Annotated in this window: 67 protein-coding genes, 8 tRNA genes, 1 rRNA gene and 1 pseudogene; 74 read left to right on the top strand and 3 right to left on the bottom strand. The window is 43.3% G+C overall.

All coding sequences use genetic code 11. The features are described from left to right. From T357_RS0113465 to T357_RS0113690, 44 genes are all read left to right on the top strand, one after another. Positions 1 to 249 (top strand): 23S ribosomal RNA (locus T357_RS0113465); the annotation flags it as partial. Positions 250 to 341: 92 nt separating this feature from the next. Next, positions 342 to 414, top strand: a tRNA-Asn gene (locus tag T357_RS0113470). A 4-nt stretch (positions 415 to 418) separates the two neighbouring features. Next, a tRNA-Thr gene (locus tag T357_RS0113475) sits at positions 419 to 491 on the top strand. 24 nt (positions 492 to 515) lie between these two features. Further along, positions 516 to 589, top strand: a tRNA-Ile gene (locus tag T357_RS0113480). A gap of 154 nt (positions 590 to 743) precedes the next feature. Continuing rightward, positions 744 to 2,834, top strand: a complete 2,091-nt coding sequence (gene htpG / locus T357_RS0113485) for a molecular chaperone HtpG (RefSeq protein WP_031553636.1) — start codon at positions 744 to 746, stop codon at positions 2,832 to 2,834. Positions 2,835 to 2,983: 149 nt separating this feature from the next. Further along, entirely contained in the window at positions 2,984 to 3,142 is a 159-nt protein-coding gene (locus T357_RS21240; protein ID WP_155991450.1) for a hypothetical protein, read from the top strand. A 119-nt stretch (positions 3,143 to 3,261) separates the two neighbouring features. Continuing rightward, positions 3,262 to 3,753, top strand: coding sequence for a 5-(carboxyamino)imidazole ribonucleotide mutase (gene purE / locus T357_RS0113495; protein ID WP_031553639.1), 492 nt, complete (start codon positions 3,262 to 3,264; stop codon positions 3,751 to 3,753). Between the two features lie 143 nt (positions 3,754 to 3,896). Beyond that, positions 3,897 to 5,396: an amidophosphoribosyltransferase gene (gene purF, locus T357_RS0113500; protein ID WP_044917004.1), complete on the top strand. Its 1,500-nt coding sequence runs from the start codon at positions 3,897 to 3,899 to the stop codon at positions 5,394 to 5,396. 102 nt (positions 5,397 to 5,498) lie between these two features. Further along, a complete protein-coding gene (gene purM, locus T357_RS0113505; protein WP_031553644.1) occupies positions 5,499 to 6,548 on the top strand; it encodes a phosphoribosylformylglycinamidine cyclo-ligase in 1,050 nt (349 codons plus the stop codon). Positions 6,549 to 6,755: 207 nt separating this feature from the next. Next, a complete protein-coding gene (locus tag T357_RS0113510) occupies positions 6,756 to 7,481 on the top strand; it encodes an IMP cyclohydrolase (RefSeq protein ID WP_031553646.1) in 726 nt (241 codons plus the stop codon). Between the two features lie 134 nt (positions 7,482 to 7,615). After that, positions 7,616 to 8,800, top strand: a complete 1,185-nt coding sequence (locus tag T357_RS0113515; RefSeq protein WP_031553648.1) for a phosphoribosylaminoimidazolecarboxamide formyltransferase — start codon at positions 7,616 to 7,618, stop codon at positions 8,798 to 8,800. Positions 8,801 to 8,821: 21 nt separating this feature from the next. After that, complete coding sequence (gene purN, locus T357_RS0113520; protein WP_031553651.1) at positions 8,822 to 9,412, top strand: phosphoribosylglycinamide formyltransferase; 591 nt, start codon at positions 8,822 to 8,824, stop codon at positions 9,410 to 9,412. A 123-nt stretch (positions 9,413 to 9,535) separates the two neighbouring features. Further along, complete coding sequence (gene purD / locus T357_RS0113525; protein ID WP_031553653.1) at positions 9,536 to 10,801, top strand: phosphoribosylamine--glycine ligase; 1,266 nt, start codon at positions 9,536 to 9,538, stop codon at positions 10,799 to 10,801. 309 nt (positions 10,802 to 11,110) lie between these two features. After that, a complete protein-coding gene (locus T357_RS0113530) occupies positions 11,111 to 14,863 on the top strand; it encodes a phosphoribosylformylglycinamidine synthase (RefSeq protein WP_031553657.1) in 3,753 nt (1,250 codons plus the stop codon). 263 nt (positions 14,864 to 15,126) lie between these two features. Next, positions 15,127 to 15,798 (top strand): PAQR family membrane homeostasis protein TrhA, encoded by a 672-nt coding sequence (gene trhA / locus T357_RS0113535; protein ID WP_031553666.1) that lies wholly within the window; start codon positions 15,127 to 15,129, stop codon positions 15,796 to 15,798. A 279-nt stretch (positions 15,799 to 16,077) separates the two neighbouring features. Continuing rightward, on the top strand, positions 16,078 to 17,550 hold the full coding sequence (locus tag T357_RS0113545) for an FMN-binding protein (RefSeq protein WP_049962434.1): 1,473 nt from the start codon (positions 16,078 to 16,080) through the stop codon (positions 17,548 to 17,550). A 409-nt stretch (positions 17,551 to 17,959) separates the two neighbouring features. Further along, positions 17,960 to 18,526 carry an RNA polymerase sigma factor gene (locus T357_RS0113550; RefSeq protein ID WP_031553673.1) on the top strand — a complete coding sequence of 189 codons (567 nt, stop codon included), beginning with the start codon at positions 17,960 to 17,962 and terminating at the stop codon, positions 18,524 to 18,526. Continuing rightward, on the top strand, positions 18,523 to 19,515 hold the full coding sequence (locus T357_RS0113555) for a hypothetical protein (protein WP_031553676.1): 993 nt from the start codon (positions 18,523 to 18,525) through the stop codon (positions 19,513 to 19,515). The genes T357_RS0113550 and T357_RS0113555 overlap by 4 nt, the downstream gene beginning before the upstream one ends. Positions 19,516 to 19,547: 32 nt before the next feature. Continuing rightward, positions 19,548 to 20,753 carry a DUF4349 domain-containing protein gene (locus T357_RS20445; RefSeq protein ID WP_049962435.1) on the top strand — a complete coding sequence of 402 codons (1,206 nt, stop codon included), beginning with the start codon at positions 19,548 to 19,550 and terminating at the stop codon, positions 20,751 to 20,753. A gap of 445 nt (positions 20,754 to 21,198) precedes the next feature. Then, entirely contained in the window at positions 21,199 to 23,037 is a 1,839-nt protein-coding gene (gene glmS, locus T357_RS0113565) for a glutamine--fructose-6-phosphate transaminase (isomerizing) (protein WP_031553684.1), read from the top strand. 485 nt (positions 23,038 to 23,522) lie between these two features. Continuing rightward, positions 23,523 to 24,923 carry an electron transport complex subunit RsxC gene (rsxC, locus tag T357_RS0113570; RefSeq protein ID WP_031553688.1) on the top strand — a complete coding sequence of 467 codons (1,401 nt, stop codon included), beginning with the start codon at positions 23,523 to 23,525 and terminating at the stop codon, positions 24,921 to 24,923. Continuing rightward, positions 24,920 to 25,867, top strand: coding sequence for an RnfABCDGE type electron transport complex subunit D (locus tag T357_RS0113575; protein WP_031553691.1), 948 nt, complete (start codon positions 24,920 to 24,922; stop codon positions 25,865 to 25,867). Before rsxC ends, T357_RS0113575 begins: the two co-directional genes overlap by 4 nt. Further along, positions 25,867 to 26,475 (top strand): RnfABCDGE type electron transport complex subunit G, encoded by a 609-nt coding sequence (locus T357_RS0113580; protein WP_031553694.1) that lies wholly within the window; start codon positions 25,867 to 25,869, stop codon positions 26,473 to 26,475. The genes T357_RS0113575 and T357_RS0113580 overlap by 1 nt, the downstream gene beginning before the upstream one ends. Positions 26,476 to 26,490: 15 nt before the next feature. Continuing rightward, a complete protein-coding gene (rsxE, locus tag T357_RS0113585; RefSeq protein ID WP_044917006.1) occupies positions 26,491 to 27,192 on the top strand; it encodes an electron transport complex subunit RsxE in 702 nt (233 codons plus the stop codon). 2 nt (positions 27,193 to 27,194) lie between these two features. Then, entirely contained in the window at positions 27,195 to 27,809 is a 615-nt protein-coding gene (locus tag T357_RS0113590; protein WP_031553698.1) for an electron transport complex protein RnfA, read from the top strand. A 12-nt stretch (positions 27,810 to 27,821) separates the two neighbouring features. Continuing rightward, on the top strand, positions 27,822 to 28,751 hold the full coding sequence (locus T357_RS0113595; protein WP_242840117.1) for an RnfABCDGE type electron transport complex subunit B: 930 nt from the start codon (positions 27,822 to 27,824) through the stop codon (positions 28,749 to 28,751). A 562-nt stretch (positions 28,752 to 29,313) separates the two neighbouring features. Beyond that, positions 29,314 to 29,874: a hypothetical protein gene (locus T357_RS0113600; RefSeq protein ID WP_031553706.1), complete on the top strand. Its 561-nt coding sequence runs from the start codon at positions 29,314 to 29,316 to the stop codon at positions 29,872 to 29,874. A 13-nt stretch (positions 29,875 to 29,887) separates the two neighbouring features. Continuing rightward, positions 29,888 to 30,409, top strand: a complete 522-nt coding sequence (locus T357_RS0113605; protein ID WP_031553709.1) for a DUF2764 family protein — start codon at positions 29,888 to 29,890, stop codon at positions 30,407 to 30,409. 27 nt (positions 30,410 to 30,436) lie between these two features. Beyond that, entirely contained in the window at positions 30,437 to 32,167 is a 1,731-nt protein-coding gene (locus T357_RS0113610; protein WP_031553712.1) for a V-type ATP synthase subunit A, read from the top strand. 8 nt (positions 32,168 to 32,175) lie between these two features. Then, on the top strand, positions 32,176 to 33,468 hold the full coding sequence (locus T357_RS0113615; protein ID WP_031553717.1) for a V-type ATP synthase subunit B: 1,293 nt from the start codon (positions 32,176 to 32,178) through the stop codon (positions 33,466 to 33,468). Between the two features lie 11 nt (positions 33,469 to 33,479). After that, positions 33,480 to 34,094: a V-type ATP synthase subunit D gene (locus T357_RS0113620; protein WP_031553721.1), complete on the top strand. Its 615-nt coding sequence runs from the start codon at positions 33,480 to 33,482 to the stop codon at positions 34,092 to 34,094. Next, on the top strand, positions 34,091 to 35,932 hold the full coding sequence (locus tag T357_RS0113625) for a V-type ATP synthase subunit I (protein ID WP_031553733.1): 1,842 nt from the start codon (positions 34,091 to 34,093) through the stop codon (positions 35,930 to 35,932). Before T357_RS0113620 ends, T357_RS0113625 begins: the two co-directional genes overlap by 4 nt. Positions 35,933 to 35,963: 31 nt before the next feature. Continuing rightward, positions 35,964 to 36,416 (top strand): ATP synthase subunit K, encoded by a 453-nt coding sequence (locus tag T357_RS0113630; RefSeq protein WP_031553736.1) that lies wholly within the window; start codon positions 35,964 to 35,966, stop codon positions 36,414 to 36,416. A gap of 212 nt (positions 36,417 to 36,628) precedes the next feature. Beyond that, positions 36,629 to 36,714: transfer RNA gene (locus tag T357_RS0113635), tRNA-Leu, on the top strand. A 330-nt stretch (positions 36,715 to 37,044) separates the two neighbouring features. Next, entirely contained in the window at positions 37,045 to 38,805 is a 1,761-nt protein-coding gene (locus T357_RS0113640; RefSeq protein WP_031553739.1) for an EAL domain-containing protein, read from the top strand. A 304-nt stretch (positions 38,806 to 39,109) separates the two neighbouring features. Next, complete coding sequence (locus T357_RS0113645; RefSeq protein ID WP_031553742.1) at positions 39,110 to 40,390, top strand: ArsB/NhaD family transporter; 1,281 nt, start codon at positions 39,110 to 39,112, stop codon at positions 40,388 to 40,390. Positions 40,391 to 40,440: 50 nt separating this feature from the next. Next, positions 40,441 to 41,664, top strand: coding sequence for a four-carbon acid sugar kinase family protein (locus T357_RS0113650; protein ID WP_031553745.1), 1,224 nt, complete (start codon positions 40,441 to 40,443; stop codon positions 41,662 to 41,664). Positions 41,665 to 41,754: 90 nt separating this feature from the next. Beyond that, positions 41,755 to 42,927: an iron-containing alcohol dehydrogenase gene (locus T357_RS0113655; protein WP_031553747.1), complete on the top strand. Its 1,173-nt coding sequence runs from the start codon at positions 41,755 to 41,757 to the stop codon at positions 42,925 to 42,927. Positions 42,928 to 43,025: 98 nt separating this feature from the next. Beyond that, entirely contained in the window at positions 43,026 to 44,795 is a 1,770-nt protein-coding gene (locus T357_RS0113660) for an alpha/beta hydrolase family protein (RefSeq protein WP_197027352.1), read from the top strand. 20 nt (positions 44,796 to 44,815) lie between these two features. After that, positions 44,816 to 45,982 (top strand): sialidase family protein, encoded by a 1,167-nt coding sequence (locus tag T357_RS0113665; RefSeq protein ID WP_031553752.1) that lies wholly within the window; start codon positions 44,816 to 44,818, stop codon positions 45,980 to 45,982. 207 nt (positions 45,983 to 46,189) lie between these two features. Next, the gene (locus tag T357_RS0113670; RefSeq protein ID WP_031553754.1) at positions 46,190 to 47,983 is read left to right on the top strand and encodes a sigma-54-dependent transcriptional regulator; all 1,794 of its coding nucleotides are present in this window, start codon (positions 46,190 to 46,192) and stop codon (positions 47,981 to 47,983) included. A 337-nt stretch (positions 47,984 to 48,320) separates the two neighbouring features. Then, positions 48,321 to 49,610: an SLC13 family permease gene (locus T357_RS0113675; RefSeq protein WP_031553756.1), complete on the top strand. Its 1,290-nt coding sequence runs from the start codon at positions 48,321 to 48,323 to the stop codon at positions 49,608 to 49,610. 286 nt (positions 49,611 to 49,896) lie between these two features. Further along, positions 49,897 to 50,997, top strand: coding sequence for a PdxA family dehydrogenase (locus T357_RS0113685; protein WP_031553766.1), 1,101 nt, complete (start codon positions 49,897 to 49,899; stop codon positions 50,995 to 50,997). A 4-nt stretch (positions 50,998 to 51,001) separates the two neighbouring features. Next, positions 51,002 to 51,466: a NanQ anomerase/TabA/YiaL family protein gene (locus T357_RS0113690; protein WP_031553768.1), complete on the top strand. Its 465-nt coding sequence runs from the start codon at positions 51,002 to 51,004 to the stop codon at positions 51,464 to 51,466. A gap of 104 nt (positions 51,467 to 51,570) precedes the next feature. On the opposite strand, the gene T357_RS0113695 is transcribed toward T357_RS0113690, so the two are convergent. Then, the gene (locus T357_RS0113695; protein WP_031553771.1) at positions 51,571 to 53,352 is read right to left on the bottom strand and encodes a sigma-54-dependent Fis family transcriptional regulator; all 1,782 of its coding nucleotides are present in this window, start codon (positions 53,350 to 53,352) and stop codon (positions 51,571 to 51,573) included. Between the two features lie 276 nt (positions 53,353 to 53,628). On the opposite strand from T357_RS0113695, the gene T357_RS0113700 reads away from it, so the two are divergent. The 4 genes from T357_RS0113700 to dapA all read left to right on the top strand — a co-directional run bounded on the left by T357_RS0113700 (position 53,629) and on the right by dapA (position 59,364). Next, the gene (locus T357_RS0113700; RefSeq protein ID WP_031553774.1) at positions 53,629 to 54,765 is read left to right on the top strand and encodes a TAXI family TRAP transporter solute-binding subunit; all 1,137 of its coding nucleotides are present in this window, start codon (positions 53,629 to 53,631) and stop codon (positions 54,763 to 54,765) included. A 173-nt stretch (positions 54,766 to 54,938) separates the two neighbouring features. Then, entirely contained in the window at positions 54,939 to 56,966 is a 2,028-nt protein-coding gene (locus T357_RS0113705; RefSeq protein ID WP_242840118.1) for a TRAP transporter permease, read from the top strand. Positions 56,967 to 56,995: 29 nt separating this feature from the next. After that, positions 56,996 to 58,276 (top strand): four-carbon acid sugar kinase family protein, encoded by a 1,281-nt coding sequence (locus T357_RS0113710; RefSeq protein ID WP_044917009.1) that lies wholly within the window; start codon positions 56,996 to 56,998, stop codon positions 58,274 to 58,276. 176 nt (positions 58,277 to 58,452) lie between these two features. Continuing rightward, on the top strand, positions 58,453 to 59,364 hold the full coding sequence (dapA, locus tag T357_RS0113715; RefSeq protein ID WP_031553781.1) for a 4-hydroxy-tetrahydrodipicolinate synthase: 912 nt from the start codon (positions 58,453 to 58,455) through the stop codon (positions 59,362 to 59,364). Positions 59,365 to 59,406: 42 nt separating this feature from the next. Here dapA and T357_RS0113720 read toward each other — a convergent pair. Then, a tRNA-Ser gene (locus T357_RS0113720) sits at positions 59,407 to 59,492 on the bottom strand. A 261-nt stretch (positions 59,493 to 59,753) separates the two neighbouring features. Between T357_RS0113720 and T357_RS0113725 the strand changes: the two genes are divergently transcribed. The 17 genes and pseudogenes from T357_RS0113725 (at position 59,754) to ispF (ending at position 76,649) form a co-directional block, all read left to right on the top strand. After that, positions 59,754 to 60,884 carry an FAD:protein FMN transferase gene (locus T357_RS0113725; RefSeq protein ID WP_049962436.1) on the top strand — a complete coding sequence of 377 codons (1,131 nt, stop codon included), beginning with the start codon at positions 59,754 to 59,756 and terminating at the stop codon, positions 60,882 to 60,884. A gap of 319 nt (positions 60,885 to 61,203) precedes the next feature. Continuing rightward, positions 61,204 to 61,275, top strand: a tRNA-Gln gene (locus T357_RS0113730). Positions 61,276 to 61,309: 34 nt separating this feature from the next. Further along, positions 61,310 to 61,381: transfer RNA gene (locus T357_RS0113735), tRNA-Gln, on the top strand. Between the two features lie 207 nt (positions 61,382 to 61,588). Next, on the top strand, positions 61,589 to 61,948 hold the full coding sequence (locus T357_RS0113740) for a GntR family transcriptional regulator (RefSeq protein ID WP_031553786.1): 360 nt from the start codon (positions 61,589 to 61,591) through the stop codon (positions 61,946 to 61,948). After that, entirely contained in the window at positions 61,941 to 62,813 is an 873-nt protein-coding gene (locus T357_RS0113745) for an ABC transporter ATP-binding protein (RefSeq protein WP_031553788.1), read from the top strand. The genes T357_RS0113740 and T357_RS0113745 overlap by 8 nt, the downstream gene beginning before the upstream one ends. A 74-nt stretch (positions 62,814 to 62,887) precedes the next feature. Next, the gene (locus tag T357_RS0113750) at positions 62,888 to 64,423 is read left to right on the top strand and encodes a hypothetical protein (RefSeq protein ID WP_031553790.1); all 1,536 of its coding nucleotides are present in this window, start codon (positions 62,888 to 62,890) and stop codon (positions 64,421 to 64,423) included. Positions 64,424 to 64,691: 268 nt separating this feature from the next. Further along, on the top strand, positions 64,692 to 65,522 hold the full coding sequence (locus T357_RS0113755) for a hypothetical protein (RefSeq protein ID WP_031553791.1): 831 nt from the start codon (positions 64,692 to 64,694) through the stop codon (positions 65,520 to 65,522). A 179-nt stretch (positions 65,523 to 65,701) separates the two neighbouring features. Continuing rightward, positions 65,702 to 66,181 (top strand): large conductance mechanosensitive channel protein MscL, encoded by a 480-nt coding sequence (mscL, locus tag T357_RS0113760; protein ID WP_031553793.1) that lies wholly within the window; start codon positions 65,702 to 65,704, stop codon positions 66,179 to 66,181. Positions 66,182 to 66,404: 223 nt separating this feature from the next. After that, positions 66,405 to 67,130, top strand: coding sequence for an acyl-[acyl-carrier-protein] thioesterase (locus tag T357_RS0113765; RefSeq protein WP_031553796.1), 726 nt, complete (start codon positions 66,405 to 66,407; stop codon positions 67,128 to 67,130). 172 nt (positions 67,131 to 67,302) lie between these two features. Then, positions 67,303 to 67,953 carry a S1-like domain-containing RNA-binding protein gene (locus T357_RS0113770; RefSeq protein ID WP_031553798.1) on the top strand — a complete coding sequence of 217 codons (651 nt, stop codon included), beginning with the start codon at positions 67,303 to 67,305 and terminating at the stop codon, positions 67,951 to 67,953. Positions 67,954 to 68,125: 172 nt separating this feature from the next. Beyond that, positions 68,126 to 69,238 carry an ABC transporter ATP-binding protein gene (locus T357_RS0113775; RefSeq protein ID WP_031553800.1) on the top strand — a complete coding sequence of 371 codons (1,113 nt, stop codon included), beginning with the start codon at positions 68,126 to 68,128 and terminating at the stop codon, positions 69,236 to 69,238. A gap of 486 nt (positions 69,239 to 69,724) precedes the next feature. Next, the gene (locus tag T357_RS0113780) at positions 69,725 to 70,816 is read left to right on the top strand and encodes a PucR family transcriptional regulator (protein ID WP_031553802.1); all 1,092 of its coding nucleotides are present in this window, start codon (positions 69,725 to 69,727) and stop codon (positions 70,814 to 70,816) included. A 117-nt stretch (positions 70,817 to 70,933) separates the two neighbouring features. Next, positions 70,934 to 71,587, top strand: a pseudogene (gene ftsE, locus T357_RS22230) (cell division ATP-binding protein FtsE); the annotation flags it as partial. A 615-nt stretch (positions 71,588 to 72,202) separates the two neighbouring features. Next, positions 72,203 to 73,111, top strand: a complete 909-nt coding sequence (locus tag T357_RS0113790) for a cell division protein FtsX (protein WP_031553807.1) — start codon at positions 72,203 to 72,205, stop codon at positions 73,109 to 73,111. Then, on the top strand, positions 73,108 to 74,406 hold the full coding sequence (locus T357_RS0113795; protein ID WP_031553810.1) for a murein hydrolase activator EnvC family protein: 1,299 nt from the start codon (positions 73,108 to 73,110) through the stop codon (positions 74,404 to 74,406). The genes T357_RS0113790 and T357_RS0113795 overlap by 4 nt, the downstream gene beginning before the upstream one ends. A gap of 279 nt (positions 74,407 to 74,685) precedes the next feature. Further along, positions 74,686 to 76,068 carry a S41 family peptidase gene (locus tag T357_RS19385; protein WP_197027353.1) on the top strand — a complete coding sequence of 461 codons (1,383 nt, stop codon included), beginning with the start codon at positions 74,686 to 74,688 and terminating at the stop codon, positions 76,066 to 76,068. A 107-nt stretch (positions 76,069 to 76,175) separates the two neighbouring features. Continuing rightward, positions 76,176 to 76,649: a 2-C-methyl-D-erythritol 2,4-cyclodiphosphate synthase gene (gene ispF, locus T357_RS0113805; RefSeq protein WP_031553816.1), complete on the top strand. Its 474-nt coding sequence runs from the start codon at positions 76,176 to 76,178 to the stop codon at positions 76,647 to 76,649. Between the two features lie 36 nt (positions 76,650 to 76,685). Here the strand turns inward: ispF and T357_RS0113810 are convergent, their stop codons facing one another. Then, positions 76,686 to 77,612, bottom strand: a complete 927-nt coding sequence (locus tag T357_RS0113810; RefSeq protein ID WP_031553819.1) for a diacylglycerol/lipid kinase family protein — start codon at positions 77,610 to 77,612, stop codon at positions 76,686 to 76,688. 259 nt (positions 77,613 to 77,871) lie between these two features. Here T357_RS0113810 and T357_RS0113815 point away from each other — a divergent pair, with 259 nt between their 5' ends. The 9 genes from T357_RS0113815 (at position 77,872) to T357_RS20450 (ending at position 88,862) form a co-directional block, all read left to right on the top strand. Continuing rightward, the gene (locus T357_RS0113815; RefSeq protein ID WP_044917011.1) at positions 77,872 to 79,281 is read left to right on the top strand and encodes a S1C family serine protease; all 1,410 of its coding nucleotides are present in this window, start codon (positions 77,872 to 77,874) and stop codon (positions 79,279 to 79,281) included. Between the two features lie 196 nt (positions 79,282 to 79,477). Continuing rightward, a complete protein-coding gene (cysS, locus tag T357_RS0113820) occupies positions 79,478 to 80,884 on the top strand; it encodes a cysteine--tRNA ligase (protein WP_031553825.1) in 1,407 nt (468 codons plus the stop codon). Next, positions 80,884 to 81,402: a Mini-ribonuclease 3 gene (locus T357_RS0113825; RefSeq protein WP_242840119.1), complete on the top strand. Its 519-nt coding sequence runs from the start codon at positions 80,884 to 80,886 to the stop codon at positions 81,400 to 81,402. The genes cysS and T357_RS0113825 overlap by 1 nt, the downstream gene beginning before the upstream one ends. A gap of 84 nt (positions 81,403 to 81,486) precedes the next feature. Continuing rightward, entirely contained in the window at positions 81,487 to 82,230 is a 744-nt protein-coding gene (rlmB, locus tag T357_RS0113830; protein WP_031553830.1) for a 23S rRNA (guanosine(2251)-2'-O)-methyltransferase RlmB, read from the top strand. Between the two features lie 156 nt (positions 82,231 to 82,386). Beyond that, positions 82,387 to 83,274: a shikimate dehydrogenase gene (aroE, locus tag T357_RS0113840; RefSeq protein ID WP_031553832.1), complete on the top strand. Its 888-nt coding sequence runs from the start codon at positions 82,387 to 82,389 to the stop codon at positions 83,272 to 83,274. A gap of 236 nt (positions 83,275 to 83,510) precedes the next feature. Next, positions 83,511 to 84,053, top strand: coding sequence for a shikimate kinase (locus T357_RS0113845; protein ID WP_242840120.1), 543 nt, complete (start codon positions 83,511 to 83,513; stop codon positions 84,051 to 84,053). Between the two features lie 629 nt (positions 84,054 to 84,682). Then, positions 84,683 to 84,755 (top strand) — tRNA-Thr (locus T357_RS0113850). Between the two features lie 311 nt (positions 84,756 to 85,066). Beyond that, positions 85,067 to 87,658, top strand: coding sequence for a type I restriction-modification system subunit M (locus T357_RS0113855; protein WP_031553836.1), 2,592 nt, complete (start codon positions 85,067 to 85,069; stop codon positions 87,656 to 87,658). Then, entirely contained in the window at positions 87,651 to 88,862 is a 1,212-nt protein-coding gene (locus T357_RS20450; RefSeq protein WP_049962439.1) for a restriction endonuclease subunit S, read from the top strand. Before T357_RS0113855 ends, T357_RS20450 begins: the two co-directional genes overlap by 8 nt. Positions 88,863 to 89,100: the final 238 nt, after the last annotated feature.

Genomic DNA, 89,100 nt, shown 5'->3' on the forward strand with positions numbered 1-89,100 from the left:
TGTCCTTAGTACGAGAGGACCGGGATGGACTGACCTCTGTTGGACCTGTTGGAGATCAACTCCAGTGCAGGGTAGGCATGTCGGGACTGGATAAACGCTGAAGGCATCTAAGCGTGAAGCCACCCTCAAGATGAGATATCCCATCGTTAAGAGTAAGACCCCTTGAAGACTACGAGGTAGATAGGGCTAAGCTGTAAGTGCTGTAAAGCATTCAGGTGATAGTTACTAATAGGTCGAGGGCTTGTCCAAAAAGGCTGGAAAGGTTAGAGGTTTAGATGGATTACTGGGAATGATTCATAAATGGTATGCTGTTTTGAAGGTACGATACTTCATATAAATATTCCTTCATAGCTCAGTCGGTAGAGCACGCGGCTGTTAACCGCGGTGTCGTTGGTTCAAGTCCAACTGGAGGAGTTATGCCGGTATAGCTCAGTTGGTAGAGCAACTGATTTGTAATCAGTAGGTCTTCGGTTCGAGTCCGAATCCCGGCTTTTATCTTGTTAATTCAAGATGATGGAACCGTAGCTCAGTTGGTTAGAGCAGTCGGCTCATAACCGATCGGTCCAGGGTTCGAGTCCCCGCGGTTCCAGTTTAGAGATAATCTTTTAGAGATTATCTCTTTTTTTATTCTCTTTTTTATGGAATGTGAATTAATTATGAATTGTTAGCAGCTAAACTTGCAGAGTGCTAACGGCGGTGATATACTACAAACTATCGATTTTAGAAAATAAAGAGGTGTTTACATGTCTAAGAAAGGTTCATTATCAATTAATTCTGAGAATATATTCCCTATTATAAAGAAGTGGATGTATTCCGATCAGGATATTTTTGTCCGTGAGGTTATTTCAAATGCCTGTGACGCTATCACAAAGCTTGATAAGTTAAGCTTGATCGGTGAGTTTACAAAGCCGTCAGACTACAAAGGCAGAGTAGATGTCATCGTAGATTCAGATAAGCGTACAGTTACCATCAAAGATAACGGTCTCGGTATGACTGAAGAGGAAGTTGACAAATATATTAACCAGATCGCCTTTTCAGGTGCTACAGATTTCATCAATACCTATAAAGATAAAGCTAACGATGATCAGATTATAGGTCACTTCGGACTTGGTTTCTATAGTGTATTTATGGTTTCAGATAAAGTTGAAATCGATACTCTTTCCTATAAAGAGGGTGCAAAGGCTGTTCACTGGGTTTGCAACGGCGGAACCGATTTCGAATTGACTGAAGGAAATAAAACCGATATAGGTACAGTTATCACTCTTCATCTCAATGATGATTGTCTCAAATATGACAATGAATGGGAGATGAGAGAGATCATTGATAAGTATTGTTCTTTCATGCCGGTTGAGATCTATATCACAAAGCTTCCAAAGGATACAGAGACTATCGATGCCGATGAGAAGAATGATACAGACGTTGTTCTCGAGGAAATTCCTGAAAAGACAGAAACCGACAAGGATGGCAAGGAAACCAAGACTCCCGCAAAAGTAAAGATAGAGAAGAGACCTGTTCTTCTTAATGATACAAATCCTCTCTGGACCAAGTCTCCAAGCGAGTGCAAGAAGGAAGACTACATCGATTTCTATCACAAGGTATTCCACGACTACAAGGAGCCTCTGTTCTGGATCCACCTCAACATGGATTATCCGTATAACCTTAAGGGAATTCTTTATTTCCCTAAGATCAATATGGAATATGAGTCAGCAGAAGGAACCATCAAGCTCTACAACAACCAGGTGTTCGTTGCAGATAACATCAAGGAAGTTATCCCTGAGTACCTGATGCTTCTCAAGGGTGTCATCGACTGTCCGGATCTTCCCCTTAATGTTTCCAGATCTCAGCTTCAGAATGATGGATTCGTTAAGAAGATTTCTGACTACATCACAAAGAAGGTAGCCGACAAGCTCTCCGGAATGTGCAAGGTAGATCGAGAGAATTACGAGAAGTATTGGGATGATATCGCACCATTCATCAAGTATGGCTGTCTCCGTGACGATAAGTTCTGCAAGAAGATGACAGACTACATCCTCTTCAAGGATATCAATGGAAAGTATCTTGCTCTTCCCGAGTGTCTTGAAGTAAACAAGATTGATACAGAAAATGATAATGCTGACGCATCTTCAAATGATTCAGCTGAAACAACCGTAGAGAACACCGAAGCTTCCGAGACAAAGACCGAAGACAATAAAGATTCCGGAGAAGCTGAAAAGGAAAAGAACAAGGTTATCTACTATGTAACCGATGCTGTACAGCAGAGTCAGTATATCGCAATGTTCAAGGAAGCCGGCAAAGATGCCGTTGTTCTTCCTGAGCGTATCGATCAGCCTTTCATTTCAGAACTAGAAGCAAAAAATCAGGGAGTACATTTCAAGAGAATTGATGCCGATCTTACAGAGGAATTTAAGGCTGATACTTCAGAAGATGAGGAGAAGCTTCTTGAGGAGCAGTCAAAGTCCCTTGAAACAGAAATAAGAACAGCTACAAAGAAGGAAACTCTTACCGTTAAGCTTCAGAAGATGACCCAGGCTAAAACCGCAGCTATGCTTTCTATATCCGAAGAAGGCCGTCGTATGAATGACATGATGAAGATGTATGCTATGCAGGGCATGGCCGATATGCCGGTTCAGGAAACACTTATCCTTAACACTGAGCACCCTCTTGTTAAGTACCTTATGGAGAACGGCAAGGATGAAGCAAAGAAAGAGACTATCAATCTCATTTCAGAACAGCTTTACGATCTTGCAAGAATCCAGCAGTCTCCGCTTCCTGCAGAGGAGATGACAAAGTTCATTGAGAGATCAAACGATATCCTCCTCAAAATGGCAGAATAAATGTCAATGCAATATAATTCCAAATTACTGTTTTAAAATCAGAAATATTACAGCGCTTTTACCGTCTTGACGGAAATATTTGCATTTAATATAATTTTGAGTGTTGTCGTTATAAGATTACGTTGAAAGGATTTGTCAGGATGAAGCGAATGGGATTTTCAGATACTGTTCACTATAAAGCATATTCTGCCCTCGTATCCTCAGGTCAGCATGTTCTTCATGCGATTTTCTGTGAGTCTGTTTCCGTGTGTGATATTACAATCGGAAATACTGTAATCTGCCGTAATGCAATCAAAAATATAGTGTAACCTAAGGGGAACAGCTTTATGCTGTTCCCCTTTTTAGTGTATAAGTCCGATATCAAGCAGAAACACCGGCGCAGCAATACGAAGGACTTATATGGCATCACTTCAAACAAAGGAGATTTATGAGAAAAGTTGCTGTCATCATGGGAAGCGATTCAGATCTTCCCGTTGTAGAAAAAGGCATTTCAGTACTTAAGGACTATGGCGTTCCCGTAGAAGTACATGTTTACAGTGCCCACAGAACTCCCGAGGAGGCCGCTGAGTTTTCAAAATCCGCAAGAAAGAATGGCTTTGGTGTCATCATTGCCGCAGCGGGCATGGCTGCACATCTTGCAGGTGCCATAGCAGCCAATACAACACTTCCCGTCATCGGCATCCCCTGTTCTTCCAAGGTTCTTGATGGAATGGATGCACTTCTTTCCACAGTTATGATGCCGCCCGGAATCCCTGTTGCCACAGTTGGTGTTAACACAGCAAAAAACGCTGCACTTCTTGCAATAGAAATACTTGCAGTGGAAGATGAGGGCCTTGCAGAAAAGCTTCAGGCTGAACGTGATGAAAATCACAAAAAGATCATAGAAAAAAACGCAGCCATAGAAGCTCAATTTAATTGATCTTCACCTTATCTGCATTAAAAGCTACTGTGTGCAGCCACTTTTGAACCGGTTTAAAAATGAGCGTACACATTAACTTACGGATGTTTACAAGATGTAAGCATTAATCAACCACATAACAGTTTTAATTATTAAGGAGATTTATGGGTAAACTTCATGAGGAGTGCGGTGTTTTTGGTATTTATTCAAAAAACACCAAACCATTGGCGCGTCTTACATACTACGCACTTTATGCCCTGCAGCACAGAGGTCAGGAATCTGCAGGTATTGTTGTCAACGATGAGGGAATTTTCCGTTTTCGCCGTGAACTCGGCCTTGTAAGTGAGGCTATGCCCAACAGTGAGATAGAGCGTCTCGGAAACGGTCAGATAGCTGTTGGTCACGTGCGTTATGCAACCAGCGGTATCACCAATCGTATCAACACTCAGCCTATCGTTGTAAATCATGTAAAAGGCCGTATGGCTCTTTGCCACAACGGCAATCTTGTAAATTCATATGAGCTCCGTTCAGAACTCGAAATGAACGGCTGTATCTTCCAGTCAACTACGGATACAGAAGCAATCTCTTATATCATAACGAGAGAGCGCATCAATACCGGTTCTATAGAGCAGGCTGTCAACAACGCCCTTGATAAGCTTCATGGAGCCTATTCTCTTGTGATAATGTCTCCTTCCAAGCTTATAGCGGCAAGAGACGAGCACGGTTTCCATCCTCTCTGCTATGGAAAGCTCGAAGACGGTTCCGTGGTTTTTGCCAGTGAGTCCTGTGCCATCGAGGCAGTAGGCGGAAAGCTGGTTCGGGATGTGGAGCCGGGAGAGATCATAGTTGTAGACCACAACGGAATCCGCTCTATAAAAGATCACTGCAATAAAGTTAAGCGCTCCATGTGCGTTTTCGAATATATCTATTTTGCACGTCCTGATTCAGTTCTTGACGGTGCCTCTGTTCATGAGGCGAGAGTGCAGGCCGGACGTTTTCTTGCCCAGGAGCATCCCGTTGACGCAGATGTAGTCATCGGTGTACCTGATTCCGGTCTGGATGCCGCAGTCGGTTACTCAAGAGAGTCAGGTATTCCTTACGGTATCGGACTTCTCAAGAACAAATATATCGGCCGTACCTTCATCGCTCCGGGTCAGACAGAGCGTGAAAATCTGGTAAGGATCAAGCTTAACGCCATCCGATCCGAGATAGAAGGCAAGAGGGTAATCCTGGTAGATGACTCCATCGTCCGCGGAACCACCAGTGAACGCCTGGTTCGCATAGTGAGAGAAGCCGGCGCAAAGGAAGTTCACATGCGTATAACAGCGCCTCCATTTATGAACCCCTGCTACTACGGCATAGACATTGACTCCCGTGACAACCTCATCGCCTGTCATCATTCGGTGGAAGAAACCGCAAAGATCATCGGTGCCGATTCCCTGGGCTATATATCGGTTGAGAATGTCATCAGGATAGCAGATCCCACAGGCCGGAAGGGTTTCTGTACCGCCTGCTTCGACGGAAAGTATCCTACTGAGATTCCTTCCGTAACTTCAAAGAACCGTTTTGAAGAGAAGATCTCAAAGGATTGGAAAGACAGACATACAGTTAAGTCTTCGGAAAGAGTTCCGGAAGGTGAATATATCGAGAAGTTTGAAGACTGATGACCTCTGACTTTCAGAACATATTATTCGATTTTAGATACTGAACCACGGCGCCAGTCTTTCGTTTAAGTCAGATGACGCAGCTTATATAAAGGAGTAATCATGAATACAAAGAGCTATAGCGAAGCATACAAGGATGCAGGTGTTGATATCACAGCCGGATACAAATCCGTTGAGCTTATGAAACAGTACGTAGCAAGAACCATGACTGAGGGCGTTTGTTCGGGTCTCGGCGGTTTCGGCGGACTGTTCGAGCTTCCCGAGGGTTATAAGCACCCCGTTCTTGTTTCGGGAACCGACGGTGTAGGAACAAAGCTTAAGATTTCATTCCTTATGGAGAAATATGACACTGTTGGTATCGACTGTGTTGCCATGTGTGTGAATGATGTCATCTGCTGCGGCGCAAAGCCCCTTTTCTTCCTTGACTACATTGCATGCGGCAAAAATGTTCCTGAGAAGATCGCTGACATCGTAAAAGGTGTTGCAGAAGGCTGCGTACAGAGTGACAGTGCTCTCGTAGGCGGTGAGACAGCAGAGATGCCGGGCTTCTATCCTGAGGACGAGTTCGACCTTGCTGGTTTCTCCGTTGGTATCGTTGATAAGGAAAATATCATCGACAATAACTCCATGAAGGAAGGTGATGTTGTTATCGCCCTTCCAAGCTCCGGTGTTCATTCCAATGGTTTCTCACTGGTGAGAAAGGTTTTTGATATCGATAACATCAGCAAAGAAGAACTGACTAAGCCTCTTTCAGATCTCGATGGAAAGTCTCTCGGCGAAGCACTTCTTACTCCTACAGTCATTTACGTAAAGCCGATCCTCAAGCTTCTTGAGAACGTTACGGTCAAAGGCATTAGCCACATCACAGGCGGCGGATTCTATGAGAACATCCCAAGATCCATTCCTGACGGCTTCGGTGCAAAGATAAAAATGGATGATGTAAAGGTTCTTCCTATCTTCAAGCTCATCCAGAAGACCGGAGATATCACAACCCGTGATATGTTCAATACCTACAACATGGGTGTCGGAATGAGCGTTGTGGTTGCTAAGGAGGATGAAGCAAAGGCCATCGAGGTTCTCAAAGCAAACGGCATAGAGGCATATCACCTTGGAGAGATAGTAAAGTCTGAGGACAAGGTTATTCTCGAATGAAGACAGATACCGTTACAGGCTGTCCATCTGCTCTGACCGGAAGATATTGGAAAGCTTAAAGCGGCAGGACAGACACCGTTGCAGGCATATCTATCTGTTCTGATACCTGACAGTTATTCACTTCATTATCAAATTATCTAATGTTTACATGCAAAGGTCAGAACACTGTCCTATGTATCTTATATCTATGATTTTGGGAGGAAAATTATGGCAACATATGATGTAGCAAATCTCGGCGAGCTTCTTAAAAACAATGAGTATCCCGGACGCGGAATCGTTATCGGTAAATCAGAGGATGGAAGATCCATCGCTATAGCGTATTTCATTATGGGTCGCTCAGCAAACTCAAGAAACCGTGTGTTCACAGAGGATGGTGACACAGTGACCATTTATCCTGCTGATTCCAGCAAGGTTGAAGATCCCAGCCTCATCATTTACAGTCCCATAAGAAAGATCGGTGACAACCTCATCGTTACCAACGGCGATCAGACCGACACCATCTATGATTTTATGAGAGACGGAAATACCTTTGAGGAAGCTCTTGAGACCAGAGAGTTTGAGCCGGACGGCCCTAACTGGACTCCGAGAATCAGCGGTGTTGTTACCCTTGATGATTCAGAAAACTACAAAATGTCCATCCTTAAGTCACAGGACGCAGACGGCACAGACTGTGCGAGATATACATTTTCCTACAAGCTCCAGAATGGTCTCGGACATTTCATTCACACTTACAAAGAGAATGGCAATCCTATCCCTACCTTCGAGGGCGAGCCTGAGCGTGTAGCCATCCCTAATACAGCAGAGGAGCTTAAGCAGCTTATCTGGAATAATCTCAATGAAGATAACAAAATCTCGCTTTATGTTCGCTATATAGACGTTACCGGCAGAAGCGTTGAGAACAAGCTGGTTAACAAGTTCGAGAAGATCAACTGACATAAACAAACCAGATTGACATCCTTACGTCAGAATTAAATGATGAAACTTGAGAATACAGAGGAGCCGGATAGCTTTGCATCCGTAAGACATTGTTAAGGCTCCAAAACCAGTATTAATAGTAGGAGAACACTATGAAAGAATTTGAATTAAAGTATGGAATGAACCCAAACCAGAAGCCTGCAAAGATCTACATGCATGACGGATCCGAGCTTCCTATCGAAATCCTGAACGGCCGTCCCGGATACATTAACTTCCTGGATGCTCTTAACAGCTGGCAGCTGGTTTCCGACCTTAAGGAAGCTACAGGCCATGTGGCTGCTGCATCCTTCAAGCACGTTTCTCCTTCAGGCTCTGCCATCGGCAGAAAGCTTTCCGACAAACTTAAGAAAGCCTGTTTCGTGGATGACATCGAGGGTCTCGATGATTCACTTCTTGCCTGCGCTTACGCAAGAGCCCGTGGTGTGGACAGAATGTCTTCCTACGGTGACTTCATCGCTCTTTCTGACATCTGCGATGCCACAACCGCAAAGATCATTCACCGTGAGGTTTCCGACGGTGTTATCGCTCCGGGATATACAGATGAGGCTCTTGAGATCCTTAAGTCAAAGAAGAAGGGCGCTTACAATGTGATTAAGATCGATCCTTCCTACAAGCCTGCTGCCGCAGAGCACAAGCAGGTATTCGGTGTGACCTTTGAGCAGGGCAGAAATGACTACAAGGTTACAGATGAGGCATTTGCAAACATCGTAACAAAGAATAAGGACATCCCTGAAGAAGCTCGTCTCAACATGACCATCGCCCTTATCACTCTTAAGTATACTCAGTCAAACTCAGTAGCTTACGCAGAGGATGGTCAGACCATCGGTGTGGGTGCCGGACAGCAGTCCAGAATCCACTGCACACGTCTCGCAGGCGACAAGGCTGACCACTGGCATCTCCGTCAGAGCGACAGAGTCCTGAATCTTCCTTTCAAGGAGGGTCTCAGAAGAGCCGATCGTGATAATGTTATCGACGTTTATCTCTCAGAGGAGTTTGAGGATGTCATCGGCGACGGCGCTTGGCAGCAGTACTTCACCGAGCAGCCGGCACCTTTCACAAGAAAGGAGCAGAAGGAGTACCTCGGAAAGCTTACAGGTACAGCTCTCGGTTCTGATGCATTCTTCCCGTTTGGTGACAATATCGAGCGTGCACGTAAGTCCGGTGTGTCTTATGTGGCTGAGCCGGGCGGATCAATCAGAGATGATCACGTTATTGAGACAGCTGATAAGTATGATATGGTGGTTTGCTTCACCGGAATGAGATTGTTCCATCACTGATTAAATGGGTCGAGAAAATATATGAATAATAAAACAAAAATTGCGGTGTTGGTCAGTGGGGGCGGAACAAATCTGCAGGCACTGATTGATGCGGAGAAGAGGGGCGAGATTCCTGACGGGGAGATCACTTTAGTGGTTGGATCGAGACCGGGGATATATGCTCTGGAGAGAGCGGAGAACGCAGGAATTAAACATGAGGTTGTGCAGAAGGATGAGGAGAGGCTTATTAAGGTTCTTGATGAGAACGGGATTGAGCTTATCATCCTTGCGGGATATCTCACAATTCTGAGTGAGGCTTTCACAAAGAAATATGCTGACAGGATCATCAACATTCATCCTTCACTTATTCCGAGTTTCTGCGGAAAGGGCATGTACGGACTTAAGCCTCATGAGGCGGCCCTTGCAAGGGGTGTTAAGGTTACCGGCGCTACGGTTCATCTTGTAAATGAGATTCCGGATGGCGGACGCATACTGCTTCAAAAGGCTGTAGACATTGAGCCCGGTGATACTCCCGAGGTGCTTCAGAAGAGGGTCATGGAACAGGCTGAATGGAAGCTGCTTCCGAAGGCTGCTGAGATGATGAGCAGGGAGATCCGGGAAGCGAAGGCATAAAGTAATTAAACAGACTGAGAAGATGCTCAAGCGGGCGCCTGCCCACTCCTGCATTTTCTCCCATTCTTAAAGTCATATCCCTGTCGGATCAACCAGACCTGTATATGACTTCGGAGGTAAGTTATGAAGATTGGTGTTGTAGGTGGCGGCGGTCGTGAGCACGCCATCATTAAGACATTAAAGAAGAATGCTTCTATCGAGAAGATTTATGCGATTCCCGGAAACGGCGGTATCGCAAAGGACGCAGAGTGTGTTCCTGATATAAAGGCAACCGATGTGGCTGCCGTTGTTGATTTCTGCAAGTCGAAGGCTCTTGACTATGTGGTTGTGGCTCCGGATGATCCACTTGTTGCCGGCACTGTTGATGCTCTCAAGGAGGCAGGAATCCCTGCTTTCGGACCTGAGGCCAAGGCTGCCATCATCGAGGGTTCAAAGGTATTCTCCAAGAACCTCATGAAGAAATACAACATCCCAACTGCCGCTTACGAGGTTTTCAATGACATCGAGAAGGCAGAGGAGTACGTTAAAACCTGTCCGATACCTACAGTCATAAAGGCTGACGGTCTCGCACTTGGTAAGGGCGTTATCATCGCAATGACCCGTGAAGAGGCTCTCGATGGTATCAAGACCATAATGGAAGAGAAGAAGTTCGGAGCTTCCGGTGACCAGATAGTTATCGAGGAATTCCTCGAGGGACCTGAAGTTTCAGTACTCAGCTTCACCGACGGCAAGGTTGTAGTTCCCATGATCTCATCCATGGATCACAAACGTATAAATGACAACGATGAAGGTCTCAACACCGGGGGCATGGGCACCATCGCACCGAATCCTTACTACACAGACAGCGTAGCAGCAGAGTGCATGGAGAAAATATTTAAACCTACCATCGAGGCTATGAACAAGGAAGGCAGAACCTTCAAAGGCTGTCTCTACTTCGGTCTCATGATCACGAAGGATGGACCTAAGGTCATCGAATACAACTGCCGTTTCGGAGATCCCGAGACTCAGGTTGTACTTCCGCTGCTGGATTCCGACCTTCTCACCATCATGCAGGCCACAACCAACGGCACTCTTGCAGAGACTGAAGTTAAGTGGAAGTCCGGCGCTGCCTGCTGCATCGTTGAAGCCTCCGGCGGATATCCCCTTTCCTACAAGTCCGGCTACGAAATCACCGGCATTGATGAAGTGGATAATGTCTTCGTCGCAGGTGCTGACCTGAAGGACGGCAAACTCTACACCCACGGCGGCCGCGTCCTGGGCGTAGTAGAAATCGCCCCCACCCTCAAAGAAGCCATCGACAAAGCTTATGCCAGTGCATCAAAGGTTACATTCCAGGACATGCATATGCGAAAAGATATAGGACAGCGAGCACTGAAGGCACTTCAGTAACACTAGTACATCGAATAATACATATCTACACATTCTGTAACTGTTTTATCGTAGAAATGCCAAGTTAGCATGGTAGCTATGATGTATCAGATATTTAATATTACCGCCCGACACAGTGTAGGAAAATGTGAGGGATGGGTGCAAAGGCTTGCGAGTTGAAAGAACAGACTCGCAGACATGTCCGATCAGAATGCACACACCTGTGCATTCTGGGCGAACATGTCTGTGAGGCTGTACTTTCAATCTCGTGGGCCTGCGCACATCCCTCGCATTTTCCGGACGGTCCACCACACAGATAAGGAGAAACAAATGGTAAATCGAGTTTATGTTGAGAAAAAAGACGGACTTCGTCACGAGGCCCAGGGACTTCGCCATGACATCCGCCACATACTACTCATTAAGAATCTCACAGACGTACGCCTTCTGAATCGTTACGATGTTGAGGGACTGGATAAAGAAACATTTGAAAAGGCTACAAAGCTGGTTCTCAGTGAGCCTCAGCTTGATAATGTTTACACAGAGCTTCCTGAGCATAAGGATGCCTTTGTTTTTGCAGTAGAGTTCCTTCCGGGACAGTTCGACCAGAGAGCCGACTCAGCTGCCCAGTGCATACAGATCCTCACAACCGGAGACCGTCCGAAGGTTCGTTCCGCTAAGGTTTACCTTCTCTACGGAAACCTCACAGATCAGGAGATCGCTGAAATTAAGAAGTATGTCATTAACCCTGTGGAGGCAAGAGAGGCTTCCCTCGAAACCTTCGCCACTCTGGATGTCAAGTATGACATCCCTGAGTCTGTTGATACCCTGAACGGCTTTATCGCAGCTTCCGAGGATAAGCTCAAGGATATCCTGAAGGATATGGGTCTTGCCATGGACCTCGATGACCTTAAATTCTGTCAGAATTACTTCAAGAGCGAGCAAAGAGACCCTTCAATCACAGAAATCCGCATGATCGATACCTACTGGTCAGATCATTGCCGCCATACAACCTTCCTTACAACCATCGATGATGTAACATTCGAGGATGAACAGCTCAAGGCTTCATGGGAGCGTTACATTAATTCACGCAAGGAGCTTAACCGCACAAAACCCATCAACCTTATGGATATCGGAACTCTTGCTGCCAAGGTTCTCAAGAAGGAAGGAAAGCTTCCGAAGCTTGATGAGTCTGAGGAGATCAATGCCTGCACCGTTAAGATAAAGGTTAATGTTGACGGCGAGGCACAGGACTGGCTCCTGCTTTTCAAGAACGAGACCCACAACCATCCTACCGAAATCGAGCCTTTCGGTGGTGCCGCAACCTGTATCGGAGGTGCCATCCGAGATCCTCTTTCAGGAAGATCCTATGTTTATCAGGCAATGCGTGTGACCGGTGCTGCCGATCCGACAGTTTCTGTTAAGGATACCATGACAGGAAAGCTTCCTCAGAGAAAGCTTGTTACCACAGCTGCTGACGGATATTCCAGCTACGGTAACCAGATCGGTCTCGCAACAGGTCTTGTAGACGAGCTCTATCATCCGGGCTATGCCGCAAAGCGCATGGAGATCGGTGCAGTAGTTGCAGCCGCTCCCGCAGAGAATGTCCGCCGCGAAGTGCCTGCTGCAGGGGACGTAGTCATTCTCCTGGGCGGTCGTACAGGCCGCGACGGTATCGGCGGTGCAACCGGTTCTTCCAAGTCACATAATGTTGAGTCCCTTGAAAAGGATGGCGCAGAAGTTCAGAAGGGTAATGCTCCCGAGGAGCGTAAGCTTCAGCGTCTTTTCCGTAATGCGGAGGCTTCAAGACTTATCAAGCGCTGCAACGATTTCGGTGCCGGCGGAGTTTCCGTTGCCATCGGTGAGCTGGCTGGCGGTCTCGACATTGACCTCAACAAGGTTCCTAAGAAATATGAAGGTCTCGACGGAACAGAGCTTGCCATCTCAGAGTCACAGGAAAGAATGGCTGTAGTTGTTGAACAAAAGGATATGAATCGCTTCATGGAGCTTGCTCACGAGGAGAACCTTGAGGCTACCCATGTTGCTACAGTTACAGATACAAACAGACTTATCGCACACTGGAACGGCAAAGACATTATCAATCTGTCACGTGACTTCCTTAACTCAAACGGTGCAGAGAAGCACATCACAGTTAAGGCTGCTGCCGGCGAAAGCATTTACCGCGAGGTCAAGGGCAGCTTCAGCGAGAACATGACAGCTCTTTCAGAGGATCTCAATGTCTGCTCAAAGAGAGGTCTCAGTGAGCGTTTCGACTCCACTATCGGTGCAGGAACAGTGCTTATGCCATTCGGCGGAAAGAATCAGCGCACACCTATACAGGCAATGGCTGCCAAGATTTCCGTTGAGAAGGGCCACACAGATGACACTTCCGTTATGGCTTACGGCTACAATCCTTTCATCACTGAGAAGAACTGCTACAAGGGTGCATATCTTGCAGTAGTTGAGTCTGCAGCAAAGCTTATTGCAACCGGTGCAGGCTTCGATGACACTTACCTTACTTTCCAGGAGTACTTCGGAAAGCCTGGTCACGACAGCGCACGTTGGGGACAGCCTCTTGAAGCACTTCTCGGTGCCTTTGATGCACAGCTCGACCTCGGAATCGCTGCCATCGGCGGCAAGGATTCCATGTCCGGAACCTTCGAGAAGCTGGATGTTCCTCCAACCCTTGTTTCCTTCGCCATCACAACAGAGGATGCGAAGTACATCACAAGCCCTGAGTTTAAGGGAGCAAACCATAAGGTGCTCTGGCTTAAGCCTGAATACAAAAACGAGCTTCCCACAAAGGAAAGTCTCCTTACACTTTTCGACTATGTTCATAAGCTCGTGACAGACGGAAAGCTTGCTTCCATTTACACACCGACTTACGGCGGAGCCGCTGAAGCAGTTCTCAAGCAGTGCATGGGTAATGCTTTTGGCTTCGCATTTGCACCGAGCCTTTCAGTTCAGGATATCTTCGGATATCAGTACGGAAGCTTCATCCTCGAGCTTAATGAGAAGTCTACTCTTGATGAGATTTATGCAGCATCAGAGCTTAAGGATAAGGGCATCATAGTTGCTGACCTCGGTGAGACAACAGAAGATTCGGAGATCCGTTACAATGACGAGGTTCTGAAGCTTTCAGATCTTTGTGAGGCTTACGAGGATAAGCTTGAGAAGGTATTCAAATGCAATATGAATCTCGATAAGGATGCAGAGCCGGAAGAGGCTGATGTTACAATAGCTGATTACACAGAGGAGAACTGGGTGGCACCTGCTGTATCGGTTGCAAAGCCGAAGGTTCTTATCCCTGTGTTCCCTGGCAACAACTGTGAATACGATTCCGCAAAGGCTATGGCCGATGCAGGTCTTGAGCCTGAGATAGTTGTAGTCAGAAACATGACAAAGCAGGATATCGCAGAGTCTGTCAATGAAGTTGCAAAGCGTATCGAAGAGTCACAGCTTATCTTTATCCCGGGCGGTTTCTCAGGCGGAGATGAGCCGGATGGTTCCGCCAAGTTCATTACCTCTTTCTTCAGAAATGAGGCAGTAAAAACAGCTACCATGGATATGCTCACAAAGCGTGACGGTCTCATGCTTGGTATCTGCAACGGTTTCCAGGCACTTATAAAGCTTGGTCTCGTACCGTTTGGTGAGATAAGAGATACAGATGAGCATTGTCCTACTCTTACCTTCAACACCATCAGCCGTCACCAGTCAAAGATCGTTAATGTAAGAGTCGCTTCCAATATGTCTCCATGGCTTGCGGATTCTGAACCGGGCGACATCTACAGTGTGCCGGTTTCACATGGTGAGGGACGTTTCATTTGCGAGCCGGAGCTTTTCAAGAAGCTTGTTGAGAATGGTCAGATCGCAACTCAGTATGTGGATCTCGATGGTCACCCGACTATGGATATCCAGTACAATCCTAACGGTTCTTTCTATGCGGTTGAGGGTATCACTTCACCGGATGGAAGAGTATTCGGTAAAATGGGTCATGCTGAGAGATGGGGACACAGTCTCTATAAGAATGTTCCCGGAAATTACGATATGGGACTTTTCAGGGCTGCCAAGGAATATTTCGAGTAATATACGGACGCCGGAGCCGGAGGGCAGGCTCCGGCTGATCTGTTTCAACCTTTCTATATATTTATTAAATAATCTAAATACTACTTCCAATATTTTCAAAGCTGTGTATAATAGGCTCTCGTAGTTGCAATATTTCAAATTCTTGATATAATTGTATGTAGTAATGAAAACTACATCATGTAGAGCCAATATCTCAGTCGGATAAATATTCGTCTGCATATCATATATAAAAGTGAAAATCAGCTTTTATGGAGGAGGTATTTATGTTTACGAAGGGAAATTCTTTACTGCTTAAGATCAAGGATCCGGGCAGTTTCTTTACACATTATGTTGCAATGATTCTTTCCATAATAGCTGCAATACCGCTTTTTTACAGGGTGGCGCAGCATCCGAGTCCGGAGCGCATACTTGCTTTTGGGATATTTGCATTGAGTATAGTTCTTCTTTATGCCGCAAGCTCCACCTATCATCTTATTGATATATCACCGAAGGTTAATGACACTTTGAAGAAGATAGACCATATGATGATCTATATGCTTATAGCAGGTAGCTATACTCCTATTTGTGCCATAGCTCTCGGGGACAGGACGGGCTGGCTGCTGCTTCTGGTTGTATGGATTCTGTCAGCCATAGGTATGGCCGTAAACATTATCTATATCCATACTCCCAAGTGGCTCAATGCTCTCATTTATATCGCTCTCGGCTGGTTATGTGTAACTGCCATCATGAAGATCAGGGCTTCGCTTACAGATGCTGAGTTTTCTCTGCTTTTCTGGGGCGGTGTGATTTATACCATCGGCGGCATCATATATGCTTTGAAGCTTCCTGTATTTGAGCGTTTCCCGAAATATTTCAGAAATCATGAGATATTCCATTGCTTCGTCATCGCAGGTTCTATGTGCCACTACGGCGTGATGATTCTGTTGGCGGGTTGATATGCAATCCCGGTTTATTAAAAAGTGTAATATTATCCTCCATGTACCCTTAAGGTGCATGGAGCTTTTTTATTGTATCGCGGAAGAGAACCGTCCCCATTGGATTTCCGGAGTGAATATTTTCAGGAAGCTTCTGACTCCGGACAACACTGCCACAGCGTCAAGTTTTTTTGACAAACTTATTGAAATCCCTATGAAAAAGGCATTAACCTATGTTATATTTAGAGGACATATGGACATATTGATGTCTATTTATTTCCAGGTAAATGGGGGACTAAAATGAAACAGAACAATATGATCGCTCTTGGAGTTATCGGTGTTGGTATAGTTGCTGCAGTAGTTACAGGTATGCAGTCAAAGGATCTCGGAACCTCAAGCAGTGCTCCGAAGAGTAAGATTCCTGCAGATGCTGTTAAGGTAGAAGGTGTTGGTCAGGGCATGGACGGAGACGTTAAGGTTGAGCTTATCCTTACTAAGGATAAGATTTATTCCATCAATGTTACAGAGCAGAACGAAACGCCAAATATCGGAACCATGGCAGTTGACCAGCTTCCTGCAAGCATCTTTGAGGCAAACAGCATTGACGTTGATGCTGTAACAGGTGCTACCGTTACATCAACAGCTATTAAGAATGCTACCGTTGAGGCTATCAAGGCTGCAGGTTTTGATCCGACAGTATTCGGCTATGTAGAGAAGGAGACTGTAGAAGTTAATCTTGATGAGATTCCTGCTGACGCAGTTACAGCTACCGGAGAAGCACAGGGACTTATGGGACCTGTTACTGTTGAGATCACAGCAACTGCCGACAAGATCTATAATGTTGTTGCCAAGGGCGACCAGGAGACTCCTACCATTGGAGGTGTAGCTCTCGAAGAGCTTCCCGGCGAAATGATCAAAAATAATACACTTGATGTTGATGCCGTTTCAGGTGCTACCGTTACATCTGATGCCATCAAGACAGCCGCTAAGCAGGCTCTTGAGACTGCAGGTCTTGATGCATCTAACTTTACCGGTGCCGCTGCTGATGCAAAGGATTCTCCTGCCGAGACTAAGGAGACTGCTGAGGAAACCACAAGTACAGCAGTTGAGAAAAAAGATATTCCTGCCGATGCAGTGACTGTTACAGGCGAGGCACAGGGACTTATGGGACCTGTTACTGTTGAGATCACAGCTACTGCCGACAAGATCTATGACGTTGTTGCCAAAGGCGAAAAGGAGACTCCAAGCCTTGGAGGTGTAGCTCTCGAACAGCTTCCGGCCGAAATGGTTTCAAAGAACACAATTGATGTTGATGCCGTTTCAGGTGCTACCGTTACATCTGACGCCATCAAGACAGCCGCTAAGCAGGCTCTTGAGAGTGCAGGCTTTGATAAGGCAGATGCACAGGAGAGTGAAGCTGAAGAGAGTAAGGCAGAGGAAAGCGAAGCTGAGACCAAAAAGGATGAAGATTCAAAAGAAGCTGCTGCCGATGAAGTTACAGCTACCGGCGAAGCTCAGGGTATTAACGGTCCTGTCACAGTTGAGGTTACAGCTGTCGCAAACAAGATCATCAATCTTGTTGCAACAGGAGACAAGGAGACCGTCGGTATCGGCACCAAGGCTCTTGAAGAACTTCCGGAGAAAATCCTCTCTGCAAACAGCCTTAATGTTGATGCCATTTCCGGTGCCACAATAACATCTGATGCCATCAAGGAAGCTGCAAAGAAGGCCCTTGAAAGCGCAGGTATAGATCCGTCTGTTTTTACTAAATAACCATTCATTTATTAAGTCTTCAAAAATATAGCATTAATTTGAAATTATGCAGCCGTCCGACACTCCTGTCGGACGGTTTTTTTATCCAGTTATTTATACGGGCTTTCACCTTTTTAAGCTTATTGTTATCTCACTCTTATAATTTCCTAAATTGCGGATTGTTTCCGCATTTTTTTATTTTCTAAAAATCTTTTCTTCACAGTCCTCACTATATGTCATAAAATCATATAAGAACCACAGTATAATTCTTTATTGTAATACACAAATTTTTTTCAAAAAAAGTGTAACCTGTGAACTACATTTCGTGTGTATTAGGATGAAGAGCATAAGGATAGCATCGGAAACCTCATATGCAGTATAGAAATATACCGGACGGTCCGGTTATCCGAAACAGAAACGAGGACATTACATGACTGATCAGGAAATTATAGAGCTTTATTTTGCAAGGTCAGAATCTGCAATAACCGAAACTGCAGCTAAGTATGGCAACTACTGTATCTACATAGCCATGAATATTTTATACAACCGGGAAGACAGTGAGGAATGTGTTAATGACACATGGATGAATACCTGGAACGCAATACCTCCCCAAAGACCTTGTGTACTCAGAACCTTCCTGGGAAAGATAACGAGGAATCTGGCATTGAATATTTACAGGAAACAGACAGCCGCAAAGCGCGGTAATGGAGAAACGGCAGCAGTTATTGAGGAGCTCTCAGAATGCCTTGCCGACACAAAATCTGCCCGTCCGGATGATTTACCGGAGCAGATAACATTAACAGACTGCATCAACCGGTTTCTGGAAAATCAAAAACCTGATCAAAGAAAAATCTTCGTCAGAAGATACTGGTACATGTCTCCCGTCAGTGAGATAGCAGAGGAGTACGGTTTCACCGAAAGCAAGGTGAAAATGGCGCTCAGCCGCATGAGAGCCGCACTTCTTACAACACTTGAAAGTGAGGGGATATCGGTATGAAAAAGGAAACAGAACTTTTAAAAGCCATCGGTGATATCGACGAAAAGTACATTCTTGAAGCGATGCCGAAGGCGCTTGCACAGGAAGAGGGTATTGACGATATCTCTGTCGAAACTGATTCCGGCAAAGACAGTGCCTCTGAGAAACATTCTACTGCAGAAAACGGATCCGAAAACGACAAGGTGATACATTTAAATACCAAGCGGCGTTTTAAGCCCCTGGGCACCGTTGCAGCCGCCCTTATCCTGGCTCTGGGATTTGGAACATATATGGCAGTCTTCAACGGAAATAAAGAAGTCCTGGCTCCACAGGCTGTTCAGCAGGATGCGGCTTCGGCAGAGGCAGTTTCCGGAGATTCCGCTTCTGCTGATAATGCAGAAGAGAAACCTTCGGTACTTAGAAGTATCAAGCCCACTCAGAGAGAAGAATTTGCCAATGACGTTCCCTCTGAAGCACAGGCCAAAACCGAAAATCCCCCCAAAGCATCATCGGAAAATGCTTTATCGGAGGAAAATACAGCAATGGATGGCGTTAAAACTGAAGGCGTGGAAGCATCTTCCGAAGAAAAAGAAGATGTTCTTACTATGATCGCAAATCCCTGGCTCGACAGCAGCACCCTCTCCGATGCGGAAAAGGATGCAGGATTTGATATCACGATACCTGAAAGCTTTTTAGACTGTAATGCCGGAATCTTCAGGTCGATGACCGGTAAAATGCTGGAGATCATCTATAATGACGCAGCTTCTCATGAAGCCTTCCGTATCAGAAAGTCCAATGCCAAAGACCAGGACATAAGCGGAGATTACAACAGCTATGATAACGAGAGGGCAGTCAGCATAGAAGGAACAGAGGTTACTCTCAAGGGTACAGGTGATAATGTCTATGTCGCCATCTGGGCTAAGGATGATCACAGCTACGCCATAGACATTGACAGCACACAAAATATCGGAGAATCAGAAATTACGGAACTTATAAAACAGATTTCGTAAAAAATATCAATCACAAAGGAAGGAGATAAGTTATGAAAAAAAGATCTATCAAATTAAACCTTAAAAAAGTAACAGCTCTTACTGCTGCATTTGTTTTATCAGTCATGGCACTGATGGCCTGCGGAAGCAAGTCTTCTGCCACAAGCGACAATTATAATTATAAAAGCGCCGGGTCCAACTATATGTCAGAAGCCAGAATACCTATGGCAGATGCGGCTGCGGGGGCAGACATGTACTCAGCAAACTATGCCGAGGAAGCCGACGAAGGTGCGGTTTTGGGTGCGGCATACTCTTCCGAAACTGCTGCGGACGGATCTGAAAATTCTAATGTAGACACACAGAAGATTCCCGATGATCGTAAGCTCATCAGAAATGTCAATCTTTCATTCGAAACAACGGAATTTGACTCCTTTGTAAGAGATATCCAGAACAGAACCACAGAGCTTGGCGGTTATGTGGAATCCAGTGACATTAATGGAAATGCAAAAACAAACTCAAGCCGTTATGCCTATTTCACCTTACGTATCCCAAAGCCACAGGTTGATGCCTTCCTGGAATTTGCCGAAGGAAGCGCTAATCTCACAAGAAAATACGAAAATACACAGGATATAACATTAAAATATCATGATACTGAATCCAGAAAGAAAGCGCTGAAGGAAGAGTATAATCGGCTTCTCGAGCTCATGGCTCAGGCAGAGTCCGTTGATGCCATCATTTCCATCGAAGAGCGTCTTTCAGATATCCGATATGAGCTTGAAAACTATGAATCCAACCTTCGTTCCTATGACAATCAGGTTGAATACTCAACCATAACAGTGGATGTTTCCGAAACAAAGGTTTACACACCTACACCTAAGACCACATTCTGGGGACGTATAGCAGCAAATCTCGAATCAAATTTAGTAGATCTTGCCGAAGCAATGACCGATTTCCTCATCTGGTTCATTTCAAGCATACCTGTATTCATTTTCCTGGCTATCATCTTCTTCATCTTAAAATTTATAGTTAAGGGAATCATTAATGCATGCCGTAAGGGAGCAGAAAAGAGAGCCGCAAAGAAAGCTGCAAAGATGACCGGCATTCCAACCCCTTCAGCTCCGATGCCTGCAACTCCGACCACTGCAGATGTCAAACCCGAACCTGCTGAAGCTGCTTCAAACGACACAACCGAACCTGCTGCTGCAGCCAAAGCGCCGGAGACAAACGAAACATCAGAAAAAACGGATAATAAAAAATAAGTAAATATATAAAAAACGGAAGAAAATGCAAGGGATAACATCCCTTGCATTTTCTGTACCATTTGTGCTATAGTACCAACAAACTTGAGACAAAAGACAGGAGAAAAGCCTCAGGTTAGCGCCAGGACCGTAATTGGTCGACGAGGATGACAGTTATCGAAAGACTCGGCGGATGCTGTCACGGATTTGTGAATCGAAAGAGAAAAAAGAAAAAGCGGAATCAAAACCGTAACAGAAATTTTCTCACTCACTGATGAACTGATGAAAGAGTTGTATAATAGACTTGTGTCACTTTTGAAGTAAGCATTATTCTCTTTAGAAGTGTCAGGTTAAGTCTTGTTTCGTGATGATGTAAGGACGAAAACATTGGCCTGAACATCACCACCGGTTTTTGTATGAATGAAACTCTTCATCCCGTATGTTTTATCAGAGAGGAGATTTTTTTATGTGTGGAATAGTTGGTTTTGTAGGAAATAAGCAGGCAGCGCCTATACTTTTGGACGGACTCAGCAAGCTTGAGTACAGAGGTTATGATTCAGCGGGAATCGCCGTAAGAAACGAAAAAACAGAAATAAAGGTAGTAAAGGCCAAGGGTCGTCTCAAAAACCTTTCGGAAAAGACAGATGAAGGAAAAGCTCTGAAGGGTGAGTGCGGAATCGGTCATACAAGATGGGCCACCCACGGTGAGCCGAGTGAGACCAATGCTCACCCCCACGTCAGCTTCCATAAGCAGGTAGTTGCCGTTCACAACGGTATCATCGAAAACTTCCAGGAGATAAAGGATAAGCTTCTGAAAAAAGGGTATGTATTCTACTCTGAGACAGATACAGAGGTAGCCGTAAACCTGGTTGATTACTATTATCAGAAATACGGTCAGGGCCCCATCGATGCAATATCCCGTGCCATGGTCCGTATCCGCGGATCCTATGCTCTTGAGTTTATGTTTACAGACTATCCCGGAGAGGTCTACGTTGCCCGTAAGGATGCTCCTATGATCATCGGTATCCAGGATGGATCAACCTATATCGCATCTGATGTTCCTGCCATCCTCAAGTACTGCAGAAATGTTTATTACATTGACAATCAGGAAATCGCAAAGCTTACAGCCGGAACCGCAGAGTTCTTCAGTCTCGATCAGGAGCCTGTAACAAAGGAACTGGTTGAGATCAAGATGGATGCTCAGGCAGCAGAGAAGGGCGGCTTTGAGCACTTCATGATGAAGGAAATACATGAACAGCCGAAGGCAGTCCGTGACACCATCAACTCTGTTGTAAAAGACGGCAGGATCGATCTCAGCGGCGTTGGTCTCAGTGAAGCTGAGATCAAAAACATTTCCCAGATTTACATCGTTGCCTGCGGCTCAGCATATCATGTCGGAGTAGTATGCCAGTACGTTCTGGAAGGACTTGCACGTATACCTGTCCGCGTAGAGCTTGCTTCCGAGTTCCGTTACCGTAATCCTATCCTTGATCCTAACGGTCTCGTTATCATCATCAGCCAGTCGGGAGAAACTGCTGACTCACTTGCGGCTCTCCGTGAAGCAAAGGAGAGAGGCGTTAAGACTCTGGGAATCGTTAATGTTATCGGTTCTTCCATTGCCCGTGAAGCCGACAATGTGTTCTATACCTTAGCAGGTCCTGAAATCGCGGTTGCCACCACAAAGGCATATTCAACACAGCTCATTGCAGGTTACACTCTTGCGGTTGAATTTGCAAAGGTACGTGGGGAGATCGACGCAGAACGTTATTCAGCACTTATCTCCGAGATTGAAGCATTACCGCAGAAGATAGAAGATATCCTCAAGGACAAAGAGCGTATCCAGTGGTTTGCAGCCAAGCAGGCCAATGCTCAGGACGTTTTCTTCATCGGAAGAGGAATCGACTATGCCATCGGCCTCGAGGGTTCACTGAAGCTTAAGGAGATAAGCTATATCCACTCCGAAGCCTATGCTGCGGGAGAACTTAAGCACGGAACCATTTCTCTTATTGAAAAAGGCATCCTGGTTGTAGGTATACTGTCACAGCCCGAGCTTTTCGAGAAGACCGTTTCCAACATGGTAGAAGTTAAAGCCAGAGGCGGATACCTTATGGGACTTACCACCTACGGAAACTACAATATAGAAGATACAGCTGACTTCACGGTTTATGTTCCCACCACAGATCCTTACTTTGCAACCTCCCTTGCTGTAATTCCGTTACAGCTCCTTGCATACTATGTAAGTGTTGCCAAGGGTCTCGATGTTGATAAACCAAGAAATCTTGCAAAATCAGTAACTGTTGAATAATAGCAGGAGAGGGGGCAGCCCCCATCACAAAACTCTCAGCATATATTCAGAATATTGTAAGGGGGCTGACCCCTTTACTTGCAACAATTAAAATATTTAGCAGAATATAATCCACCGGGGACGGTTCCCGTAGAGAACCGTCCCCGGTGGTCCTATGTATAACGGATTCCTAAGAGACTCTAAGAGCTCCGGGGGATCCGATTTTTGTATATAAAACCTCCTCCAATGGTATTAAAAAAAACCCGTGGCTCCTCGCTGCCTGTTTCGGGATAAGTAACCATGCGTTTTTTGTATACACCATGCAATCTTTGTATACAATACTTCTTCATGTTTGTGGCTTTTGTTGAATGTGACAAATTTTTAACAACATTTTTGTGGAAAATATGCACTAAATGTCATACACAAATAGGTTTTTTATTGTTATGATTCTTTAATTTTGTTATATTATTTAAAGTCTATGAAATTATTTTTGGAGGTATACGAATATGGGTGTTTCCACTTTTAAAGGTGGCGTCCACCCCTATGACGGCAAGGATCTCGCAAAGGATCAGGCTATAGTAGATCTTAAGCCTAAGCCACAGGGGGTTATGGTTTATCCGGTATCTCAGCACATAGGTGCTCCCGCAAAACCGATAGTTGAAAAGGGAGATCATGTCCTTGTAGGACAGAAGATTGCTGAGGCAGGCGGATTCGTTTCCAGCCCGGTTATCTGTTCAGTTTCAGGTACCGTAAAGGCTATAGAGAAGCGACTTACAGCCGGCGGAGCCGTAGTAGACGCTATCGTCGTTGACAACGACCAGAATTATGAAGCTATTGAAGGATTCGGTCAGGCAAGAGACTATACCAAGCTCAGCCGTGACGAGATCGTCAATATCGTTAAGGAGGCTGGTATCGTTGGTCTTGGAGGTGCCGGATTCCCGACATCAGTTAAACTCATGCCCAAAAACATTGACAAGATCGATTATTTCCTTGTTAATGCCGCAGAGTGTGAGCCATATCTTACATCTGATTACAGAGACATGATGGAGACTCCTGAAAAGATCATCGGTGGTCTCAAGGTCATTCTCTCTATATTCCCTAATGCAAAAGGTGTTATCTGTGTAGAAGACAACAAACCTGATGCCATCAAGATTCTTACGGAAAAGGCACAGGGCGAGTCAAACATAGAGGTTGCAGCTCTTCAGACAAAGTACCCTCAGGGTGGTGAGCGTCAGCTTATTTTTGCTGTTACCGGCAGAAAGATCAACGCTTCAATGCTTCCTGCAGATGCGGGCTGCGTAGTTGACAATGCAGACACCGTGGTTGCTATCTATGAGGCTGTATGCGAGTCAAAGCCTCTGGTAAGAAAGATTGTAACAGTTACCGGTGACGCTGTAGCAAAGCCCGGCAACTTCAGGGTACCTCTCGGTATGAACTACCAGGAGATCATCGATCAGGCAGGCGGTTTCAAGGCCGATCCCGAAAAGATCATCTGCGGTGGTCCTATGATGGGTATCCCTCTTTTTAAGCTTGATGTACCTGTAGCAAAGAATTCATCTTCAATTCTTGCACTGCTTCACGATCCTGTTGCAGCAGAGCCTACAACAGCATGTATCAACTGTGGACGCTGCGTTGAAGCATGTCCCGAGAATCTTGTTCCCACAATGCTTATGAAAGCAGGTCTCAACAAGGATACATCAAAGTTCGCAGAGCTTTACGGTATGGAGTGTATCGAGTGCGGCTGCTGTTCATACGTTTGCCCTGCCAAGAGACCTCTTACCCAGGCTTTCAAACAGATGAAGCGCCTTGTCAATGCAGAGAAGAGAGCTGCTGCCGCAAAGGCAAAGGCTGAAGCCGAAGCAAAGGCAAAAGAAGAAACAAAATCTACTGAGGAGGTGAAGAAATGAATAAGATGTTAAATCTTTCCTCAAATCCTCACATTCGTGATGAAGTTACCACTTCCGAGATCATGCGTGATGTTGTTATCGCCATGATTCCTACAACTATCTACGGTATCATACAGTGGGGCTTCAATGCTGCCCTGGTTGTTATCCTGACAGTGGCATTTGCAGTACTTTCAGAGTATGCCTATGAGAAATTCATGAAGATGACGATCACCATAGGTGACTGGTCAGCTGCGGTAACAGGTCTTATCCTTGCACTTAACTGCCCGCCGGATATCCCTGTATGGATTCCCTGCGTAGGTGCTGTTTTCGCCATCATCGTTATCAAGATGCTTTACGGCGGACTCGGAAAGAACTGGATGAACCCGGCTCTTGGTGCAAGATGCTTCCTTCTTATCTCTTTCGCAGGAAAGATGACCGGTTGGACAGTAGTAGGACCGGACGCCATGTCAGGTGCAACACCTCTTGCTTTCATGAAAGCCGGCGGAGATATGGCCAAGGTTGACCTCATGAACCTTTTCCTCGGACGTATCCCGGGAACCATCGGTGAAGTTTCAAAGCTCTGCCTCCTTTTCGGTGCAGCTTACCTCATCATTAAGAAGGTAATATCTCCGAAGATCCCTTGCATCTACATTGCAACAGTAGCTGTATTCACACTGCTTTTCGGCGGTCACGGATTTGATATCAACTATCTCCTGTGCGAGATCCTTGGCGGTGGACTTATCTTCGGTGCCTTCTTCATGGCAACTGATTATGTTACATCACCTATCACTCCAAAGGGACAGATTGTTTACGCAGTCATCCTTGGTGTCATGACAGGACTTTTCCGTCTGTTCGGTGGTTCAGCAGAGGGCGTTTCCTATGCGATCATCCTTACAAACATTATCGTTCCTGTTATAAACCTTAAGACTATTCCAAAGGCATTCGGAAGGGAGGATGAGAAGTAATGAAGAAAGAATCTTTTGTAAAAGACGCCCTCATCCTTACAGCCATCACTCTTGTATCCGGATTACTTCTCGGAGCAGTTTACGGCATGACCAAGGATCAGATTGATTCCATCAAGAATGCTTCCACCATCGCTTCATATCAGGCGGTTATGGCAGCAGAATCCTATGATGATGAGACATACGCAGAAACCCTGGAAACAGCAAAGGCTGAAGGAACAGTATCCGCAGACAACGGCGGAGCAGAGCTCCTTTCAGTAGTTGCCGCAAAGGATGCTTCCGGCGCAGAGATCGGATACATCGTCAAGGCCCAGGCCGCAGGTTACGGCGGAAACGTTGTAGTTGTTATCGGTGTTGACAGTGACTTAAAGGTTACCGGCATTTCCTTCCCTGAAACACTCCCTGAGACTGCAGGTCTCGGCCAGAGAGCTCTTGAACCGGCGTTCTATGAGCAGTTTACAGGCAAGGGAACAAACTTAAGTGTCAAGAAGGGCGGCGGAGCAGGAGAGAGTGAAATCGATGCTATCTCCGGTGCCACAATGACTTCTACAGCAGTTGTTAACTCAACCAATGCTGCAACTGAGTTTGTACAGAAATACATCGTAAAGTGAAGGAGGTCGTGATAAATGAATAATAAATATCTTGAAAGAATTTATAACGGCATTATCAAGGAAAATCCTACCTTCATCCTTATGCTTGGTATGTGTCCTACACTTGCTACAACAACAAGTGCGTTCAATGCCATCGGTATGGGTCTTTCCACTACCGCCGTTCTTATGTTTTCAAACATGGTGATCTCCGGACTCAGAAATATCATTCCTAACAGAGTGAGACTTCCGGGTGAGATCGTAGTTATAGCATCTCTCGTTACCATCGTACAGCTTCTCATGCAGGCATATACACCTGCTGTATACGAGGCGCTGGGAATCTATATCCCACTTATCGTAGTTAACTGTATCATTCTTGGTAGAGCAGAGGCATATGCACTTTTCAATACTCCTGTCCTTTCCTTCTGTGACGGTCTCGGCATGGGTATCGGATTTACACTTGCATTGACAGTTCTCGGTTCAGTTCGTGAGATCATCGGTAAGGGTTCTCTTTTCGGATTCCAGCTTATTCCTGAGGAGTTCAGTATCGGTATCTTTGCCCTTGCTCCGGGTGCATTCATCGTGCTTGCATTCCTTGCAGCCATCCAGAACAAACTTAAGCTTCCTTCAGCCACAAATGGCGGAGAAGAAGTTCCTGAGTTCGTTACTTCAGGTGACCTGCTTGGTGCATTTAATAAGATTGAAGAAGCTCCAGCTTCTGAAGTTAAGAAGGAGGCGTGAGCATGTTAGATCTGTTATTGATTGCAATTAAATATTCACTTGTATCAAACGTTGTACTGTCCCAGTTCCTCGGAATCTGTGCTTTCCTTGGTGTTTCAAAGAAGGTTGATTCTTCAAAGGGTATGGGCGCAGCCGTTATCTTCGTTATCGTGCTTGCATCCCTGGTTTCCCACGCTATCTACGTGGTATTCATGGCTGCATCATCACCTTTGTGCAAGGCTCTGGGTCTTAAGGATGGTCTTGAGTATCTCACAACCATCGTTTTCATCCTGGTTATCGCCGCACTGGTTCAGCTGGTTGAGATGTTTATGAAGAAGAACATGAAGGGTCTCTATGACGCTCTCGGTGTTTTCCTTCCGCTTATCACAACAAACTGTGCCGTTCTCGGTGTTGCACTGAATAACGTAACTTACGGATACAATTTCGTAGAATGTCTCGTATACGGTCTCGGTATCTCCATCGGATTTGCACTTGCTCTTATCCTTATGGCATTTATCAGAGAGAACGTTATCGAGGGCAATGACAGCATCCCGAAGTCATTCCAGGGATCACCTATCGTGCTCCTCACAGCCGGACTTATGGCTATAGCATTCTTCGGATTTGCCGGTCTTGTATAAGGAGGTAACGACGTGATAGTAACATTTATTTTGGTCGCTGCCGGACTTGTAGGTGCGACCGGACTTATCCTTGGCATGTTCCTCGGAGTAGCCTCTGAGAAGTTCAAGGTAGAAGTTGATGAAACAGAAGCAAACGTAAGAGCAGCTCTTCCCGGCAACAACTGCGGTGCCTGCGGATTCCCCGGATGTGACGGCTGTGCAAAGGCTATCGCATCAGGAGAAGCTCCCGTAGATCAGTGTCCTGTAGGTGGTCCTGCTGTTGCAGTAAAAATTGCTGCGATCATGGGTACAAACGCATCAGGCGAACAGGCTGATAAGAAGGTTGCTTACGTAAGATGCCAGGGTGACTGTGATAAGGCAAAACAGGCTTACCACTACACCGGAATAGCAGACTGCCGTGACCTCGCTGTTGTACCTAACGGTTCAGAAAAAGAGTGTCCTTACAGCTGCTGCGGATACGGAACCTGTGTTAAGGCTTGTAAATTTGATGCCATCCACATCGTAAACGGAGTGGCAAAGGTTGATAAGGAAAAGTGTGTTGCCTGCGGAGCCTGCGTTAAGGCATGTCCAAAGAACATCATCGCTATCGTTCCTTATAAGAAGAAGCACATCGTTTCCTGCCAGAATCATCTCAAGGGCAAGCAGGTTAAGGATTCCTGCTCAATCGGATGTATCGCCTGCGGAATGTGTGAAAAGAATTGTCCTTTCGATGCAATCCATGTTATCGATGGTCTTGCAGTTATGAATGATAAGTGTAAGGACTGTGGCATCTGTGCCCAGAAGTGTCCTACAGGTGCTATTACAGGCAAGCGTCCCGTAAAGCCTGCCGCACCAAAGGCACCGGCTGCAGCTCCTGCCGCTACAGAAGCCAAGGCTTCGGCACCCGCTCCGGCAGAAAAACCTGCAGAGCAGCCTAAAGATACAACATCTGCCAATGCCTGATAGAAAATAATTTCTATAGACCAAGATGGAAAAACCCCTCACCTCATAGGAGGTGAGGGGTTTTTCTGTTGCAATTGCCCCTTATCCTGTATATACATCAGATCAAGAGCAGTTACTCATCTGATGAAAGATTCCAAAAACAGCTCAATTCAACTGTGTCATTAATTACCGCCTGTAAAAATCTCGCCCCCGGTGCCAAAAGTTAATTCAGGGGCTTGTTATACAATTTTCAGTAAATTTATACGCATTTTATTCATACAAGCTCAACAGAATTATTGCCTTTGACGGAGAATTAGTGTAAAATTTAACATTGTATACATAGGGAATCCGAAATTTATTTTCTTTTATCCTCTTATAATGCGTATCAGACAGTATTTGCAAAACACTAACGGATACGCAGGAATACACTCACACATCCGTATGTTTTTTCCCGGAAAGCAACGAATGACAGAGTGTTTTATTTTACGGTGCGGAAACTAATTATATTTTGGAAATTGCCGAAAATACGAAGGTAGAAAAGTTTTATCAAAAAGCATGTCGACTTTTTACTAGGAGGAAACTTATGGAATTACAGATTCAGGATTTGGTCACATCGATCCGTAAAGAGGGTATCGATGCTGCCAACGCAGAGGCAGAATCTATCATTGCGGAAGCTAAGAAAAAAGCTGCTGCAATCGTTTCCGATGCCAAGGCAGAAGCAGCAAACGCCAAAGCCACAGCAGAAAAGGAAATCGGAATCATGAAAGAAAGTGCTTCTGTCAGCGCTGAGCAGGCGAAACGGGATGCCGTGCTTGCTTTTAAGACAGAAGTCCAGACCGCATTTGAAAACATTCTCAAAAACGATGTAAAGAAGGCACTGACCGGAGAGTCTCTCGGAAAACTCATCCGCGCAGCGGTTACCGGCGAAGATGTATCCAAGTATACCGCCGAAGTAGCTGAAGTTTCAGATGCTTTAAAGGGTGAGCTTGCACAGGAGATCAAGGACGGACTTGAGATCAAACCCACAAAGAACGTAAAAGCAGGCTTCCGTCTTGCGGCTAATGACGGATCCGGATATTTTGCATGTACCGAAGATGAAATTGCCGAGATGATGATGCCGTACTTCAGAAACCTTGAGATTTAAACGGAGGTAAAAGATGGCTGCATATTATTATCTGATATCAAGCCTGCCTGACCTCAAAAGTGACGGAGATATGCCTCTGAGCTACCAGGAATTCCTTGACATGTGCGAAACACAGGTAAGTGAATCCAATTACAAGCTTCTAAAGGATTTAACATTATCCTCAACAGATGGACCTCTTATCAAGGAGTGGAACCGGGTTTACGGGTCTCTTACGAAAGAGCTTAACTATCAGAGAAGCATGAAGCTTGGAAAGACTTATCCGACGCCCGAAACAAAGGATTTCATGACTGCCCAGATTGTCAGCTCTGCTCTTGCAGCGAAGGATCCTCTCGAAGCAGAAAAGATCATGCTGGATTATGAATTCCAGCAGCTTGATGAACTGGTAGGATTACACATGTTCGACGATCATGTATTGTTCGGATATGCCGTAAAACTAAAATTACTGGAGCGTCAGGGCTGCTTTGATCACGATAAGGGCAGTACGGAATTCCGACAGCTACTTGGTGAGGTACAGCAGCGCGTTTACAATTTGTAATTAATATAAATTAATCGGGAGACTTATATGGAAACAGTAACAGGACATGTGACTGGCATCAATAGTAACATGGCGAATGTAAGCTTCGACGGAGCTGTCCGCAAGAATGAAGTAGGTTATATTCTTGTAGGCGACAAGCGTCTGAAGGGCGAGGTTATTCGTATTACTAACGGCGTAGCCAGTATGCAGATTTATGAGATGTCAAACGGCATCAAAGTTGGTGATCCGGTAGAATTCACCGGAGAGCTGATGAGCGTTGATCTGGGCCCGGGCATCCTGACACAGATTTACGACGGACTTCAGAACCCACTTCCTGAACTTGCAGAGCAGTGTGGTTTCTTCCTACAGAGAGGTGTTTACCTTGACGCTATCCCTAACCGCGACTGGGAGTTCACTCCGGTAGCCAAGGTTGGTGATAATGTTGTTGCCGGTGACACCATCGGTACCGTTCCTGAGGGTATCTTCACCCACAAGATCATGGTTCCGTTTACATTACAGGGCGATGACTGGGTTGTTAAATCCATAAATGGTAAGGGTTCTTACAATGTCCGCTCTACCATTTGCGTTATCTCAAATGGTGCAGGAGAGGAAAAAGAACTTTCCATGGTCATCACTCAGCCTATCAAACAGCCTATCAAGTGCTATGAAGAGAGATTAAGACCGGATGAGCCGCTTATCATGAAGCTCCGCTGCGTGGATGCATTCCTTCCTGTAGCAAAGGGCGGAACCTTCTGTGTTCCCGGACCTTTCGGAGCAGGTAAAACCGTTCTTCAGCACATGGAAGCTAAAAACGGAGAAGCTGATATCGTTGTTATCGCAGCCTGCGGAGAGCGTGCAGGTGAGGTAGTTGAAGTACTTACAGAGTTCCCTGAGCTGGATGACCCACGTACAGGCCGTTCACTTATGGAAAGAACCATCATTATCTGTAACACTTCTTCAATGCCTGTTGCAGCGAGAGAAGCATCCTGCTACACAGCCGTAACAATCGCAGAGTATTACAGACAGATGGGACTTAACGTTCTCCTCCTTGCAGACTCAACTTCACGTTGGGCACAGGCCATGAGAGAGATGAGCGGACGTCTTGAGGAGATTCCGGGCGAGGAAGCTTTCCCTGCATATCTGGAGTCAACCATCGCTTCCTTCTATGAAAGAGCCGGAAAGGTTCGTCTTAAGGACGGTTCTATCGGATCTGTAACCATCGGTGGAACAGTATCCCCTGCCGGCGGTAACTTCGAGGAACCTGTTACTCAGGCAACTCTTAAGGTTGTAGGTGCATTCCACGGACTTTCCCGTGAGAGATCCGATGCCCGTAAGTATCCGGCCATCCATCCGATGGATTCCTGGTCAAAGTATCCCGGAATCATCGAAATGGATCTCGTAGAAAGGGCAAGAGGAATCCTCCGCAGAAGTATCGAAATCAACCAGATGATGAAGGTTGTCGGTGAGGAAGGTACAACAGCAGAAGATTACATCACCTATCAGAAGGGTGAGCTTCTCGACGCGGTTTATCTGCAGCAGAACTCCTTCGATCCTATCGATGCTGCCTGCCCGCCGGAGAGACAGAAAATCGAGTTTGATGTCCTTTATGATTCATTGATGCAGAAATATGACCTCGAAGATAAAGACGAGATCCGTTCTTTCTTCAACCAGTTAAGACAGGAATTCCTTGATTGGCATGGAACTGTTTTTGAGACACCTGAGTTTGAAGCACAGAAGACCAAGATCACGGATTTATATAAATCGAAGGCATTAGCTTAGGAGGTCTTATGCAGAAAGTATATACAAAAATCGAGTCAATCGTCGGCAACGTTGTTACCGTCAAGGCCGAGGGAATCAAAAATGGTGACCTTGCTTTGGTTGGAAACAGCTATGCCAATGTTATAAAGCTGGACAAGGATATCGTTTCGCTTCAGGTTTTTGCCGGCGCACAGGGCGTAAGTACAAACGACCCGGTTCGTTTCCTTGGCAGACCGATGCAGGTTTCCTTCTCATCACACCTTTTAGGTCGTATATTTGACGGTGCCGGCGTTCCAAGAGACAATGGTCCGGCTCTTACAGAAAATATGATAGATATCGGCGGTCCTTCCTTTAACCCTGCGAAGCGTATCGTTCCGAAGAAGATGATCCGTACCGGTATCCCTATGATCGATCTGTTCAACACTCTCGTTGAAAGTCAGAAGCTTCCTATATTCTCCGTTTCCGGAGAACCTTATAACCAGCTTCTTTCACGTATCGCCATGCAGGCAGAGGTTGACGTTATCGTTCTTGGCGGAATGGGTCTGAAATATGATGACTACCTGGCATTCCGTGACACTCTTGAAAAGGGCGGTGCTATGAGCCACACAGTTATGTTCATTCATACTGCTGCGGATCCTACCGTTGAGAGTACACTGGTTCCCGATATGTCACTTGCAGTTGCAGAGCAGTTCGCTCTTGAAGGAAAGAAAGTACTTGTACTTCTTACAGATATGACCAGCTACTGTGACGCTCAGAAGGAGCTGGCTATCACCATGGAGCAGGTTCCTTCAAACCGTGGTTACCCGGGAGATCTTTACAGTACACTTGCTTCCCGTTATGAGAAGGCCGTTGCCATCGAAGGTGCAGGTTCCATCACTATCCTTGGTGTAACTACCATGCCCGGTGATGACGTTACTCACCCTGTTCCTGATAACACAGGATACATCACAGAGGGTCAGTTCTATCTTAAGAACGGACACATCGAGCCATTTGGTTCCCTGTCCAGACTTAAGCAGAATGTTAACGGCACAACCCGTGATGACCACCGATCACTTATGGATGGTATGATCAAGCTCTATGCACAGTACAAGGAAAGTCTTGAGAAAAAGTCCATGGGCTTTACCATGAGTGCATGGGATGACAAGCTTCTTAAGTATGGTGAGATGTTCGAGTCCAAGCTTATGGACCTTAGTGTTAACATTCCGCTGGAAGCTGCTCTTGATCTTGGCTGGGAAATCCTTGCCGATTGTTTTGAGCCTAATGAGACAGGTCTCAAGACAAATCTCATCAAGGAAAGATGGCCAAAGAAGTTGGATGAGTAAAGGAGCGGTTTATGGCGATCAAACTCACTAAAAACGAACAGAAAGTGCAGAAAGATCACCTGAAACAGTATCAACGTTATCTTCCTACCCTGCAGCTTAAAAAGCAGCAGCTTCAGTCAGTTATCATGCAGATAAAGGCTGAACTTGAAGAAAAGGAAGCCGAACGCGAAGGCATGATAGGCAATTTGGATGACTGGGTAGCTGTTTTCGCCGAGAATGAACAGTTCGTCGAGGAATTACAGCTTAACAATCTGGTACAACCGGACAAAGTTCTGGTAACAACAGAAAATGTTGCGGGTGTAAAGCTTCCGGCCTTTAAAGAGTTGACCTTCAAGGACATTTCCTACAACGTTGATGATTACCCGCTGTGGGTTGATACTGCACTTGTAAAACTGCGTGAGATTGCCCGTCTTGATGCATTGGTTTCAACACTTCGCAAACAGGTAGCACTTTTGGATAAGGAGCTGCGCTCAACCTCCCAGAGAGTAAACCTGTTCGAGAAGGTAAAGATCCCGGAGGCAAAGGAGAATATCCGTGTCATCGGTGTTTATCTCGGAGACCAGCAGACGGCTGCAGTTGTACGTGGTAAGATCTCGAAGAAAAAACTTGTGGGGGCAGAACGATGATAGAAAAAATGAAAATGGTTCACGTCGTTACTACTGTTTCACATAAAGATGAAATGCTGGAGGGCTTACGTGATGTGGGTCTTCTGCATCTGGCGGAGAGAAAGAGTGCCAATCATGCTGCTATAGAAAAGTTCACAGAGCTTTCCAAGACAGTATCACGGCTTCAGGATTACGCGCCGGATAAATCAAAGGAAACCACAACTCCTCCGGTTCTTTCTGACGACGAGTTTAACAAGATTTATAGAAGAGCCAAAGAGGCTCTTAACAAAAAGGACAGTCTTAACCAGGAAATCTCCTCAACAAAGGCTGAGATTGAAAGAATCGAAGCATGGGGTGATTTTTCACCGGCTGATGTCAAAGAGCTGCAGAAGCGAGGATACGACCTTCACTTTTATCGTGTAGGTACTGCCGAGTGCGAGCAGATCATGCAGGATGAGAACATTAAAGCCATCAAGCTTGCATCAGTTGAAAAGACCGACACCTTAGCTGTTTTAGGCACACTCCCTCCGGATATCCAGGCAACAGAGTTTTCACTCCCTGCCAGGGGTCTCCGTGATCTGAAAAGTGACATCGAGAGATTCACGAAAGAGAGTGACGAGTGTGTTGAATTCCTTAAAAAGGCAGCAACTTACGAAAACAGTTTCCATGATCAGCTCATAAAGGCACAAAACGAAGAAAACTATTCTTCAGCCAGTGAGACGGCAACCACCGAGGATCGGCTGGTATGGATTTCAGGATATGTACCTGAGGCAGATCTGGGAACCTTTAAATCAGCAGCAACCAGAAATAACTGGGCATATGCAATAGGCGATGTTTCACCTGAAGATGAGACCATACCTACCAAGCTCCGCTATAATAAGGTTACAAAACTGATTGAACCGCTCTACGATATGCTTGGAATACTTCCGGGCTACAGAGAAGCAGATATCTCACTTTGGTTCCTGCTTTTCTTCGCATTATTCTTTGCGATGATCATCGGAGACGGCGGATACGGACTTATATTCCTTATAGCTGCGATCGTCATTATCTATAAGACAAAGAAGATAACAACACCTGTTTTCCTTCTTTTGGTTCTGTCGATCTCTACCGTTATCTGGGGTGCCGTAACAGGAACCTGGTTCGGTATGGAGTCCGCTATGAATGTTCCGTTCCTGAGAGCTTTAGTCATTCCTTCCTTTGCAAACTACGCAGAGAAATTTGGAGTGGCTTCGGCAACGCAGCAAAACAACATTATGAAGTTCTCATTCACCATAGGTGCTATGCAGATGGAACTTGGTAGTTTACTTGCTGCAAAAAAGAAGATGGATAACAAAGATTTGAGCTTTGTTGCAGATTTAGGATGGATGGTAACGATAGTCGCAATGTATCTCCTGTCACTGGTTCTGGTACTTGGAGAATCAATGTCTATGACACCTATCTTTATTGCAATCGCGATCGGCTTCCTGCTGGTAGTACTGTTCAGCGGCATGGCTCCCGGAGTCAGCTTCTCTGACGGTGTAAAAGCAGGACTGGGCGGAGCCTTCACAAGCTTCCTCAACACCATAAGCTGTTTCGGTAACATAATGAGTTACATCAGACTCTTTGCTGTAGGAATGGCAGGTCTCGCGATAGCACAGAGCTTCAATAACATGGCGGCAGGTCTTGCAAACGGACCTCTCGTGATAGTGGCAGCTATCATCGTAATAATCGGACACGTAATCAATATAGTTATGTGTATCCTTTCAGTAGTAGTACATGGTGTACGTCTTAACGTGCTTGAGTTCTCCGGACAGGTAGGTCTCGAGTGGACGGGTATAGCGTACGATCCATTTAAAATGAACGACAAAATAAAAGAATAAGTTTATAATTTTAAATTAAAGGAGAAATACTATGAATATCGCTTATATTGGTATGGCAGCAGCACTTGGTTTGTCTGCATTGGGTTCAGCATTTGGTGCCGGTATGGCAGGTCAGGCAGCTGTAGGAGCATGGAAGAAGTGCTACGCAGCCGGCAAGCAGGCACCGTTCATCATGACTGCATTTGCAGGTGCTCCTCTTACACAGACTATCTACGGATTCCTTCTTATGACTTTCATTGCAAATGCATGGAATGATGGCAAGATCGATCCGGCACTTTCACTCGGTATCGGTATCTTCGGCGGAATCGCTATCGGATTCTCAGCATTCTTCCAGGGCAAGGCTGCAGCAGCATCTGCTGACGCTCTTGGCGCTACCGGAAAGGGTACCGCAAACTACTTCGTTGTAATCGGTGTCATCGAGACAGTTGCTCTTTTCGCACTGGTATTCTGCTTGCTGCTTCTTAACACAGCTACAATTGCATAAGAATCTACCTGCTTTCGGAGGGTATCCCTTTAAAACGGGATACCCTCCGTTTTTGGACAATACTTAGCCGGTGGACCTGGGGGACGGGGTTAGTGGTTCATTTTGTCGTAAAATGAACCACTAACCCCGTCCCCTTGGTCCAACGGCTGAGTTGACACCATCAATTTCCCCATTGACACAAGCCATATTATTTTGTATTATAATTTGGTGCTGCCGGTATGGCGGAATAGGCAGACGCTCGGGACTTAAAATCCCGTGCCCAGTGATGGGCGTGCCGGTTCGACCCCGGCTACCGGCATAGAAACCAGTATTCAGGTTTTCCTGGATACTGGTTTTTTTATTGCTTTCAAAAATCCACCTCATAAATCCCTTCAAATATCTTTCAAAAAAAGCCGGTCCTCCCGGAAACTCAGAAAAAAACAGATTTCATTAATGTTATCGGGGTTTTTGCCGACATTCCTTATATACTTTTAATATTCTTTTTACAAAATGGTATTAAAAAACCGTGTATAATTGTGACACTACTGTGATTTATGTAATTGTATAGTACTAAAGCATGGGATATTCTGCTTATATCCAAAGGCGAGATATTATCTCAAGCAGGAAGCATGTAAGGGAGTTTTATATAATGGATGCTTTTAATTCTAATGAAGTGAATCCAAAATGTCCTGAAAACACCACTGAAGAAATCAGGGCTACATCTGTGACAGATGAAAAAAATAAAGAAGATTGCCCTATACCGAAAGATCGAAAGAGGCTGCTGGATCAGCTGTTCGAGTCCTATTCCATAGTTTCAGAGGGGGCAGATGTGTTCCTCTGTGACATGAGATATGATTATTCAAGATGGTCAAAAGCTACTGTAGATTTCTTTAACCTCGATTCCGAGTATATGTTTAATGCCGGACAGACTTGGGAAGAACATGTGCATCCGGAGGATAGAGATGTATATCGAAAGAGTATAGCAGATATATTTTCAGGTGCGATAAACGGACATGATATGCAGTATCGTGCCTGTGACGGTCAGGGAAGATATTACATGTGTACCTGCCGCGGTATCATATTAAGAGATGCCGAAGGCAAACCCGAATATTTCGGAGGTGCCATCAGAAACCAGACTATCGGCGGCGGCATAGATGCTCTTACCGGTCTCGGAAATCAGATGAGTTTCTTTAAAGAGATCAGCTTATGCCTTGAAAAGCATGTTCCGATCAACATCGTCATGTATGGTCCGACTCATTTTTCCAGAGTCAACGATCTCTATGGCTATGATTTTGGAAATATGCTCCTTCAGCATGTGGCAAGATACCTCTTTGAAGCTTACAGAAACGTCGGTAATGTTTACAGGCTTGACGGTATCCGCCTTGCCCTCGTGACCAAGTCCCTTACCATGGAGCAGCTTTCAGAGCAATATGAAGTATTTCGTACACGGCTTAAAGAAGGCTTCCCTTTCGACGGCGAACATATCGATATGCCGATAAATGCCGGAGCATTGGCTCTTAACCGTTTTGACATTGACAAGGATACTTTGTATTCCTGTCTCACTCAGGCTTACTATCAGTCTAAAAATGATTATCAGGGCGCTTTTCGTGAGTTCAATAATGATCCCAGAAGCCAAAAGCGCTATCAGATAGACCTTATAAACAAAATCCGTAAAGATGTACATGAAGGCTGTAAAAATTTCCATTTATATTATCAGCCGGTGGTTGATTCCGAAACAGGACAGCTAAAAGGTGCAGAATCCCTAATCCGCTGGATAGATGATGATGGAACCGTAGTTCCCCCCAATGATTTTATTCCGGTACTTGAGAATGATGCCTTGTTCCCGGCTCTTGGAGAATGGATAATGTTTACCGCCATGAAGGAAGGAAAGAAATTCCTTGAAAAATATCCGGATTTTGTCTTAAATGTAAACCTTTCCTATGCACAGCTTCAGGATGAAAGTTTTACATTCAGAGTAAACAAATGCCTTAAAACCACGGGATATCCTGCACGTAATCTGTGTCTGGAAATAACAGAAAGATGCCGTCTTATAGATATCAGCAGGCTTCAAAGCCTTAATGACGAGCTTCAGCTGGAGGGTATCAAGTTTGCAATAGACGACTTCGGAACAGGTTTTTCATCCCTGGGACTTCTCAAGGATCTCAGCATTAACATCCTCAAGGTGGACCGCCAGTTCATACTCAATGTGGAAAGTGATAAAAAGCAGCTTGACCTGGTTTCAGTCATTTCAAAGCTTGCCAAGGTTTACGGATGCACCACCTGTATTGAAGGTGTGGAAACAGCGGCTATGGAAAGTGCATTGCGAACCTGTAATGTTGATTCCTTCCAGGGTTACTACTATTCGAAGCCATTACCATATCAGGACTTTTTAAATAAATACGAATGTTGATTACTTAAATCGAGTGGGGAGAAAAACTCCCTGCTCGATTTTGCTTTGGATGTCGCAAAATGATGCGAAGATCCTATAACAAAGAAAATAGGAGGTGGAGTCATACTGAGGCTCCACCTCCTTAGCTTTTATATTAATAATCTGAAAAGTGTTTCTAAAAGTTACAAAAAACGGCCGACTGTGGAATGTGATATATAAATAGTTTCATAATGAAACAAAATGATTTTCTGGATCATTGCTTTTAAAGTTCTGATAAAAGATAATTATTATGCAAAATGAAATTAACGTTTATGGAGGAAACACTTTGGAACTTAAATCAATTGCGTTGATTCTTTTTGTTCTTATGTATATTGTTATGATTCTTAAATCGGATTGGAAACTTTATGCGATTTGGATCGTGGCGATTGCATTTGTAGCATTGGGAATCATCAAAAGAAATCCTTTTTATATTTTATCCGTAGTTAACTGGAACGTGCTTATGATGATAGGCGGTACAATGCTTGTTGTCTACTTTTTTATAGAATCCAAAATGCCTAATCTGCTTGCAGATATAATTTTGGATAAATGTAAAAATGTCATGTGGGTTATCATTCTGATGTCCCTCTTTTCAGGAGCTGTATCTGCTTTTATTGACAATGTAGCAACGGTTCTTATGATAGCACCTGTTGGACTGGCTATATGTAAGAAACTGGATATTTCTCCTGTATCGATGCTTCTGTCCATAGCTGTATCATCTAATCTGCAGGGAGCGGCAACGCTCGTCGGAGATACGACTTCTATTATGCTTGGCGATTATGCTGACATGAATTTTATGGAGTTTTTCTGGATGAACGGACGTCCCGGTATATTTTGGGCTGTAGAACTGGGAGCACTTATGACAGTTCCTGTAATGATGATTCTTTTTCATAAATATACCCAACCTGTAGAGGCAGGTAAAAAAACAGAAGTTAAGGAAATGTTTCCGACAATAGCACTATGCGGAATAGTAGTTTGTCTTATCATAGCCTCTTTTATACCTAACACACCATCAGTGATTAATGGTGCAATATGTATGACAATTGCAGTTATCTGCGTTTTATATGATTATGTCAAAAAAAGAGAAAAGCTTAATATCATTCATGCATTTGCATCAGTAGATATCGAGACATTGCTGGTACTATGTGGTCTGTTTGTGGTAATCAGAGGTATCACAGATGTGGGGCTTATTGATGATGCAGCAAGTCTTATCGTAAATGCAGGCGGTAATAATCTCTTTGTTCTCTATACCATCATTGTGTGGGGATCGGTTCTTTTTTCTGCCTTTATCGATAATATCCCTTATGTTGCGACGATGCTTCCGATACTTACCAGTATTACAGCATTGCTTGGCATCGAGCCATATGTTCTGTATTTTGGATTACTTACAGGTGCAACTCTCGGTGGAAATATAACTCCAATAGGGGCAAGTGCCAATATCACTGCAGTAGGAATGCTGAAAAAGGGCGGACATGATGTATCATTTGGTGACTTTATGAAGATTGGCCTTCCATTTACTTTGGTGGCAGCAACAACAGGTTACCTGTTTATATGGATATTCTGGCATTAAAGAAAAATATAGGCTTTTAGAAAGTTTAAAAAGAAAGAAGGGAAGTCGCAATGGAACAGGCAGTAAATCGTTTATTGATCCTTGCGGACGACTTAACCGGGGCCTTGGATTCCGGAGTACAACTTACATTAAAGGGGGAACATGTTGTTATCCTTACGGATAGAGATGTGGAGTTTCCGGAAGATGATTCGGTGGATGTAATTGTTGTAGATACAGAAACGAGGCATGTAACCGGTGAAGTGGCTGCGAATATCATAAAGGCTTTGATTCATAAGGCTCAAGATAGAGGCATTAAACGAATATATAAAAAAACCGACTCAGGATTAAGAGGAAATGTCGGTGCTGAACTTGCTGCAGTATTGGAAGCGAGCGGTGCAAAGCATCTTAATTTCATACCGGCTTATCCTGCTACCGGAAGAAAGACTGTAAATGGAGTACAGTATGTAAATGGAAAGCCACTTGCAGAGAGTATTTTCGCAAAGGATCCTATCAATCCTATTACTGTCAGTCGTATAGATGAACTCATTCATTTTGGAAGTGATGTTCATGTTGTATCGGGGAACAGTTCTGAAAAAAGAGGCATTGTTGTATATGATGCTGAGACTAATGATGATATGAGACGAATTGCTCAAAAGCTTGAAGCAGAAGGTGATCTTGATATAACAGCGGGATGTGCAGGATTTTTAGAAGTATTTCCGGTCAGAAAGCGTATTACAGAAAAAGTTAAATTTCAAAGCTTCGATCATAAGCTATTGATTTTATCCGGATCAGTAAATGATATTACCAGATCGCAGCTTGATTACGCTGAAAAACATGGAGCCTACAGAGTACATGTACCTATGAACAGGATACTGAAGAATCTGTGGAGCAATCATGAAAAAGAGCACTTTATTGATATGGTTGAGGAGAATGCTGGAGACAGCAACATCATAATCGTAGATACTTTGGGTATATATGATCCTGAGTATTTGGTTGATCCGGAAGAAGCAGCTCACACTATCGCTGTTAATATGGGTCATCTTGCAAGCTGCCTGTTGCGCAAATATCCGGATCGGACAGTTATGATCATAGGTGGAGATACCTTACAAGGATTCATAAGAAATAAGGGTATAAGTATTTTGAGGCCAATTAAAGAAATAGATCCGGGTATCGTTATTGCATCATACAGATATGGTGATTATGAAAACTATCTCATAACCAAATCCGGTGCATTCGGATCAGATGATCAATTGCAGAGAGTACTTAAGTGGATTGAGAGCAGCAGTTCTGAATAAATGTATTTTCAGGCATAGGGTTTTGTATTGATTTTGTAAATGTTATTAGTTGCCATGAGTGTGGCAGCATCAAGTATAAGGAGGATAATTATGTCACTTGATAAGTATAGTCTTAAATTACCAAAGGCAGTTTATTCAGGAAAAGAAGCAATGGATAATATACCTGAGATACTTAAGTCTGCAGGTTCTAAAAAGGTTGCCGCATTTACAGATAAGGGCATCCGTAAGCTGGGACTGTTTGATCTTGTAGAAGATCAGTTAAAAAAGGCAGATGTGGAGTATGACATATATGATGATTTTCCACCTGAGCCAAGCTATCAGGCTGTTCAGGGTGTTATAGACCGTTTCAAAGGGCATGGCTATGATTTTATTGTTGCCTGCGGTGGCGGTTCTGTAATGGATACAGCGAAGCTTGCTTCCGTACTGGTAACAGATGAGTATGGAGTAAAGGAACTTTTGGATGATCCTAAGAGAGCAAAGAAATGTCTGGAAACTCTTGCAATACCTACAACAGCCGGCACAGGTGCGGAGTGTACTCCAAACGCTATAGTTGGTGTGCCTGAGAAGGAAGTAAAAATCGGTATTGTAAATGACAACATGATGTCTGACTATGTAATCCTTGATGCAAGACTCATTGAAAACCTGCCTCGCTCAATCGCAGCTTCAACCGGTGTAGATGCAATGTGTCACTGTATTGAATGTTATACCTCGAATAAGGCTAATGCATTCTCTGATACATTTGCGCTTCGCGGATTTGAAATAATCATGAACAATATTGTAAAAGCTTGTGATGATAAGGATGCACTTGCAGAAAAGAATAATATGCAGATTGCAGCTTTTTATGGAGGAGTAGCAATAACTGCATCAGGTACAACGGCAGTCCATGCACTGAGCTATCCTTTGGGAGGAAAATACCATGTTGCTCACGGAACCTCCAATGCCATGCTCCTTATCCCTGTAATGAGATTTAATGCAGGTGATGAAGAGTTCCGTAAAAGAATGGCTGCAGCTTGGGACTTTGCTTATCACGGTGATAAAAAGTTGTCTACAGTTGATGAAAAAGCCAATGCTCTCATTGACTGGATGGATGAGATCGTAAAGCATCTTGATATTCCAACAGATCTTAAAGAGTTTGGTGTTAAAGCTGAAGATCTTGACGGTCTGGTTGCTTCAGGATTACAGCAGCAGAGACTCCTTGTTAACAATATGAGAGAAGTGACTGCTGATGATGCACGGTCAATTTATCTCAATGTAATGAAGTAAAAGGAATATAATTATATGTTAATTAAGAAGGAGTTGTTCTGATGCGTGATAGTATGAATCGCCCGGAAAACTTTTCTCCATATGGAGGAGAGTTGATTTTGGAAACAGTAAAAGGGGCAACCTCCGGAAATCTAAATCCTGAAAATGATGTTGTAACCACATTGGGACAAGATAGAGACATGTACAGCTATATTCCGGCTTCAGGTTGTCCTCATGCAAAACAGACTCAGGTTTTTATGGTGCTTCGTGATAGTGACACCAGGGAATCTGCTGAAGAGGTAATGGAGAGATTAAATCTGAAGCAACTCGCAGAAGAGAGACATTTTATACTGCTGTTTCCGAATCCGTTGAAGGATGGCTGGAACTATAAGGATTTATCCGGCAGAGATGATGATAAATCCTTTTTGGTAAGATGTTTTGCGGCATTGCCTAATTCAAAAGGTGGAGTTGCGGGATTTAACGGAATGATTTTTTATCTTGGTATGTCAAAATCATCTTCAGCTATGATAATGACTTTACTTTGTAAGTCTCCATTGGATACGGCAGCAGTTATGATCGGAGAGTTTCCGGAGGATTACAGTATTCCTGACGGACCAAAATCTCCACAATCGGCATGGGTATATGAAAAGAACCTGGCTGCAGAAAAATACTTTAATGAAGTAAATAAGCCTCTAAGGTCTGTTGATGATTATGCAGAGTATAGTGACTCGGTTGTCTTATGGGCTACAGCATTTGAAAACCAAGATAACAAGGCTATAAAGCTCTTTACATCTGAGGCAGGGCTTAGCGATGCAACTTTGGCAGACGCTTGGGAGAGATTGTTTTCGGAAACCAGAAAATGGCGTAATGATGTATACGGTACTTATCAAAAACGAGTAAATTTTGATGATATGGGTTTTACCGGTCATGTAAAAACAGACGAATTGCATGTATCCGGAGATGATGAGCTCGGCATAAAAAGAACATGGTATGAATATGTTCCGGTAAGATACAGAGGAAAACGCAAAAAGCTTCCGCTGGTGTTCTATTTTCACGGCATAAACTGCACACCACTTTATGGTGCAGAACAAAGTGAATGGGCATCCATTGCAGAGCGGGAAGGCTTTATGGCAGTATTTCCGGCACCGGGGGAGGAAGAAAGATGGAACGGTCAAAATGACTCCAGACTTGCTGCTGATGCTGAATTTGTCATGAAGCTCATAGAGTATGAAGATAAAAATGTACATCCTATAGATAAAAGCCGTATATATATTTCCGGATTTTCAATGGGATCAATGTTTACCAATGCACTTGCCGCAGCGTGGCCTGATGTTTTTGCGGGAGCAGTTGCGATAAATGGGCCTCATATAGGTTACTTACAGACATTTGATGAAACCCTCCCCGGAATAGTTAAATTCAGACCTGACTCAAGAGTTAAGGGACTGGCACCAAATGGAGAAAAAGAATCTCCGGTACATGTTTTGTCAGATGAAAAGAAGAGTAAGTATGATTATAAGATGCCCTTTGTACAATTCGCAGGTTATCTTGATATATTAGGATTTAATCCCGGACGTAAGTTCCCTATGAGCAGCAAAGAGGATGGTATGTGGATAGATACTATTAACTTTTGGAGAAAATTTAATGGTATATGTGATACAGAGCTTATGTTCAGTAAGGAAACATTATCCGGACTGGCGGCGGATATTAATAAAGATGAAGATAGATTTTTCTATCAGAGCTGGAAAGATGAAAAGGGTGATGAACTATATCATTTTGTGACAGTAAGGAGAATGCCTCATGCTGTTGATACTCGTGAACCTGAGATTGGATGGAACATAATTAAGCATTATCGAAGAAATAAGGATGGATCTTTGGAATACAAAGCATAGAGGATTAGAGGAGGTAATTTATGAGTATAAAAACACTGGATGTTTTAACACCGGACGGACAATTGTATTATGATTCTGAAATGAAATTAACAGAGGCAATGCTTCCTACAGGACCATGGCCAACGGCGCATGCTCCGTCTCTGCTTGAAACTAAAGAGGGTACTTTATTGTGCTGCTGGTTTGCAGGTACATATGAGGGTGGAGCAGACATTAATGTGGTGGTTTCACGACTTCCAAAGGGAGCAGATAAGTGGGAAGAGCCGGTAAATGTTTCCAATGAGAATGATTTCTCTGACCAGAATCCATCTCTTTGGCTGAATCCAAATGGAGAAATCTGGTGCCTTTATACATCACAGTTGGGGCGTCAGCCGGGAAAAGACAATATGCAGTTTACGGCTGTTGTAAAAAAGCAGGTATCAACGGATGATGGCCGTACCTGGGGAGAGCCGGAAGTTTTATTTGATGAACCGGGTACTTTTTCAAGACAACCTATACAGATATTATCAAACGGCAGATGGATATATGGTAACTGGATATGCACAGACTCAAAAGATGGTCTTGCAGGAGATCCGAGTGCCTTCAGGATTTCAGATGATGAAGGGATAACCTGGAGAAGAGTTGATATGCCAAAATCAAATGGACGTGTACATCCTAATATCGTAGAGCTTTCAGATAAGCCGGGGCATTTAATTGCATTTATGAGATCGAGAGAAGCTGATTTTATATATAAGAGTGATTCTTTTGACTATGGTGATACATGGTCAGAGCCGGTGGCTACGGTTCTTCCTAATAACAATTCATCCATTTCTGCGATTAAACTGAAAAGTGGAAGATTATGTATTTGCTACAATCATTCAAGTGCACCGAAATCGTATACCAACATGGGCGCATGGCCGGGACTCAGATGTCCTATAACCATCGCACTGTCTGAGGATAATGGTGAAACATGGCCACTTATCCGAAATGTTGAGAGAGGAGAAGGCTATGTTGGTGAGGAGAATCGTGGAGGAAATATGCAGTATGAATATCCGTATATAATGCAGGCTCAGGATGGTATGCTTCATGTTGCATATGCCTATCAGACTCGTCGCGGAGTTAAGTGGCTTACACTTAGTGAAGCCGATGTTATAGGTAAGCGGGGAGCCAGCATATATAATCCGACATCAGGGGCTGTAGGCGCTCATTGATGAGATTGTGATCCTTATCCATTATATTTTATCCTTATGAATATCCCGGAGGTTGTTGTGCCTTTGGGATATTTTATTTTATCTAAAACACATAAAATCCCGGAAAAGAATAAAGTGTTTCAAATTTGCACTAAAAATGATACACTTTTTTAGTGTTACAAAATGCACATATTCTGATGGATAATACCTTTATGGAGGTAAGTATATATGAAGTATAGGATTCTTGGAGTTGCACCATATGAGGCTATGAGAAAATCTATGGAAACTCTGGCAGATACTATTGATAATATTCAATTGGATGCTTATACCGGAAATCTTGAGGATGGTGTCAATGTGGTAAAGGAGCATTCGCATGATCAGTATGATGTCATAATATCACGAGGAGGAACCTCAAGACTTATATCAGAGATAACAAATACTCCGGTAGTTGAAATTTCACTGTCTGTGTATGATGTTCTGAGAGCCATGAGGCTTGCTGACAACTATGAAGCAGAATATGCAATTGTAGGGTTTAAAAATATAACAGAGACAGCTCATACTTTATGTGATCTAATGAAAAATCGTACTAAGATTGTAACTATACATGATGAGGAGGAAGTTGTTTCCACCTTGGAACAGTTAAAGCAGCAAGGTATAAGTATGGTCATTTGTGATATGGTCACACAGAATATTGCAAGACGCATGGATATGAACTCTATACTCATAACATCAGGAAACGAAAGTATCTTGTCAGCTATAAGTCAGGCTATCAATATCTGCAGAAGTTATGCGGCGATAAGGGAAGAAAATCATTTCTTAAGAGGAATAATGAGTCATAATGGTTCCTCTACGATAGTAATGGCCGAGGATGGAACAGTTTTTTTGTCAACATGGACCGATGAAGAAGAAAAAAATGCTGAAGTAATAGAGATGCTTCGTAAGGAGATAAAAACGGTTATAGAGTCAGGAGACCGTAAGTTCTTTAGAAGTATGGATAAGTTGCTTTATTCAGTGACTACCCAAACGGCTGTATATAATGAAAAAAAATATATCACATTTTATTTCACCGCCTCCAAGATACCTCTTACCACAGGTAAATATGGTATTAGGTTCATGAACAGAGAAGAGGCTGAAGAGAAGTATTATAACAGCTTTTACAGTATAGCCGGAGCTATGGGGCTTCTTGGAAACAGGATAGATGAAATCAGTTCTGCAAGGTACTCGGTTATGATACAGGCAGAGACAGGAACCGGTAAAGATCTTATAGCATATTACATATATATGAAGAGCACGATGTCAGATCATCCGCTCATCACAATTGATTGCAGTATCATGGATGACAGAGGCTGGGAGTATCTGCTCAATCACTATAACTCTCCGTTTAATGACAATGAAAATACGATTTACTTTATGAATATAGGAAGGATACCGGAGGATAAGCACAGGAGGCTCTTGTCTTCCATCCTTGATACGAACCTCCAAAGGAGAAACAGACTCATTTTTTCTGCCTCCGATAATATAGAAAATGAAGCAAAGGAGAGGGTAAGTGACTATAGCCGTAAACTGTATTGTGTTCGGATAGGTTTGCCTCCTCTCAGACAACGTAGAGAAGAACTTCCGCTTCTTGCAAGCTTATATCTCAGTAGGCTTAATGCAGACATGGGAAAGCAGATTGTCGGGCTTGAGCCCGGAGCAACTGAAATAATAGAAAATTATCAGTGGCCTCAGAATTATAAGCAGTTTCAACATGTACTTATGGAAGCTGCAGCCCAAACAGATACTCCGTATATCAGAGCAGAAACAATAATGGATCTTTTGGAAGAAGAACAGGCATCAAACGTATATGCATCCGTGTTTAATAATGGTACAAATCAGCCTTTGCCCAATATGACACTTGAGCAGATTAATAAAAGTATCATAAAACATGTTCTGGAGGATAATAAAGGAAATCAGAGTAAAACAGCAAGGCAGCTTGGTATAAGCAGAACTACATTATGGAGATATATAGGCAGAGAAAAGTAAATTAATTTTTGAATCATTGAATATTATAAACTATAACAGTCAAAAGCTCCTTTTGGGAAAAGTTCTCATATAGGGAGCTTTTTTGTATATAAAACTATTGAAAATGTGGTGCATAATATGCGAATTTGATAATTGTTGCCCCGAAAAAGCGAGCAATGTTTCATATTGTTACGATTATGAGGCATGATTTTGTATACATTAACTACTGTTTCAAATAGAAACCAGAATGGATTTTTTTTGTAATGTAGTTACATGTTCATGAGTAGATAATAACACCATAAAGTTTTGTGGCGCTGGCAAAAAATAAATATATGCGTGTTTGAAAGGGGATTTAATTATGACAACACAAATGATTTTGGCACTGGCTGTGCTGGTATTGATGATTGTATTGATAATGTTTGATGTACTACCGTTCGGTGCACCTCCACTTCTTGCGGATTTTCTGCTGGTAGTTCTCGGACTTGCTGATATTAAAACAGCATTTGGCGGTTTTACTAACAACTCTGTAGTTATGATAGCAGGATTTATGGCAGTCATGGCAGCCCTGCAGAAAACAAGGTTTATGGGTAAACTCAAGGAAACCATGATAAGTCTGGTAACTAAAGGCGGTTATAAAAGTTATGCACTTTTGATAATCATTGTCATGGCAGGTGCAGCACTTGCAGGTGGCGGATCCACAGGTTATTACGTACTGATATTATCACTTATTACAGCTATTCCATATCAGAAGCAGTTGCCTACATCCAAGCTTATGATGCCACTTGGATTTGCAACCAATCATCCACTTATTCCTTTTAATGTAGCACTTTACTTTGGTGTTGCAACAACAGTTCTTGAGTCTGCCGGCTGGACAGCAGGTATGTCTATGGCAAAATTCTCTCTTGTGAATTTTTGTCTTTCACTTGGATTCCTGGTATGGGCTCTCATGGCGTATAAGCTGCTTCCTGATCATCCTATCCAGGAGCCGACAGTAGATCAAAAGAAAAATGCAGACGGACTTGATAGTGAGAATGCACTTACACCATGGCAGGAAAATGTAACAATATTTGCATTTGGCGCATCTGTAGTTTGTATGATGCTGATGAATCAGCTCGGAAATATAGCACTTGCTATTCCAGGATTATTCGGATTTATTCTTATCCTCACCAAGGTAATATCATTTAAGGAGTTCCGCGAGAATTATTTTGCACCGGTAATGATAATGATGGCCGGAGTAGTCGGTGTAGCAGATGCTCTTGCCAATACAGGATTTACAGCAATGGTTGGTGATGCTGTGGCAGCAGCATTGGGAACAAACGCAAATCCGTTTATCGTTATTTTCCTGTTTGCAGCTCTTACATCTACAGCAGCTTGTGTTACCGGTTCAAATATGGGTTCTGTATATATCTTTGCTCCTATTGCTGTTGCAACATGTATGGCTTTGAATCTCAACCCTATTGCAGCCGCTGCAGCAGTAACATGTGCAGGATGGCAGGGACACTATATGCCTATCGATGGACTTCCTGCTCTGATCTTTGGTATGGGTAAATACTCTATGAAAGAATTCTGGAAGTTTACGGTTCCTATGTATATCATAAGACTTATATTCTTGTGTGCGGGAGCAGTGATCATCTTCCCGATGAAGTAATATAGTTAAACAATATATGTGCTCCGGTGAGAATAAATATCTTACCGGAGTTTTTTTGCGGAGAAAATACATGGCAGTATATGCTGCGGAATGTGTTTCAAAATGCTTCATGAAATCAAAGGCACAAAGTAAAATGTTCCATATATGGACACTTTGCAACGTTTAAAATATTTAATTGCCAAAACTACTTTGTTATTATAACAACAGTGAAATTATTAATTGTTAGCACGTATGATCAGAATTTAAAGATATGTGTATGACAGAGTTGAAGATTTAGGAGGATGCTATGGCAGACATTAGACCGATAGTTGGTATTTCTATGGGAGATCCATTTGGAAATGGTCCTGAAATTTCCGTAAAGGCTTTGAATGATAAAACTCTTTATGATCGTTGTAAACCTCTCATCGTTGGTGATAAGACATCTATGGAGTATGCACTAAAGGTTGCCAAAAAAGTTGATGGTATTGATCTTAAGTTAAATATAGTTAAAGAACCAGAAGAAGGTAAATACGAATATGGAACTATTGACCTTATTGATCTTAACCTGGTTCCTGATGACAAGATTCCGGATACACTTGATGATCCTGACGGTCCTCAGCCATTCCATGTCGGAGCCTGTGAACTGGGTGGAGAGGCAGCATTCCAGTACGTTGTATATGTTATCAAACTTGCTATGGCAGATAAGGTTGATGCAACAGTGACCAACGCACTGTCTAAGGAAGCCATCAATATGGCCGGACATCATTATTCAGGTCATACAGAGATTTACGCTGATTATACAAATACAAAGAAGTACGCAATGATGCTTGGGCATGAGGATCTCAGAGTAGTTCATGTTTCAACTCATGTATCTTTACGTGAGGCATGTGATCGTGTCAAGAAGGATAGAGTTCTTGACTGCATTCACATGGCTAACGAAGCCTGCAAGGCGCTCGGTATTGCTGAGCCTAAAATCGGTGTTGCAGGTCTCAATCCGCATTGTGGTGAGGACGGTATGTTCGGAAGAGAAGAGATTGAGGAGATTCAGCCGGCTATCGATGAGGCACTGAAAGAGGGGATAAACATCCCTGAAAAGAAGCCTACACCACCTGATACTGTATTCTCCAAGGCACTTGGAGGATGGTACGATATCGTAGTTGTTATGTACCATGATCAGGGACATATTCCACTTAAGGTTAAGGGATTTGTTTATAACAAGGATGAGCATCATTGGGAGGCTGTTGCCGGAATCAATATGACTCTCGGCCTTCCTATAGTTCGTGTATCAGTTGATCATGGCACAGGCTTCGGACATGCAGGTAATGGCGGAGCCAATGAACTTTCACTTGTAAATGCTGTAGATGCAGCATTACAGATGGCTTCCTACAGAAAGGCAAATAAGGCATAATAACATGATTGTCGATAGTTTTGAACACATAGGCTTTTATGAGGCAATGCTTCCAAATTTGAAATGTGGTCTTGATGCAATCAAGGTTTTGCAGTCAAAAGGCGAACTTGAAGAAGGAACCTATAATTTTGAGGGTGGATTCTTTAAGGTACAAAAGGGAGTAACCAAAGCATTTACAGAGGGAACCTTTGAGGCACATAAAAAATATATAGACGTACAGATTCTCATAGATGGTTCCGAGGAAATAGCCTGGAAAGAAATTAAAGATCTGACAGAAGTCATACCTTATGACGATGAAAAAGATGCAGCAAGATATAGTGGAACCTTCGAGAATAAGATATTGATAAACAAGGGGATGTTTTGGGCAGCATTCCCTCACGATGGACATAAAGCCATATCACACACAACGAAGCAGCAAAGCTTTACAAAGATAATACTTAAGCTTCCGGTCGATTGTAATAAGGTATGATAGTTTATTCTAAGGGCATGTTTTAGGATCAGGACTTAAGTATAGAACAGATTAAAACCTCTCAAAGCATCATTAACCTGATGACTTGAGAGGTTTTATAGTTATTATATTTTAGCATATCTCCATACTGTGGTGCGTGATACGCCCAAACGTTTTGCAGCAAGAGTCTGGTTGCCGTCACATTGTTTAAGAACTCTGCGTACGATTTCCGCATTCATTTCATCCAGGGTCCTGTTCATATCAAATACCTCTGAGCCATTTATGCCGGAGCTGGTAACAGGTGTAAGTTTTTCTCTTTCCAGAACTTTTGATACGTCCTCGGTTCTTATAAGTGACTGATCGGTGATACTAACAAGTTCTTCCATGATACGACGGAATTGAGCGTAATTATGTGGCCAGTTAAAATCCATCATGAGCTTTATACCTTCATCCTCCATTCCCAGGATATCGGTTTCACTGAATTGCATGAACTGACTTAGAAATAAATTGATGAGCTTCGGTAATTGACAGCTTATGGATCGAAGAGATGAGAGGTTAAGTACCGTACAGCCCAACTTGTTGGTAAAGGTTTCTGCAAATTTAGGAATTGATGAACCATTTGTAGGAAAAGACAATATCACATGATTTCTAAGACAAACCTCCATATCCATAATTACAGATAAAAGCTGCAGCGGATTATGATTCATGCTGCTTATCCCGGAAATATATATAGTATTGTCAGAATCCGCAAAAGGTGAATGCTGATTACTCTGTAAAAATTCCATGGATTTATCGTTAAGTAACTCGCAATTGATAACAATAAAAGGTTTATTCCCATTTGAACTTTTATTGTAAATCATGTTTGCTGCCGATTCTTTTCCTGTACCATCCTCACCAAAAAGCATTACCGGACGTTTAAATCTTGCCGCCCTTGCAAAATCCTCATCATTACCAAGGATATCACTGATGCTGACAAAGAAGCTGTTGTAAAAGGCCTCATGTGCTTCAGCCTGCGTAAAATATTTTATGCCCGAACGTCCACTCAAAAACGGTGCACGACTTCGCTCTACATAAAATACTGTGTAGGTACCGGTATCTGAATTAAGCTTTAAGGCTTTGATATGATATAGGTTTTTGTTGTGATGTTTTATTATACGGCAGGACTTATTTGAAGGTACGGATGATATCTCTTTTTTTAATAGATTCTGTAGTTCATCCCTTTTTTCGAATTTCATGTTTGAAAATATAATATTTTCCTTATTGTCGAAGATGACCGTATCATTGGCCTGTCTGTCAATCACCTGACGGAGAAAAGCATTTTCGGAGCGTAACTTCTGCATGGATTCTACCAGATGTATAGCGTTGGTATAGGCTTTGCGTATGCCGCTCTGTCCGGAAGTAAGGAGTACACAGTTCAAGCTGTGTCTTTTGGCTATGGTTGCAGACGATGCATCACAAAGAACTATTTTGTAGCCCTGGTCGTGAATGTGTTGCATGGTATTGTCCAATTTATCGGCGCTCTCAATGGTAAAAATCCGCAATTTTTTACTGAGAAGTGTGGAAATGCCCTGTATGGCTTCTGTTATGTTGGGAAATCCAACTACTGCTATGTCTGTAGAGATATTTTCTGCAAGTCTCATTGCCCTAAGTATGTCATAATCTGTGAGGTCTATCTCAACTACCGGAACAGAAACTTGATCACGAATCATCCTTGCGGTTCCGCCACGGGATATGATCACATCAAAATCACCGTGAAAGTTATTTCTTGCTGCAGAAACACCTTCCTGCAAGTCTCCTTCTAAGACAACTAAATCTATTCGGTCTTTATAATCTTCGGCTGCCTTGATCATCTGAGTTTTCATTCCGTTGTATGGAGCTATACCCAAAATCCGGATTTTATCGTTCATAGTGCCTCCTGACATGGGCTTTGAATAATATGGATAAATTGTGCAATAAATACAACACAATATTCAAATAACGCCCAATTAGTATTGCCAAATATAAAAAATATGTTTATGTTTAATATTTAAACAGCATTTTGCATAAAAATCAATTGAAAGAAAGATTTTTTATGAGTAGTATGATTACATGAGATATGAATCATACAGTAATTGAACGCATCGTAAGTATGATTAGTAGGTGACGTTTAAATTTTTAACACCATCAAAATGGGAGGTATTGTAATGAGGAAAAAAATGATTTCTAAACTGATGGCTGGTGTTTTGGCACTGTCTATGGTTACAGGTTTGGCAGCATGCGGAAGCTCAGATGCAGGCAAAACAGCTGAAGCTACAACTGCAGCAGCCTCTGCAGCAGCGGAAGCAACATCAACAGAGGCTGCGGATAGTTCGGCTGACGCTGCGGGAACAGATGGCATAGCAGATATGAGTGGAACAACATTGAATTTCTGGTCCGATAAGGTTGGATCCGGATCATATAACATGATTGTTGCCATGTCTAAGGTTTTGGAAGAAAAAGGCGGATTTCAAGCTGTAAATGTAGATCCATCATATCCGGGAGGCATGGGTGCACCGTATATTTTTAAAGAGAATGGTGTAGATCTTTCTTTTGTAAATGGTGCTCCTGCAAAGTGGGCTATGGATACAGGAACACTTGATCGTGAGCCGACCGGCGGCTATGCAGCAGTTATAGGTGGACTTACACAGGTTGCATATATCAACTGTATCTCCAATAAGTTCCTTGAGGAAAACGGTGTATCCACAATAGAGGAAGTTTTTGAAAAGAAACTCCCACTTAGAATCGGATGTTCAGCAAAGGGATCAATGGACGCAGAGGGTGCATATCTTCTTCTTGAGTACTTTGGTGTTACGGAAGATGATTTAAAGAGCTGGGGTGGTAGCATCACCAATCAGGGCGGTGACCAAAATGCAGAGGCTCTTGCTGATGGACAGATTGATTTCTATATTGACCACACATCATCAGCATCATCAACTATGGCACAGATTGCAACTACATGTGATGTAACATTCCTTCAATGGGGTGATGACCTTGTAAACTGGTTTGTAAATGAAAAAGGCTATGACAAGATCACAATTCCTGCTAACTCATTTAAGGGTCAGGATTCAGAACTTGTTCTTCCGGGTTCTCCGGATTGCTTGTTTGCAAATGAAAATCTTTCAGAGGACGTTGTATATGCCATTACTAAGTGTCTGTCAGAAAACAGAGATGCGCTTGTAAATGAGTATGCATCACTTTCAGGATGGGATCCGGCAACAGCTTGGGAATCTCAGAAGATTGGTGGATGTCCTCTTCACCCGGGTGCTGAAAAGTATTACAAGGAGATGGGATACATCAAGTAAACACTTATGTTGGCTTAAGAACCACTATTTATCCATCTAAGTTCTTGAAAAGAATTGTAATTAGAGAGAACTCTGGAGCCGGAATCCTTTTTTCGGGAGGAGTCTGGTTCCGGAGTTTTTTAATGGTTATGTAGTTATCAAATGTCAGGTATATTAAATCGGAGGGAAAAATCATGAGCGAAGAAATCAAAAGCGAAAACGCTCAGGAAACGATGTCTCATCCAAAGCTGTCAAAGGCAGATGAGATTGGCAGAAAGCTTGCAAAGGAAGATGGTGATGAAACAAAGATAGCCAAGATAATGAATGCTGCACCTATGTGGCGCAAAGTTATAATCATCGGGCTTTCGGTTTTTTGGGTTTTATTTCAGTTATACATCAAGCTGGTTAAACCGTTGGATCCATGGCTTCAGCTGCCATTACATATGTGTCTTGCACTTGTGATAGTATGGTTGATGAATCCTATGCAGGAAAAATCCAAGAGTCACAATAAACTGTGGTGGATATATGATTCGCTGCTTCTTGCGGGTGCTGTTTATGTATTTTACTATTATGCTTCACATGCAGAAACACTTAACTACAGACTGTATTCTGTGGATAAGATGAATTTTGATGATGTACTTGCAGGTACTATACTCATCATTGAATGTATGGAGGCTGTAAGAAGAGTAGTTTCTTTATCACTTTTCTGGGTAATTGCTTTCTTTATGGCTTATGCGTGGTTCGGACAGTTTGTACCGGGAATATTTCATTATGCAGGCATCAGTTATTCAAGATTTGTTGAAACGTTATCGCTTGGAGAAAATGGAATATTTGGTTCTCCTCTCGGCACATCCTTAAATACATTGTTCTATTTCCTTATGTTTGGCTGCTTTTTTGCCAATTGTGGAGGCGGTTCGGTGCTTACGGATGCAGGTCTGTCCTTATCGGATAAAACAGTAGGTGGACCTGCAAAGGCAGCAGTTATATCATCAGGACTCATGGGTATGATTTCGGGTTCTGCAGTTGCCAATGTTACAGGCACCGGCGTTTTCACTATTCCTCTGATGAAGAAGACCGGATATTCACCTGAAGAAGCAGGAGCAGTAGAGTCTGTTGCATCGACAGGCGGACAGATAATGCCGCCTATTATGGGTGCAGGAGCTTTCGTAATGGCTGAGATCATAGGAATACAGTATGTTAAGATTGCAGCGGCAGCAATTATACCTGCTATTGCTTATTTTGTTGCAGCACTCATGGTAGTACACCTTATTGCCAGAAAGAGACACATTGGAAAGAATCCTAATGTTCATTATACAGGTAAGCCGATTTTACCAAGAGTATACAGGCTTCTTCCTATAATTATACTTGTATTCATGATAGTAAGAGGTATGTCACTTCCAAGAGCCGGTATAATCTGTTCGGTACTTGCCATTGTGATAAGCTTTATTTCCCCGGAAACAAGAATGTCTCCAAAGAAGTTTCTTTATACAGTACTCGATGGTATACGTCAGGCTGCCAATATCGCAATTCCTACTGCATCCTGCGGTATCATGATAGGTATTGTTGTTCGTTCGGGTATTGCAGTTAAGATTGCAAAGATAATTGATAAAACCGGTAATAACTCTTTGTTTATTGCTCTTATAGTGGCAGCTCTTGGCTGCATCATTTTGGGAATGGCTCTTCCTACCGTAGCAGCATATCTGATTGCAAATACACTTTTTATATCTGCTATTCAGGGACTGGGAATATCTGCACTTACATCTAATATGTTTATATTCTATTTTGGCGTTGTGGCTCAGATAACACCTCCGGTATGTCTTGCATCATTTACAGCAGCCGGTATTGCGGGAGGATCGGCATGGAAAACCGGATGGAAAGCATTTGCCTTTGCTATAACCGGATTTATAGTTCCATTTATGTTTGTATACAGACCTGCATTACTTCTTGACGGTACACTGATTGAAATCATTCAATCTGCATCTATGCTTGCGTTTGCTACATTCTGTCTGGCCGGATGTGTATCCAGCTATATGTTCGGAGATCTGAAATTATGGGAGAGAACCGTATTTGCAGTGATAGCATTTTTGTTTATTCTTCCATCAGGAGCCTCAGATATAATCGGACTTATAGCAGGAACGGTATTTATTTCATACAGAGTCATCAGAGGTAAAAAAGAGGGAGTATTCAATAATCAGGAACAGAAAATAATTATGAATGCTTAAGGCATAAAATACAGTAAGGTGGATGCGCTATGGTAAAACTTTTGATTATTGCGGATGACTTTACAGGCGCACTTGATACAAGCATTCAATTTGCCAAACGAGGGGCAGTGGTAGAGGTACATACCGAAAAGGATGTAGAATATGAAAAGCTGTCTCCTGATGTGAATGTTGTTGTAATAGACTCCGAGACAAGACATGTTAGTGCAGATGAGGCCTACAAGGTTGTATATCAGATAGTTGATAGAGCATTAAAGCAAAATATACCGTTTATATATAAAAAAACGGATTCGGTTCTAAGAGGAAATATCGGAGCGGAGCTTACGGCTTTGTGTGACAGAAGCGGTGGAAGAGTACACTTTGTTCCGGCATATCCTGATATGGGAAGAACAACAAATAACGGAATACAATATGTCGATGGAGTGCCTGTTGCAAGAAGTGTGTTTGGAGAAGATCCCTTTGATCCGGTTCTGACTTCCAATATACCTGAGCTGATAAAAAACAGTTCAGATGTTAATGTTATGTTGATTTCAAAAGACGATGTTGTGGGAGAAGATAAGCATAATGGCATATACATATATGATGCGGAAACAGATAAGGATCTGTTGGATATAGCATATAAACTTAATGCAGATCACGAACTTGTTACATGTGCAGGGTGTGCAGGTTTTGCAGATGCTCTTGCAGAGATGCTCCATATAGGGGGAAGTAAGGGGAGTTTACCTGTGTTTCCTGAAAAACTGTTTGTGGTATGTGGAAGTGTTAATCCGGTAACAGTAAGGCAACTTGATGTTGCAGAAGAAGCCGGAGTTATGCGTATAAGATTAAACAGCACCATGATGCTTGATGAAAAATGGTCAACCACTGCTGATGCGGAAGAAAAAATTAAATACTGGGTTTCTGTCATGCAGGAAGAGGGAAATATAATACTGGACGTGAATAGTAAATATACACATAATGCTTCAGGAGAAAAAATAAATCCGGATGATCGCAGCATAGTATCAGGGAACCTGGGAAGAATAGTCAAGGAAGTAATAGATGTTGAATCTGATGCCATGTTTATGCTTACAGGAGGAGACACGTTGCTTGGGGCTATGGAGGCGTTGTCAGTATACTCCTTAAGACCTATTACAGAGCTCATTGCAGGAGTTGTAGCATTTAAATTTAGTTATCTCGGCAAAGATATATATTGTATTTCAAAATCAGGAGGATTTGGTAAAGAAAATCTGATTTTGGAGCTCTGTCAGATATTAAAGCAAGGCGATGAAAAAAGTCCGGAAGCAATATCTGATGGAGTACTGATGAAAATATAAATAGTCCAAAGTGTTTCTTAATGAAACAAAATAAAGCGTTAAAATATATAAAAATAAATAATGTAACTATATGAAACAAACGGACGAGACTCAAACAGAGAAATCGTCCGTTTGTAATGTTAAACTGTAGCTATCAGAGCACAAGATATACATATATTAATAAAAGGAGAATTATAATGAAACAGGTAGATATCAAAGGCATCATTGTACCAATCATCACTCCTATGAGAGAGGATGAATCCATCAATGTTGATGTTCTTAAAGAACAGTGCGATAGAATGATAGAAGCAGGAATACATGCGATATTCTGTTTCGGAACAAATGGTGAGGGATATATCCTGAACGGAAAGGAAAAGGAACTTGTCCTTTCAACAGTTGTTAAGCATGTGAATGGTAGAGTTCCTGTTTATGCCGGAACAGGATGCGTTTCCACAAAGGAAACTATCGAACAGTCCAAGATGGCTGAGGCTTGCGGCGCAGATGTTCTTTCTATCATCACTCCATCCTTTGCTGCGGCCTCACAGGATGAGATACAGAGACATTATGAGACAGTTGCAGCAGCTGTTCCTGAGATGCCTATAGTTCTTTATAATATTCCTGCCCGTACAGGTAACAGGATTGATCCTAAAACAGTAGGAAAGCTTGCACAGGTTGATAATATTGTCGGTGCCAAGGATTCCGGTGGAGATTTCAAAAATATCCTTGGATATATTGATGCAGGAAAATCAAGAAAGGATGGTAAATTTGCTGTTCTCTCGGGTAATGACCAGCTGATTCTCTGGACACTTAAGGCAGGTGGAACAGGTGGAATCTCAGGTTGTGCCAATGCTTATCCTCATAATATGGCAATGATCTATAATGAGTATGTGGCAGGAAACTGGGATGAGGCTAAAAAGTATCAGGACGCCATTGCACCATTCAGAGAGAATTTTGCAGGAGCCAATCCAAATACTGTTGTAAAGACTGCAGTAAGACTTATGGGTTATGATGTAGGTCTTTGCCGTGCACCGTTTAATATGATTCCGGATGAAAAAATAGAGGCAATTAAGAAAAATCTTGCCGAAAATAAAGCAAATGGAATGAGCTGACCATAAAAAACCGCCGGGACACACTTCCCGACGGTTTTTTAGCGGAGATGCAGGGATTTGAACCCTGGCGCCGTTTCCGACCTAGCGCATTTCGAGTGCGCCCCCTTCGGCCTCTTGGGTACATCTCCAAAAAATCATACCTAAAAAATATAATACACCAAAACAGCAAAGTCAAATGTCAATTACCCATGACCTGAGAGTCAGGGTATGAAATATTCAGGTTTTCACACGCTTTTTTGAGAAATTTCAATATCCTGTGATATAATCACCGAATGTAATTGTTCATTTGATGCATACCATGGTCCAGAACCTGTCTGTCAGCTCTGTCCTACGCATGTCACGAGTGAAGCGTTACCTCCAAATAATCAATCAAAAAAAAGAGGCAAGATTTGAAATTATCATTATTTAACAACAATTTCAGAAACGCAGTTGCTGTGTTTTCGGCAGCTGTAATTACATTCTCAACAGGCTGCGCTTCCGTTCCTGTTGCTGCACCTGAAAAGAAGGAGCGCTTTACCGCTCAGTTTCTTGATGTGTTTGATACCATATCCATGGAGATCGGTTATGAAGCAAACGAGGAAACCTTCAAGGAGCGTTATAATGCTTCCCACGAGCTTCTTCTGAAGGAGCATCAGCTTTTTGATATTTACAATGACTACGATGGCATAAATAACCTTAAGACCGTCAATGACAACGCAGGCATACAGCCGGTAAAGGTTGATGAAAAACTCATAGAGCTTGTGAAATGGGGCAAGGATATTTACTCCCTCACCAACGGCAAAGTAAACATAGCCTATGGCGCAGTTTTGAGGCTCTGGCACGAAAAGCGTGAGATAGGTATGGCAAATCCTGAAAAGGGCGAGCTGCCGGACGAGAATGCATTGAAAGAAGCGGTCAAACATACTGACATAAATGACATCATCATCGATGAAGCAGAAGGAACCATCTACCTTCAGGATCCTGAAATGAGTCTCGATGTAGGCGGCATAGCAAAGGGCTACGCCACAGAAGACGCCGCAAGGCTCATTGAGTCAGCAGGATCAGACAGTTTCATGCTTAATCTCGGAGGAAATCTCCGGGCAATAGGACTAAAGGACAATAAAGATAAATGGGTATGTCCCGTTGAAAACCCCACCTACCGTGACTCCCAGACAGGAGACCAGTATTCAGCCATGACTTATCTGGATGGCATGTCTCTGGTTACTTCCGGGGATTACGAACGCTACTATGTTGTAGACGGCAAGCGTTATCATCACATCATTGATCCCGATACCCTTTATCCCGCAGCCTACCACCGAAGCGTTACAATCCTTACTCATGATTCGGCATTGGCTGATGCGCTGTCCACTGCACTTTTCAGTATGAGCATCGAAGACGGAAAGAAGCTTATAAAGTCTGTTTCCGACGGCACCAGCGTGCTTGGAAAGAGCGACAGAGTGGGCAGGATAGAAGTAATGTGGATCTCCGCCGACGGAACAAAGACCTTTACAGACGGATTTGAAGAATTTACTAAAAACTGAAAAATATCACAATACCTGAATTAGTTGCCTCAAACTATCCCAGTTTGAGGCAGTATTTCACCGGAAGGATGGTTCTCCAAATCCACCGGGGACGGTTCTCGCCGGTGAGAACCGCCTCCGGTGGATTACTTTTTCGGGTTGAGAACCGCCTCCGATGAACTTTGTTCCGTCAGACATATCGAAATCAAGCCAAACATTTCAAAAATCATTTTTTCTTTTTTATTTCTAATGAGAATCCGGTTTCTTTTTTAAAATCCTGTTGACAAGAATTGCACCTTCATGTAGTATATACAAGTCGCTTGAAGCGACGAATTATTTTAGCGCTGTCGCCAAGTGGTAAGGCAACGGATTCTGATTCCGTCATTCCCAGGTTCGAATCCTGGTAGCGCTGCTCTTGTAGCCTTACAAGTAAAACAATTTAATATAGCGCTGTCGCCAAGTGGTAAGGCAACGGATTCTGATTCCGTCATTCCCAGGTTCGAATCCTGGTAGCGCTGCTAGAACCGGTTCACATGATGTGGATCGGTTTTTTTGATTCCATGGCGTTAGTATGTCTATTCAGACACGCAGATTGCCTTTTATCGTTATTCTGCGTGTCTTATTCAATTATCCGCCGGTTCCGGCTTTCAAGGTCTTGACTTATTTCAATAGTAGTAGTACAGTTAATACAGATGGTACAAGTGATACAGTTTTAGAGGTGAACTATGTTTTTATTGAACCTTCAAAGCAAGGAGCCCATTTTTGAACAAATACAGGCTCAGATACTAAGCTTTATAGAAGCTGGTGTAATGAATCCCGGCGACAAACTTCCCTCTGTACGGCAGCTGGCTACGGAAAACGGCATTAATCCCAATACTGTTGCCAAAGCCTATGCTCTGTTGGAGCAAAAGGGATACGTTTACAACCTGCCTAAAAAAGGTGTTTATGTCGCAGAGGTCAATCCGGAAAACTCCAGACTCATCCAAATAGAAGCTCTGCTCAAACCCCTTAAAAACAGCGGCATAACAAAAGAAGAGATCCTAAAAGCCATCGATAAACTTTATGAGGAGGATCACAATGCTTAAGATTGAACATTTGTCCAAAAACTTCGGAAAGAAAGAGGTACTGAAAGATCTGAATCTTACAGTCAATGATAAATCCATCGTGGGATTAGTAGGCATAAACGGGGCAGGAAAATCAACATTGCTCCGTTCCATAGCAGGAGTCTACGAACCCGAAACGGGCAGCATAATGCTGGATGAAAAAAGCACTTACCACGACATGGAAACCAAAAAGAAAATCGCCTTTGTCAGTGATGAAGCTTATTTCCCCATAGGCTCCACCATCGAAAGCCTGAAGCTTTTTTATGAGTCCATGTACAACTTTGATCCCGATGCCTTCACTAAATACCTCGACATGTTTGAGCTAAGCCCAAAAGCTTCCATTTCAACCTTTTCAAAGGGAATGAAGCGGAGAGTGTCCCTGCTTTTTGCATTATCCATCCATCCCAAACTTCTTCTTTTGGACGAAGCCTACGACGGACTGGAGCCTCTTGCCAGACTTCATTTTAAACAAGCTCTCACCGGACTTTTGGAGGATGAAGAGGTTTCCGTTGTCATATCCTCACACAGCCTTAAGGAGCTGGAGGACATCTGCGACAGCTTCGCAATGCTTGAAAACGGAAGCATAATGAGAGGCGGCGACCTTGCGGAGTCAAAGGAAAATATCAACAAGTACCAGCTGGCTTTCACAGATGAACACACAAAGGAAGACTTCAGGGATCTGGATGTGCTCCAGTTCGAAAAGGAAGGCCAGGTATACAAGCTTGTGATCAGGGGAGACATGGAAACTGTCGAAGCAAAACTTCGGGAAATGAACCCCATGCTTCTCAATATCCTTCCGATAAACTTTGAAGAACTATTCATCTATGAGCTTGATAAAAAGCATTGATCCAACGAATGCCTAAGCTGTTTTAAAGATACAAAACTTTTTACCGGGAACCATACCCCGGAACGGAGATTATTATGAATAAGAATTATTTCAAATGGCTGATAAAAAGCAGAAAGGTATCACTCCTGTTTTTTATTCTGATATACATAGGATTTCAGCTTATCCCTTTTACAAGCTTCGATCCCGAATACCCTAAAGACGTCTTTATAACCAGCGCCAACATCGGCTGTGATCTCTCCATACTGCTCACCATGGCGATGCCTGTATATCTGTTTGCATACATCCATAGAAAGAGCAGTGTCGACATGTATTTTTCACTGCCGGTTTCACGAAAAGAGCAGCTCATTACGAATCTGTTTCTGACCTGGCTTTTATCCTACGGCTGCTTTTTTGCAGGAACCACCCTTGTATGGCTCCTTCGTGCCCGCAGCGTCATACTCCTGAGAACCTTTGTGTCCCTGCAGCTTTTTTCCGCCTTTTCCATTGCTGTCCTCACCTTATTCCACTCAGCTGTCTATACACTTACAAATTCAGTATTTGACGGCGTGGTTATGATAGGCGCATATACAGTTCTGCCCGTAATAGTATCCGTCTCTGTAATGTCATTTATGTACTCCATGATTGCCGGCCGGAATATCCCATCAGACAGCCTTGTGAACCAGATAGGCACACTGTTATCCCCCATATCCATGTTTTTTATAAACATCGGGGCACTTCTTGAACCTGAATACAGTGACACCGGCTTCATGACACTTTATTTGCTGCCAATGTCTGTATTTGCAGTTTTATCCGTGATACTTCTAAGGCATCACTTTATAAACAGAAAAGCAGAACGTGCCGAACAGTTGTCCGATGATATCCTTTCATACCCATTTATCATCAATGTTTACCTCCTTCTGATCCTTATGGACCTTTCATGGACGGTAGTATCAGACAGCATCGAAGGACTGGGATTCATATACCTGCTTTTGTTCTTTATCTACATTGTGGCATCTTTTATTTATAAAAGGTCAATTAAGATTTCCCTTAAGCCTATTGCCATGTTTCTTGCCTTTTGTATCGGAACCATGGCGTTTGCAGAAGCGGGATGGTTCACCGAAGGCTTTGGTCTCAGTAATCTGCCTTACAACCTTTACTCAGAAAAATACCTATGTTACCAATACAGGGCAGACGTAAAGCTTGAAGACCTGGGCGTGGATAATTCTGACTACTATAATGAAAATTATGCCAATGTCTCCTTCACCCTCATGATACCTACAGAAAACAAGGCGGAATACAAAGCTATAGTTGATAAAATGGAAGAATACCGCAAAAAATCCACCTCAAGATTTTATAACCGCAGAAAAAGCGGATACAGCTCAATAGACTTTGAAGTTTGCAATAAAAAAGCGGAGGATGACTACCGTGAATATAATGATTACAGCTACACGGGAGATTATCCGTTTTCAGAGCCGGAGCTTGAAGAGATCAGCAGATATTGTGATGTGAACGTTTATCCCATCATAAACAAGGAAACCGGAAGCCTGAATTATGGTGATTTTGAAGCTATGACACTGAAAGAATTCCTTGATTACAGAGCTAACCATAAAGAGCTGCTAAAAACCGAATAGACTGATCTATCCACCTGGAAATCCATCGGGGGCGGTTCTCTTCGGAGAGAACCGTCCCCGGTGGATTACATTATGCTGAACTTTTTTATACATTTATCTACTTTTTAATTAAATCTTTGATAAAGGTTTTCAAAAATCCGTTTCTTGTATTATCATTATCATGGGTTCAAAAAAGGGATTCAATCAGTTCAACAGACGCGGATCCTTGAGAGGGACATAGTTTACAGTCTCGCGATTTCAGAGGGTAGAACCCAGTATGGAGGAAACAATGAAATTAAAAAGATTATCAGCTATAATGATGGCAGCAATTCTCGCAACCTCATCACCTGTAAGCGCATATCTCGGTGAAATCACAGCGTTTGCAAAGAAAGATGACGATGAAGAAGACGAAAAAGACTACTCTGTATCCGATGCATCCTGGGATACTTCGGAAGATTCCAAAGGAAAAACGCACGTTTACGCAACCTGGACAGAAGCTGAGGACAAATCCTCAGGTACGATAACCATATATGTTGATGACAAAAACCGCACAAGCGAAGCTAAAAAGAACGGAAGCATAACTGCATCCACAACCACCGGCAAATTGGAGCTTACAAGCTACATCAAAAATATAAACCGTACGGGATCATACACCTTTAAGATTACTGCAGGAAAGAAAAATAAAGGTGACTCTGAAAAGTCATATGCAGAATCTGATACACTTGAAGTTGACAGCGATTTTCTTAAGTCACTTGCTTCATCAAACAGTTCCGGTTCTTCAGCAATTACACCTAACGGTAATACATCAGGCTCATCCGGTTCAAACACTGCTTCAGGTGCTACACCAGCAGATGCAATGAAAAATGATACCCAGAACTCTTCACAGAATTCAACTCAGACACCCGATCAGCAGGCAGCCACAGCAGACAAATGGCAGTTATGGCAGCCTTATGGATGGGTATATCTTGAGAACGGTATCCCTGTAACCAACAGATGGGTTTTTGAGTCCGATGGTAAATGTTATCACCTTGGAGCCAACGGATTCATGGATGTGAATACATACGTTTCCGATGAGCTTGGAACTCATTATGTTGGAAGCGACGGAGCTTTAGTTCAATAACAGATCACTCAAAACACAAATAACCAAATAATACAAAGAGAACGAGTATTGCCTTTATTCGTTCTCTTTTTTGTCCATTTTTTTATGGCTATTTCTATTCTGAAAGAGTAAAATAGTGGTATTAAAAATTTATAACTCTTTAGGATTATTTAATCTTTGAACAGAGGGGGTAAAAAAATATGAAGGGTTTCATGAAAGAGTTTAAGGAATTTGCGATCAAAGGTAATATGATCGACCTGGCTGTAGGTATGATCATCGGTTCTGCATTTACTTCTTTGGTCAAGGGCATAGTTGATTATCTGGTTATGCCGCTGCTTTCCGTATTTACCGGAAAACTGGATTTCAGCAATATGTTCGTACCGCTTGCAGGTCAGACTACAAAGGTATTTTCTCAGGCAGTAGAGGAAGGTGCGGTTTTTGCTTACGGTAAATTCATCACAGAGGCTATTTCATTCCTTATCATGGCTTTTGTTGTATTTCTTTTTGTAAAGGGCATCAACAAGCTCCGCAAGGAAGAGGAAGCTTCTGCTGAAGAGCCAGCAAAGACCAAGGAGTGTCCATACTGCAAGTCAGAGATCAGCATTGAGGCAACAAGATGTCCTCACTGTACATCAAAGCTTGAGGGCTTCAAGATCGATCCGGCTGAGCTCAATGCGTAATAAATTATAACCGTCCGTCAGGAGTCGGTGGGCATCCAAATGGATGCCCACCGACTCCTGACTATTTTTCTGCTTGATTTTATTTCAAATAGCGTTTAATATACTTGCATCGCTGTTGGACGAGATAACAGCCACATCTAATGACGTAACACCTATAAACCATACATTTCAGGCAGGTTTTACGGGAACGTAGAACCTGCTTTTTTAGATTCAGAGGACATTTATGTACGAAATAAAAGAGAGAGTAAGATATTCGGAAGTTGGGGGATCGCAGCATATTACCATAACTGCGTTGGTCAATTATCTTCAGGACTGCAGTACTTTTCATAGTGCTGACATTGGACTGACACTGGACAGGTTGAATGAACTCCATAAAGCATGGCTTCTTAGCTACTGGGACATTTACGTAGAAAGAATGCCCAAATTGTATGAGACCATCACTGTAGGTACAAGCCCTCATGCTTTCAGAGGGGTACTTGGCCACAGAAATTTCTGGATAAAGGATGCTGCCGGTAAATATATTTTAAAGGCCAACAGCATTTGGTTCTGCTACGACACAGAGAGACTTCGTCCGGTCAAAATAGATGACGAAATGCTCAGTTCTTTTGGTGCACTTGAAGATGTCCTTAAGCTTCCGGCGGGAGACCGCAAGGTTCAGGAACCGGAGGAAATGATAGAGACGCCTGCCATCAAGATCGAGCCACATCACATAGATACCAACCATCATGTAAACAATGCCCAGTATCTTCAGATCGCTGACGATGTGCTTTCAGCCGTAACTGAAGGAAAGGAAAGCTTTACTTCAGGCCGTATAAGGGCAGAATACCGAAAGGCAGCTGTTCTCGGAGACATCATGATCCCAATGTACGGAAAGAGCCCGGACGGAGGAATAGTAGTAAGTCTCCGTTCAGAGACAGGGGATGTATTCTGTAATATAGAATTTCTGTAAATCAACCTTCTTACCGTAAGTTTCCCAACTATTTATGTCTCTGACATGCAGATGTTAATCTAACCGGCTATCGGTTAAGACATTTTTATTTACAACACGTTTTGAAAATTTTCAATCAATTAAACAGCGCCGATATTTACCGGCCAATAATGCTTTATAGAAAGGTTTTATTATGATCGAATTAGGAAAGATGCAAACACTTAAGATTGCAAGAGAAAAGGATTTCGGAGTTTATCTTGAGGACAATGAAGGTGCCTCAGTCCTTCTTCCGAAAAAGCAGGTTCCCAACGGAAAAACAATAGGAGATGAATTATCGGTATTTGTTTACAAGGATTCCAGAGACCGTCTTATAGCAACCACCCAGAAGCCGCTTGTGGCAGTGGGAGAGATAGCAAAGGTTATGGTTAAGGATGTCACCAAGATCGGTGCATTTGTAGACATTGGCCTTGAAAGAGATGTACTGCTTCCATATCACGAAATGAGATATGAGGTAAAAAAAGGAGACTCTGTGGAAGTATATCTTTATGTGGACCACTCACAGCGCCTTGCAGCAACTATGTACACAAAGAAGCATACTGACGCCACCGTTATTAAAAATGACGAAATTAAGAGCTATTTTTATGAGCAAAATGCCGATGAGGTTTTGAAGATATTGACAGAAAAGTTCGGAGGACATGTTCCATACACCGACAAAACTGTACAACCTGACGAAATTCAGCGGGATTTCGGCATGTCAAAGGCTGCTTTCAAGCGTTCTGTAGGCAAATTGCTGAAAGAAGGCAAGATTAAGATAACAAAAACTTCGATTTTTTGTCTTTATTAACAAAACCGGTTTTCCTGTCTGACACTTTGTCTAAATATTCACAGCTTTTTTTGGGTAGCTGTGCCGTAGAGATTAAATATGCGTTGGAGTATCATACACATTGTCACAAAGAGCGAGTGATTGAATCTCTTTGTTAACCAACGTATTTAACTCAGTAAGGAGACATGAAACTATGGCAAGTGTAGTTCTTAAAGATGTAACCAAGAAATATTCAAACGGTTTTGAAGCCGTTAAGAAGTTCAACCTTGATGTAAAGGATCAGGAATTTATCATTTTCGTAGGTCCTTCAGGATGTGGAAAGTCAACCACACTTCGTATGATCGCAGGTCTTGAGGATATCTCAAGCGGTGACCTCCTCATCGATGGCAAGAGAATGAATGATGTAGAGCCTAAGGACAGAGATATCGCAATGGTATTCCAGAACTACGCTCTGTATCCTCATATGTCAGTATATGACAACATGGCATTTGGTCTTAAGCTTCGTAAGGTTCCTAAGGATGAGATCGATCAGAAGGTACATGAGGCAGCAAGAATCCTTGACCTTGAGCACCTTCTTGACAGAAAGCCAAAGGCTCTTTCAGGTGGACAGAGACAGCGTGTTGCTATGGGACGTGCAATCGTTCGTAGACCTAAGGTATTCCTTATGGACGAGCCTCTTTCAAACCTTGACGCAAAGCTTCGTGCACAGATGCGTGTAGAGATTGCTAAGCTTCACAAGTCACTTGAGACAACTATCATCTATGTAACACACGATCAGACAGAGGCTATGACTCTCGGAACAAGAATCGTTGTTCTTAAGGATGGTATCATTCAGCAGGTTGATTCTCCTGAGAATCTTTATGACACACCTTGCAACAAGTTCGTTGCCGGATTCATCGGTTCTCCTCAGATGAATATGATCGACGCAGAGTGCGGCGAGGCAAACGGAGAGGTAACTCTTACATTTGCAGGTCACACAATCGCTCTCAGTCCTGCCAAGGCTGCAAAGCTTAAGGAAGGCGGATACATCGGAAAGACTGTTACTCTCGGTATCAGACCTGAGCACATCCATGACGAAGAAGATTTCGTAAAAGCTCACCAGAGACAGACATTACAGGCTGAGATCAAGGTTTATGAGATGCTCGGTGCTGAGACACTCCTTTACTTCGATTTAGGAGATGCTTCATGGGTAGCAAGAGTTAACCCTAAGACAGCAGCTCGTACAGGATCTAATGTTACATTCGCTATTGATGAGTCAAAGATCCACGTATTCGATAAGGACACAGAGAAGACCATCACAAACTAATTTGGATCAATCCCTTCATAAAAGATTTCATTCCCCCGGAACATAAATCGTTCCGGGGTTATTTTTTTAGCTGGTAACAGTTCAGCCGGAGCACATGAAGGGCCGAGCGGTGGGCATCCATTTGAATGCGTTGAGCCGAGTCGAGAAAAATTAAGACAGACCCCCTTAGAACCACTTGGTTTCCTTTTTCCTTAGCCCCCTCGCCAAGTCAGATGTTGTCATAAAGAGAACTCTGACATTGGCGAGGGCCTTAGTGGTTCTTAGGGGGTCTGTCTTAAATTTTTCCGACGAGGCGACCCGCATTCAAATGGATGCCCACCGCTCGGCCCTGCTTGTGCCCCGGCTGAACTGTTACCAGCGGCCTCCCCCACGAAAAAAATAAATATTCCGGGAAATCTTGCACTTGAAAGTTGATTTTAGTAAAATAATTGTAATTATGTGTAGTAGAGGATGATACTACATTTTTACATTCAGATAGGAGTTACTATGATATCAAATCAGGTCTTACAGAGCACGATTGACTCACTTAAAGGCATTACAAGAGTTGATATTGCTATCGCTGATATTGATGGCAAAATTCTTGCTTCAACTTTCTCAGATGATCAGTATACAGAAGCTATGGTCTCTTCCTTCGCAGAGTCTCAGGCAGACAGCCAGGCAGTGGGAGGATACCAGTTCTTCAAGATATTTGATGAACACCAGCTTGAATATGTTCTTATAGCAAAAGGCGACACAGATGATGTATATATGGTAGGTAAGCTTGCAGCTTTCCAGATTCAGACACTTCTGGTTGCATATAAAGAGAAGTTCGACAAGGACAACTTTGTTAAGAATCTTCTTCTCGATAACCTTCTTCTGGTTGACATTTATAACCGCGCAAAGAAACTCCACATCGATATCGGCGTAAAGCGCGTGGTTTACATCATTGAAACAGATAAGGGTACCAATGATTCAGGAGCCCTTGATGCATTAAAGACTCTTTTCGCCACAAAGACAAAGGACTTCGTAACTGCTGTAGATGAGAAGAATGTTATCGTCGTTAAGGAAGTCAAGCCCAATGAATCTGCCGAAGAAATCTATCATGTAGGAGAAACCATCCTCGACATGCTGGAGACAGAGGCTATGATCCAGGCCCGTGTAAGCTTTGGTACCGTTGTTAACGAGATCAAGGATGTATCAAAGTCATACAAGGAAGCTAAGATGGCTCTTGAGGTTGGCAAGATTTTCTACGAAGACAGAAACATCATTGCCTACAACCGTCTGGGTATCGGACGTCTGATCTATCAGCTTCCGCTTCCTCTTTGCAAGATGTTCATCAAGGAAATCTTTACAAGCATTTCTCCTGATGAGTTTGACGAGGAAACCCTCACAACCATCAATAAGTTCTTTGAGAACAATCTTAATGTTTCAGAGACTTCAAGACAGCTTTACATCCATAGAAACACTCTTGTTTACAGACTGGACAAGCTTCAGCGCTCCACCGGTCTTGACCTGAGAGTATTTGACGATGCCATAACATTTAAGATCGCACTTATGGTAGTTAAATACATGAAGTATATGGAGTCTATAAACTACTGATTAAAAAAAATAGTAAGAAAATCAAAAGATAAAAGCCGGTTATTAGTGTTTACACATTAGCCGGCTTTTTTTTATTATATAATTGCACTTTAAAATCCACAGAAAGAATCCATTTAAATGATAGAATTCAATAATGTTACCAAAACTTATAAAAACGGTGTCACTGCACTGAATAGTTTTAACCTCCGGATACAAGACGGCGAATTCTGCTTTATTGTCGGACGAAGCGGTTCCGGCAAGTCAACATTAGTCCGCCTCCTCACCAAGGAACTGGATCCCGACGAGGGTTACATCGTTGTTAATGACACTGACCTTACACATCTCCGCAGACGCCACATACCTAAGTACCGCCGACGCCTGGGAGTGGTTTTTCAGGACTTCAGACTCCTTGAAGACCGTTCGGTTTACGAAAACATTGCCTTTGCCCAGCTTATCATCGGAAAGACCAATGCTGAGATAGAAGAAAATGTTTCAAGAATCATGGAACTCACCGGACTAAGCTCCAAGAGCCGTTCGTATCCAAGACAGCTTAGCGGCGGAGAGCAGCAGCGTACAGCCATTGCAAGAGCTCTTGTAAACCGCCCCGAGATTCTGATCGCCGATGAACCGACAGGAAATCTTGACCACGAAAATGCCCTGGAAATCATGCATCTTCTTGAACGTATAAATGCCCAGGGAACAACAGTTATAGTCATCACCCATGACCGTGAAATGGTTAATCGTATGAAAAAGCGCACTGTCCGCATGTCACTGGGGGAGATTATTTCAGATACTGTACCGGAGGAGTCCGGAACCACTGAGATAAGAGTCGGCGTTTCCGCAGTCGCAGCCGAAAACGCTGGGATTAATACTGCTACAAGTTTAGACAGTAATACAGAAAAGGCAGGTGAACCGAAGCCTGGGGACAGATCAAAAGAAAGCATCGAAAAGTCTTCCGAAGAGGATTACGAGGAAGACGCCTTCGAAACAAGTGATGATACTTCTGAGGATGATTTTGATGAGCCTTATGAAGAACCTGAAGAAGGCTGTAATTGGGAAGACGATTGGGATGAGGACTGGGCAGAACCCGAGACAGCTGAAAGCCAGCCTGAAACATCAACTGATACAGTTAATGTTCCTGATAAACAGCCGGATACATCAGATGATGCCATTGATGTTTCTGATAAACAGCCGGATTCTGAAATCAGACCTTCTGCCGGGAAGGCATCAGATTCCTCAAATGAAACAGAACAACCCGCTGACAACTCTGTTGAAGATCATTCTGTTTCCTCAAAATCCGGCTACTATATGCCTGAAATCAAACCGAACCCGACTGAGAAGCCCCGCCGCGGTCTGAAGGGCTCACACCGCCCGCATCATAAAATCGGAAAGGAGGATGCATAAATGATGAAACCAAATGCCTGGGGCTACTGCATCCGCTCCGGTTTTAAAAACATGGGTCACAACTTCCTTTTTTCTGCGGCCTCAACGGCAACTATAGCCGCCTGTATTTTTCTTTTTTGCCTTTTCTTTGCCATCGTTTCCAATGTTCAGAACATGGCACAAAATGCGGAAACCACAGTAGGTATCACCGTCTTTTTCAATGATGATGCATCTCCCGAAACTGTACAGTCTGTGGGACAGGCCATCATAGAAAGAGAAGAAGTTAAAAGCGCACATTATACTTCTGCTGAAGATGCATGGGCTGAATTTAAGTCGGATTATTTTGCCAACAACGAACTTCTGGCTCAGGCTTTTGCCGAGGACAATCCTCTGGCAGGCTCCCAGAGCTACGAGTTATTCCTTAACGATATCGATGATCAAAAGGCCATAGTTGACTGGTTGTACACTTTTGATTCAGTGAGGCAGGTCAACTATTCCAATGCAGCCGTAAAGGGACTGAGTACCGTAAACAACATCATTTCCTCCCTTAGCCTCATCATTATAGGCATACTTTTGGCAGTTTCGGTGTTTCTTATTTCCAATACAATCACAGTCGCTGCCCGATTCAGAAGAAGAGAAAATGAGATCATGAAAATGATCGGAGCCACAAACTTTATGATCCGTCTGCCTTTCCTTGTGGAAGGAGTGGTTCTCGGTTTTGTCGGATCAGTCATTCCTTTGATAGGAATGTACTTTATTTATGAAAAGGCTGTTACATATGTGAATGATCACTTCTTAAGCATTAGCACACTTTTTGCACCTATACCTATCACAACGATCTTCCCTATGATGGTAATCATCGCCCTGGGTCTCGGCGTGGGAGTAGGCTTTATAGTTTCATTTTTCACCATAAGAAAGTCCTTAAGGGTATGAGAAAAAATTATTTTAAAAAAATACAACTGCTGCCACTTGCCCTGGCACTGTCTCTCTGTTTCACCACCGTGCCTAACCTTGCGGCAGAAAAAGAAAAGCAGTCCATAAACAACTCAAAGCAGAAAATAGATGAGAATAAAGCAAAGATAGATACATTGGAATCGGAGCAGAAAAAGGTCAATGAAAAAATCAAAGATCTTGAATCATTAAAATCAGATACTGCAGCTTATATCAAAGCTCTGGATCAGGACATGGCCGAAGTGACCAATGAGCTTATAACCATCAACAATTACATTACACAGAAACAGCTGGATATTGAGTTCACACAGGATCAGCTTGCAAAAGCCACCCAGTCAGAATCCGACCAGTACGCCAGCATGAAACTTCGCATCAAATTCATGTATGAGAAGGGTGATACCAATTTCATTGATATGATCCTGAATGCAAAGAGCTGGTCTGACCTTCTTAATAAAGCAGAGTACATCAGCAGGATAACGAAATATGACAGGGATAAACTTGCAGAATATGAGTCCACCCGCCAGCTTGTAAGCGACACCCAGACTCAGCTTCAGGCAGAAAATGCCCAGCTTTTGGACCTGCAGAATCAGGAGGTTGCAAAGCAGCAGAGTCTCCAGGCTCTTCTTGACCAGAAAAATCAGGAACTGGCCGCCTACAAGGAAAAGATCTCAAATGCCCAAAGTGAGATTGCGAGTCAGCAGAGCAAGATAGATGACCTCTATGAGGATATCAGTGCCCAGGAGGCCAATATCGAAGCCATGGAGCGGGAGATAGAACGTCAGGAAGAGGAGGCCCGCAAGAAAGCCGAAGAAGAGGCCAGAAGAAAGGCTGAAGCCGAAGGCAGGGATCCTGACAGTGCAAAATCAGATTACAAATCAAGAACCATGACCGGCGGATTCACCTGGCCGGTTCCAAGCAGCGGAAGAATCTCCAGCGGTTACGGCGACAGAGAATCTCCCACAGAGGGCGCAAGCTCCAACCACAAGGGCATCGACATCGCAGCTCCCAGCGGCTCCAATGTCATCGCTTCAGCAGCAGGCACGGTGGTCATTGCCACCTATTCCGCAAGTGCCGGAAATTACGTCATGATAAGCCATGGAAGCGGCACTTACACTGTTTACATGCATATGTCCAGCCTCAATGTTTCCGAAGGTGATGAAGTGTCCCAGGGCGAAAGCATCGGATCTGTCGGATCAACAGGATACTCAACCGGACCACACCTGCACTTTGGCATACGTAAAAATGGTTCCTATGTAAATCCGGAAAATTATCTGTGATAATTCAGCTCCCACTTGAGACTACGCAGGTGGGAGCTTTTAATTCCATTTTTCCATAAAATGAATTTATAAAAATTTTCTTTGTATAAAAGTCCGGGGCAACATATAATATCCTTTATGCAAAACGATAATAATATAAATAATCAACCAGAAAATCAAAACGAAACTACGCAGAAAATCGAAAAACCCAAAAGACATTTATTTGGAAATTTCGACTTTGTTTACGGCTTCCTGCTTGGACTTTTTATCATGTTCACCATAGGAGGCAGTACTTTTTATGTGTATTTTTTCGGCATCCCGCCTTTTATCAATGATTACCTTAATCACAGAGGTTCCGGTAATGCTTACCTTTCTCTGGCGAGTGCTTCAGAACTTAAGTCAGGGGATAAAGGTACAGCTTTGGAAACCACTGTCGCAAGTGAAACGGCCTCTGCCGAAACCGGCAATTCAACTGTCGTAACCGGTTCCATCGATATGGCGGCTCTTGCCAGAAAGCTTGGCATTCTCCAGACTCTTATAGATCAGAATTATCTGTTCCCTGAAGATCCAGGAAAAGCTGAAACATACATCTATAAAGGTCTTCTTGCCTCACTCACAGACGAGGATCCTTATGCACACTACTATAGTGTGGAAGAGATGAACGATCGGAAATCCAAACAGAACGGAACCTATTACGGAATAGGTGCCATAGTTCATCAGATGGAGGATACCAATGAGTGTATCGTTATCGAAGTATATCCGGGAAGCCCTGCCGAAAATGCCGGAATGCAGATCGGAGATATACTTTACAAGGTTAACGGCATAGACATTTCCGACATGTCCCTTTCCTATGTGGTCCAGAATATGATTCAGGGTGACAAGGGCACCTCTCTCGATTGCGTTGTAAAGAGAGGTGATCAGGAAGTCTCCATGCGTATCACAAGAGGCGATGTGGAAGTTCCTAAGGTAACCAGCGGAACTCTGTCCCGACTTGGCATATCCATCCCGGATTCTGTCATTTCAGGTTCCGGAACCCAAGGTCTTTCAGCAGATGAAATAGGCTATATGTCCTTCGGAAACTTCTACAGTACAGAAGGAAAGCAGGCTAAGGCAGCCCTTGACAAGCTTATCAACGAAGATCAGGTTAAAGCACTTATCATTGACCTTAGGGGCAATACAGGTGGAGACATTGAGATTGCTTCATCGCTGCTTGACTATATACTTCCTGATAACCTGACAACCTTCACTGAAGGAAACAAGGAATTCCAGCAGGGTAAGACTCTTTTTGCCTATACAAGAAACAAAAACGGAAAAGGACAGGAGTGGTACGCAAACGACGGTCACGAGATAAACATCCCCATCATCATTTTGCAAAACCAGAATTCAGCTTCTGCAGCAGAGCTTTTCTCAGGCTGTCTTCATGACTATGGTGTCGCAAAAGTCATTGGCACCACCTCCTACGGTAAGGGAATAGTTCAGACAGTGACCACACTTGCCGACGGTTCTGCCGTTGAGTTCACAACCCATTACTACTACATACCATCAGGGCTCAACATCCATAAGGTAGGTATAGTTCCTGACATCGAGATCCAGCTTGGCAGCACAGCTGATGAGTACATGGTTTCCCTGGAGGATGACCTTCAGATGAAGAAGGCCATCGAAGTCCTGGTAAATGGTAACTGAACCGAAAACCTGCTATAGTTTTATGATCCATGATCATCATCGGATCGATTCTGAAAATTTTTTTACTGAAGTGCCGACATAAAAAAGGCGGCGGAATGGAGATAAAAATGAGAATAGGTACAGGCTATGACGTACATAAACTGGTTCCCGGAAGAAAGCTTATCCTTGGCGGAGTAACAGTGCCTTACGAGCTTGGACTTGACGGTCACAGCGATGCGGACGTAATCGTACACGCCATCATGGATGCTCTTTTAGGCGCTGCTGCATTGGGAGATATCGGTCAGCATTTCCCTGACAATGATCCTGCATATAAAGGTGCAGATTCCATAAAGCTTTTGAAGGAAGTTGGAAATATCCTGAAGAAAGAAGGATATAAAGTTGTAAACATCGATTCCACCATCATTGCTCAGAGACCAAAGCTCATGACCTTCCTTCCGGAAATGAGGAAGAATGTTGCCGATGCCCTCGGTCTTGATATAAATCAGGTTTCCATAAAAGCCACCACAGAAGAGCATCTCGGCTTCACCGGAAGAGGTGAGGGCATCAGTTCACAGGCTGTGGCGCTGATAGAAAATTTGTAAACCAAAAAAGAGCAGGCGATTTTTCGCCTGCTCTTTTTAAATCCTCAACTTCAACTTCTGCGGGATGCAGTTCAGTGTAAAATCCTTCTGCTTTCCGATGGACTCACCGTCCACGTGGGCGGGAAGTGCCTCTGTCATGTGAATCTCTGCCGACTTGCAGCGATAGAGATGAACCCCGGTACGGGTCACATGAAGCCCGAAAATACTTGAGAACAGAATGATATACCAGCGCCACTTCTGCTTGGTGCTGACTATACATACATCAAGCCAGCCATCATTACCACTGGCACCCGGGCACACCATGTATCCGCCGTCATAAGGATGAACGTGACAGGAAATGAACAAAACGTTGTTAAATTCATGCTTTTTCCCATCCAGGATAACATACCCCTTTGTGGGCTTTGTTCTGAAAAGCTCCCTCATAACCGTTCTCACATAGTTAAATCTCTGAATACGGTCAAGCTTTTTCTTCTGCTTTTCACAAGCGCACTTTTCATCATAAAGATCAAGAAAGATGGCTGCATCAAGTCCTATTCCGGAGCTGACAGCAAACCTTCTGTTCATGGAAGAGCAGTTTAACACTCCGTAGTCCAGAAGTACCTCATCCGAATCATTAAAAAGTCTTTTCAACTGTGCTTTCAGGTTATATTTCCTTCGGAAGGAACGGGCCACATCATTGTCAGCGTTTGTGGGAATGTAGGCGAGGGAAATATTATCTCCATCCATATTTACTCCGTCCACAACTTCATTGAAAGTTCCCTCACCACCTATGACAGTAATGGTTTTTGTTTCCTGATCATCTGATAATCTATGTGCATAATCACGGGCATCCCCGGTTTTTTCTGTTATATAAGCCTCAAAATTTTCGGCATTTTCAGTCTTTTTAAGATATCTGAGAACCTTATCCCAGATTATACGTCCACGACCATTGGTAGCCGCAGGGTTTACAATAAAATAATACATTTGTCCTCCAAGCTATAACTAACAGAGAGTATAGCATCGAAAAATCTGTTCATGTATAAAAAGACTATTAAATAAGTCGAAATTCAAACTTCAAATAAGCAACACAAAAAATACTTTGATTAGACACAAATTGAACACAGAAAGTAAGTATGATACACATTATCAAAGGAAATTACTCAAACTGTTCCCACGGATTTTCCGTCATATGTTAGGGGCAGTAACATCCATATACAGTAGCATTCACGGGTAGGAGGAAAAAATGAAACGAATAGCTGGAATCATTGCAGGAGCTCTTTTATTCGGCGTTGTAGCCGGCGCTTCAATGGTTGGAGTAAATATAGCTGCTCAGCATGCAGGAATTGCATATCAGAAATCAATTAATGCTGTCAACGAAACAGCTCCTGCCGGAGGGGAACAATCAAATACACCGGTTGAAACAGAATCCACGCCGGTTACTACAAGTACACCATCAACTATTCAGACTGCACCGGTCAGTTCGTCATTTACAAGTGTGACTGAGGTTGCAAAGAATGCCATGCCATCAGTTGTGGCAATAACAAATATGGTCAAGTATCGTCAGAATGGCTACTCTATATTCGGAAACTATCAGAGTTACGAAACTGAAGTGCCTGCCAGCGGTTCGGGTGTGATAGTGCAGAAGACAGACACAGAGCTTCTCATTCTTACAAACAATCACGTGGTTGAGTCCTCTGAGTCTCTTTCCGTAACCTTTATAGATGACGAGTCAGTTGATGCCGTTGTAAAGGGAACAGATGCAGCCGCAGATCTGGCTCTTATCGCAATAAAGCTTGAAAACATCCCTACAAAGACAATGGAAGCTATTTCCGTCGCAACTCTCGGTGACAGCGATCAGCTGGAAGTAGGAGATCAGGTAGTAGCTATCGGTAATGCTCTCGGCTACGGTCAGTCAGTTACCACAGGTATCATCTCAGCAAAGGACAGAGACGTTGCCACAAGCAAGGGCACATCTTCAGGTCTTCTTCAGACCGATGCTGCAATTAACCCGGGTAATTCCGGCGGCGCTCTTATCAATATGAAGGGTGAGGTTATAGGCATTAACGTTGCAAAATACACCTCCACATCCATAGAAGGCATGGGCTATTCCATCCCTTCCTCAAAGGCAAAGAAGATCGTTGATTCACTTTCTTCTCTTGAGACACGTGAGGAGATCCCTGAATCAGAGAGAGGCTACCTCGGCATCATGGTAAAGAACATTGATGCTCAAACAGCCGAAAGCTTCGGAATGCCTCAGGGTGTATTTATCTATAAGTTCATCGAAGGCTCAACAGCTCAGAACGAAGGACTTCAGGAAAAAGACATTATCACCGCAATGAATGGTCAGGGAGTAACGAACTTTACAGATCTATCTTCAATCCTTGCAAAATATCGTGTGGGTGAAACAGTAACTCTCACTATTCAGAGACCTAACGGTGACAAGTATGACGAGCTTAATGTTAACGTAGTTCTGGGCCAGTCACCATCCTCAAATAATGCTTCCTCTGACGGACAGAAGGAGAGTATCGATCCTTTCGCAAGAAACAACGGTGAGTCAGGAAATGATGGCAGTAGCCAGAATTCCGAAAACTACTCTATGGACTCCGATGAGTTTTGGAGAACCTTTGAAGAGTTCTTCAATGAGTATCAGTAATAATAAGTAATCTACAGCCGGAGGGCATCAATTGAAAAACGAGTCGCTGTGACAAGTTTTTCAATTGATGTCCTCCGGCTTTGTCTTGTTTATTATTGACGCAAAACCGCTTAAATACTAAAATAAACTTCATGTAGCCTGCGGGGAGATTCGCTTTATAAGCGTAAAACCGTGCCTTGGAGGCAAAGGAGATATTATGAAGATTTTTAATTCGATGTCACGCATGAAGGAAGAATTTAAACCCATAGAGCCGGGAAAGATCCGCATGTACGTCTGCGGCCCTACGGTTTACAATTTCATTCATATCGGAAACGCCCGTCCCATGATCGTCTTTGATACCTTCAGAAGATATATGGAATATCAGGGTTATAAGGTGACCTACGTTTCCAACTACACTGATGTAGATGACAAGATTATAAAAGAGGCTAATGAAGAGGGCGTTGAGTGCTCCGACATTACCAAAAGATATATAGCAGAAGTTGAGAAGGATATGGCTGACTTAAATATCGAGGAGGCTATCCATCCCCGTGCCACAGAAGAGATTCAGGGCATGATCGACCTTATCGATACTCTTGTTAAAAAGGACAGTGCCTATGTTGCAAAGGACGGAACCGTTTACTTCGATACAACATCATTTAAGGATTACGGCGAACTCAGCCACAAAAACATTGACGAGCTTCAGTCAGGTTTCCGTGATCTGAAGGTTTCCGGCGAGGACGGCAAGAGAACTTCAACAGACTTCGTTCTCTGGAAGCCAAAGAAGATGGGAGAGCCTTACTGGGAGTCACCATGGTGCGAAGGCCGTCCGGGCTGGCACACAGAATGCTGCGTTATGGCTCCCAAGTACTGTGGTGGACGTCTTGACATCCATGCCGGCGGCGAGGACCTTATTTTCCCTCATCATGAGAATGAAATCGCCCAGTATGAGGTGGCTCACGGCGAAAAATTCGCAAATTACTGGATGCACAATGCATTCATAAACATTAACAACCAGAAGATGTCCAAGTCCCTGGGCAACTTCTTCACGGTCAGAGACATTACTTCACAGTATGATCCACGTGTTCTCAGATTCTACATGCTGAGCGCACACTATCGTAATCCGCTTAACTTCTCAAGGGATCTTATGGACAGCGCCAAGACTTCTCTCGAGCGTATACAGACTGCCATCGAGCGTCTCCGTGAGCTTAGCGCAAAGTTAACCGGCAGCGACATGACCGCAGCCGAGCTTGAGACAGTAAAGAGCGTGGACGCACAGCAGGATATGTTCAACCAGAAGATGGATGATGATCTCAATACTGCCGATGCCATCACAGCCATCTTTGAGCTTGTAAAGATTGCCAATGTTTCTGTCACAGAAGAAAGCACCAAGACATTTGCAGACTACGTACTCGAGAAAATTGAGCTCCTTATGAGCGTTCTCGGAATCAAGACAGTGGTAGCAAAGGATGATCTGGATTCAGATGTTGAAAAGCTCATCGAAGAGCGCCAGGCTGCACGTAAGGCTAAGGATTTTGCAAAGGCTGATGAAATAAGAGATAAGCTTCTCGAAATGGGCATCGTTCTCAAGGATACCCGTGAGGGCGTTAAGTGGAGCAGAGCATAATGTCCATGACAGAATCTTTTATCAAACTTTACAAAGAAAAACTTGATCTTAAGGCGGTGGATGTCCAAACAACATCCCCGCTTATTCTTGCGTATATCGGGGACTGCATCTATGATTTCGCAGTCAGGGAGTATGTGGTCACCCATTTCCCCGGTTCCATCAATGCCATCAACCGGAAGAAAACCGAATTTGTTTGCGCCCATGCCCAGTCAGAGATTATGGGGTACATAATCGCAAAAGAAATACTGACTCCGGAAGAAATGTCTATCTACAGACGAGGCAGGAACCAGAAGTCCGTAACCCACAGTAAGAACAGCTCCATCCAGGAGTACCGTCGCGCCACAGGTTTTGAGGCCCTTATCGGGTATCTGTATCTGACAGAACAGTACGAACGCCTGCTGGAGATTGAAGCCATGGGCATCCATCATCTCCGGGAATTGCATGACAAATACGGGAAGATTAAACATGCTGAAAAGACAGAGATTTCCGAGCCTGATAATGTTTCCGAAGAATCTTAAAGTTGTCAAATTGGTTGGGCTTGGTATTTTACCAACAAATATTCAAACCAACATATAAATTATTAACTTTTGAAAGGTCTATATATGAGAGACGAACAATTTACCATCATCGGCAGAAATCCGGTTATCGAAGCCTTCCGTGCAGGAAAGACAGTTGACCGCCTGTTCCTGCAGGATGGTGTTCATGACGGTCCTGTTTCCACCATCATAAGAGAAGCAAAGAAAGCCGGTATCAAGCCGGAATTCGTTAAAAAGGAAAGACTCGATGAGATTGCCGGTCAGGGTTCACACCAGGGTGCCATAGCTTATCTTGCAGCTTTCCACTACAGCACAGTTGAGGAAATACTTGACTATGCCAGGGAGAAAAATGAAAGCCCGTTTCTTTTTATTCTGGACGGAATAGAAGATCCTCACAATCTCGGTGCCATGATCCGTACGGCTAATCTTGCAGGCGCACACGGCGTAATCATTCGCGAAAGACGTGCTGTGGGACTCACCTCAACAGTTGCCAAAACTTCAGCCGGTGCCCTGGAATACACAAAGGTTGCCAAGGTTACAAATATCGGTCAGACCATCGAAGATCTGAAAAAGGAAGGACTTTGGTTTGTTTGTGCCGATATGGATGGCGAGCAGATGTATAAGCTGAACCTGAAAGGTGCCATCGGTCTCGTTATCGGAAATGAAGGAGAGGGCGTATCACGACTCGTAAAGGAGAAGTGTGACATGGTAGCCTCCATTCCTATGTTCGGAAACATTGATTCCCTCAATGCTTCTGTGGCCTGCGGTGTTCTGGCCTATGAGATTGTGCGTCAGAGACTTAACGGATAAGGTATAAGATACCAAGCATAATAGGAGCTATAAAAGCCGGGTATGTTTCCCGGCTTTTATTTTGCGAAAAAAAAGGGTATTCTAGGGGAGACATTTATTTTATTCCGGAGAATTTACGGAAACTCTCCGGAAGTTAACAGCGGAAAGTGATTTATCATGGAAATATCAGGTAAAACCAAAATGATCTGCCTCCTGGGCAGTCCTGTAGCTCACAGCCTTTCTCCTGCTATGCATAACGAAGGCTTTAAGCAGCTTGACCTTGACTACTGCTACCTTGCATTTGATGTAAAAGAGGGGGAGCTCAGCGGCGTTCTTGACAGTTTCAAGAAGATGGGAGTGAGAGGCTTTAACCTCACCATGCCCCTTAAAACAGAAGCGGTATCCCTTTGCGACAGACTGAGTACAGCCGCAAAGATTGCTGAAAGCGTAAATACCGTGGTCATTGAGGATGACGGAACCGTCACAGGACACACCACCGACGGAATCGGTTTTACGGAGTCAGCGAGACAGGCCGGGGTCGATTACATTGGCAAAAAAATCACCCTGCTGGGAACAGGCGGCGCCGGAATCGCGGTACTTACCCAGCTTGCACTTGACGGTGCCGGTGAGATTTCTGTTTTCGAACGCGCCGGAAGCAGATTTAAAGACAGAACAGCGTCAACCATCAGAAAGATACATGAGTCTACTTCCTGCAAGGTCACGGTCTATGATTACGAGGATGATGTGATGAAACGGGAGATTTCTGAATCTGTGCTCCTCATCAATGCTACAAACGTTGGTATGGCACCGAATCCGGAAGGAAATCTCATAAAGGATGCTTCCTGGCTTACGGACAGAGCCTCCGGAATGAATGAGAAACTTACGGTTTCCGATGTCATATACAACCCACGGAAAACAAAGCTTCTTGAAATGGCAGAGGAGTGTGGACTCAATGCTTTTAACGGCATGTACATGCTACTTTACCAAGGGGCTGCTGCCTTCGAGCTCTGGACCGGAAAGAAGATGCCGGTGGAGATCGTGAAGGAAAAATACTTTGATATATGACTTAGGCGAGGAAAACTATTAGTAACAGCTCCACCAAGGCATGACTATAATATTGTTGCCTTAGGATTGACTGCATTCTCGAAAAACAGCAAAGTAAGTCAACCGGAGAAACGGGATCATCTTTAAAATCTAAATAAACTTTGATTTTTATTAAATATGTTGATTGAACGATTACAACTTTTACACTAATTTTTCTTCATTAAGCATAATTTTATCTAAAACAGGAGGAAACCAAAGTGACAAACCCTCAGACCCTCGAAAAACTGAAGAAAAAGAACATTGCCCTCATCGGCTTTATGGGAGCAGGAAAATCCACGGTTTCCTCTTGCCTTAAAGACATGCTTGGAATGACAGAAGTGGACACTGATGCGGAAATTGTCCGTTGTGAAGGCATGCCCATAAAGGAAATCTTCGAAAAGCACGGTGAAGACTATTTCAGAAAATGCGAGAGCGAGGTCATCCTTGACCTCCAGAAATCAAGCGGCATCATCATTTCCTGCGGAGGCGGAGCGGTTCTTCGTGAAGAAAACGTCACAAACCTGAAAAAGGGAAGCATCATAGTTCTTCTTACCGCAACCCCCGAAACCACCCTCGAAAGAGTTAAGGATTCAGGCGATCGCCCAATCCTCAACGGCAACATGAATGTTGATTTCATCCGGAGCCTGCAGGAGAAGAGAAGTGCAAAGTACGAAGCTGCTGCGGATATCATCATCTCAACAGACGGAAAGACCGTTCAGGAGATCTGCGAGGAATTGGTGCAGGCTGTTGTGAAACCCTGACGATCCAGCCGGCAATGGTTCGCGAAGAGCTTGGTCGGCTCTTTTCCCCACCATCCGGAGTTATTGGAACCACTGATTGACCTTAAAACTCAGAATTCAGAATATAAGTCAATGTAACCTGCCATTTAGGATGACCTAAATCCTGATTGCCTGAAATTGAGTCAATGTAACCTGCCATTCAGGATGACCTAAATCCTGATTGCCTGAAATTGAGTCATTATAACCTGCCATTTAGGATGACTCAAATCCTGATTACCTGAAATTGAGTCAATGTAACCTGCCATTCAGGATGACCCAAATCCTGATTACCTGAAATTGAGTCATTGTAACCTGCCATTCAGGATGACCTAAATGCTGATTACCTGAAATTGAGTCAATGTAACCTGCCATTCAGGATGACCCAAATCCAGATTACCTGAAATAAAGTCAATATAACCTGCCATTCAGGATGACTCAAATGCTGGTAACCGGAATATGGGTCAATGTAATGCCTTGTTCACTGCGAAAATATGGCATACCGGCTGAACTGTTTCGGTCCACCGGCTGAACTTTATCAATTTTTCAACTGTATATTGACATTGACATGTCCTTATGCTAAATTTAGTAGGTTCTCACATGAGAGAGCAAATGCTGGTATAGCACAGTCGGTAGTGCGTCGCATTGGTAGTGCGGAGGTCACCGGTCCGATTCCGGTTACCAGCTTTTTTATTGCATAAAGCCCGATCGCAAACCAAATGCGACCGGGCTTTTGTATTTCTACGATACTCATCCGAAAAATCACTTTTCCAATGCCTTCTCGTCCCATACCGGGACATCTACCCCTACTACAGCTGAGGTAAACTGTGTACCATCCTTCGCTTTGAAGTGTTCCTAGGCCTTTTTAATGAAGTATTATTTTGTATGCAAATGATCTATATCTCAACACGTTCCTTAAAATCCCATAGAAACCCACTATTTAAACCGTTATAATCATATATGGCATTGCCTAAAATTAACGAAAGAGAGCTTTACCAATGAATAAACAACAACTTGCAGCAAAGATATGGGCATCCGCAAACGAAATGCGTTCAAAAATAGAAGCCAACGAATATAAGGACTATATTCTTGGCTTTATCTTTTATAAATACCTTTCGGACAAAGAAGAGCAGTGGCTCTACGAAAGAGGCTATGATGCTGATAGCATTAAAGATTATGTAAATGAAGAAGCTGAAGATCAGTATTCCAGCAAATCCAGTGCACAACAAAGCCTCGGTTACTTTATAGCTTACAAGGATCTTTTCTCAACCTGGATACATATGGGATCGGATTTCTCTGTTGATAATGTCAGGACCGGTCTTTCATCATTTAACCGTCTGATCTCACCATCCCACAAGAAGGTTTTCGAGGGAATATTCAACACTTTGGAAACCGGTCTGTCAAAGCTCGGTGAAAATACAAAGTCCCAGACTAAATCGGTCAGTGACCTGATTCAGCTTATAAACGACATCCCTATGAACGGTAAACAGGACTATGACGTTCTTGGCTTCATATACGAGTATCTTATTTCAAACTTCGCAGCAAACGCCGGCAAAAAAGCCGGAGAGTTCTATACTCCCCACGAAGTTTCTCTTTTGATGTCTGAAATTATTGCAGATTACCTGAAGGGCAGAACTGAAATCAAGATTTATGACCCCACGTCAGGTTCAGGAAGCCTCTTGATTAACATCGGTAAGACCGCATCAAAGTATATCGAGGATCCAAATCGAATAAGATATTACGCTCAGGAGTTGAAGGCCAATACTTATAACCTTACAAGAATGAACCTCGTTATGCGGGGTATCCTTCCTGACAACATTGTCACAAGAAATGGTGACACTTTGGAAGAAGACTGGCCTTACTTCGACGAATCTGATCCCCAGGGAACTTATGAACCACTTTATGTTGATGCAGTGGTCTCAAATCCTCCATACTCTCAAAGGTGGGATCCTTCAGGAAAAGAAAACGACGCCAGATATGCAAGATACGGTGTTGCGCCTAAATCCAAAGCAGACTATGCTTTCCTGCTTCACGACCTGTATCACCTTCAGCCGGATGGAATCATGACCATCGTTCTTCCTCACGGTGTTCTTTTCCGAGGCGGTGAAGAAGGTGCTATAAGAAAGAATCTGATAGAGCAGAATAACATTGACGCTATCATTGGACTTCCTGCCAATATCTTCTTCGGAACCGGAATACCTACCATCATCATGGTTCTCAGGCAGAAAAGAGAAAACACCGACGTTCTTATCATTGATGCTTCGAAGAACTTTACAAAGGAAGGTAAAAATAACAAACTTAGGGCTTCCGATATACGAAGAATCGTTGATGCAGTAAAGGAACGTAAGTCCATCGATAAATATTCCAAGGTTGTAAGCCGTGAAGAAATCCGTGCCAATGACTATAACCTTAACATCCCTCGTTATGTCGATTCTTCTGAGGCTGCCGAAAGCTATGATATTTATGCATCCATGTTTGGTGGGATTCCGGAAAAGGAGCTGGAAGAGTTTGAGGCTTACTGGAAAGTTTTCCCATCTTTGAAGGCTGAGCTTTTCTCAGTCGAAAACGGATATCTTGATTTAAAGGCAGATGATATAAAATCTGCCATCAGAAATAATGCAGAAGTTAAACAGTTCCTTGATGCCTATGCAGAAGCATTTGCAGATTTTGGAAAGTATATGGACGGAGCTCTGATTGATAATGCAGAGACATTATCAATAGCTAAAACTGAAGAGCTGGTCGCTTCAAATATCTTCAAGCGCTTTGAAGATGTTGCGCTCCTTGATCCTTATTCCGCTTATGAGCTTTTTGAAGCAAAGTTTACTGAGATTTCAGGAGACCTTGAAATCATTCAGACCGAAGGAATGTCAGCGGTAAAGATCGTTGATCCGAACATGGTTATAAAGAAAAAGAATGGCAAGGATGCCGAAGTGCAGGAAGGCTGGAAGGGTCATGTTCTTCCATTTGAACTCGTTCAAAACATATGCTTACCGGAACAGAAGGCAGAGCTTAAGAACATGCAGGAAAAGCTTGCCGAAATCCCATCGTCATATGACGAACTTCTTGAGTCATTAAGCGAAGAAGATAAAGAGACTGTATCTGATGCACTGAATGAGACAAATGATGCTTTTGTGATAAAGAACATAAAGGGAATGATCAAAATTCTGAAAGCTGATGCATCAACGGACACTCGTCTCATTGAAATCCTTCGCAAGGCAGAAGAACTGAACACAACAGAAAAGAATCTGAAAGTAAAAATCAAAGAAAATGATGAAGTACTGCATCTTGAGACTAAACGGGTAATAGAAAACCTCTCGGATGAGCAAGTTTATATGCTTCTTCATGAGAAATGGACAAGTCCTGTAATCACAGGGATCATGAAACTGTCCGGTGAGATGCTGGATGGATTCACCAAGAATATAGAGAATCTTTCTTCCAAATACGCTATCACCATGAGCGATCTCGAAAAAGATATCCACGAAACCGAAATATCTCTTTCAAAAATGCTTTCAGAATTAACCGGTTCTGCTGCTGATATGAAGGGAATCGAAGAACTGCAACTGTTACTGGGAGGAGCAGTCAATGAATGAAAGAAAAATTCCGAAAATAAGATTCAAAGGGTTTAGCGATGATTGGGAACAGCGTAAGTTATCCGGGTTATGTGAAAACATCACTGTTGGCATAGCTAATTCTGCCACACATGCCTATACGGATGATGGCATTGTAATGTTTAGAAATCAGAATATTAAAGAGAATTATCTCGATGATTCTGATGTAATTTTTATTGATGAAGAGTTTGAAAAGAAATATGTAAACAAGCGATTAAAGGCAAATGATTTATTGGTTGCACGAACCGGATATCCAGGAACTGCATGTGTGGTTCCTGAAAAATACGAGGGTTCACAGACATTTACAACTTTAATTGCTAGATTAAAAGAAGGAACTAATCCTTTTTATGCATGCCAATATATTAATTCCGATTACGGAAAAAAGTATTTCTTAGCGACTCAAATTGGTGGTGGTCAGAAAAATAGTGGAGCAGGTATTTTGGAAGATTTTCCGATGATATTACCGCCTACTATTGAGGAGCAGGAACGGATTGCTAATTTTTTAAAACATTTTGACAACCTTATCACCCTTCATCAACGTAAGCTTGATAAATTAAGGATCGTCAAAAAATCCATGCTTGAAAAATGTTTTCCTAAAAATGGTGAAAAAGTCCCCCAGATCCGTATTGGCGGCTTTACTGATGATTGGGAACAGCGTAAGTTGGGTGAAGTATTTGAAGAATACTCCGAAAAGAACCATGAAGAGCTTCCGGCACTCACAATAATTCAGGGCGGCGGAACCATTTTAAGAGAAGAATCTGACCGAGCTTTACAATATGATAAGTCGAGCTTATCAAACTATAAAATGGTGAGGAAAGATGACTTTATAGTTCATCTCAGATCCTTTGAAGGCGGATTAGAAAAAGCCAATACTGATGGCATAATAAGCCCAGCCTATCACACTTTTCACGGTGATAATACTGATAGCAGATTCTATTATCCATTCTTCAGGTCAAGACGGTTTATTGATGTCTTATTGAAGCCGCATGTTTATGGTATTAGGGATGGTAAAAGTATTGATATTGAGGGAATGAAATCTATTATGATTCCGGTTCCTTCTTACAATGAGCAGAAGGCAATCGGGGGATATATTGAGACTCTCGACAACCTTATCACCCTTCATCAACGTAAGCTTGATAAGTTAAGGATTGTCAAGAAATCCGTGCTTGCTGATATGTTTGTTTAAAAATAAAACTAAAAAATCATTTTTCAACAGGTATTTCTAAAGTGTATTTTATGATTTTATACATCGTAAGTCTGATTACAACGATTTACGATGTATTTTTTATTTTGGGTAATCATTAGAGCTCACAAAAAGCATATATTTCCTGGGAACAGCGTAAGTTTGGGGAACTCTATAAAAAGTCGAGTGAAAAGAACGATGGCAGCATCAGTATGGATAAAAACATAACTGTTGCCACGAT

Source organism: Oribacterium sp. FC2011 (assembly GCF_000701645.1).
In the GTDB taxonomy this organism is placed as follows: Bacteria; Bacillota; Clostridia; order Lachnospirales; family Lachnospiraceae; genus Oribacterium.

Excerpts from the sequence above, each read along its gene's own strand:
- htpG (WP_031553636.1), top strand. The coding sequence starts at position 744 with ATGTCTAAGAAAGGTTCATTATCAATTAATTCTGAGAATATATTCCCT.
- T357_RS21240 (WP_155991450.1), top strand. The coding sequence starts at position 2,984 with ATGGGATTTTCAGATACTGTTCACTATAAAGCATATTCTGCCCTCGTA.
- purE (WP_031553639.1), top strand. The coding sequence starts at position 3,262 with ATGAGAAAAGTTGCTGTCATCATGGGAAGCGATTCAGATCTTCCCGTT.
- purF (WP_044917004.1), top strand. The coding sequence starts at position 3,897 with ATGGGTAAACTTCATGAGGAGTGCGGTGTTTTTGGTATTTATTCAAAA.
- purM (WP_031553644.1), top strand. The coding sequence starts at position 5,499 with ATGAATACAAAGAGCTATAGCGAAGCATACAAGGATGCAGGTGTTGAT.
- T357_RS0113510 (WP_031553646.1), top strand. The coding sequence starts at position 6,756 with ATGGCAACATATGATGTAGCAAATCTCGGCGAGCTTCTTAAAAACAAT.
- T357_RS0113515 (WP_031553648.1), top strand. The coding sequence starts at position 7,616 with ATGAAAGAATTTGAATTAAAGTATGGAATGAACCCAAACCAGAAGCCT.
- purN (WP_031553651.1), top strand. The coding sequence starts at position 8,822 with ATGAATAATAAAACAAAAATTGCGGTGTTGGTCAGTGGGGGCGGAACA.
- purD (WP_031553653.1), top strand. The coding sequence starts at position 9,536 with ATGAAGATTGGTGTTGTAGGTGGCGGCGGTCGTGAGCACGCCATCATT.
- T357_RS0113530 (WP_031553657.1), top strand. The coding sequence starts at position 11,111 with ATGGTAAATCGAGTTTATGTTGAGAAAAAAGACGGACTTCGTCACGAG.
- trhA (WP_031553666.1), top strand. The coding sequence starts at position 15,127 with ATGTTTACGAAGGGAAATTCTTTACTGCTTAAGATCAAGGATCCGGGC.
- T357_RS0113545 (WP_049962434.1), top strand. The coding sequence starts at position 16,078 with ATGAAACAGAACAATATGATCGCTCTTGGAGTTATCGGTGTTGGTATA.
- T357_RS0113550 (WP_031553673.1), top strand. The coding sequence starts at position 17,960 with ATGACTGATCAGGAAATTATAGAGCTTTATTTTGCAAGGTCAGAATCT.
- T357_RS0113555 (WP_031553676.1), top strand. The coding sequence starts at position 18,523 with ATGAAAAAGGAAACAGAACTTTTAAAAGCCATCGGTGATATCGACGAA.
- T357_RS20445 (WP_049962435.1), top strand. The coding sequence starts at position 19,548 with ATGAAAAAAAGATCTATCAAATTAAACCTTAAAAAAGTAACAGCTCTT.
- glmS (WP_031553684.1), top strand. The coding sequence starts at position 21,199 with ATGTGTGGAATAGTTGGTTTTGTAGGAAATAAGCAGGCAGCGCCTATA.
- rsxC (WP_031553688.1), top strand. The coding sequence starts at position 23,523 with ATGGGTGTTTCCACTTTTAAAGGTGGCGTCCACCCCTATGACGGCAAG.
- T357_RS0113575 (WP_031553691.1), top strand. The coding sequence starts at position 24,920 with ATGAATAAGATGTTAAATCTTTCCTCAAATCCTCACATTCGTGATGAA.
- T357_RS0113580 (WP_031553694.1), top strand. The coding sequence starts at position 25,867 with ATGAAGAAAGAATCTTTTGTAAAAGACGCCCTCATCCTTACAGCCATC.
- rsxE (WP_044917006.1), top strand. The coding sequence starts at position 26,491 with ATGAATAATAAATATCTTGAAAGAATTTATAACGGCATTATCAAGGAA.
- T357_RS0113590 (WP_031553698.1), top strand. The coding sequence starts at position 27,195 with ATGTTAGATCTGTTATTGATTGCAATTAAATATTCACTTGTATCAAAC.
- T357_RS0113600 (WP_031553706.1), top strand. The coding sequence starts at position 29,314 with ATGGAATTACAGATTCAGGATTTGGTCACATCGATCCGTAAAGAGGGT.
- T357_RS0113605 (WP_031553709.1), top strand. The coding sequence starts at position 29,888 with ATGGCTGCATATTATTATCTGATATCAAGCCTGCCTGACCTCAAAAGT.
- T357_RS0113610 (WP_031553712.1), top strand. The coding sequence starts at position 30,437 with ATGGAAACAGTAACAGGACATGTGACTGGCATCAATAGTAACATGGCG.
- T357_RS0113615 (WP_031553717.1), top strand. The coding sequence starts at position 32,176 with ATGCAGAAAGTATATACAAAAATCGAGTCAATCGTCGGCAACGTTGTT.
- T357_RS0113620 (WP_031553721.1), top strand. The coding sequence starts at position 33,480 with ATGGCGATCAAACTCACTAAAAACGAACAGAAAGTGCAGAAAGATCAC.
- T357_RS0113625 (WP_031553733.1), top strand. The coding sequence starts at position 34,091 with ATGATAGAAAAAATGAAAATGGTTCACGTCGTTACTACTGTTTCACAT.
- T357_RS0113630 (WP_031553736.1), top strand. The coding sequence starts at position 35,964 with ATGAATATCGCTTATATTGGTATGGCAGCAGCACTTGGTTTGTCTGCA.
- T357_RS0113640 (WP_031553739.1), top strand. The coding sequence starts at position 37,045 with ATGGATGCTTTTAATTCTAATGAAGTGAATCCAAAATGTCCTGAAAAC.
- T357_RS0113650 (WP_031553745.1), top strand. The coding sequence starts at position 40,441 with ATGGAACAGGCAGTAAATCGTTTATTGATCCTTGCGGACGACTTAACC.
- T357_RS0113655 (WP_031553747.1), top strand. The coding sequence starts at position 41,755 with ATGTCACTTGATAAGTATAGTCTTAAATTACCAAAGGCAGTTTATTCA.
- T357_RS0113665 (WP_031553752.1), top strand. The coding sequence starts at position 44,816 with ATGAGTATAAAAACACTGGATGTTTTAACACCGGACGGACAATTGTAT.
- T357_RS0113670 (WP_031553754.1), top strand. The coding sequence starts at position 46,190 with ATGAAGTATAGGATTCTTGGAGTTGCACCATATGAGGCTATGAGAAAA.
- T357_RS0113675 (WP_031553756.1), top strand. The coding sequence starts at position 48,321 with ATGACAACACAAATGATTTTGGCACTGGCTGTGCTGGTATTGATGATT.
- T357_RS0113685 (WP_031553766.1), top strand. The coding sequence starts at position 49,897 with ATGGCAGACATTAGACCGATAGTTGGTATTTCTATGGGAGATCCATTT.
- T357_RS0113690 (WP_031553768.1), top strand. The coding sequence starts at position 51,002 with ATGATTGTCGATAGTTTTGAACACATAGGCTTTTATGAGGCAATGCTT.
- T357_RS0113695 (WP_031553771.1), bottom strand. The coding sequence starts at position 53,352 with ATGAACGATAAAATCCGGATTTTGGGTATAGCTCCATACAACGGAATG.
- T357_RS0113700 (WP_031553774.1), top strand. The coding sequence starts at position 53,629 with ATGAGGAAAAAAATGATTTCTAAACTGATGGCTGGTGTTTTGGCACTG.
- T357_RS0113705 (WP_242840118.1), top strand. The coding sequence starts at position 54,939 with ATGAGCGAAGAAATCAAAAGCGAAAACGCTCAGGAAACGATGTCTCAT.
- T357_RS0113710 (WP_044917009.1), top strand. The coding sequence starts at position 56,996 with ATGGTAAAACTTTTGATTATTGCGGATGACTTTACAGGCGCACTTGAT.
- dapA (WP_031553781.1), top strand. The coding sequence starts at position 58,453 with ATGAAACAGGTAGATATCAAAGGCATCATTGTACCAATCATCACTCCT.
- T357_RS0113740 (WP_031553786.1), top strand. The coding sequence starts at position 61,589 with ATGTTTTTATTGAACCTTCAAAGCAAGGAGCCCATTTTTGAACAAATA.
- T357_RS0113745 (WP_031553788.1), top strand. The coding sequence starts at position 61,941 with ATGCTTAAGATTGAACATTTGTCCAAAAACTTCGGAAAGAAAGAGGTA.
- T357_RS0113750 (WP_031553790.1), top strand. The coding sequence starts at position 62,888 with ATGAATAAGAATTATTTCAAATGGCTGATAAAAAGCAGAAAGGTATCA.
- T357_RS0113755 (WP_031553791.1), top strand. The coding sequence starts at position 64,692 with ATGAAATTAAAAAGATTATCAGCTATAATGATGGCAGCAATTCTCGCA.
- mscL (WP_031553793.1), top strand. The coding sequence starts at position 65,702 with ATGAAGGGTTTCATGAAAGAGTTTAAGGAATTTGCGATCAAAGGTAAT.
- T357_RS0113765 (WP_031553796.1), top strand. The coding sequence starts at position 66,405 with ATGTACGAAATAAAAGAGAGAGTAAGATATTCGGAAGTTGGGGGATCG.
- T357_RS0113770 (WP_031553798.1), top strand. The coding sequence starts at position 67,303 with ATGATCGAATTAGGAAAGATGCAAACACTTAAGATTGCAAGAGAAAAG.
- T357_RS0113775 (WP_031553800.1), top strand. The coding sequence starts at position 68,126 with ATGGCAAGTGTAGTTCTTAAAGATGTAACCAAGAAATATTCAAACGGT.
- T357_RS0113780 (WP_031553802.1), top strand. The coding sequence starts at position 69,725 with ATGATATCAAATCAGGTCTTACAGAGCACGATTGACTCACTTAAAGGC.
- T357_RS0113790 (WP_031553807.1), top strand. The coding sequence starts at position 72,203 with ATGAAACCAAATGCCTGGGGCTACTGCATCCGCTCCGGTTTTAAAAAC.
- T357_RS0113795 (WP_031553810.1), top strand. The coding sequence starts at position 73,108 with ATGAGAAAAAATTATTTTAAAAAAATACAACTGCTGCCACTTGCCCTG.
- ispF (WP_031553816.1), top strand. The coding sequence starts at position 76,176 with ATGAGAATAGGTACAGGCTATGACGTACATAAACTGGTTCCCGGAAGA.
- T357_RS0113810 (WP_031553819.1), bottom strand. The coding sequence starts at position 77,612 with ATGTATTATTTTATTGTAAACCCTGCGGCTACCAATGGTCGTGGACGT.
- T357_RS0113815 (WP_044917011.1), top strand. The coding sequence starts at position 77,872 with ATGAAACGAATAGCTGGAATCATTGCAGGAGCTCTTTTATTCGGCGTT.
- cysS (WP_031553825.1), top strand. The coding sequence starts at position 79,478 with ATGAAGATTTTTAATTCGATGTCACGCATGAAGGAAGAATTTAAACCC.
- T357_RS0113825 (WP_242840119.1), top strand. The coding sequence starts at position 80,884 with ATGTCCATGACAGAATCTTTTATCAAACTTTACAAAGAAAAACTTGAT.
- rlmB (WP_031553830.1), top strand. The coding sequence starts at position 81,487 with ATGAGAGACGAACAATTTACCATCATCGGCAGAAATCCGGTTATCGAA.
- aroE (WP_031553832.1), top strand. The coding sequence starts at position 82,387 with ATGGAAATATCAGGTAAAACCAAAATGATCTGCCTCCTGGGCAGTCCT.
- T357_RS0113855 (WP_031553836.1), top strand. The coding sequence starts at position 85,067 with ATGAATAAACAACAACTTGCAGCAAAGATATGGGCATCCGCAAACGAA.
- T357_RS20450 (WP_049962439.1), top strand. The coding sequence starts at position 87,651 with ATGAATGAAAGAAAAATTCCGAAAATAAGATTCAAAGGGTTTAGCGAT.